107 protein-coding genes and 1 pseudogene (2 of these 108 running past the window's edge) are annotated in these 112,279 nt (G+C 71.7%); 40 read left to right on the forward strand and 68 right to left on the reverse strand.

Translation table 11 applies throughout. The annotated features are described in order from the left end of the window. On the reverse strand, positions 1–183 hold the beginning of the coding sequence (locus tag ACFOVU_RS09635; protein WP_378531990.1) for a TetR/AcrR family transcriptional regulator C-terminal domain-containing protein. It extends 831 nt beyond the left edge of the window; 183 of the gene's 1,014 nt are visible here — the first part of the coding sequence; its start codon is at positions 181–183; its stop codon lies beyond the left edge, outside the window. Positions 184–356: 173 nt separating this feature from the next. Between ACFOVU_RS09635 and ACFOVU_RS09640 the strand changes: the two genes are divergently transcribed. The 8 genes from ACFOVU_RS09640 (at position 357) to ACFOVU_RS09675 (ending at position 10,811) form a co-directional block, all read left to right on the forward strand. After that, on the forward strand, positions 357–1,583 hold the full coding sequence (locus ACFOVU_RS09640) for an FAD-dependent monooxygenase (protein ID WP_378531992.1): 1,227 nt from the start codon (positions 357–359) through the stop codon (positions 1,581–1,583). 24 nt (positions 1,584–1,607) lie between these two features. Continuing rightward, positions 1,608–2,057: a VOC family protein gene (locus ACFOVU_RS09645; protein WP_378531994.1), complete on the forward strand. Its 450-nt coding sequence runs from the start codon at positions 1,608–1,610 to the stop codon at positions 2,055–2,057. Positions 2,058–2,131: 74 nt separating this feature from the next. Further along, positions 2,132–3,172 (forward strand): hypothetical protein, encoded by a 1,041-nt coding sequence (locus ACFOVU_RS09650; RefSeq protein ID WP_378531995.1) that lies wholly within the window; start codon positions 2,132–2,134, stop codon positions 3,170–3,172. A 300-nt stretch (positions 3,173–3,472) separates the two neighbouring features. Further along, the gene (locus ACFOVU_RS09655) at positions 3,473–5,590 is read left to right on the forward strand and encodes a polymorphic toxin-type HINT domain-containing protein (protein ID WP_378531997.1); all 2,118 of its coding nucleotides are present in this window, start codon (positions 3,473–3,475) and stop codon (positions 5,588–5,590) included. Further along, the gene (locus ACFOVU_RS09660) at positions 5,587–6,261 is read left to right on the forward strand and encodes a hypothetical protein (protein WP_378531998.1); all 675 of its coding nucleotides are present in this window, start codon (positions 5,587–5,589) and stop codon (positions 6,259–6,261) included. Before ACFOVU_RS09655 ends, ACFOVU_RS09660 begins: the two co-directional genes overlap by 4 nt. A gap of 186 nt (positions 6,262–6,447) precedes the next feature. Further along, positions 6,448–6,951: a hypothetical protein gene (locus ACFOVU_RS09665; protein ID WP_378532000.1), complete on the forward strand. Its 504-nt coding sequence runs from the start codon at positions 6,448–6,450 to the stop codon at positions 6,949–6,951. A 162-nt stretch (positions 6,952–7,113) separates the two neighbouring features. Next, positions 7,114–9,681, forward strand: coding sequence for a hypothetical protein (locus ACFOVU_RS09670; protein ID WP_378532002.1), 2,568 nt, complete (start codon positions 7,114–7,116; stop codon positions 9,679–9,681). A gap of 116 nt (positions 9,682–9,797) precedes the next feature. Continuing rightward, entirely contained in the window at positions 9,798–10,811 is a 1,014-nt protein-coding gene (locus ACFOVU_RS09675) for an LLM class flavin-dependent oxidoreductase (RefSeq protein ID WP_378532004.1), read from the forward strand. On the opposite strand, the gene ACFOVU_RS09680 is transcribed toward ACFOVU_RS09675, so the two are convergent. The 10 genes from ACFOVU_RS09680 to ACFOVU_RS09725 all read right to left on the reverse strand — a co-directional run bounded on the left by ACFOVU_RS09680 (position 10,721) and on the right by ACFOVU_RS09725 (position 24,453). Beyond that, positions 10,721–12,694, reverse strand: coding sequence for an ABC transporter ATP-binding protein (locus ACFOVU_RS09680; RefSeq protein ID WP_378532006.1), 1,974 nt, complete (start codon positions 12,692–12,694; stop codon positions 10,721–10,723). The two genes, ACFOVU_RS09675 and ACFOVU_RS09680, sit on opposite strands and share 91 nt — an antisense overlap. A 334-nt stretch (positions 12,695–13,028) precedes the next feature. Next, positions 13,029–15,404, reverse strand: a complete 2,376-nt coding sequence (locus ACFOVU_RS09685) for a glycoside hydrolase family 3 C-terminal domain-containing protein (RefSeq protein WP_378532008.1) — start codon at positions 15,402–15,404, stop codon at positions 13,029–13,031. Positions 15,405–15,463: 59 nt separating this feature from the next. Next, positions 15,464–16,330 carry an ABC transporter ATP-binding protein gene (locus ACFOVU_RS09690; RefSeq protein WP_378532010.1) on the reverse strand — a complete coding sequence of 289 codons (867 nt, stop codon included), beginning with the start codon at positions 16,328–16,330 and terminating at the stop codon, positions 15,464–15,466. Beyond that, the gene (locus tag ACFOVU_RS09695) at positions 16,327–18,132 is read right to left on the reverse strand and encodes a dipeptide/oligopeptide/nickel ABC transporter permease/ATP-binding protein (protein WP_378532012.1); all 1,806 of its coding nucleotides are present in this window, start codon (positions 18,130–18,132) and stop codon (positions 16,327–16,329) included. Before ACFOVU_RS09695 ends, ACFOVU_RS09690 begins: the two co-directional genes overlap by 4 nt. Beyond that, positions 18,129–19,070 carry an ABC transporter permease gene (locus ACFOVU_RS09700; protein WP_378532014.1) on the reverse strand — a complete coding sequence of 314 codons (942 nt, stop codon included), beginning with the start codon at positions 19,068–19,070 and terminating at the stop codon, positions 18,129–18,131. The genes ACFOVU_RS09695 and ACFOVU_RS09700 overlap by 4 nt, the downstream gene beginning before the upstream one ends. Before the next feature lie 61 nt (positions 19,071–19,131). After that, positions 19,132–20,652 (reverse strand): ABC transporter substrate-binding protein, encoded by a 1,521-nt coding sequence (locus tag ACFOVU_RS09705; protein ID WP_378532016.1) that lies wholly within the window; start codon positions 20,650–20,652, stop codon positions 19,132–19,134. A gap of 187 nt (positions 20,653–20,839) precedes the next feature. Further along, positions 20,840–21,991, reverse strand: coding sequence for a M20 family metallopeptidase (locus ACFOVU_RS09710; RefSeq protein WP_378532018.1), 1,152 nt, complete (start codon positions 21,989–21,991; stop codon positions 20,840–20,842). A gap of 22 nt (positions 21,992–22,013) precedes the next feature. Next, positions 22,014–22,679 carry a DUF1028 domain-containing protein gene (locus tag ACFOVU_RS09715; RefSeq protein WP_378532020.1) on the reverse strand — a complete coding sequence of 222 codons (666 nt, stop codon included), beginning with the start codon at positions 22,677–22,679 and terminating at the stop codon, positions 22,014–22,016. Further along, a complete protein-coding gene (locus ACFOVU_RS09720) occupies positions 22,676–23,098 on the reverse strand; it encodes a RidA family protein (protein WP_378532022.1) in 423 nt (140 codons plus the stop codon). The genes ACFOVU_RS09715 and ACFOVU_RS09720 overlap by 4 nt, the downstream gene beginning before the upstream one ends. Then, positions 23,098–24,453, reverse strand: coding sequence for a flavin-containing monooxygenase (locus ACFOVU_RS09725; protein ID WP_378532024.1), 1,356 nt, complete (start codon positions 24,451–24,453; stop codon positions 23,098–23,100). The genes ACFOVU_RS09720 and ACFOVU_RS09725 overlap by 1 nt, the downstream gene beginning before the upstream one ends. A gap of 549 nt (positions 24,454–25,002) precedes the next feature. Between ACFOVU_RS09725 and ACFOVU_RS09730 the strand changes: the two genes are divergently transcribed. After that, positions 25,003–26,070, forward strand: coding sequence for a methyltransferase domain-containing protein (locus tag ACFOVU_RS09730; RefSeq protein WP_378532812.1), 1,068 nt, complete (start codon positions 25,003–25,005; stop codon positions 26,068–26,070). A 57-nt stretch (positions 26,071–26,127) separates the two neighbouring features. Here ACFOVU_RS09730 and ACFOVU_RS09735 read toward each other — a convergent pair whose 3' ends face one another. Together ACFOVU_RS09735 and ACFOVU_RS09740 are read right to left on the reverse strand one after the other, a co-directional pair. Beyond that, entirely contained in the window at positions 26,128–27,087 is a 960-nt protein-coding gene (locus ACFOVU_RS09735) for a LysR family transcriptional regulator (RefSeq protein WP_378532026.1), read from the reverse strand. A 147-nt stretch (positions 27,088–27,234) separates the two neighbouring features. After that, complete coding sequence (locus tag ACFOVU_RS09740) at positions 27,235–27,537, reverse strand: helix-turn-helix domain-containing protein (protein WP_378532028.1); 303 nt, start codon at positions 27,535–27,537, stop codon at positions 27,235–27,237. Between the two features lie 80 nt (positions 27,538–27,617). Here ACFOVU_RS09740 and map point away from each other — a divergent pair, with 80 nt between their 5' ends. After that, on the forward strand, positions 27,618–28,400 hold the full coding sequence (map, locus tag ACFOVU_RS09745; protein WP_378532030.1) for a type I methionyl aminopeptidase: 783 nt from the start codon (positions 27,618–27,620) through the stop codon (positions 28,398–28,400). A gap of 87 nt (positions 28,401–28,487) precedes the next feature. Here the strand turns inward: map and ACFOVU_RS09750 are convergent, their stop codons facing one another. Beyond that, entirely contained in the window at positions 28,488–29,321 is an 834-nt protein-coding gene (locus tag ACFOVU_RS09750; protein ID WP_378532032.1) for an SDR family NAD(P)-dependent oxidoreductase, read from the reverse strand. Positions 29,322–29,399: 78 nt separating this feature from the next. On the opposite strand from ACFOVU_RS09750, the gene ACFOVU_RS09755 reads away from it, so the two are divergent. Next, positions 29,400–30,023 (forward strand): acyl-CoA-like ligand-binding transcription factor, encoded by a 624-nt coding sequence (locus ACFOVU_RS09755; RefSeq protein ID WP_378532034.1) that lies wholly within the window; start codon positions 29,400–29,402, stop codon positions 30,021–30,023. Between the two features lie 125 nt (positions 30,024–30,148). Here the strand turns inward: ACFOVU_RS09755 and ACFOVU_RS09760 are convergent, their stop codons facing one another. Further along, entirely contained in the window at positions 30,149–30,748 is a 600-nt protein-coding gene (locus tag ACFOVU_RS09760; RefSeq protein WP_378532036.1) for a TetR/AcrR family transcriptional regulator, read from the reverse strand. 96 nt (positions 30,749–30,844) lie between these two features. Between ACFOVU_RS09760 and ACFOVU_RS09765 the strand changes: the two genes are divergently transcribed. From ACFOVU_RS09765 to ACFOVU_RS09775, 3 genes are all read left to right on the forward strand, one after another. Beyond that, on the forward strand, positions 30,845–31,876 hold the full coding sequence (locus tag ACFOVU_RS09765) for a zinc-binding dehydrogenase (protein ID WP_378532038.1): 1,032 nt from the start codon (positions 30,845–30,847) through the stop codon (positions 31,874–31,876). Then, the gene (locus ACFOVU_RS09770; RefSeq protein WP_378532040.1) at positions 31,876–32,478 is read left to right on the forward strand and encodes an NADPH-dependent F420 reductase; all 603 of its coding nucleotides are present in this window, start codon (positions 31,876–31,878) and stop codon (positions 32,476–32,478) included. The genes ACFOVU_RS09765 and ACFOVU_RS09770 overlap by 1 nt, the downstream gene beginning before the upstream one ends. A gap of 65 nt (positions 32,479–32,543) precedes the next feature. Further along, entirely contained in the window at positions 32,544–33,656 is a 1,113-nt protein-coding gene (locus ACFOVU_RS09775; RefSeq protein WP_378532042.1) for an alkene reductase, read from the forward strand. A gap of 148 nt (positions 33,657–33,804) precedes the next feature. On the opposite strand, the gene ACFOVU_RS09780 is transcribed toward ACFOVU_RS09775, so the two are convergent. Next, on the reverse strand, positions 33,805–34,143 hold the full coding sequence (locus ACFOVU_RS09780) for a winged helix-turn-helix transcriptional regulator (protein WP_378532043.1): 339 nt from the start codon (positions 34,141–34,143) through the stop codon (positions 33,805–33,807). 85 nt (positions 34,144–34,228) lie between these two features. On the opposite strand from ACFOVU_RS09780, the gene ACFOVU_RS09785 reads away from it, so the two are divergent. From ACFOVU_RS09785 to ACFOVU_RS09815, 7 genes are all read left to right on the forward strand, one after another. Then, positions 34,229–34,786, forward strand: a complete 558-nt coding sequence (locus ACFOVU_RS09785; protein WP_378532813.1) for an SDR family oxidoreductase — start codon at positions 34,229–34,231, stop codon at positions 34,784–34,786. A 141-nt stretch (positions 34,787–34,927) separates the two neighbouring features. Continuing rightward, the gene (locus tag ACFOVU_RS09790) at positions 34,928–35,443 is read left to right on the forward strand and encodes a Chromate resistance protein ChrB (RefSeq protein ID WP_378532045.1); all 516 of its coding nucleotides are present in this window, start codon (positions 34,928–34,930) and stop codon (positions 35,441–35,443) included. Then, positions 35,440–35,871 (forward strand): chromate resistance protein ChrB domain-containing protein, encoded by a 432-nt coding sequence (locus ACFOVU_RS09795; protein WP_378532047.1) that lies wholly within the window; start codon positions 35,440–35,442, stop codon positions 35,869–35,871. Before ACFOVU_RS09790 ends, ACFOVU_RS09795 begins: the two co-directional genes overlap by 4 nt. Continuing rightward, entirely contained in the window at positions 35,868–37,268 is a 1,401-nt protein-coding gene (gene chrA / locus ACFOVU_RS09800; protein ID WP_378532049.1) for a chromate efflux transporter, read from the forward strand. Before ACFOVU_RS09795 ends, chrA begins: the two co-directional genes overlap by 4 nt. 142 nt (positions 37,269–37,410) lie before the next feature. Continuing rightward, positions 37,411–37,788 carry a PPOX class F420-dependent oxidoreductase gene (locus ACFOVU_RS09805; protein ID WP_378532051.1) on the forward strand — a complete coding sequence of 126 codons (378 nt, stop codon included), beginning with the start codon at positions 37,411–37,413 and terminating at the stop codon, positions 37,786–37,788. A gap of 149 nt (positions 37,789–37,937) precedes the next feature. Next, positions 37,938–38,210 (forward strand): hypothetical protein, encoded by a 273-nt coding sequence (locus ACFOVU_RS09810; RefSeq protein ID WP_378532053.1) that lies wholly within the window; start codon positions 37,938–37,940, stop codon positions 38,208–38,210. After that, positions 38,165–38,314, forward strand: a complete 150-nt coding sequence (locus tag ACFOVU_RS09815; RefSeq protein ID WP_378532055.1) for a hypothetical protein — start codon at positions 38,165–38,167, stop codon at positions 38,312–38,314. The genes ACFOVU_RS09810 and ACFOVU_RS09815 overlap by 46 nt, the downstream gene beginning before the upstream one ends. Here the strand turns inward: ACFOVU_RS09815 and ACFOVU_RS09820 are convergent. From ACFOVU_RS09820 to ACFOVU_RS09835, 4 genes are read right to left on the reverse strand one after another with little or no spacing between them, the layout of a single operon-like run. Then, the gene (locus ACFOVU_RS09820) at positions 38,299–38,814 is read right to left on the reverse strand and encodes a flavin reductase family protein (protein ID WP_378532057.1); all 516 of its coding nucleotides are present in this window, start codon (positions 38,812–38,814) and stop codon (positions 38,299–38,301) included. The genes ACFOVU_RS09815 and ACFOVU_RS09820 overlap by 16 nt on opposite strands. A gap of 41 nt (positions 38,815–38,855) precedes the next feature. Beyond that, positions 38,856–40,166: a flavin monoamine oxidase family protein gene (locus tag ACFOVU_RS09825; RefSeq protein ID WP_378532059.1), complete on the reverse strand. Its 1,311-nt coding sequence runs from the start codon at positions 40,164–40,166 to the stop codon at positions 38,856–38,858. 40 nt (positions 40,167–40,206) lie between these two features. Continuing rightward, positions 40,207–41,331, reverse strand: coding sequence for an NtaA/DmoA family FMN-dependent monooxygenase (locus tag ACFOVU_RS09830; RefSeq protein ID WP_378532061.1), 1,125 nt, complete (start codon positions 41,329–41,331; stop codon positions 40,207–40,209). 8 nt (positions 41,332–41,339) lie between these two features. Further along, the gene (locus tag ACFOVU_RS09835; RefSeq protein ID WP_378532063.1) at positions 41,340–41,633 is read right to left on the reverse strand and encodes a hypothetical protein; all 294 of its coding nucleotides are present in this window, start codon (positions 41,631–41,633) and stop codon (positions 41,340–41,342) included. Between the two features lie 187 nt (positions 41,634–41,820). Here ACFOVU_RS09835 and ACFOVU_RS09840 point away from each other — a divergent pair, with 187 nt between their 5' ends. Further along, positions 41,821–42,627 (forward strand): IclR family transcriptional regulator, encoded by an 807-nt coding sequence (locus ACFOVU_RS09840; protein ID WP_378532065.1) that lies wholly within the window; start codon positions 41,821–41,823, stop codon positions 42,625–42,627. Between the two features lie 25 nt (positions 42,628–42,652). Here the strand turns inward: ACFOVU_RS09840 and murJ are convergent, their stop codons facing one another. The 5 genes from murJ to ACFOVU_RS09865 all read right to left on the reverse strand — a co-directional run bounded on the left by murJ (position 42,653) and on the right by ACFOVU_RS09865 (position 47,456). Continuing rightward, positions 42,653–44,449: a murein biosynthesis integral membrane protein MurJ gene (murJ, locus tag ACFOVU_RS09845; protein ID WP_378532067.1), complete on the reverse strand. Its 1,797-nt coding sequence runs from the start codon at positions 44,447–44,449 to the stop codon at positions 42,653–42,655. 46 nt (positions 44,450–44,495) lie between these two features. After that, positions 44,496–45,368: a M48 family metalloprotease gene (locus ACFOVU_RS09850; RefSeq protein ID WP_378532069.1), complete on the reverse strand. Its 873-nt coding sequence runs from the start codon at positions 45,366–45,368 to the stop codon at positions 44,496–44,498. After that, positions 45,365–45,727, reverse strand: a complete 363-nt coding sequence (locus ACFOVU_RS09855; protein ID WP_378532071.1) for a BlaI/MecI/CopY family transcriptional regulator — start codon at positions 45,725–45,727, stop codon at positions 45,365–45,367. Before ACFOVU_RS09855 ends, ACFOVU_RS09850 begins: the two co-directional genes overlap by 4 nt. Positions 45,728–45,810: 83 nt before the next feature. Next, on the reverse strand, positions 45,811–46,755 hold the full coding sequence (locus ACFOVU_RS09860) for a hypothetical protein (RefSeq protein WP_378532814.1): 945 nt from the start codon (positions 46,753–46,755) through the stop codon (positions 45,811–45,813). A 32-nt stretch (positions 46,756–46,787) separates the two neighbouring features. After that, on the reverse strand, positions 46,788–47,456 hold the full coding sequence (locus ACFOVU_RS09865) for a GNAT family N-acetyltransferase (RefSeq protein ID WP_378532073.1): 669 nt from the start codon (positions 47,454–47,456) through the stop codon (positions 46,788–46,790). Between the two features lie 429 nt (positions 47,457–47,885). On the opposite strand from ACFOVU_RS09865, the gene ACFOVU_RS09870 reads away from it, so the two are divergent. From ACFOVU_RS09870 to ACFOVU_RS09890, 5 genes and pseudogenes are all read left to right on the forward strand, one after another. After that, the gene (locus ACFOVU_RS09870) at positions 47,886–48,620 is read left to right on the forward strand and encodes a sulfite exporter TauE/SafE family protein (protein ID WP_378532075.1); all 735 of its coding nucleotides are present in this window, start codon (positions 47,886–47,888) and stop codon (positions 48,618–48,620) included. Positions 48,621–48,687: 67 nt separating this feature from the next. Next, entirely contained in the window at positions 48,688–49,047 is a 360-nt protein-coding gene (locus ACFOVU_RS09875) for an MmcQ/YjbR family DNA-binding protein (RefSeq protein ID WP_378532077.1), read from the forward strand. A gap of 5 nt (positions 49,048–49,052) precedes the next feature. Beyond that, positions 49,053–49,169: pseudogene (locus ACFOVU_RS09880) on the forward strand (mycothiol transferase); the annotation flags it as partial. A 93-nt stretch (positions 49,170–49,262) separates the two neighbouring features. Then, entirely contained in the window at positions 49,263–49,829 is a 567-nt protein-coding gene (locus ACFOVU_RS09885) for an RNA polymerase sigma factor (RefSeq protein WP_378532078.1), read from the forward strand. A gap of 17 nt (positions 49,830–49,846) precedes the next feature. Beyond that, positions 49,847–50,887 (forward strand): CU044_5270 family protein, encoded by a 1,041-nt coding sequence (locus ACFOVU_RS09890; protein ID WP_378532080.1) that lies wholly within the window; start codon positions 49,847–49,849, stop codon positions 50,885–50,887. Between the two features lie 92 nt (positions 50,888–50,979). Here ACFOVU_RS09890 and ACFOVU_RS09895 read toward each other — a convergent pair whose 3' ends face one another. After that, positions 50,980–51,624 (reverse strand): TetR/AcrR family transcriptional regulator, encoded by a 645-nt coding sequence (locus ACFOVU_RS09895; protein WP_378532082.1) that lies wholly within the window; start codon positions 51,622–51,624, stop codon positions 50,980–50,982. 99 nt (positions 51,625–51,723) lie between these two features. Here ACFOVU_RS09895 and ACFOVU_RS09900 point away from each other — a divergent pair, with 99 nt between their 5' ends. Beyond that, a complete protein-coding gene (locus tag ACFOVU_RS09900) occupies positions 51,724–52,479 on the forward strand; it encodes an alpha/beta fold hydrolase (protein WP_378532084.1) in 756 nt (251 codons plus the stop codon). A 44-nt stretch (positions 52,480–52,523) separates the two neighbouring features. Here ACFOVU_RS09900 and ACFOVU_RS09905 read toward each other — a convergent pair whose 3' ends face one another. The 28 genes from ACFOVU_RS09905 to eccCa form a co-directional block, all read right to left on the reverse strand. Continuing rightward, positions 52,524–53,258 carry an SDR family NAD(P)-dependent oxidoreductase gene (locus ACFOVU_RS09905; RefSeq protein ID WP_378532086.1) on the reverse strand — a complete coding sequence of 245 codons (735 nt, stop codon included), beginning with the start codon at positions 53,256–53,258 and terminating at the stop codon, positions 52,524–52,526. A gap of 173 nt (positions 53,259–53,431) precedes the next feature. After that, a complete protein-coding gene (locus tag ACFOVU_RS09910; RefSeq protein WP_378532088.1) occupies positions 53,432–53,995 on the reverse strand; it encodes a TetR/AcrR family transcriptional regulator in 564 nt (187 codons plus the stop codon). Positions 53,996–54,105: 110 nt separating this feature from the next. Next, on the reverse strand, positions 54,106–54,774 hold the full coding sequence (locus tag ACFOVU_RS09915) for an aldo/keto reductase (RefSeq protein WP_378532090.1): 669 nt from the start codon (positions 54,772–54,774) through the stop codon (positions 54,106–54,108). Positions 54,775–54,878: 104 nt separating this feature from the next. Then, on the reverse strand, positions 54,879–55,268 hold the full coding sequence (locus ACFOVU_RS09920) for a hypothetical protein (protein WP_378532092.1): 390 nt from the start codon (positions 55,266–55,268) through the stop codon (positions 54,879–54,881). Positions 55,269–55,370: 102 nt separating this feature from the next. Next, complete coding sequence (locus tag ACFOVU_RS09925; RefSeq protein WP_378532094.1) at positions 55,371–56,231, reverse strand: SMP-30/gluconolactonase/LRE family protein; 861 nt, start codon at positions 56,229–56,231, stop codon at positions 55,371–55,373. Positions 56,232–56,247: 16 nt separating this feature from the next. After that, positions 56,248–57,393 (reverse strand): galactonate dehydratase, encoded by a 1,146-nt coding sequence (gene dgoD, locus ACFOVU_RS09930; protein WP_378532096.1) that lies wholly within the window; start codon positions 57,391–57,393, stop codon positions 56,248–56,250. Further along, complete coding sequence (locus ACFOVU_RS09935; RefSeq protein ID WP_378532098.1) at positions 57,390–58,133, reverse strand: FadR/GntR family transcriptional regulator; 744 nt, start codon at positions 58,131–58,133, stop codon at positions 57,390–57,392. Before ACFOVU_RS09935 ends, dgoD begins: the two co-directional genes overlap by 4 nt. A 25-nt stretch (positions 58,134–58,158) precedes the next feature. Then, on the reverse strand, positions 58,159–58,914 hold the full coding sequence (locus tag ACFOVU_RS09940) for an SDR family NAD(P)-dependent oxidoreductase (RefSeq protein ID WP_378532100.1): 756 nt from the start codon (positions 58,912–58,914) through the stop codon (positions 58,159–58,161). Between the two features lie 44 nt (positions 58,915–58,958). Continuing rightward, positions 58,959–60,173: a DUF4380 domain-containing protein gene (locus ACFOVU_RS09945; protein WP_378532102.1), complete on the reverse strand. Its 1,215-nt coding sequence runs from the start codon at positions 60,171–60,173 to the stop codon at positions 58,959–58,961. Then, complete coding sequence (locus ACFOVU_RS09950; protein ID WP_378532104.1) at positions 60,170–61,261, reverse strand: zinc-dependent alcohol dehydrogenase family protein; 1,092 nt, start codon at positions 61,259–61,261, stop codon at positions 60,170–60,172. Before ACFOVU_RS09950 ends, ACFOVU_RS09945 begins: the two co-directional genes overlap by 4 nt. 30 nt (positions 61,262–61,291) lie before the next feature. After that, positions 61,292–62,305: an ABC transporter permease gene (locus tag ACFOVU_RS09955; protein ID WP_378532106.1), complete on the reverse strand. Its 1,014-nt coding sequence runs from the start codon at positions 62,303–62,305 to the stop codon at positions 61,292–61,294. A 14-nt stretch (positions 62,306–62,319) separates the two neighbouring features. Continuing rightward, a complete protein-coding gene (locus ACFOVU_RS09960) occupies positions 62,320–63,840 on the reverse strand; it encodes a sugar ABC transporter ATP-binding protein (RefSeq protein ID WP_378532108.1) in 1,521 nt (506 codons plus the stop codon). Positions 63,841–63,898: 58 nt separating this feature from the next. Beyond that, a complete protein-coding gene (locus tag ACFOVU_RS09965; RefSeq protein WP_378532110.1) occupies positions 63,899–64,897 on the reverse strand; it encodes a substrate-binding domain-containing protein in 999 nt (332 codons plus the stop codon). 221 nt (positions 64,898–65,118) lie between these two features. Beyond that, positions 65,119–66,309 carry a macrolide family glycosyltransferase gene (locus ACFOVU_RS09970; RefSeq protein WP_378532112.1) on the reverse strand — a complete coding sequence of 397 codons (1,191 nt, stop codon included), beginning with the start codon at positions 66,307–66,309 and terminating at the stop codon, positions 65,119–65,121. Positions 66,310–66,343: 34 nt separating this feature from the next. Beyond that, positions 66,344–67,192: an ABC transporter permease gene (locus ACFOVU_RS09975; RefSeq protein ID WP_378532114.1), complete on the reverse strand. Its 849-nt coding sequence runs from the start codon at positions 67,190–67,192 to the stop codon at positions 66,344–66,346. Between the two features lie 17 nt (positions 67,193–67,209). Beyond that, a complete protein-coding gene (locus ACFOVU_RS09980) occupies positions 67,210–68,157 on the reverse strand; it encodes an ATP-binding cassette domain-containing protein (protein ID WP_378532116.1) in 948 nt (315 codons plus the stop codon). Beyond that, positions 68,154–68,807 (reverse strand): TetR/AcrR family transcriptional regulator, encoded by a 654-nt coding sequence (locus ACFOVU_RS09985; RefSeq protein ID WP_378532117.1) that lies wholly within the window; start codon positions 68,805–68,807, stop codon positions 68,154–68,156. The genes ACFOVU_RS09980 and ACFOVU_RS09985 overlap by 4 nt, the downstream gene beginning before the upstream one ends. Before the next feature lie 131 nt (positions 68,808–68,938). Next, positions 68,939–71,188, reverse strand: coding sequence for a glycoside hydrolase family 3 N-terminal domain-containing protein (locus ACFOVU_RS09990; protein WP_378532119.1), 2,250 nt, complete (start codon positions 71,186–71,188; stop codon positions 68,939–68,941). A 56-nt stretch (positions 71,189–71,244) separates the two neighbouring features. After that, positions 71,245–73,038: a beta-glucuronidase gene (uidA, locus tag ACFOVU_RS09995; protein ID WP_378532121.1), complete on the reverse strand. Its 1,794-nt coding sequence runs from the start codon at positions 73,036–73,038 to the stop codon at positions 71,245–71,247. Positions 73,039–73,153: 115 nt separating this feature from the next. After that, positions 73,154–74,167 (reverse strand): LacI family DNA-binding transcriptional regulator, encoded by a 1,014-nt coding sequence (locus tag ACFOVU_RS10000; RefSeq protein WP_378532123.1) that lies wholly within the window; start codon positions 74,165–74,167, stop codon positions 73,154–73,156. Positions 74,168–74,219: 52 nt separating this feature from the next. After that, positions 74,220–75,071 carry an ATP-binding cassette domain-containing protein gene (locus tag ACFOVU_RS10005; RefSeq protein ID WP_378532125.1) on the reverse strand — a complete coding sequence of 284 codons (852 nt, stop codon included), beginning with the start codon at positions 75,069–75,071 and terminating at the stop codon, positions 74,220–74,222. Then, the gene (locus tag ACFOVU_RS10010; protein WP_378532127.1) at positions 75,068–76,903 is read right to left on the reverse strand and encodes a dipeptide/oligopeptide/nickel ABC transporter permease/ATP-binding protein; all 1,836 of its coding nucleotides are present in this window, start codon (positions 76,901–76,903) and stop codon (positions 75,068–75,070) included. Before ACFOVU_RS10010 ends, ACFOVU_RS10005 begins: the two co-directional genes overlap by 4 nt. Next, positions 76,900–77,841 carry an ABC transporter permease gene (locus ACFOVU_RS10015; protein WP_378532129.1) on the reverse strand — a complete coding sequence of 314 codons (942 nt, stop codon included), beginning with the start codon at positions 77,839–77,841 and terminating at the stop codon, positions 76,900–76,902. The genes ACFOVU_RS10010 and ACFOVU_RS10015 overlap by 4 nt, the downstream gene beginning before the upstream one ends. A 62-nt stretch (positions 77,842–77,903) precedes the next feature. Beyond that, on the reverse strand, positions 77,904–79,415 hold the full coding sequence (locus tag ACFOVU_RS10020) for an ABC transporter substrate-binding protein (protein ID WP_378532131.1): 1,512 nt from the start codon (positions 79,413–79,415) through the stop codon (positions 77,904–77,906). A gap of 264 nt (positions 79,416–79,679) precedes the next feature. Further along, positions 79,680–80,597 (reverse strand): hypothetical protein, encoded by a 918-nt coding sequence (locus ACFOVU_RS10025; RefSeq protein WP_378532133.1) that lies wholly within the window; start codon positions 80,595–80,597, stop codon positions 79,680–79,682. Positions 80,598–80,640: 43 nt separating this feature from the next. Beyond that, entirely contained in the window at positions 80,641–83,571 is a 2,931-nt protein-coding gene (locus ACFOVU_RS10030; RefSeq protein ID WP_378532135.1) for a hypothetical protein, read from the reverse strand. A gap of 447 nt (positions 83,572–84,018) precedes the next feature. Next, positions 84,019–85,458: a DUF6177 family protein gene (locus tag ACFOVU_RS10035; RefSeq protein ID WP_378532137.1), complete on the reverse strand. Its 1,440-nt coding sequence runs from the start codon at positions 85,456–85,458 to the stop codon at positions 84,019–84,021. After that, the gene (gene eccCa / locus ACFOVU_RS10040; protein ID WP_378532138.1) at positions 85,455–89,450 is read right to left on the reverse strand and encodes a type VII secretion protein EccCa; all 3,996 of its coding nucleotides are present in this window, start codon (positions 89,448–89,450) and stop codon (positions 85,455–85,457) included. Before eccCa ends, ACFOVU_RS10035 begins: the two co-directional genes overlap by 4 nt. A 179-nt stretch (positions 89,451–89,629) precedes the next feature. Between eccCa and ACFOVU_RS10045 the strand changes: the two genes are divergently transcribed. Continuing rightward, complete coding sequence (locus ACFOVU_RS10045; RefSeq protein WP_378532140.1) at positions 89,630–90,448, forward strand: hypothetical protein; 819 nt, start codon at positions 89,630–89,632, stop codon at positions 90,446–90,448. A gap of 54 nt (positions 90,449–90,502) precedes the next feature. Here ACFOVU_RS10045 and ACFOVU_RS10050 read toward each other — a convergent pair whose 3' ends face one another. The 4 genes from ACFOVU_RS10050 to ACFOVU_RS10065 form a co-directional block, all read right to left on the reverse strand. Further along, a complete protein-coding gene (locus tag ACFOVU_RS10050; RefSeq protein WP_378532142.1) occupies positions 90,503–91,015 on the reverse strand; it encodes a hypothetical protein in 513 nt (170 codons plus the stop codon). A gap of 2 nt (positions 91,016–91,017) precedes the next feature. Further along, the gene (locus ACFOVU_RS10055; protein WP_378532144.1) at positions 91,018–93,501 is read right to left on the reverse strand and encodes a hypothetical protein; all 2,484 of its coding nucleotides are present in this window, start codon (positions 93,499–93,501) and stop codon (positions 91,018–91,020) included. Between the two features lie 160 nt (positions 93,502–93,661). Next, positions 93,662–93,994, reverse strand: coding sequence for a DUF6507 family protein (locus ACFOVU_RS10060; protein ID WP_378532146.1), 333 nt, complete (start codon positions 93,992–93,994; stop codon positions 93,662–93,664). A gap of 53 nt (positions 93,995–94,047) precedes the next feature. After that, on the reverse strand, positions 94,048–94,383 hold the full coding sequence (locus ACFOVU_RS10065) for a hypothetical protein (protein ID WP_378532148.1): 336 nt from the start codon (positions 94,381–94,383) through the stop codon (positions 94,048–94,050). A gap of 210 nt (positions 94,384–94,593) precedes the next feature. On the opposite strand from ACFOVU_RS10065, the gene ACFOVU_RS10070 reads away from it, so the two are divergent. From ACFOVU_RS10070 to ACFOVU_RS10095, 6 genes are all read left to right on the forward strand, one after another. Next, positions 94,594–94,929, forward strand: a complete 336-nt coding sequence (locus ACFOVU_RS10070) for a hypothetical protein (RefSeq protein WP_378532150.1) — start codon at positions 94,594–94,596, stop codon at positions 94,927–94,929. Between the two features lie 34 nt (positions 94,930–94,963). Next, positions 94,964–95,266, forward strand: coding sequence for a pore-forming ESAT-6 family protein (locus ACFOVU_RS10075; protein ID WP_378532152.1), 303 nt, complete (start codon positions 94,964–94,966; stop codon positions 95,264–95,266). Between the two features lie 113 nt (positions 95,267–95,379). Further along, positions 95,380–96,369: a TNT domain-containing protein gene (locus ACFOVU_RS10080; protein WP_378532154.1), complete on the forward strand. Its 990-nt coding sequence runs from the start codon at positions 95,380–95,382 to the stop codon at positions 96,367–96,369. 60 nt (positions 96,370–96,429) lie between these two features. Further along, the gene (locus ACFOVU_RS10085) at positions 96,430–97,755 is read left to right on the forward strand and encodes an EsaB/YukD family protein (RefSeq protein WP_378532156.1); all 1,326 of its coding nucleotides are present in this window, start codon (positions 96,430–96,432) and stop codon (positions 97,753–97,755) included. A gap of 25 nt (positions 97,756–97,780) precedes the next feature. Beyond that, positions 97,781–98,692 (forward strand): MinD/ParA family ATP-binding protein, encoded by a 912-nt coding sequence (locus tag ACFOVU_RS10090; protein ID WP_378532158.1) that lies wholly within the window; start codon positions 97,781–97,783, stop codon positions 98,690–98,692. 38 nt (positions 98,693–98,730) lie between these two features. Further along, positions 98,731–99,084, forward strand: a complete 354-nt coding sequence (locus tag ACFOVU_RS10095) for a hypothetical protein (RefSeq protein ID WP_378532159.1) — start codon at positions 98,731–98,733, stop codon at positions 99,082–99,084. 27 nt (positions 99,085–99,111) lie between these two features. On the opposite strand, the gene ACFOVU_RS10100 is transcribed toward ACFOVU_RS10095, so the two are convergent. Further along, positions 99,112–99,663: a nuclear transport factor 2 family protein gene (locus tag ACFOVU_RS10100; protein WP_378532161.1), complete on the reverse strand. Its 552-nt coding sequence runs from the start codon at positions 99,661–99,663 to the stop codon at positions 99,112–99,114. Then, positions 99,660–100,031, reverse strand: coding sequence for a hypothetical protein (locus ACFOVU_RS10105; RefSeq protein WP_378532163.1), 372 nt, complete (start codon positions 100,029–100,031; stop codon positions 99,660–99,662). The genes ACFOVU_RS10100 and ACFOVU_RS10105 overlap by 4 nt, the downstream gene beginning before the upstream one ends. A 146-nt stretch (positions 100,032–100,177) precedes the next feature. On the opposite strand from ACFOVU_RS10105, the gene ACFOVU_RS10110 reads away from it, so the two are divergent. Continuing rightward, entirely contained in the window at positions 100,178–100,972 is a 795-nt protein-coding gene (locus ACFOVU_RS10110) for a helix-turn-helix transcriptional regulator (RefSeq protein WP_378532165.1), read from the forward strand. A gap of 48 nt (positions 100,973–101,020) precedes the next feature. Here the strand turns inward: ACFOVU_RS10110 and ACFOVU_RS10115 are convergent, their stop codons facing one another. After that, positions 101,021–102,070, reverse strand: coding sequence for a methyltransferase (locus ACFOVU_RS10115; RefSeq protein WP_378532167.1), 1,050 nt, complete (start codon positions 102,068–102,070; stop codon positions 101,021–101,023). Between the two features lie 147 nt (positions 102,071–102,217). On the opposite strand from ACFOVU_RS10115, the gene ACFOVU_RS10120 reads away from it, so the two are divergent. Together ACFOVU_RS10120 and ACFOVU_RS10125 are read left to right on the forward strand one after the other, a co-directional pair. Then, positions 102,218–103,252, forward strand: a complete 1,035-nt coding sequence (locus ACFOVU_RS10120) for a helix-turn-helix domain-containing protein (protein ID WP_378532169.1) — start codon at positions 102,218–102,220, stop codon at positions 103,250–103,252. Positions 103,253–103,318: 66 nt separating this feature from the next. After that, positions 103,319–104,113 carry a peptidoglycan recognition protein family protein gene (locus tag ACFOVU_RS10125; protein ID WP_378532170.1) on the forward strand — a complete coding sequence of 265 codons (795 nt, stop codon included), beginning with the start codon at positions 103,319–103,321 and terminating at the stop codon, positions 104,111–104,113. An 80-nt stretch (positions 104,114–104,193) separates the two neighbouring features. Here the strand turns inward: ACFOVU_RS10125 and ACFOVU_RS10130 are convergent, their stop codons facing one another. The 7 genes from ACFOVU_RS10130 to ACFOVU_RS10160 all read right to left on the reverse strand — a co-directional run bounded on the left by ACFOVU_RS10130 (position 104,194) and on the right by ACFOVU_RS10160 (position 110,607). After that, on the reverse strand, positions 104,194–105,576 hold the full coding sequence (locus ACFOVU_RS10130) for an aldehyde dehydrogenase family protein (protein ID WP_378532174.1): 1,383 nt from the start codon (positions 105,574–105,576) through the stop codon (positions 104,194–104,196). After that, the gene (locus ACFOVU_RS10135) at positions 105,573–106,007 is read right to left on the reverse strand and encodes a cupin domain-containing protein (RefSeq protein ID WP_378532176.1); all 435 of its coding nucleotides are present in this window, start codon (positions 106,005–106,007) and stop codon (positions 105,573–105,575) included. The genes ACFOVU_RS10130 and ACFOVU_RS10135 overlap by 4 nt, the downstream gene beginning before the upstream one ends. Positions 106,008–106,028: 21 nt before the next feature. Beyond that, complete coding sequence (locus tag ACFOVU_RS10140; RefSeq protein ID WP_378532178.1) at positions 106,029–106,331, reverse strand: putative quinol monooxygenase; 303 nt, start codon at positions 106,329–106,331, stop codon at positions 106,029–106,031. Positions 106,332–106,443: 112 nt separating this feature from the next. After that, on the reverse strand, positions 106,444–107,067 hold the full coding sequence (gene otnC / locus ACFOVU_RS10145; RefSeq protein ID WP_378532180.1) for a 3-oxo-tetronate 4-phosphate decarboxylase: 624 nt from the start codon (positions 107,065–107,067) through the stop codon (positions 106,444–106,446). Continuing rightward, complete coding sequence (otnK, locus tag ACFOVU_RS10150; RefSeq protein WP_378532182.1) at positions 107,064–108,401, reverse strand: 3-oxo-tetronate kinase; 1,338 nt, start codon at positions 108,399–108,401, stop codon at positions 107,064–107,066. Before otnK ends, otnC begins: the two co-directional genes overlap by 4 nt. A gap of 269 nt (positions 108,402–108,670) precedes the next feature. Continuing rightward, the gene (locus tag ACFOVU_RS10155) at positions 108,671–109,765 is read right to left on the reverse strand and encodes an isocitrate/isopropylmalate dehydrogenase family protein (RefSeq protein ID WP_378532184.1); all 1,095 of its coding nucleotides are present in this window, start codon (positions 109,763–109,765) and stop codon (positions 108,671–108,673) included. 176 nt (positions 109,766–109,941) lie between these two features. Further along, the gene (locus ACFOVU_RS10160) at positions 109,942–110,607 is read right to left on the reverse strand and encodes an aspartate/glutamate racemase family protein (protein ID WP_378532186.1); all 666 of its coding nucleotides are present in this window, start codon (positions 110,605–110,607) and stop codon (positions 109,942–109,944) included. Positions 110,608–110,789: 182 nt separating this feature from the next. Between ACFOVU_RS10160 and ACFOVU_RS10165 the strand changes: the two genes are divergently transcribed. Together ACFOVU_RS10165 and ACFOVU_RS10170 are read left to right on the forward strand one after the other, a co-directional pair. After that, positions 110,790–111,557 carry a FadR/GntR family transcriptional regulator gene (locus tag ACFOVU_RS10165; RefSeq protein ID WP_378532188.1) on the forward strand — a complete coding sequence of 256 codons (768 nt, stop codon included), beginning with the start codon at positions 110,790–110,792 and terminating at the stop codon, positions 111,555–111,557. Positions 111,558–112,118: 561 nt separating this feature from the next. Further along, a protein-coding gene (locus ACFOVU_RS10170) for a CitMHS family transporter (RefSeq protein ID WP_378532190.1) crosses the window boundary here: on the forward strand, positions 112,119–112,279 show its start. The gene runs 1,135 nt beyond the window's last position; the window shows 161 of its 1,296 coding nt (coding positions 1–161); the start codon lies at positions 112,119–112,121; its stop codon lies off the right edge, out of view.

Below are 112,279 nucleotides of genomic sequence, written 5' to 3' on the forward strand. Positions count from 1 at the left end.
CTCATCGCGCAGGGTCGCCGTGACCCGGGTCGCGGTCGCGATCGCCACCCCCCATCGCTGGGCGATCTGGCGGACGGACGGCACCCGGTCGCCGGGCCGCAGGTCTCCGCTCACGATCCGGGCGCGTATCTCCGCGACGATCCGCCGGTAGGGCGGAGCCGACGGCTGTTTCGACGATGACATGGGGTCCTCCCGTCGGTCGGCCAGGCCGCTACCTGCCTCAAGTGCACTAGTTCGATTCTACGGCACTAGTGCACTTTCTATCGCCGATTCCGGCCATATGGTCCGCATATACGGCTGAAATGACTAGCCTGTGACGCACGGAGAATACGACGTACGCATCCACGAGAGGCACCATGAAGAACCCGAGCATCCTCATCTCCGGCGCCGGGATCGCCGGGCCCGCCCTGGCGTACTGGCTGCACAGGTACGGCTTCCACCCGACCGTGGTGGAGCGCACGCCCACGCTCCGCAGCGGCGGCCACGTGGTCGACATCCGCGGGACCGCCCGGCGGGTGGCGGAGCTGACCGGGATCGTTCCCGAGGTCCGCAAGGCGCACACCGGGGCGCGCGGCATGGCGTTCGTCGACCGCACGGGCAAGCGGATCGCGAATCTGAGCACCGACGTGTTCGGCGACTCGGGCGGCCCCGTCGCCGAGATGGCGATTCCCCGCTCCGACCTGGCCCGGATTCTCTACGAGGCGACCCGCGACGACGTCGAGTACGTCTTCGGCGACTCGATCACCGCTGCCGAAGAGGACGGCGACGGCGTCCGGGTCGCGTTCGAGAACGGCGAGCCCCGGAACTTCGACCTCCTGGTCGGCGCGGACGGTGTGCACTCCAACGTCCGCCGGCTGGTGTTCGGCCCCGAGGAGCGCTACGTCCGCGACCTCGGCGGCTACGTGGCGCTGTTCACCACCACCACGGCGGTGGATCTCGCCGGCTCGCAGCTGATGTACACCATGCCCGGCGGCAACGGCCGGCCGGGCAAGACCGCCGGCCTGTACCCGCAGCACACGCCGGGCACGGCCCTCGCCGGGTTCATGTTCCGCTCGGACCTGCGGTACGACGAGCGCGATATCGACGAGCAGAAGCGGATCGTGCTCCGCACCTTCGAGGGCGAGGAATGGGAGATCCCCCGGATGCTGTCCCAGATCTGGGACGCACCCGACTTCTACTTCGACAGGGTCGTCCAAGTGCAGGCGGACACCTGGTCGCACCGCCGGACCGTGCTCCTGGGAGACGCGGGCTACTGCGCCTCGCCCATGTCCGGTATCGGCACCAGCCTGGCACTGGTCGGGGCCTACATCCTGGCCGGCGAACTCATGGAAGCCGATGGCGACCATCGCTGTGCCTATACCGCCTATGAACGCGAAATGCGCGAGTTCGTCGACCGCGCCCACGCGTTCGCCCGCAGACAGGGAAACGACGGCCTGGCGCCGGAATCACTTGCTCGGCTCTGGCTGCGCAACCAGTCGGTCCGCATGCTGCCGTACCTGCCGAAACGACTGGTCAGCCGAGGAATGGACACCTTGTCCAACACGGTGGAGCTCAAAGACTACGCAGCCTTGACGCACGGTTGAGACACGAATTCAAGGAGAAGACACATGCAGGTGAGCACGTTTCTGTGGTTCGACGGCCGGGCAGAGGAGGCCGCCGACCATTACACGGGGGTATTCGACGACTCCGCCGTTCTTGACGTTCAGCGCGCCCCTGACGGCCGAGTCATGACCGTCACCTTCGAACTCGCCGGACAGCGCTACGTCGCCTACAACGGAGGGCCGGAGTTCACGTTCACCGGAGCGATCTCGTTGTACGCCGAGTGCGACACCCAAGAGGAGGTGGACCGGGTATGGGCGAACCTCACCGATGGCGGAAAAGAGGGGCCGGGCGGTTCACTGACCGACCGTTTCGGGGTGACCTGGCAGGTCATGCCGAAAGCCCTGGGAGAACTGCTGAACGCCGCCGGACCGGACGAGGCCGAACGGATTCTGACCGCGCTGCACGCCATGACGAAGATCGACGTCCAGCGCCTGATCGACGCGCGCGACCAGTGAGGACTCAACGCGCAACGAGCACGCCGCAACGTGGAGGGACGGCCGCGTCGCACAACGGCCGCAAGGGGGCAGCGGTGGCACGGACCAGCGCTCCACCGGACCGGGGCCGGTTGCGTGCCGCGTGGACGCTGGTGGTGCTGACGACGCTGTGCGCGGAGCTGACGTTCACCGCGGTCGCGGTGCCGGTCACCTGGCTGCTCCTGCCGCTGCTGATGGTGATGTACGGGGCCGGGGTCCTCGTGGTCCGCGAGGCCGCCGCCCGCGCCGGGGCCGGGTGGCCGAGCCTGGTGCTGCTGGGGCTGGCCTACCAGCTGGCCGAGGACGGACTCGGGTTACAGGCCCTGACCAGCCCCCGCATGTACGGTGCGGCCGAATGGGGCTGGCGGGCACTCGGCGTGAACTGGACCTACTGGGAATCCCAGATCGGTGTGCATGTGGTGTTCAGCGTGCTGATCCCCGTCATGCTCACCGACCTGCTCTTCCCGGTCCACCGCGGCCGGCCGTATCTGCGTACCGGCGGCCTCATCGGGGCCGGCGCGCTGGCTGTCGTGGGGGTGCTCGGGCTGCGGGCCGTCATATCGGCGGCCGAAGACCCCGGATACCAGACCCCGTGGGCGTGGACCGCGGGATTCATCGCGGCGATCGCGCTGCTGGCGTGGCTGGCGCTGCGGGTGCTACCCCGCCATGGTGCGCCGGGACCGGCTCCGGCGGCATCCGTACCCGAACCGGCCGTCGTCGGCGGTGCGGCGGCACTGATGACCGTCGTGTTCCTGGGGCTACTGCTGCCGCCCGGGCTCGGAACCGATCCGCTGTTCGGCACCGGTGTGCCGCTGCCGATTCCGCTGGCGGTCGCGGCTGCGGCGGCCCTGGGGTCCGGATGGATGGTGCTGCGCTTGAACTCCGCCGCCGGCTGGAGCGACCGGCACCGGATCTGGCTGGCCGGCGGCATCCTGGTCGGCCATACGGCGTTCATGATGCCCGCCTCACCGGTCAGCGTCATCACCGGAGCGATCACCGTCGCGCTGGAGGCGGTCCTGCTCATGATGCTGGCCCGGCGCGTCGAGCGCCGGGAAAGAGCGGACGCCGGCGGCATCGGAGGACGCACACCTGCGTGAACCATGCTCACCGGGGCGGCGTCCCCTCACCGGGGAGTCGACGGAGGTGACAACGACCTTACCTTTCGGTCCAAACCGAAACACGGTGCGCGAGGGTTATCGCCGCTACGCGTCCCGAGTAGCTTTCCTCGGGGAAGGAATCCGTACATTCCTCTCCGGAAAGTATTAGCGGCGAATAGGAACGGCGAGTCACATGGGCCGCGAGTGAGACGGATTCCCCCGTCCAGCGCCGCAGGAGACCAGCACCAACTCGCTCCCCCCATTGGGGTTCCATCCATGAATGAGCAATTTCCCCCGTCGATGCGTAAAGCACGCGCGTGCCTGTTCACCGTCGCCGCGGTGGCCATGGCATTTCTCCTGGGAGGCGTGCTCGTGGGCCTCGACGCCAGGGACATGGGGGAACTCACCTTCGCCGTCCTGCCCGGACTCCTTGCCCTGCCGTGCGCGCTGCGCCTGGGCAAGGGTGGCCGACCGCTGTTCTGGAGCATCATCGGCCTCCAGATACTGGGGCTCCTCCAAGCGCTGACGACACTCACCAGCGGCGACCCGCGCGGCCTGCCCCAGATGCTCCTCCCGGTCCTCACCCTCGTCTTCGTCACCCGCCCCGCCTCCCGCGGACATCTGCTGCGCCGACACCCCACGCACGTTCCGGGTAGCGGCCTGCTGAGGCGCATCCACGACCCCGAGCGCGGGGCAGGCTTCACCGAGTACGGCGCCGTGATCCTGCTCGTGGCCGCCATCGCCGCCGGCGTCATCGGCGCGGGGATCCCCGGACGGATCTCCGACCTGATCAGCGGCGGTATCGGAGAAGTGGACGCCGCCGCTGAGGGATCCGACGGCAGCGACGGGAGCAACCGCTCGACACCGCCGTCAACCGGACTCCCGGCCCCAGGCGAGGACGGCCCGTCAGGCGGAGTCCCCGAGCCGGCTCCCCAGCCCGAGGACCCCTGGTGGTCCGGCTCGGAGGGCGACGAGGACTCCGACATCCGCACCGTCGGATTCCTCGACGACCCCCTCGGGTCCACCGGGGATTTCCTTTCCGACACCGGAGGCGCCATCGCCGATGCCGGCGGCGGGTTCATCGACGGCGGCCGGAACTTCGTCGGAGGGCTCATCGACAGCAGCTCTCCCATGATGGCCTGGGACACCATCACCGACCCCGGTGGTGCCGTGGAGGGCTGGTGGGACGGGGTCACGGGCACCTGGAACGACCCGCTCGGGCTGTTCGTCAGCCCGGAGACCCGCGAATCGATGGGCGACGGAGAGTACGCCGAAGCCTTCGGATACGGGATCTGGGACTTCGGTGGGCTCTTCCTCCGGAAGCCGAGACCTCCGGACGGCGGCTCGAATGGCGGCGGCAGCGGGAACCACGACCGCGACCGTGACAGGGAGGACGAGGAGCAGGACGGCGGCGACGGAAACCGGGAGGACGACCGCGAGGGGACCAGCTGCCTGGCCTCCAGCAGCTTCGTCCCCGGCACCCCGGTCGTGCTCGCCGACGGCTCCAGGTCCGCGATCGAGGACGTCGAAGTCGGCGACCAGGTCCTGGCCTTCGACCCCCTGACCGGTGAAGAGGGGCCGCGCGAGGTCACCGGCCTCATCTCCAGCACCGGCGCCAAGACCCTCGTCACCCTCACCATCGACGACGGCCAGGGCACCACCGGCACCCTCACCGCCACCGACGCCCACCCCTTCTGGGTCCCCGATACCGCCGAGTGGGTCGACGCCATCGACCTCCAACCCGGCACCTGGCTGCGCACCTCCGCCGGCACCTGGACCCAGGTCACCGCGGTCGACACCCACACCGCCGACGCCCAGCGGGTCCACAACCTCACCATCGCCGACCTGCACACCTACTACGTCGGTGCAGCCTCCGCGAACGCACTCGTCCACAACACCAACGGCGACTGCCACCCCGACCGCGAATACCAGCAGGACGGCGACGGTGTCGAGCGTCCCGTGGGTGACCGCGATTTCGCGGCCGTGGCCGCGCTGCGCGCTCACGAGATCATGCGGGGCACCGGCAGCCGCAACCTGACCGTGGCCGTCACCCGCGTGTACAACACGGAGACCGGGGAGTTCGAGAACTGGGTCACCAGCAGCAACCCCAAGGGCCAGAACAGCGACGACCCCGGCTCCTATGCGGACGACCCCCCGGCCGGATTCGAACTGCACGATGACGAGATCTATGTGCCCGGTTCCGGCCACGCCGAGAATGCACTCAGAGAGCACCTGAACCGCAATCCGCAGTACCGCGTGGTCGAGGGCGGCACGAGCTCCAACATCTGCCAGGGCGAGCGCCCGACCGGGAACTGCATGCCCATCATGACCGAGGACTTGGGCCTGGAAACCTCGGGTGACTACCCTGGCACCACCTATACCTCAGGGCAACGCGAATTCTGGTGGGGGGGCGGATGATCCCGCGCAAGTCACGCTACCGTGATGACCTGCGGCGGCTCGACGCGCAGCAGCGTGTAACGCTCGCCGCCGGCTCCGCGGCCCGCGCGGCCTCGGTCTACGAGCACTTCGCCGCCGATTCCGAACGCGCCGTGCTGGCGCCATTGGTGGAGGAGCTGTGGTCCTTGGACCCCGGCGACCCCCGGCAGGCACGACAGGCACTGGAGCGCCTGCGTGCGATCTGGCCCTATGCCGACGACCCGGATCCGGAGTTCGAGGCCGATGAGCCGGAGTCCGAGCCCGACGAGCCGCGCTACTGGAAGATCCGGGCGCTGGAGGTCCCCCGGTTCGCCTTCGTGGAACTCGCGGAAGGAGACACCCTGCGCGCCGCGGACCGCGCCATCCAGTTCGGGATCGGGCTGATCCAGGAGGTCGAGGGGGCCATCGGCGCGGCGCCACTGCAAGGGCTCGCCGACGAATACGCCGATTCGCGTGGACCGTTCGAGGAACTGGAGGGCGACCTTCTCGACGAGGGCCTGAGGCTCGTGCAAGAGGAGACGGGACCCCACGCCCGCAACCGCCTGCGCGACCTCTCATCGACCCATGGTCAGCGGGTACGTCAGATCCTGTTGCCCGTTCTGATCACTTCTCATGGCTGGTCGCCCGACGACATCGAAGCCGCCCGAGGCTAGACCGGCGAAAGAGACGGGCACACCACTGAGAGCGCAGGGCGCCTCCGTGGCGATCTGATCGCGATCAGGTCGTGAAGCCCACCGCGCGGATCATGGCCGGGTCCGGACCGGTTCTCGGAAATCCCGACGGAATCTGCGGCGAAATGCCTAGCATGGCTGTCCCGGCCCCTGGTACGGAGGTCATCCATGCACACCGTGGACTCCTTGGCCCGCCGTGTCGTCGACCGCTGTGCGCCGCAGGAGTCGCCCCACTACCCGGCGATCCGGGACGACTACTACGGCCGAGGAGGCAGACCTCCCGTCCCTCGCGACAACCCCCTGGGATTCGGGGCCGTCACCATCGGGTTCGTAACGGGTGTGGTGCTGAGTGTGGTCGGCGACCTGGTCTCAGGCGCGATCGCCGATGCAGTGCGGCCCTGGTGGCGGCGGGCGGGGCGGTGGCTGCTTGAACGCATCGGCCTTCGAGAACGATTGGCGCCTGCGGCGCTGGACGGGGTGGTTCCCATCGTCCGGCGCGCCCAGGCCGCTTCCGTCACGGCGGCGATCACCGAGCGCGCCGTGCGCCTGGGGATGTCGCCTGAGCAGGCCGCGGACCTCGCCGCCGCCATCATCGACGAACTTGCCGAGACACGTGGCAACGGGAGCCCCGAACCTTCGCCTGGGCCGCCTGACCCACAGGGCGGGGCATGACCGCGAACCATCGCATTCAAGACAGGGGAACGCTGATCCGACTCCGTGCATCCGTGATGTCGATGCGGTTCGCCTGTTCTCGTTGCATCCCCTTGGGAGATTGCGTACCGCCCTGACAGTGGCAGGCGACGAAAAGTACCGGTGAATTACGGAGATCGCGTCATGGCGACACCGACTGATACCCCGACTGAATCAGGCGTTTCGTATCCGGATCCGTTCCGGCTACCCTCGGCGACAGCGACCAGGTTTCTCCTGCTGATTGTGGCGACAGTCGGTGCGTCGCTGGCTGTGATGACGGTTGTCGTCGCCTTCTTTGGGAGCTGGGCGCTTCCCGGCATCCGGGCATGCACCGATATCGCGCGCGCCGAAGCGGGCGAGACCCTCGCACGCACACTGCTCTACGAATTCAGGTCATGCAGCGACCGGGCTCTCCGCATCACCAACCTGGTGACATTCCTGGCCTGCACGGCTCCTATTCTCATCGGCATCGCCATCTACGCCGCCTATCCGCGGCTGCTGTTGCGGCGCCTCACGCCTCTGCGGAGCCTCGACGGCGTCATTCAACACCGGGCCGTGGAGGAGCTTCAAGCCGCTTTGGGGGCCTCCCGGGCAAGGGTCAGGCTGCTGATCACCCCGGGGACCGCGGGAGGAGCCAGGGCGTTCGGCGCCTGGGGGCGCTACTGGATCGCCGTCGACCGCTCCCTCCTCGCGGTCGGCGCCCAGCCCGGTGGCGAGCTGTCCGGGCATACCGATGCGGTCATCCACCACGAGGCGGCCCACGTCCGCAACCGGGACATCGACATCACCTACCTGACCATCGGGATGTGGTGGGGGTTCGTGGCCGTCGCGGCGCTTCTCCTACCACTGCTGCTGCTCCGGCCGGCTGCTCTGGTCTTCGGTCTTCCGCTCGCCGCCGCCTTGGCCGTGCTCACCTATGCCCGCGCACGCGTGCTCCAGGTCCGTGAGTTCTACGCCGATGCGCGGGCGGCCAGGGATCCACGGATCCGCCGCTGCCTGCTGACGCTGTTCGACCGGCCGGTGCGCCGCACTCAGGCGCTGGAGCGCGCGTGGCGCTCCCTCACCAGTCCACACCCACGGCCCGCGACCCGCCGCGCAGTGGTCGAGGACCCCTCGCTGCTGCTGCGGGGCGACTACCTCGATGTGGCCTACGCCGGATGCGCGGTCGGACTGTCCTACAGTGCCTTCCTGCTGATGGCGCGCTCCTTGACCGGCATGCAGATACCCGGCCTGGTCTTCGGCGCGCTCCTGTCGGTCATCCTCACCACGGTCGTCTGGCGGTCGACCACACGGACGCGCGCCCTCGGCCTGCGCCCGCTCCCTGTGGGGCGGATGTCGCTCGCTCTGACCGGTGGGATCCTCCTCGGGCAGTTCATGATGCCCCAGCTACACGTGATCACGTGGGGCAGCATGCTGATCACCGCCCCGGGATCCGCCCTGCTCATGGCGGCGCTCCTCTGGGGAGCGTGCGCGATCGCCATGGGATCGATCTCGTTCGCCGCATCTTGCTGGATCGGCGGGTCCCGTCGTGTCTGGCCGCTGTGGGCGTGTGCCGCTGTGAATGCTCCGGTCATCGCGACCGTGCTGGTCGTATGGTTCTTCACGTTGGCCGCCCATGCGGTCTATCCCGGCTGGTGGTCGGTCATCTCCTCGACGTTCACCGCGCTGGGTATCAACTGGCATCTGCCGATGGCCGCTCTGGGCCTGGGGATCGCCTTCCCACTCACGTCCTGGCTCGCTTGGCGGCCGAAACGCCCTGTCGGCGGCGGCCTGGTCGCCGACCCCCCGAGCACGACGCTGTGCCCGCCGTGGGGTCCGGTCATCGCAGCACTGGTGACGGCGGCCTGCTTCATCGTCGCCGTGGACGTGGATTCGCGCGTGCGCAACGAGAGCGGGATGGAGGAACTCCTGCTCGGGATGTTCGCGGCGATCCTTACCACAGTGGCGCTGGCCTGGCTGTTGGGCGGCCGCGGGGCGAGCGGCCGGGTCGTGTGCGCGACCGCGGTCACCGTCTACCTCATCGCGCCGCTCGGAATTCCCGCTCTCTACATCGGGAACAGGATCGGTACCTGCTTCGACACCCCAGTGGGGCTGATGAGCTGCTGGACCGATGTGGTTCCTGAGGCGGAGCGGTGGGTGTCCGCTGTGGACACCAGCGTGTTCCACCTGGTTCCGCTTCTGCTGGTGTGCTGCCCGATAGCGGTCATGGTCTCCAAGGCGCGCGGTCTGCTCGGCCGCCCGCCGCGCCCGTTGGGCCCGGCCGTCCGGCGCTGGCCGGGTGTGTCGGCGTCCCTGGCGATCCTCCTTCTCGGGCTGGGAACACCGATCCTGGTCCTTTACTCGCGTTCGACGTTGGAGGCAGGTACCGAACCACGTCCCCTGGACGCTGCTGCCCGGGCAGAGCTACTCCGGCCGCTGGAAGAACAGCGGTCGGAGGGCCGTGCCACCTGCCAGGCGATCGACGAGGCCGGTCAGGACAGCCTTGAGGTGGGTCCCGTCCGACCGGGTGGCGGGTTGGATTTGTCCGATGCCAGGTCGGTACGTGCGATGGCGGCGTCCGCCGACCCCGTGCTGCGCGCCTTCGGCGAGGCGGCCATTGCAGAAGCGGCCGGGCCTCGCTCACGGGAGGTCACCAGTGACGCGGCCCAGGCAGGAGAGCATTACTGCGCAACCACCCATCCCGGTACGGGAATCCTGCTTCTTGCCTGGTAATCGACCCTCCCTATGCCGTGTGCCTCCGGCCCCGTGGCGGGTAGAACCTCGACGTCCACGGAACCTCCCGTGCAGCGACACCGCCCCTCGTGAAGCCGAAGTCGGAAGAGAGCTCAGTGACGAGACACAACGGCACCATCGGCGTCCTCCTGCCGCGCGATACCCCGGCGCGGGACATCATCACCTTCGCCCGGCGCGCCGAGGCGTACGGCTTCGATGAGCTGTGGGTCGTGGAGGACCTCGGCTACCGGGGAGGGCTGGCCCAGGCGGCCACGGTCCTCGCCGTCACGGACCGGATCCGGGTCGGCATCGGGCTGCTGCCGGCCGCCGCGCGCAACGTGGCGTTCACCGCGATGGAGGTCGCGACCCTCGCCCAGCTGCACCCGGGCCGCATCGACGTCGCCGTGGGTCACGGCATGCCGGCCTGGATGGACGGCATCGGCGCATGGCCCGCGAGCCCCCTCACCCTGCTGGCCGAGTACATCTCCGTCCTGAAGGAGCTGCTGAGCGGCCGCCTCGTGCACCACGACGGGCGGTACCTGCGCATCGACGGGCTCCGGCTGGACGCCGGCTCCCTTCCGGAGACGGCCCCCGCCGTCCTGGCCGGTGTACGGGGACCCAAGTCACTGGCGGTGTCCGGCGAGGTGGCCGACGGCACGGTGCTCGCGGAACCGGTCACCCCCGCCTACGTGCGAGACGCCCTCACCCACATCTCCCCCACACGTCCGCACCGACTGGTCGCCTACAACGTCGCGGCGGTCGACGACGACCCCGCCGTGGCGCTGGCGGCCGTGCGCCCCACCCTCGACGTGGTCGCCGAACCCGACTGGCGCCCCCACGTCGCCCCGCTGCCCTTCCACGACGACCTCCTCGCCCTGCGCTCCCGCTGCGACGGCCCGCAGGAGTTCGCCGCCGCGCTGCCCGACGACTGGGTGCGGCAGCTCGCCGTGGCGGGCACGCCCGATCAGGCGCGGTCCCGGCTGGAGGAGCTGTTCGCCGCGGGCGTCACCAGCGCCGTCCTCACACCGGTGGGCCCGGACTATCTGGCGTCGCTGGACGCGCTGGCGGCCGTGCCGGGTCGTGCGGCGCCGGGGGACGCCGTTTCGCCGGCCAGGCCCTGGCCCGTGTAGGCGTCGGCCTGGAGGGTGAACAGGTAGCGGTAGCGGCCGTCGGGCAGGGCCATCAGCTCTTCGTGGGTGCCCTGCTCGACCACGCGGCCGCGGTCGAGCACGTAGATCCGGTCGGCCATCCGCACCGAGGCCAGGCGGTGGGTGATGAGCAGCACCGTGGTGTCCTGCGCGGCGGCGTGCAGGGTGTCGAACAGCCGCTTCTCGGCCTTGGCGTCCAACGCCGCGGTCGGCTCGTCGGCGATCACCAGGTCGGCCCGCCGGTAGAGGCCACGGGCCGCGGCGATGCGCTGCTTCTGCCCCCCGGACAGATCGGCGCCGCCGACGAACCGCTTGTCCAGCAGGGTGTCCAGGCCCTTGTCGAGGTCGTCGACGACCTCGTCGGCACCGCTGAGGTCCATGGCGCGGCGGAGCCGCTGCTCGTCAGTCTCGTCGGACATCGTGATGTTGCGGCGGGCCGACAGCGGCCACTGGGTGTAGTCCTGGCTGATCAGCCCGATCCGGTCGCGCAGCTTCTCGGGGTCGAGGGTGGCGGTGTCCGCGCCGTTCCAGGAGATGGTGCCCTCGTGCGGCGTGTAGAGGCCGGCGAGCAGCCGGGCGAGGGTGCTCTTGCCGGAGCCGTTCTCCCCGACCAGGGCGACGATCTCGCCGTGGCGGATGTCGATGTCGACCCCGCGCAGCGCCGGTCGTTCCTGGTCGCCGGGGTAGGCGAAGACGACGCCGCGGGCGGTGAGCTCGCGCAGTTCCCCGGGGTCGACCCCGGTCGGCGGTGCGGGCAGCCGGGTGCGGGCCTGGTGGCAGAACTCCAGGAAGTCGTTGAAGAACAGCGCGGACTCGTAGCAGTAGTTGAGCGAGTACAGCAGCTGATTGAGTGAAGTCTGGCCCTGGCGGATCGCGAGCACGGCGGTGCCGGCCACGGCCAGCGGAACGCTGCCGACCTGCAACAGCACCCCGAGCACGATGTAGGTGAGCACGGTCGCCGCCCCGCCCACGGCGTCACCGGCCGCACGCACCTGCGTCTGGCGCCACGCCACCCCGAGCATGACCGCGCGCACGTGGTCGGCGATGACGGTGTACTCGGCCAGCAGGAAGGCCCTCATGTTGTAGGCGCGCAGCTCCGCGGCCGAGTCTCGTTCGGCCAGGAGGTCGCTGAGCATCCACTGGCGGCGCCGGGTCGTGGTGATCTCCCGTGTCCGCGAGTAACGCAGCCGGGCAGCGCGGGCCGCGGCCCAGCCGTCGGGCACGACCGTGAGCACGAGCAGCCCGAGCAGCAGCGGGTGCAGCACGGTCAGCACGCCGGCGACGGCCACCAAGCCGATCAGTCCGGTGAGGACGTCGATGCTGAAGGTCACGGTGCGCGCGACCTCGGCGACACCGCGGCCGCGGGCCCGGTACATCGCGTCGGCGAGATCGGAGTCGTCGAACGCCTCCAGGCGCATGTGCGACGTCAGCTCGAACAGCTCCAGTTCGGCCGCCCGTTCCACCTGGGGTTCCAGCCGGGCCTGGGCCCACCCGGCGCCGGCGGTGAGCGCGCCCCGGGCCAAGGCCGCGCCGCCGACCAGGATGAGGGCGGGCAATGCGGCACGAACGCGGTCGGGGGTGGGGCCCGCGGCGAACAGCTCCTCCAGGACACCGGAGACGGCCAGCAGCCCGGCGGCGCCGGCCACCCCGGCCCCCAGGTTCAGCCCGACGGTGGCGAAGGTGTCGATGCGGCTGGCCCGCCAGGCCCATCCGAGGGCAAGGGCGACCATGGCGGGCAGCCGGGTGGCCACCACCCACAGAGACGCGGCCTCCAGATCGCGGACCCAGGGGTTGTTGCGGCTGGCCTTGAGCTCCGGCAGCGTCGGAGCAGGGCGGGGGCGGGGTGTGCGGCGGCGCAGGCGCATACAGGCTCCAGTGAGCGACATCGACGGGGGAACACACGTTCGATGACGATCCTGGCGCGCGGAAGCGCAGAGCGGCAGGGGGCCTCCGGGCTCTCCAGGGTTGGGGTGGGACCGGATTCCCGCGCGTGTGCAGGTGGTGGCCTGGCCCGGCCGGGCGCGCGACCCTGCGTCCCAGGGGGCGAAGGTGCGGGGCGGCCGGATCCGCGGATGTTAGGGGCGGGCCGGATCGCGCGGAGGCCGCGCGGCCCCGGGGCCGGTGCTCACCTTCGGCGGTGACGGTGCGCCCAAACCCACCGGTTCCAGGTCTGCCGGTGCCCTCCCACGTGCCCCACTCTCACTCGGCGCCGGTCTCCGCCCGGTGGACCGCCGCCAGAACGGTGTCGATCTCGGACTCCTCGATCACGAACCGGAAGCGGTTGGCGAGGGTGTCGAAGACGTTGACGAACGAACGCCGGCACTCCTGGAGCAGCTCGTCGGCCTGGCCCGGGTCGGTTCCGAGGTGGCGGGCGAGCAGCGCCGTGACCTCGCGGCGGGCGTGCGGGTTGGCGAGCACCGCGGCAGGGGCGCTGTGGCGGCGCAGCGGGGCCCAGCGGGGCACGTCGGTCTGCGCCTGCACCGTCAGCCGGTGCGGCAGGTCGCGCGACGAGGTGCCGATGAGCAGGTGCACCGGGCCGTCGTCGAGGACCCGGTGGCCGCGGGTGACGTCCCAGTGGGCGAGGTCGTCGGCGTCGACGGGCACGGTGACGGTGCGTTCCTGCCCGGCGGCGAGTTCGACGCGGGCGAACCCGACGAGCTCGCGCGGGCCGGACCGGAAGCGGGGCCGCTCGGGGGCGGCGTAGACCTGCACGACCTCGGCGCCGTCGCGCGGGCCGGTGTTGCGGACCCGCACCGACACCGTCAGCCGCTCTCCGGCGGCGACGGTGCCGGAGTCGACGGTGGCGCCGGACAGCGCGAACGTCGTGTACGACAGGCCGAACCCGAACGGGAACAGCGGGTCCAGGTCGCGGGCGTCGTAGCCGCGGTAGCCCACCAGCGCGCCCTCGACGTAGACGTGCCGGCCGCCCTCGCCCGGGTAGCCGAGGAAGGAGGGGGTGTCGGCGAGGCGGTGCGGGAACGTCGTCGTGAGCTTGCCGGCGGGGCTGTGCTCGCCGAACAGCAGCGACGCGACGGCCGAGCCCATCCCCTGCCCTGCGTAGAACGGGGCGAGCACGGCGTCGACGCCGTCGAGCCAGGGCATGGTGACCGCGTCGGGGACGGTGAGCACGACGACGGTGCGCGGCGCGGCCGCGGCGACGGCGGCGATCAGCTCGTCGTAGCCGGGTTCGAGGCCGAGGTCGGCGCGGTCGGCGTTCTCGCCGTCGGCGTTCTGCGGGGTGTGGGCGAACACGATCGCGACGTCGCTGCCCGCCGCGGCGTCGACGGCGGCGGCGCGGGCGGCGCGGCGCTCGTCGTCGGTGTGCGGGCCCGACGGGACGCCGGGCAGGTGCGTCACGGTGCCCGGCGCGCAGCGGCGTTCGATCTCGGTCAGCGGGAGGTCGAGGCGGGTGGGGACCATCCGGGCGCTGCCGAAGCCCTGGACGACCGGTTCCGTGGCGCCGGTTCCCAGGACGAGCAGGTTCCCGGCGGCGGCCGGGTCCAGCGGGAGGACCCCGTTATTGGCGAGGAGCACGGTGCCGGCGCGGGCGATGCGCGCGGCGAGGTCGTGGTGGGCGTCGGCGTCGAACGGCGCGGGCGGCGACGCGTGGGCACCGGCCCGGTCGGCCAGCTGCACGACCCGGGCGGCGGCCCGGTCGAGCGCCTCGGGCGGCACCGCCCCGGAGGCGACGCCGTCCCGCAGGCGGGCGACGCGCTGCACGCTCTGGGGCATGTCGAGGTCGTTGCCCGCCGACACCGACGCGGGGCGGTCGGTGATGCCGTGCCAGTCGGAGACGACCAGCCCGTCGAAGCCCCACTCCTCGCGCAGCACCTCGGTGAGCAGCCACGGGTGCTGGGCTGCCTGCACGCCGTTGAGCCGGTTGTAGGAGCTCATCACCGCCCAGGGCGCGGCGTCGCGCACCACGCGCTCGAAGGCGCGCAGGTAGATGTCGCGCAGCGCGCGCTCCTCGACAACCGAGTCCATCGAGGTGCGCTCGATCTCGGAGTTGTTGGCGGCGAAGTGCTTGATGCAGGCGCCGACGCCGCGTTCCTGGAGCCCGTGCACGACGCCGGTGGCCATCGCCCCGGTGAGCAGGGGGTCCTCCGAGTAGTACTCGGAGGTGCGCCCGGCGAGCGGGGTGCGGCGGATGTTCATGCCGGGGCCCAGCAGGACGCCGACGCCGAACGAGCGGCACTCGGCGGCGAAGGCGCGGCCGAGCTCGCGGGCCAGCTCCGGGTCCCAGGTCGCCCCGACCGTGGAGGCGGTCGGGAAGCAGGTCGCCGGTTCGGGGCCGCGGGCCTTGGCTTCGGGGGCGCCGCGGCGGGTGACGAGGCTGATGAAGTCGGCGAAGTCGGCGGTGCCGCCCCCGTCGTCGGCGGCCTGCTCCGGCGAGAAGCGCAGCCCGTTGGGGCCGTCGGCCATCACGACCGAGCCGATCCCCAGCCGCGGCACCCCGCGGGTGCGCCACATCCCGTTGCCCGAGACGAGGGCGATCTTCTCGTCGGTGTCGAGCGCGGCGAGGCGCTCATCGTGCGGGGCCGCGGGTCGGCCGCCGGCGGGAAGGTCACTCTGCACTTCGGGGTCTCCAGCCACGGTAGGTGGGATCGGATCGGTGTCGGCGGGGCGAGGCGGCGCTACGTTGTCACCGGGCTCGCCGCCGGGTCGGTGAACGCGGCCCGGTAGGCCGCGCGGCGCTCGCGCTGCCGGGCCGGGTCGGCGACGGGCGCGGCCATGAGCAGCCGCCGGGTGTAGGGGTCGGCCGGGGAAGCGGTGACGTCGCGGACGTCGCCGAACTCCAGCAGCCGGCCGCGGTAGAGCACCGCCACCCGGTGGGAGATCGCGCGGATGACGGCGAGGTCGTGCGAGGTGAACAGCAGCGCCACCCCGGTGTCGTCCTGGATCTCGACCAGCAGGTCCAGGATGCGGGCCTGGGTGGACAGGTCCAGGGCGCTGACGATCTCGTCGCAGACGATCAGCCGCGGCCGGCGGACCAGGGCGCGGGCGATCGCGATCCGCTGGCGCTGCCCGCCGCTGAACTCGCCCGGGTAGCGGTCCGCGGTGTCGGCGGGCAGGTGCACCCGGTCCAGCAGCACGCGCAGCTCGCGCTCGGCCTCGGCGCGGGGGGTGCCCGCGGCGATGACCGGTTCCAGCACGATGTCGCGCACGCTCATCGCCGGGTTGAGCGAGCCCTGCGGGTCCTGGAACACCACCTGGAGCTCGCCGGCGAGCCGGCGCCGGGCGGCCCCGGTCAGCCCGCTGATCGCCCGGCCGCCGAGCCGGATCCCGCCCGCGGCGAGCGGGGCGAGGCCGAGCACGGCGCGCCCGAGGGTGGACTTGCCCGAGCCCGACTCGCCCACGAGGCCGACGGTCTCGCCGGGGCGGACGGTGAGCGAGACGTCGTCGAGGACCCGGGTCGTCGCGCGCCGCCCGCGGGAGCGGTCGGGGTAGTCGACGCAGACGCCGCGCACGTCAAGCAGGGGCAGGGTGTCGGCGTTGGTCATCGCGGGGCTCCTTCGGTGCGCAGCTCCGGCGCGGTCCAGGTGCGCGGTTCGGCGCCCTCCAGCGAGGCGTCGAGCAGGGTGCGGGTGTACTCGTGGCGCGGCGCGGCGAACAGCGCGGCGGTGTCGCCCCGCTCGACGACGACGCCGTCGCGCATGACCACGACCCGGTCGCAGAGGTCGGCGACCACCCCGAAGTCGTGGGTGACCAGCAGTACGGACATGCCGCGTTCGCGTTGCAGGTCGCGCAGCAGCTCCAGGATGTCGGCCTGCACGGTGACGTCGAGGGCGGTGGTCGGCTCGTCGGCGACGATCACGTCGGGGTCGGTGGAGATCGCGCCGGCGATCAGCACGCGCTGGGCCATGCCGCCGGAGATCTGGTGCGGGTACAGGTCGAGCACCCGTTCGGGGTCGCGGATGCCGACCCGGCCGAGCAGTTCCAGCGCACGGGCCCGGGCACGGGCGCGGTCCATGCCCAGCAGCCGCCGCAGCGGCAGGGCCAGCTGGTGGCCGACGGTGCAGGAGGGGTCGAGGTTGCTCATCGGCTCCTGCGGCACGTAGGCGATCCGCCGTCCGCGCAGCCCGGGGAGGGTGGCGGGGGTGACCTCTTCGCCGTCGAGCGTGATCCGCCCGGCGGTCACGGCGGCCTGCGCGGGCAGCAGCCCGAGCACCGCGTAGACGCACTGGCTCTTGCCGGACCCGGACTCGCCGACCAGGCCGAGGACCTCGCCGCGGCGCACCGTGAAGGACACGCCGTCGACGACGGTGCGCAGCCCGTCGCCGTGCGGGTAGGCGACGGTGAGACCGGAGACGCCGAGCATCGGGGCGGTGCCCGCCTCGTCGCCCTCCCCCGCGTCGTCGTCGGCGGTGCCGGCCGCGGAAGCGGCGGCGGCGGCCGTGGCGCCCGCTGCGGTCGCGGCGGTCGCGCCGCGGAGGCGGGACCGGGCCGGGGCGTCGGGGACGAGCGCGTCGCGCACCGCGTTGCCGAGCAGCGCGAACGCCCCGATGGTCACGGTCAGCAGCAGGCCCGGCCACACCACGCTCAGCGGCGTGCGGAAGATCGCGACGAACGCCTCCTGGACCATCGAGCCCCAGGTCACCGAGTCGGCGCTGCCGAGGCCGAGGAACTCCAGGCTGGCCTGGATGCCGATCGCGGTGGCGGTGATGTCGGCGAGCATGACGATGATCGACCCGCGGATCACCACCAGGATGTGGCGAAACACGATCCGCAGCGGCGACACCCCCGACACCTGTGCGGCCTCGACGTAGGCCTCGTTCTTCACCTCGATCGCCATCGCCCGGACCAGCCGGTAGAGGAACGGGGAGATCAGCACGCCGAACACGGTCATCGACAGCGTCACATCGGGGCCGATCGCCGCGTAGAGCGCGATGAGCACGATCAGGCTGGGGATCGCCAGCAGGGCCTCGGAGACCCAGGTGAGCAGGGCGTCGGTCCAGCGCCCGACGTAGGCGGCGAGCAGGCCGGTCCCGATGCCGACCACCGCGGCGACGGCGACGACCACGGCCGCCCCCGCCAGGGTGTCGCGCCCGCCCCAGATCAGCCGGCTGAGCACGTCGCGCCCGGCGCCGTCGCCGCCGAGCAGGTACTCGCCGTTGGGGGCGGCGTTGACCTGGTCGAGCGCCGGCATCAGGGGGTCGTGCGGGGCGATCCAGGGGGCCAGCACGCTCATGACGACGACACCGGCCAGCAGCAGCGCGCTGCCGACCCCCAGGGGGTTGCGCAGGAAGCGGCGCCATGCGCCGGGGCGCGGCACTGTGGCGGCCGCGCCGGTCTCGATGCTCATGACAGCCGCACCTTCGGGTTGAGCCAGGCCTGCACCAGGTCGAAGACCAGGTACACGCCGACGATGACGATGACGGTCACGACGACCACGCCCATCAGGACGGGCACGTCGCCGCCGATGGCGGCGGTGGTCGCCAGCGACCCGATGCCGGGCACGGCGAACACCTTCTCGATGACGACGGTGCCGCTGAACAGGGCCACCACCTTCATGGACATCAGCGACAGCCACGGCGAGGCGGCGTTGCGCAGGACGTGGCCGAACAGCACCTCGGCGCGGGAGAGGCCGCGGGCCCGCAGCGTGCGCACGTAGGGCTTGCCGAGCTCGTCGGCGACGGCGCCGCGCACCATCGAGGTGACGCGCAGCTCGCCGAGCACGATCGCCAGGGTCGGCAGGACCAGGCCGAGCGCCCAGGTCCCCGGGCCGTCGGCGATCGGCGCGTACCCGGTGGCGGGGAACAGCCGCAGGTTGATCGCCAGCCCGATCACCAGCATCAGCGCGAGCCAGAACTTCGGCACCGAGCTGAGGGTCTCGGTGACGACCTGGAGCGCGCGGTCGAGCGCGCCGCCCTCGCGGACCGCGGCCAGCGTGCCGAGGACGGCGCTGGCCGCGGCGAGCACCAGGATCGACAGGACCATCAGGGCCAGCGTCGCGGGCAGCCGGTTGGCGACGGCGGTCGCCACGGGTTCGGAGGTGAACCACGACTGGCCGAGGTCGCCGGTGACGGCGTGGGCGACCCAGTCGGCGAACTGGGTGAGCACCGGACGGTCCAGGCCGAGTTCGGCGGTGCGTGCGGCGATCTGCTCGTCGGTGGCCTGGTCGCCGACCAGGGAGCGGACGACGCTGTCGCTGCTGCCGAAGACGGTGAAGAAGGTCGCGCAGGTGACCAGCGCGAGCAGTGCGGCGCCGAAGGCGAGCCGCCGGCACAGGAAGCGGATCATGATCAGGGGTTCCCCTCGGTGCGGGGCCGGCATCGGGCGGGCGGGGCGGGCGGCCGGCGGGTCATGAGGCCGGGGAGTAGTAGCGCAGCGGCGGCCCGGCGCTGCCCGGCTCGACCTGGAGCGCCGTCGCCGGGTCGGTGGCGTAGACGAGGTCGACGTGGTACCAGGGGGCGAACCAGGCGTTCTCGACCAGCCAGGCGTTGGCCTCCCGGAACGCCTCCTCCTGGGTGGGACCGGTCGCGGTGCGGGCGGTGTGCATGAGCCGCTCGAACTCGGGATCGGTGCTGTCGAAGACGTTGAGCGCGTTGTCGTAGGCGACGTTGAGGCCGTCCCAGGCCGACATCGGGGCCTGCTGACCGAGGATCAGCAGCGGGAACTCGCCGCTGGACTGGGCGTCGACGGCCATCTGGTCGGGCACCGACCGCCAGTCGACGCCGATGCCGATCGAGGCCAGCGCCTGCTCGACGAACGGCTGGTAGATGCGGTAGCGCGAGTAGTCCATCATCGGCACGCGGAACCCCTCGGACCAGCCGGCGTCGGCCATCAGCTCGCGGGCCCGCTGCACGTCGAACCCGTAGGCGTCGTCGAGCCCGGGGTCGTAGGCGGGGCTCGTCGCCCCGACGATCTGGGTGCTGACCTCGCCTTGGCCGAGGTCGAGCGAGTCGAGCATGGCCTGGCGGTCGAAGACCAGGTTGATCGCCTGGCGGACGCGGACGTCGGCGAGCGCCGGGGCGACCTCGCCGTCGCGGTCGACGATGGCCAGCCCGACCCAGTCGACCCGGTTGGGGTGGATCTCCAGGCCACTGTCGGCGGCGTAGTCCATCACCTGGAGGTTGAGCCGGCCGCCGTCGATCTGTCCCGAGGTCAGCGCGTTGAGCCGGGCGTTGACGTCGGCCAGGACGCGCATCTCGATCTGCTCGTAGGGCCACGCCTCGGGGTTCCAGTAGTCGGGGTTGCGGGTGAAGATGTAGCGCTCCCCGCGCACCGTGCGGGCGGTGTCGAGGAGGTAGGGGCCGGATCCGACCGGGGAGAGCGCGGTGGCGGGGTCGCCGAGCGCGTCCGGGGAGGCCATCGCGCCCAGCGAGCCGCCCAGGCTGGCCAGCAGCGTGGGGTCGGGCTCGGCCAGCCGGATGACGGCCCGGTCCGGCTCCGGCGCAGCCACCTCGGTGACGGAGGCGGCCAGGTAGTTGTCGGCGCCCGTTCCGGCCTGGAAGTGCTCGATGTTGGCGGCCACCGCGGCCGAGTCGAAGGGGGTGCCGTCGGTGAAGTGCACGTCATCGCGCAGCGTGAGGGTCAGGGCGGTGCGGTCGGCGTCCCAGGCCCAGTCGGTGGCGAGGTTGGGGCCGACGGTGCCGTCCGGGCGGCGCTCCAGCAGGGTGTCGTAGACCGGGGCCCACAGCTGCGGGTATTCGCCGTTGGAGCGCAGCTCGGCCGGGTCGTATGAGGGGATGTCGACGACCGTGGCCAGTGTCAGCCGGGCCGGGTCGTGGGAACCGGCGTCGGCCTGGACGCCGCATCCGGCGAGCAGCAGGGTCGCGGCGAGCAGGACCGCCGCCCCCGTGCGTCGTGTCGATCGGATCACCGGACTCCTTCCCGGACGGCTCCTGGCCTGTTCAAACGCGCTTCAGGGGGCCGTCATGTTCAGATCATCTAAGGCTTTTTCCACGTATCTTTCAAACACGCTTTGATGATGTGTGGCATCACTTCATCCGATGCAAGCAGGTACGCGGCGCCGCCGGGCGGCCGGAACGGTCGCTCGGGCCCGGGGCTCAGGCCGGATCGCCGTCCCGGGCGCGGTCCACGGCCGTCCAGGCCAGCGCGACCGCCCCGTCGAGCAGGGCGCGTTCGGCCTGCGGGCCGATGCAGTGCGCGGCGAACTCCCGCTGGTGGTTGGTGGCCGGCAGCGACCCGATCCCGATGTAGGGGTGGATGGCCGGCACGACCTGCGACACGTTGCCCATGTCGGTCGACGCCCGGTTCATCCGGCCCGCCAGCCCGTCCGGGGCGAACTCGCGGCCCAGGCGCAGGGCGTTGGCACGGTAGGCGGCCAGCGCGCGCTCGTCGGCGCGGAACTCGGCGTAGGGCTTGCTCTCCGCCTCCACCTCCAGCGCGGCGCCGGTCGCCAGGGCGCCCGCCTCGAAGCAGCGCAGCACCTTCGGCTCGATCTCGGCCAGCTCGGCCAGGGTCTCGGCACGCACGTACCACCGCCCCGAGGAGGCCTCGGGGATCGCGTTGGGCGCCGAGCCGGCGGAGGTGACGATCCCGTGCACCCGCGAGCCGGGCGGGAGGTGCTGGCGCAGCAGGCCGATGGCGACCTGGGCGACGGTGAAGGCGTCGGCGGCGTTCACCCCGTCCTCGGGGTAGGCCGCCGCGTGCGCGGACCGGCCGCTGTAGGAGATCCGGGAGTGGCTGACCGCGAACGGCCGCGCCTCTGCGACGTCGACCGGTGCCGGGTGCACCATCATCGCCAGGTCGACGCCGCGGAACGCGCCGCGCTCCAGCAGCTCGATCTTGCCGCCGCCGCCCTCCTCGGCCGGGGTCCCGTACACCTCGACCGTCAGGCCGAGCTCGTCGGCCACCTCGGCCAGGCCGAGCGCGGCGCCCACTGAGGACGCGGCGATCAGGTTGTGCCCGCAGGCGTGCCCGAGCCCGGGCAGCGCGTCGTATTCGGCGCACAGCGCGATCCGCAGCGGCCCCGAGCCGTAGGTGGCCAGGAACGCCGTCTCCAGCCCCAGGTAGGCCGCTGTCACGGCGAACCCGCGGCGGTCGAGCAGGTGCGGGACCGCCGCGGCGGCGTGGTGCTCCTCCCAGGCGGTCTCGGGCCGGGCGTGCAGCTCCCCCGACAGCGCGACCAGGTCGCCGGCCGCCCGGTCCACGGCGGCGCGGACCGCGGCCTTCTCGCGGGTGACCGTGCTCGGCATGGGCTCTCCTCCTACCTATCGCCTATTGGTCGCCGGGGACGCCGTAGGACGGCGCGGCCGCGGGCCGGAGCGCGCGGCGGACGTAGTCGTCGCGCTGGGGCAGCCAGATCTCCAGTGCTTCGGTCAGGCGGTCGATCGGGTCCTCGGCCCAGTCGAACCTCAGGTCGGTCACCGGCCACTCCACGTCGGCGACGACGGCGAGCCCGGCCGAGTACACCGGCCCCTGCTCCCCGCCCGCGTCGAGCGCCGCCCGGAGCGCGGCGAGCAGCCGCTCTTCGAGCTCGCCCGCCGCGGACTCGAAGGCGTCGACCATGATCCCCGGGAGGTCGCCGCTGCTGAGCAGGTTGCCGGCGGCCACCGAGTGCGGGCCGACGGCGGCACCGTGGGTGCCGAGGGTGCGCGCACCGCTGAACCAGGCGGTGGGCCCGGCAGGCCCGACCGCGGTCAGCTGGCGGTAGTCCAGGTCGGCCGTGCCCTCGCCGGCCTCCTGCACGGCCAGGCGGGCATCGCCGTGGGCGGCCAGGCGGTCGAGGATGCGCCCGCCCAGGCGGGGGTCGGTCACGTTCTGCGAGGAGGCGGCGCCGACGCCCGGCCTCAGGTGAAGGCAGCGCGCGGCCACCGCGGGGCTGGAGGAGCTGACGGCGATCCCGAAGCGTCCGTCGTGGCGGGCTGCGATGGAGAAGGTCACTTGTCGTCCTCCGGGATCACGGCGATGGCGTCGATCTCGCACAGCCACTCCGGGCGTGCCAGCGCGGAGACGACGACTCCGGTGGAGATCGGGTGGACGCCCTTGGTCCAGCGGCCGATGGTCCGGTAGACGATCTCGCGGTAGCGCGGGTCGACCAGGTAGACGGTCAGTTTGACCAGGTGCTCCATCCGGCTGCCCGCCTCGCGCAGCAGCAGGTCGATGTTGGCCATCGCCTGCTCGGCCTGGGCCCCCACGTCGCCAATCCCGACGGACTCGCTGGTGTCGAGGTCCTGTCCGATCTGGCCGCGGACGTAGACGGTGTTGCCGGCGACGACGGCCTGGCACAGGTCGTTGTCGAGGTTCTGCTCGGGGTAGGTGTCGCGGGTGTTGAACGGGCGGATGCGTCTGTGGGTGGGCATCAGGCTGCTCCGGTGGTGGTGGCGGCGGTCGGGTCGGGATCCGGGGCGGGCCGGCCGGGCCGGCCGGGCGGGGAGGCGGCCGCGCCGGGGGCGGGCGCATCGGGCTCGCCGGCGGCGTAGGCCAGGTAGGTGCGCTGGATCGAGATGTGCTCGGCGACGTAGGCGGCGTCGTGCCAGACCCCCCAGATGAAGCTCGACCCGCGCCGCGACAGCCACGGCAGCCCGAGGAAGTAGACCCCCGGCTCGGCGGACACGCCGCGGGTGTGCTGCGGCCGGCCGTCGCCGTCGAAGGCGTCGACCTGCAACCAGCCGAAGTCGGACCGGAAGCCGGTCGCCCAGATGATCGAGGTGATCCCGGCTTCGGCGAGGTCGAGCTCCAGGATCGGGGCGGTCACGCAGCCGGGGTCGGGCCCGAACGTGCGGGCCTGCGGTTCCTCGGGCAGGTCGAGCCCGTTGCGCGCGATGTAGGCGTCGGCCTCGTCGAGCATGGCCATGTAGGTGGCGTCGCCGTCGGCGATGTTGCGGCGCAGGTCGTCGGCGAAGTGCAGCCGGCCGTCGGCGAAGGTGCGGGTCACGCCGTGGAGGGTGATGCCGTCGGCGGCCAGCGCCCGGAAGTCGACGGTCCGGCCGCCCCGGGCCCCGCTGACCGCGATCGTGACATGCTCGGCCCCGCGCGGCGGGGCGGCCGCGTCCCACTTGTTGAGCACGCCGAGCCACCAGCAGAAGTCGCGGCCCCGGTAGCGCCGCGGGGGCCGGTCGTGCGGGCCGACCGACAGGTGGACCTTGCGGCCCGAGCGCTGCAACTCGTCGGCGATCTGCACGCCCGACGACCCGGCCCCGACTACGAGGACGGCGCCTTCGGGCAGCTGCCGCGGGTTGCGGTAGGAGCTGGAGTGCAGCTGGGCGAGGCCGGCGGTCTCGGGGACGACGGGGGGAATGACCGGGGTCTGGAACGGGCCGGTCGCCGCGACGACGTAGCGGGCGTCCACCGTCCCCTCGGAGGTCTCCACGCGAAAACCGGGGCGTCCGATGTTCTTGCGCACGCTCCGGACGTCCACACCGCAGCGGACCGGCGCGTCGATCTTCGCCGCGTACGCGGCGAAGTAGTCCGCGACCTGCTCCTTCGAGGCGAAACCGTCGGGATCGACGTCGTCGAACCGCATCCCGGGGAAGCGGTCGTGCCAGGCAGGGCCGTTCGCGACGAGGGAGTCCCAGCGCCGGGTGCGCCAGCTCTGGGCGATGCGGTCGCGCTCCAGCACCAGGTGCGGGATCCCGCGTGCGCCCAGGTGCTCACTCATGGCCACCCCGGCCTGCCCCGCGCCGACGACGAGGACCTCGGTCTCGTCATGCGACATGTCATCCTCCGTTCCACTGGTCACGACGTTCCCGCCCCGGCGAAGCGCGCCGGCCGGCGCAACCGCTGCCCATCCGAGTCTGGGCGAAGCCGTTGCAACAGACCAGAGCATGTTTTCGAACCCTTGCATCGGATTCTTCGATGCACGACGCCGCCCGAGCGCGGGTCGCCGGCCCCAGGGGCGCGGGGCGCGGACCAGCGGCGCTGGATGGAGATCAGACGAGCAAGACGCTGACCTGTATATATATCGTTGTGTATCGATCTTGCCACTATCGGTCAAGACCGGATCGTTTCGCACGTCGACCTACTGGGGATCGTCCTAGCATCCGGGAATCTCTCCCGACATGGCCAGAGGTGAAGGCATGGGAAAGCACGACGATCCGTCCCGTTGGGACGGCCAAAAAGATAAGCCTCCGCCGCCCCCGACCCCAAATGACGGCGGAAGCGGCGGCGGGAAACACGAGAGGGACGAAGACGACAAGTGACCGACCCTCACGAGCTTCAGGCCCGCCTGGCCGGGGAAATGCCTCCGACTTGGCGGGCCGCTTTCATGGACGTCCCCCGGCACAAGTTCATTCCTGACACAGTGTGGGTTCGCGAGAACGGGAAACCCAAACCGTTGCGCCGGTCAGAGGACCCGGACGAATGGCTAAGGGTTTGCTATTCGGACGAACCAATTGCCGTTCAATTGGACGACGGCACCGGAAGTGGACGCGGATACGTCTCTTCATCCGCGTCGATGCCGACCACAGTTGCCCTCATGCTGGACGCCGCGGACATCGACGAAGGCAATCGAGTTCTCGAAATCGGTACCGGAACAGGGTTCAACGCGGCATTGATCGCAACGCGTGTTGGTACGGAGAACACGACCACAATCGAAATCGACCCTGAACTAGCGGAGAAGGCGCGTACCGCATTGGCGGATTCGGGATGGGCGCTTGATGTGATCACCGGAGACGGCACAAAGGGATACCCGCCCAATGGCCCCTATCACCGGATACTATCGACGGCATCCGTTCATGAAGTCCCATATCCTTGGGTTGAGCAGACGATGCCAGGCGGAAAGGTGACCACCCCATGGGGAACCGCGTTCCATAGCGGGGCCCTTCTCCGCCTCCGGGTTGCCGACGACGGGACCGCATCCGGACACTTCGACGGCGATACAGGGTTCATGTGGGTGCGCGGCCAGAGAACCGCTCACGGGGCCGTGGAAGACCGTGTGCTGCCCCAACACGACTATGCAGAAACGGTCACCGACCTTCATCCCTATGAGCCGCTGGGCGACTTCTCAGCGTCGTTCGCTATCGGCCTCCGCGTTCCGGGAATGATGTCGAACCTTATTTACGATGACGATGACCAGGCGTCTCAGAATTACACCGTCTATCTGATGGATCCAGAATCGAATTCGTGGGCATCATGGAGAATCCGCGCTGATTCACGCGAACACATCGTGAAGCAGCACGGACCCCGGGCTCTCTTTGATGAACTGGCGTCCGCCTATGACTGGTGGAAGTCATCTGGGAAGCCGGACCATACGCGATTCGGCCTCAAGGTGACCCCCGATGGGCAATCCCTTTGGCTGGACGATCCCGCTTGCACCGTGTTGCAGGCCGACTAGTGGTCGGCACTTCGTGCGCCACGTGGGCATCTACTCAGTCCGTCAAACGGCCGCGGATCAGGGATGCGGGACATGGGCGTTCTCTCCGGGCCGCACATTCACCGGCCCGAGCCGCTCCACGACCGCGCGGGCGGTGTCGGTGACCGCACGGGCCCGGGCCGTGCGGCGGACCGAGTCCATCCACGCCACCACCACCGACAGCGACGGCACGTCGTCGGCGATGGGGCGCGACTCCACGCGTCCACCGCCGTAGGTGCCGTCGACCATCGGCCGCTGGTTCAGCAGCGAGAAGCCCAGCCCCTGGGCGACCATCCCGCGCACGGCCTCGACGCTGTGCGACCGGTAGGCGATGCGGGGCTGCGCGCCGGCCGCGGCCAGCAGCGCGCGGAAGTACTCGCGGCTGTGCGGGAGGTCGAGGAGCACCATCGGCTCCTCGGCCAGGTCGCCCAGCCGGACCTGCGGCAACTCCGCGAGCCGGTGCCCGGGCGGCAGGACCACGTACGGCGGCGCCTCGGCGATGACCTCGCGCGCCACCCCCTGCCCGAGCCCCAGGTCGTAGGTCACGGCCACCTCGACGGTGCCGCTGCGCAGCGCCGCGCTCACCGCGGCCGCTTCGAGTTCGAGCACCTCGGCTTCGAGCCCGGGATGGTCCGCGCTCAGCTTCGCGAGCAGCTCGGGCATCACGAACGGGACGAGGGTGACCATGCACGCCAGCCGGATGTGCCCGCGCACGTCGTCGCCGCGGCCGCGCGCCGCGTCGAGGACCTCGCCGAGGTGGGCGAGCAGCCCGCGCACGTCGCGCAGGAACTCCTCCCCCGCCGCGGTCAGGACGAGGCCCCGCGCGTGCTGGCGGATGAACAGCGGGGTGCCCACCTGCCGTTCCAGCTGGGCGACCGCCGCCGAGACCGCCGACTGGGCGACCCGCAGCTCGTCGGCCGCCTTGGTCATGCTCAGCACGGACGCGGCCTCGACGAAGTAGCGCAGCTGCGTGAGCGTCACGTCCGGTTGCCGGGTCACGGCGGCACCACCGATCATCGTTGAAATCGCTGCCGAGTTCCGGCGGCAACGCTACATCAGATCCATCGTCGGGCCGCCGACGTTCGCCGAGGGCTGCGCCCGCGCGCTTCCCGGCCGGCGCCTCCGGCGCAGCCGCGGGGCCGGGATCTACGAGGTCAGCCGCTCCCGCGCGGCGGGACCGGAGGCGGCCGGTTCGACGCCGTGTTCGGGCTGGTTGATCTCGGCCCACACCGCATCGAGGGAGAGGCCGAGGACATCGGCGATCGCCGCGATGGTCGGAAAGGCGGGGGTGGCGACGCGGCCCGACTCGATCTTGCGGAGGGTCTCCGGCGAGACGCGGGCATCGAGCGCGGTGTCGAGCATCGAGCGTTCCCCCCTGGCCCGGCGGAGGAGGGCGCCGAGGCGCTGTCCGCGTTCGACCTCTGCGGGGGTGAGCGGCAACCTGACCATGACTCCGATTCTAGTACCGGGATAATATGGCCGGTATAGTTATCGGAAGAACCACTTGAGGAACCCGAGGAAGGCGCCGCGTGATCGAGATCCTTGACCCCACCAGACTGGCCCGAGCAAAGGAATCGGGCGCCCTGGTCGCCGACATCCTCGCGACCCTGAAGGGCCGGACCGAGGTCGGCACGAACCTCCTGGACATCGACCGGTGGGCCAAGGCCATGATCGTCGATGCGGGGGCGCAGTCCTGCTACGTCGACTACGAGCCCTCCTTCGGACGCGGCCCGTTCGGCCACTACATCTGCACGGCCGTCAACGACGCCGTCCTCCACGGACGGCCCTACGACTACGCGCTCGCAGACGGCGACCTGCTGACACTCGACCTCGCCGTCTCCACCGGCGGGGTCGCCGCCGACGCCGCCATCAGCTTCATCGTGGGCGACACGCAGCCCGAGGAGAGCGTCGCGATGATCGGCGCGACCGAGCGCGCGCTGGCCGCGGGGATCGCCGCCGCCGGGCCCGGGGCGCGCATCGGCGACATCTCCCACGCCATCGGCACGGTCCTCAGCCAGGCCGGCTACCCGATCAACACCGAGTTCGGCGGCCACGGCATCGGATCGACGATGCACCAGGACCCGCACGTTGCGAACACCGGACGCCCCGGCCGCGGATACAAACTGCGCCCCGGGCTGCTGCTGGCACTGGAGCCGTGGGTGATGGCGGACACCGCCCGGCTCGTCACCGACGCCGACGGCTGGACGCTCCGCAGCGCAACGGGCTGCCGGACGGCGCACAGCGAGCACACCATCGCCATCACCGACGACGGCGCCGACATCCTCACATTGCCGAGGCACGCACAGCCGTAGGCGTGCGGCCGCAACCCTCCCGCCGGATCTCCACGGTGCCGTGCACCGCCCTCTCAGGTCGGCCGGATGACGGCGCCTGCACCGGGTTCAGAGCGTTTCGCCGGCGTCGGCGAGCAGTGTGCTGCCGGTCATGATGAGCGCCAGGTCGCTGGCGGCGAAGAGCACGACCCTGGCGATGTCGTCGGGCGTGCCCAGCCGTCCGATCCGGCTGTGGCTCATCACGTCGACGGCCGGGACCTCCTCCCCGACGGCCTCGGCGGACGCGGCCGCCGCGCGCGCGGCGGCGATGTTGCCCTCGGTCGGCACATAGCTGGGCGCCACACCCAGCACCCGGATGCCCAGTGGTGCGAGGTCGACGGCGAGCGATTTCGTCAGCCCGCGCGCGGCGTGCTTGGAGGCGACGTAGGCGGCCATCCCCGCGAACGCGACCTTGAAGCCCGCGGTGGAGATCGTGTTCACGATGACGCCGCCCCTGCCGTCGGCGGCCATGCGCCGGGCGGCTGCACGGGAGCCGAGGAACACGCCGCGGGAGTTGACGGCGAACACCTGGTCCCACATCTCGTCCGGCATCTCCAGTGCGGGGGCGTTGGGGAACAGGCCGGCGTTGTTGACCCAGATGTCGATTCCGCCGAGCTCGGACACGGCCAGATCCGCGGCCGCCGACACCGCGGCCGTGTCGCTGACATCGGCGCGCGTTGCGACGCCCTTGACCCCGTAGCGGCCGGAGAGCTCATCGGCGGCGGCGCGGGCGTTGTCCTCGTCGATGTCGATGATGAGCAGGTCCGCACCGGCTTCGGCGAGGCGGGCGGCGATCGCCTTGCCGAGCCCCTGCCCGCCGCCGGTGACCACGGCGCGGCGGCCGCGGAGAGAGATCAGCTCCGAGATCGGGGCGGAGGAAACATCGGGGAAGGGTGCGGGCATGAGGACTCCGTGGCCTGGAGGAACGACTTATGGCATGCTATGTCATAAATCAGCGGGCGGCAACGGTACAGTTGCCGCATGGCAGGACCGACATCGCGCCGCGGGCGTCCACCACTGGCCGACCCCGGCCTCATGCGCGAACGCGCGATCGGGATCCTGCTCCGCGACGGCTACCCCAACGTCACGATGACGCGCCTGGCCACCGACCTCGGCGTGAGCCTGCGCACCCTGCACCGCTACTTCCCCACCAAGTCGGACATCGTGTGGGGCGGCACCGAAGGATCCCTGGACGCCCTGCGCCGCCACCTCGGCGCGGCCGACCCGCACGCGACAATCCTCGAAGCCATCACCGAGGCCGTGATCGGCGTGTTCTCCGAGGACTCCGACGAACCCTCGCTCAGCCAGGTACGGATCCGGGCGATCGCCACGACGGCCGAGGCCGGCTCCAGCCGCCCGGATACCTACGCCGGATGGCTCGACGAGACGGCGGCCTTCATCGCCCGGCGCACGGGGCGCTCGGCCCACGAGATCGGCGTGCGCAGTGCGGCCGCCGCCATCCAGGCCGCGATCTCCGAAGCGCTCGCCATCTGGGCCGAAGACGACGGCGGCGAGAGCCCCGCCGAAGCCGTCGCGAAGGCGCTTTCCGGCTTCGGCCTGCTCACGGCGCCGGCCGACACCGGCCCCATCCGAACGGGCGGCTAAGAGCGGGTAAGCACGAGGCTCACCGCGCCGAACGATCTCAAGGCGCTCGCACCTCGGCAGCTGTCCCCTGCACCAGTCGGCGCACGAGCGTGAGCACTCCCTCCAGCTGACAATCGGTCAATCGGTCAGTCGAGAGCGTGAGCGCGGCAGGTCCGCAGAATCTCGTCGGACAGTTCAGGCTGGACGTGGCTCACTGCGCGGGCGAGGGCCATTGCCCCTACGAGTCGGCTGAACAGCAGCACCGCACGGTCCCGCGCCTCCTGTGAGGTGATCTCCCCTTCGTGCTCGCGGGCGAACTCCTGGGCGAAGCCGGTGAGGTATCCCTCCACGCCGCTCGCGTAGGCGCGCTGGACCGTGTCGCTGTGCCGTACGGCGTCGGTGACCAGGGAGGCGGAGGGACAGCCGCCGTCGGGGGCGTCGCGGTGGGCGGCCGAAAGGTAGTCGTCCACCACTCGCTTCAGCGGTGGGCCGGTGAGATCGGCGCCCTCCTCAAGGGCCTGGTCCAAAGTGCCCAGAGAGGCTTCGAACGAGGCACCGCATGCCTCGGCGGCCAGATCGCCTTTGGATGCGAAGTGGTTGTAGAAGCCGCCGTGGGTCAGGCCTGCTTCCTGCATCAGTTCGGCGATCCCTACGGCATCGACGCCCTGCGAGCGGAACATGCGTCCGGCCGCCTCGACGATGTTCTGCCGGTTCCTGGCCTTGTCTTCCCTGGTGATCCGCGGCATGGCCGCCCTCCTGCGTCGGCAGTGTTTGACGTTTTCAATGTTACCCCTCATCATTCTTTTAATGATGAACATCATCAAAAACGACTGGAGGCGCCCGTGCGCACCGTGGAGTACACCCGCCAAGGGGCAGCCGCACAGGTACTGACGCTGAGGGAAGAGGCCCGCCGGCCGGCTCCCGGCAGCGGAGAGGTTCTGGTCCGCGTGCTGGTCCGGCCCATCCATCCGGGGGACCTGATCGGTGTGGAGGGTCTGCCGGGCCGGCCCGAACAGCAGTCGGGGGCCCGGACTCCCGGAGTGGAGGGGATGGGCGTCGTCGAGAGCGTCGGAGCGGACGTCCGCACACTGCGCCCAGGTCAACGGGTGGCGGTTTTCCCGGCGCCAGGAACATGGAGCGACTTCGTCGTGGTCCCCGCCGATCTGGCAGTGCCGGTGCCGGCCGGAGTCAGCGACGAGACCGCAGCCCTAATGCTGGTCAACCCGCTGACGCTGTGCATGCTGTACCGCGCAATAGAGAAGGCCCTGCGCGGGCAGACGGGTCCGGTTCTTCAGACCGCCGCCGGCTCGTCCATCGGCAGGTTGGTCAGCGCAGCCGCGGTCCGGCACGACCTGCAGTTGATCAACCTCGTGCGCAGCACCTCCGGTGCCGAGAAGGTGCGGACGTCGTACCCCTCCCAGCCCGTGATCGCGACATGCGACGACGACTGGCAGGGACAAGTCCGCCGCCATGCCGGCGAGCGGGGCGTCCAGGTGGTCCTCGACTGTGTCGGCGGTTCCATGACCCAGGACCTCGCCGGACTGCTCGCCGACGGCGGCACTCTGATCTCCTACGGACATCTGAGTTCCGGCACGACACCGCTTGAGGCGCTGCCTCTCATAGCGCGGGAGCTGACGGTGCGGGGAGTGTCGATACTGCACTGGATGAGCCGCACCCCCAGGGAGCGGGCTGAGGATGTCGCCTTCGCCCAGGACCTGGCGCAGAACGCGCCGGACCTGCTTGACGTCGCGGCCAGCTACGACCTCGCCGACTTCAAGACGGCCATCGAGCACGCCCGCCGCCCGGCCAAGAGCGGAACCGTCCTGCTCACCACACCGCAGACGACGGCCGACTCCGGAAACGAGGCCGCCTGATGAAGATCGGAATGCTCGGAGCCGGAGAAGTCGCCCAGGCCATCGCCCGGCATGCGATCCGTCACGACCACGAGGTCGTGCTCAGCAACAGCCGAGGACCCGCCTCCCTGGCCCCGCTGGTCAAGGACCTCGGCGCGCTCGCGACGGCCGCGCCCCCCGCCGAGGCTGCTGTCGCGGACCTCGTCGTGCTCGCGGTCGGCTGGCCGCAAGTCCCCGACGTCGCCGCCCAACTCCCTCCCCTGGACGGGACCGTCGTCATCGACGCCACCAACCAGTTCGCCTCCCCTCCCCCGAACGTGAAGATCGCCGACCTGGGCGATCTCACCGGGAGCGAATACGTGGCCTCCCTGCTTCCCGGCGCGCGCGTGGTGAAGGCCTTCAACGCCCTCTACGGGCAGTTCATCGCACCCGATCCCCGCCACGAGGCCGGGCGGCAGGTGCTGTTCCTCGCCGGCGACGACACGGACGCCAAGAGCACCGTAACGGGCCTGGCCTCCCAGTTCGGCTTCGCGCCCGTCGACCTCGGAACGCTGCGCGAGGGAGGACGCCTCATCCAGCTCGGCGGCCCTCTGTCCGCCCTCCACGCCCTCAAGCAGGACTGATCCCGCCCAGCCGCTCGTACTCCCCGCGTCCGCGAGAAGCGCCCTACTTCACGAAAGAGATCCTCATGTCCGACCCGACTTCGGCATCCGGCGCCCAGCCCCTCCTACAGCCCGTTCGACTGGGCGCGCTCGAACTGCCCAACCGCGTCGTCATGGCTCCCATGACGCGCTCCCGGGCCACCAACGCGGAACTGGCCCCCACCGACCTGCACGCCACTTATTACACGCAGCGCGCCGGCGCCGGCCTGATCATCAGCGAAGGAACCTGGGTCAGCACGGACGCGATCGGCTTCATCAACGTCCCCGGCATCTACACCGACACCCAGACCGCCGGCTGGGCCAAGGTCACCGGAGCCGTGCACTCCGCGGGAGGCAGGATCATCTCGCAGATCGGCCACGTCGGCGCCGTCTCCCATCCCGACCACCTCGGTGGCCGCCTCCCCGCCGGCCCCTCGGCGATCAACCCCCAGGAGATGTCCTTCACTCCCGACGGCCCGAAGGACACGGTCACGCCCCGCGCCTTGACCGCGGCGGATATCGCCACCACGATCGACACCTACCGGCAGGCCGCCGCCAACGCTCTGCGCGCCGGATTCGACGGCCTGGAGATCCACGCGCAGGCATCCCACCTCGTGGCCCAGTTCCTCAACCCCCGCCTGAACCAGCGCACCGACGCCTACGGCGGCAGCAGTGAGAAGCGGGCCCGGTTCCTGTTCGACGTCGTGGACGCCGTCAGCGGCGTGTGGGGCAGCGACCGCATCGGCGTCAAACTGTCCCCCTACTGGCGTCGCGAGCCGGCCTTCACCGCGGACGCCGACATGCTGACCGACTACGACCAGCTCCTCAAGCGCCTCAGCGACACCGACCTGGCCTATCTCCACCTCGTGGGACCGGAACCCGGCACGGGCACCGACGACACCTTCACCGCGTTCACCCGCTACCGCGCCCACTATCACGGCGCCATCATCGCCAATCTCGGCTTCACACAAGCGAGCGGCAACGAGATCCTCGAACGGCAACTGGCCGACGCGGTCTCCTTCGGCGCCCCCTTCATCGCCAATCCGGACCTCGTCGATCGATTCACCCACGGCCACCCTCTCACCGCCGACAACCGCGACACGTACTACGCCGGTGGCGCGGAGGGATACACGGACTACCCCACAGTGACCGGCTCCTGATACTCCGGTCTTGTGGCCGTTCCCGGCCGGGAACGGTGCTGATCGTGGGCGAGACCGGCTACGTGATGGCCGTCGCCTGCTCAACGCGGGTGCGGATCAACCACGGCCGCACCACCATCCGCGCGGACACCGTCGCCCGACGGCCCGGTCACCCCTCGCGGCGTTCCGTGATCTCCGCCGCGTTGGCGCGGATCCACAGCAGCAGCGGGTCCAGCGCCACCGCCGCGCCGCGGCCCAGCTCGGTGACCGAATACGTCACCGATGGCGGCTGCCCCGTGCCGACCCGGCGGTGCACCAGGCCGTCCTGCTGGAGCGACCGGAGCGTGGCCGCGAGGCTCTTGTCGCTGATCCCCGCGACCACCGAGCGCAGCTCGTGATAGCGGCGCGGTTGGGCCAGCAGTGCGGTGAGGACCAAAATCGTCCACCGGCCGGCGAGATGCCCCAGCACCTCGCGCGCCGGGCAGTCCTTGTGGAACACGTCACCCATCGCACCTCTCCCAGGCTCGTGGACTGCGCGCTCACCGGCGCGTGAGCAGCTCACCGCGTGGTGAGCGCCTTCCGCCGCCGCTGAGCTGGTGACCGGGGTCCTCGCCGCCCACGGGCGGATCGACACGGTCGTCGTCAATGCCAATACCGCTCCGCCGCCCTTCGCCGCGCTGGCCGACCTGGCGTGGGCGGCCTTCGCGGCCAAGGTCACCGGCGAGCTCGCCGGCGCCTTCCACATCACCAAGCGCGTCCTCGAACCGATGCGGGCGCAGGGTGCGGGGCGGATCATCTACATCGGCAGCACCGCCGCCGACTACGTCGGCGGAGGCCGGCTCGCGCACGGCACGGCGAAATCCGCGCTGGCCACCTTCGCCCGCCACGTCGCCGCGGAGAGCGCGCGCGACGGCGTCAGCGTGCTCGTCGTCGCCCCCGGGGCGGTCCGGACGCCGGCCACCGCCGAAGTCCTGGCAACCGAGCGCGGCGCCGTCCTCGCCCGGGAATCCGTGCTGGGCCGGGTACTCGAACCCGACGACGTCGCCGCCGCGGTGGCACTGGCCGCCGACCCCGCCCTCCACCCGGCCACCGGCACCACCCTGCGCGTCGACGGCGGCTGGTCGGTCCTCGTCGGCGGCCCGGCGAGCTGACCACCCACGCCGGGCCCGGACGGCCCGGATCCGTCGACGCGGCGTGGTCGCCGGCATTCCGCAGTCGTGCGATCTCCCCTGGATTTGCAACCATGGTTACGGTAATAATGGTTGCAAAGATGGATCGTGGGGAGGCAGGGCATGACCGATCACAGGGGCGAGTGGGTGCTGCTGGCCTACCGGATGCCGCGTGAGCCCTCCTCGCCCCGCATCGCGGTGTGGCGCAAGCTCAAGCGGCTGGGCATCGCCCAGATCGGCGACGGTCTGGCCGGGCTCCCGGCCGACGCCCGTACCCGCGAGCACTTCGACTGGATCGCCGAAGAGGTCGAGGAGCACGGCGGAACGGCCACCGTGTGGCTGGCGCGCCCCGCCTCGGCTGCCCAGGAACACCGCTTGGCCGCCGAGATGGCCGGCGCCCGCGCCGCCGAGTACCGGGCGGTGATCGCCCAGGCCGCCGAGGGGGCGCACCTGGCTCCCGGCGCCCGCTCCCGCCTGGTCCGCAGGCTGCGCGAGGAGCTGCGCCGGATCAACCGCCGTGACCACTTCCCCCCGCCCCAACGCGACCAGGCGCGCCGCGCCGTGCAGGATCTCGCCGGGGACGCCGCGCCGCAGGCCACCACCCCCGCCACCGCCCAGGCAGAGGAGACAACGCCGTGAAGTGGGCCACCCGCGCCGCGATCCACATCGACCGGGCGGCCTGCGCCTGGCTCATCACCCGCCACATCGACCCCGAGGCCGAGTTCGTGTTCGTCACCGACCCCGGCCAGGTGCCCGCCGAGGCCACCCCCTTCGACATGCGCGGCGCCGATCTCGGTCACCACGGCGGCGATTGCAGCTTCGAGACGATCCTGCGCCGCTACGACCTCACCGACCCGGTGCTGTGGCGGATCGCCGAGATCGTGCACGAGGGCGACCTGGACGACGAGCGCTACCACGCCCCCGAGGCCCCCGGCCTGGACGTGATCCTGCGCGGCCTGTCCATGACCGGCACCGACGAGGACACCCTGCGGATCAGCGCCCCGATCTTCGACGGCCTCTACGCCTACATCAAACGCGCCCTGCTGCTGGGAAGAGAGCCCGCGTGAGCACCGATGACCGGACCTCCTCCACCTCCTCCACCCCCGGCCCTCCGGCCGCCGCCACCGACCTGGTGCCCTTCGCCACGGCCCTGCGCGCCTGGTTCCTGATCTCGTTGCAGACCTTCGGCGGCCCGGCCGGGCAGATCGCCGTCATGCAGCGCACCCTGGTCGAGGAGAAGCGCTGGATCGGCCAGCAGCGCTTCAACCACGCCCTCAACTACTGCATGCTGCTGCCCGGCCCCGAGGCCCAGCAGCTCGCGATCTACGTCGGCTGGCTGCTCAACGGCGTGCGCGGCGCGATCGCGGCCGGGACCCTGTTCGTCCTGCCCGGCATGGCCGCCCTGCTCGGGCTGTCGGCGGTCTATGTCGCCTTCGGCGACACCACCGCCGTCGCCGCCCTCTTCGCAGGTCTGGCGCCGGCCGTGCTGGCGATCGTCGCCCAGGCGCTCATCCGCGTCGCCAAACGCTCGCTCACCCACCCCGCGCTCGTCGCGATCGCCGTGGCCGCCTTCGCCGCGCTCGCGCTGTTCGCCGTTCCCTTCCCCGTGGTCGTCGCGGCGGCGGCCTTGACGGGATGGGCCCTGGGCCGCTGGACCCCCTGGCTCACCGCCCCCGCCGGCACCCACGCCGACCAGAGCCGACCACCCCCGCTCATCGCCGACGACGCCCTGCACCACGCCCGCCCCGGCGGCCGGGCGGCCGGGCGGATCCTGGCCGTGGGCCTGGCCGCCTGGTGGCTCCCGGTCGCCGCCGTCGCCCTGCTCACCGGCCCCTCCAGTGTGTTCACCACGCAGGGCCTGTTCTTCTCCGGGACCGCCCTGGTCACCTTCGGAGGTGCCTACGCGGTGCTGGCCTTCGTCGCCCAGCGCGCGGTGGAGACCTACGCCTGGCTCACGCCCGGCGAGATGGTGCGCGGCCTGGCACTGGCCGAGTCCACCCCCGGCCCTCTCATCATGGTCGTGCAGTTCGTCGCGTTCCTGGCCGCCTACCGCGCCCCCGGCGCCCTTGACCCCTGGGCCGCCGCCCTGCTGGGCGCTGTGCTGACCACCTGGGTCACCTTCGTGCCCAGCTTCCTGTTCATCCTGCTGGGCGCCCCCTACGTCGAGCGCCTGCGCCACAACACCGCGATCTCGGCCGCGCTGACCGGCATCGCAGCCGCCGTCGTGGGGGTCATCGCCAACCTCGCCCTGTACTTCGCGCTGAACACCCTGTTCACCGCTACCGGCACCCACACCTGGGGCCCGCTGCACGTCGCCGTGCCCGACGTGAGCACCCTGTCGCCCGTGGCCGCCGCCCTCACCCTCATCGCCGCCGTACTCACCTTCGCGCTGAAATGGCCGATCCTGCGCGTGCTGGCCATATGCGCCGGCCTGGGCCTGGCAGGCGCCCTGCTCCCGCTCTAGCCGGACGCTCGCCCCGTTCACCGGCCGGGCATCGGGGTAGCGGGCCGGTTCACCCGGCTACGCCGGAGCCGGAGAACGCGAGATCATCGCTCGCCGGCGACCACCGCCACCCGGCCTGAACCCACGCGAGGAGACGACCACGATGCTCGACCCTGATGTGCGCCGCGTGCTCGACGGCACCCCCATCGCCCACCTCGCCAGCGTCCTGCCCGACGGCGGGCCCCACGCCACCCCCGTCTGGATCGGCACGCACGGCGACCGCGTCGCGATCCTCACCGGCCCGGGCACCCGCAAAGCCCGCAACCTGCGCCGCGACCCGCGCGTCGCGCTCTCCCTGACACCGCCCGACAACCCGTTCCAGCCGGTCATGATCCGCGGCAGGGTCGTCGAGTGGCTCGAGGGCGACGCCGCCTGGGAGATCATCGACCGGATCTCCACGAAGTACACCGGCGGCCCTTACCCACGCGACGAAAAGCGGATCGTCGCACTCATCGAGCCCGGCCGGCAGAGCGCGGGCTGAGGCGGTCGCCGACCGACGTGCGGGAGTTCCGCCGCTGCTGGCGCGCCGTCCCGGCCGTGACCCGACCCTTCACCGAGAATGGGACCACCCCCTTTCCGGATGGCGACCGTCTCCCGCGAGGCGATCGTGTAAGGATCGAGGACACGTCGATGACGACCATCAACGGACTGCCCGCACACGTCCTGCTGGTGCACGCCGTGGTCACCCTGCTTCCGTTGGCCGCGCTGCTGCTGGTCCTCACAGCGGTGTGGCCGATGGCCCGGCGCCTCCTGGCGGGGCCCAACGCGATCCTGGCGCTGGTGGTCGTCTTCCTGGTGCCCATCACCGTCGAGGCGGGTCAGTGGGGTCGACGGCGCTCACCGCGGTCATCGCGGTCGTGTCGGTCATCGCCGCCGCTGCCGCCGTCTTCGGCGTCTACCTGATCGGCGACTCGGGGTCCCGCGCGGTGTGGCAGGACCAGACCCAGGCCGCGGCCCTGCCCGGCAACGCGGACGACGAGACGGTGAGCGCCTACACCGCCGGCTGAGGGCCGCGCAGGCCTCCGAGCCGGCCGCCGTGGAAGACCAGCGGGTCACCGCGGTCGGCCGCCGTCATCTCCTGTGCCTCGGCGATGATCAGCAGGTGGTCGCCGCCGTCGAGTTCCCGGAGGAGCAGGCAGTCGATCCACCCGAGGGAGCCGCGGATGCGGGGCGTGCCGTACGCGGACATCTCCCAGTCGAGGGACCGGAATTTGTCGGCGCCCTTGCCCGAGAGCGCCGCGCAGACCGCCTGCTGCCCGTCGGCGAGGAGGCTGACGCTGAAGCGCCCGCTGCCGGCGATCCGGGGCCAGCTCGTCGAGGTGCGGGCGACGTTGAAGGTCACCCATGCGGGGTCCAGGGACAGGGAGGCGAAGGTGCCGACGATGAGGCCGCACGGCTCGGCCGTGCGCGGGTCCGCCGAGCAGATCGCGGCGACCCCCGTGGGCAGGTGGCGCATGACGGAGCGGAAGTGGGTCGGGGTGACGGTGGTTCCGGGGTGGGTGCTCATCGGCGTCTCCAGGGTGAGCGGGCGTGTCCGGAATGCGGTGGTCAGACGCGGCCGGGCTCCGGGTCCAGGCCGGCCCGGACCTGGCGGGCCACACGGGTACCGCTCTCGATGGCGCCGTCGATGAATCCGGGCCAGATGTCGGCGTAGTCGCTGCCGGCGAAGTGCAGGACCCCGGTGGCCGCCTGCTGGGCCCGGTGGTACCAGGTGAGCTGGCGCGGCTGCCGGATCAACCAGGTCTCCTGGGAGTAGGGGTCGGCCATCCAGTCGTGGCCGGTGGCCTCCAGAACTTCGAGGTCGCGCCGCCAGACGCGCAGCGCGGCATCGATCGCCGCGGGGTCGTCGGCGTCGATCCGGGTGGAGTCGGCACCGAAGGCCACGAGGACCGCGTCGTCGTCGCCGATGAACTCGGTGCGCACGACGGCGAGCGGATGGTGCTGGGAGGAGTAGGCGAAGAACGGCTTCACGGGACCGCGGACCCGGATCCACGCCTTGACCCCGCGCGAGGCTGTCTGCTCCACGCTGGGGCGGAGCTTGCCCTCGGGGAGTGCGGGGGTGATGTCGAGCCGGTGCAGGATGTTCTGCGGCACGGTGATGACCACCCGGCGGGCGCTGATGGTCTGCCCGTCGGCGTAGCTGATCTCGGCGCCGCGGTCGTCGTGGGCGATGGAGCGCACGGGTGCGGACAGGCGGATGTCGGCCTGGGTGTCGGCCGAAATCGCCCTCACCAGGCGCCGGGTGCCGTGGGCCAGCCGGAAGACCGCCGATGCCTCGTGCATCAGGCGCCAGGAACCGGCCGTTGCGGCGGTCCAGCGCAGGGCGTTGGTGTAGGCGCAGTCGATGAGCGGGCCGTTGAGGTGCCCGACCCAGGCGGCTTCGTTGGCGTTGCGCTCGTCGACGGACAGGTCGAGCTCGTCGAGCATCTCCTGGAGGTTGAACTGGTCGACCTCGCTCAGCCCTGCGACGGTCAGCGGGGCGTCGGGGCGCGGGATCCACCGCATGGTGTCCTCCAGCAGCCGGGTCATGCCCGGGTCGATCAGCGCCATGAAGTCCTCCAGCGTGCCGCGGCGCACTTCGTCGCCGGCGAGCCAGTAGGTCTCCTCCGAGCGGGGCCCGCGGGTGACGGCCAGCCCGTAGCGGGTGACCTCGGCCCAGATGTGCGGCTGGACCCAGTGCAGCCACGTGCCGCCGATCTCCAGGTCCCGGCCGAGGCGGTGATCGGTCCAGGTGCGGCCGCCGGGACGGTGCCGTGCTTCGAGGACGACGGTGCGCAGCCCCGCGCGGCTGAGGTCGCGGGCGGTGACCAGGCCGGCGACCCCGGCTCCGATGACGACGACGTCCGCCTGCTGGTGCATGTGTGGCCTTTCGTGGTGTCGGTGTCGGGGCGACGTCTGCTCAGTGGGCCGCCGGTTCCGCGACCGCGCCGCTGGTGCGGCGCGCGCGGTGGCCGGTGCGGTGGCCGGTGGCGGGGTGGCCCTCGGCGGTGTGCACGGCCCCGGGGCCGAAGAGCTTCTCGCGCAGGGTCACGGGCCCTCCCGTGCTGCGGGCGGGGGCGGGGGCGACGATGCCCTGCCGGCGCAGTTCGGGAAGGGCGAGATCGATGAACGCCCGCCAGCTTCCCGGCTTGGTGGCGTAGCTGAGGTTGACGCCGTCGACACCGGCCTCGTCGCGCCAGCGCGACAGCTCGGCGGCGACGGTCGCCGGGGACCCCACGATCGTGGAGCCGGTGCCGCCGATGCCCAGGAAACGGGCGATGTCGCGGGCGGTCCATACACGGTCGGGATCGGCCGTGGAGAACATGTCGATCAGGGACTGCACGCCCCGGGTCGGCACGCTCTTCAGCGGGAGGTCGAGGTCCCAGGTGGACATGTCCAGGCCGGTCCAGCCGCCGAACCGGGCCAGTGCGCCCTCGATGGTGGCGTTGCGCAGGTGGGCCGCGTGCGCGACCGCGGCGGCGTCGTCGGTGGGCGCCACGATCACGGTGAGCAGGACGATGACCTTGATGTCGCCGGGCCGCCGCCCGGCCGCCACGGCCGCCCGGCGAATCCGTTCGACGCCGCGCCGGGCCTGTTCCACCGACACGGCGTTGATGAAGACGGCTTCGGCGTGCCGGGCGGCGAAGGCCACCCCCCGCGCGGACGCGCCTGCCTGGAACAGGACGGGCGTGCGCTGGGGGGACGGCTCGCACAGCGAGAACCCCGGAACGCTGAAGTACCGGCCGGAGTGCGCGATCGGGTGGATGCGGGAGGGGTCGGCATAGGTGGCCGCGGCCGCGTCGCGGGTGACCGCGTCCGGTTCCCAGGACCGCTCCCACAGCTTGTAGACGACCTCCATGTACTCCTCGGCGAGCTCATAGCGCTCGTCGTGGCCGGGCTGGCGTCCCAGTCCCAGGTTGCGGGCCGCGGACTCGGAGTAGGAAGTGACGATGTTCCAGCCCACTCTGCCCCGGGTGAGGTGGTCGAGCGTGCTGAAGCGGCGCGCCAGCAGGTACGGCTGCTCATAGGTCAGTGAGCAGGTCACGCCGAAGGTCAGGTGCTCGGTGACCGCGCGCTGATCAGCAGGAGGGGGTCGTTGACGGGGAACTGGGCGGCGTCGCGGATGGCCTCGTCGGGCCGGCCCTCGTAGACGTCGTGGTAGCCGACGGTGTCGGCGAAGAAGATGCCGTCGAAGCCCGCGTCCTCGAGCATCCGGGCGGTGTCCTTCCAGTACTCCAGGTCGGTGTACCGGTGTCCTTGGTCCCCGTCGGTGCGCCAGGAGCCGGCCGTCAGGTGCGCGGGGGCTGCGATGTCGAAGGCGAACAGGTGCAGAGGGCGGTGCTTCATGGGGGGCTGCTCCCTCATACGTGAGCGCGTAACGTTCATATACTGAACGTTGCGTTCAAATTAAATCTCGCCCTGGGCAGCGGTCAAGAGCCGCCACCGCTCCCGGCGGGTTCCCCGAGGGTTACGGTTGTGTGGCCACCTCCCCAGTGAGCCGGGACCCGCAGAGAAGAAGGGGCCGTGACACACCGTGCCTGATGACAGCAGTGCCGACGAGGTCCTCGATCCGCCCGACCTCACCAACAAATCCGTCATCAAGGCAACGGTTCTCCTCAGCGAGCTCGGGCGGCACCGCGACGGGATCACCGTCACCGAACTCGCCCAGCGCGTCGGGATGACCCGCCCCACGGCCTTCCGCCTGCTGCTCAGCCTGGAACAGACCGGATTCGTCGCGCGCAACGACGGCAAGTACACGCTGGGCTGGGAGATCGCGCGCCTGGGCCGGCTGGCCGACCCGCACCGCAGCATCGTCATCCGCATCCAGGACACGCTGGACGCGCTGGCCGAACGGCTCAACGAGACCATCGGCTACGCAATGGTCAACGGCGAAACCGAATACGACCTCATCGCCGAAGCCTCCGGATCGCGCATGCTCACCGTGTCACACCGCTGGATCGGCGAGCAGCACCCCCTCCACACCAGCGCCACGGGCAAGCTGCTGCTCGCGGAACTGCCCGCCGGGCGCATCGAAGCACTGTTCCCGGAAGAGCTGCCGGCCCTGACCCCGTCGACCATCAGCGACCGCGCCGAGCTCCTCCGCGTCCTCCGCGACATCAGGCAACGGGGCTACGCCACCATGGACAACGAGGTCGAGGAAGGCCTCTTCGCCGTGGCCGTGGGCGTACGCGACGAGAAGGGCCACCTGATCGGCGTCCTCTCCGCCAACGGCCCCAACGAGCGCCTGAAGTCCGGCCCCCTCCCCCACATCGTCGAGCACCTGAGACAGACGGCCGACACCATCGCCCACCACCTGACCCCCGGCCCGAACCCGCCGTGAAACGCGGTTCCGGTCCAGCCCGCTCTCAACCACGGCGGCGCAGCGGCCGACGGAGGCGGGCTGCCGCGTCTCTGACCTCGGGGGCGCGCAGGAGGAGGCAGGCTAGTGCGTAGACCCCCGCGATCGCGGCCGCTCCGGTGAGGCAGGTGAGCGCCAGCCCGGCCGGGCCGGTGCCGAGGACTCCGCCGAGGGCGCGGCCGGTGATCCAGCCGGCGGCCGCCGCCGGGGCGGCGGCCAGGTGCAGGCGCAGCAGTGACACGGCCGTGCTGCGCAGGTGCAGGCCGCCGAGGCGGCGGCGCAGGACCTGGGCGCCGATGACCAGTCCCACCAGGTAGGAGAGCATGAAGCCGCCCGCGATCCCCGCCACCGCGCGGCCGGGCGGCAGCACCGCGTAGGCCAGCAGGGCCATGGCGGTGTGGGCGGCCATGTTGCCGATCGCCAGCAGGGCGGGTGTCCGGGTGTCGCCGCAGGCGTAGAACGCCCGCAGCAGCAGCTGGTAGCCGGTGAACGGGATCAGCCCGGCGGCGAAGACGGCGAGCACCTGGCCGATCGCCGCGGCGTCGGCGGTCGAGGTGGCGCCGCGGGCGAACAGGAGCACGCAGATCTGGGGGGCGAAGACCGCCATCGCCGCGCCCGCCGGGAGCAGGAGCGCGGTGGCCGTGCGCAGCCCCCGGGAGAAGGCGTCGCGCAGCCGCGGCCAGTCGCCGTCGGCCGCGTGCTCGCTCATCCGCGGCAGCAGCACGGTGATGATGGAGACCGCGATGATCGCGTAGGGCAGCTGGAAGAGCTGGTAGGCGTAGTTGTAGGCGGTCAGCCCCGCGCCGACGGGGACCTCCTCGGCCGCGGCCCGCACGCCGGCGCGGGTGGCGAGGTTGGCGGTGACGAGGAAGCCGGCCTGCATGGTGCACACCAGCACGAACGTCCATCCGGCGGCGCGCGCGGCCTCCCCGAGGCCGCTGCCGCGCAGGTCCAGGCGCGGGCGCCAGCGGAACCCGGTGGAGCGCAGCGACCACTGGAGCACCGCGGCCTGGAGGGCGACGCCGCACACGGTTCCGGCGCCGAGCAGGGCGACCTGCGCCGGCGATATGGTCTCAGGGGTGGCGCCGGGGCCGTCGGTCAGCAGGAACGCCGCACCCACGCCGATGATGGCGAGGTTGTTGAGGACCGGCGCCCATACGGGCGGGCCGAACCGGCCGCGGGTGTTGAGCATGGCGCTGGAGAGCCCGCTGATGCCGACGAAGAAGATCTGGACGAGCAGGTAGCGGGCGAGCAGGACCGCGACCTCGCGCTGGGCCCCGGTGAACGCGCCCGCGTACATCGAGATGAGCGCCTCGGCGGCGAGCACCCCGGCGACGGTCAGCGCCACCAGGAGTGCGCAGGCCAGGGTGAACAGCCGCTGCTCGGTGGCCGCGCCCCCGTCGGGGTCACTCCTGCGGCGGCGGACCAGGAACGGCACGATGACGCTCGCCATGAGCCCGCCGATCAGCAGGTCGTAGACGATGAAGGGGATGGTGTTGGCGGCGGTGTAGGCGTCGCCCAGCAGCTGGGTGCCGATCGCCGCGGCGAGCACGACCGTGCGCACGAAGCCGGTGACGCGCGACGCCATCGTGCCCACCGCCATGGTCAGGCTGGACCGCGCCGCGCTCGTCCGGCCCGTTCCCGGCCGGTCGGCCCCGCTGGGACCGTCCGCCGGTGGTGCATCGGGTTCGGGCGGGCCGTCGGTGGTGGGCCGGAGGTTCTGCGCGGTCACGGGGGGACTCCTTGGTCCGGGGTGCGGGCTTGTTCGGGCCGCCGCCGGATGCGGCGGCCGGTTTCGTGGCATGCCGGGGGCGCCGATGACGGACGCCGTCGGCGGAGGGTGGGGCGGATCAGAGCAGGAGCAGTGCCGCCGCGTGGTGGAGTTGCAGGGCCGAGGACGCCACCCCGCTGGTCGCCACCCCGGTGCCGCTGAGCAGGGCCGGCCCGGCGATGGGGTTGGTGGAGGGCGCGTCGCCGAGCAGGGCCCGCACGCGCTGGACGACGTGGAAGTGCGCCAGTGCGGGGTGCCAGGTCGGCCGCGGGACGGGGTTGGCGAGCGCGACGGCGGCGATGGTGTGCGCGACCAGCGCGCGGTCGCCGACGGCTTCGGCGGCGGCCTCGTCGGCCCAGCGCTCCACGGCCAGGCGCAGCTCCGCCTCCAACGGCGCGAGCGGCGGGAAGAGGCGGGCCGCGACCGCACCCGCGGCGGTGTAGAGGTGGTGGCGGTGCCGCAGGTGGGCGTGCTCGTGCCGGAAGACGACGCTCATCTGCTCGCGGGTGAGCAGCCGCAGGAGCCCGCGGGAGACCACGACGCCGCCACGGGCACCGGGAACCGCCACGGCGAAGGGGCGGTCGTCGGGCGCGACGCCGACGCCCTGGAGTTCGCGGCGCTCCCGCCGTCGCCGGGCCACCAGCAGGACGATGCCGACGGCGCCGCTGCCCAGCAGGAGCAGCGCCGGCACGCCCAGCAGCGGGCTGACGGGGCCGTGGCCGAGCAGCAGCCGGCCCTTCGCCGTGGCCGCGACCATATCGGCGGGCAGGAACCCGGCGACGAACACGGCGGCCACCATGGTCAGCGTGCTGAGCACCGTCAGTGCGGTGGTGGCCGTCAGGGTCAGCAGCAGGCGGGCCGACCACGCCGGGTGCAGGGGCAGGGGGCGGCGGGCCGCGATGACGCTGAGCAGGGTGAGCGTGAGCGCGGGGACGAACATGGGCCAGGTCATGGCGACTCCCGATGTCTGTCCAGGACGGCGCGCAGCGCGTCGGCCTCCTCGGGGTTGAGGCCGCTGACGAACTGGTTGAGGACGCTGGAAGGGTTGCTGGCGACCCGCAGGTGGCTGAACATGCGCTCGGCCGCGACCTCGGACTCGTCGACCACCAGCCGGTAGACGAACGCGCGGCCGCGCTGGACGCGCTCGACCATGTTCTTGTCGTGGAGCCGGAACAGGATGGTGTTGATGGTGGTGTAGGCGGGGTCGCCGGCGAGCCTGGTGCACAGTTCGGACGTGGAGACGTAGTCGTCGGCCTCCGCCAGCACCGCGAGGACCTCCGCCTCGAGCTGTCCGAGTCTTCTCCGTGACATCGATCGCGTCCTCGCGTTCTTCCTGCGTCGTGCGTCGTGGGGACGGTGCCGAGCCCGGCGGTGGCACTCCGACGCCCTCCCGGTCACCGCTTGAAGCCTACGTGCAGGTGGTCCTGGTGCACGGTGTTGGTGAAGGTGGCACCGTCGGGGGTGGAGAAGGACCACGGGCCGCCCACTTCGTCGCTGCCCAAGGCGAGGGCCTGCTCCATGAGGCGGCGCGCGGGGTTGTCGCCGCCGGAGCCGTCTCGGGCGTACTCGGCGACCGGTGTGCCGTCGATGGCCCAGATGTCCACGGCGCGGCCGTTGGTGTGGTTGCTGACCGAGGCGCTGTCGAAGACGTTGTGCGGGTGGCCGGTGGACAGGACCGCCACCGACAGTTCGTGGTCGGCCGACAGGTCGAGCAGGATTTGCAGCATGCGGTCGTCGAGCCCGCCGCCCTCGATGTCCCAGCGCGCGGTGTCGGGGAGGTGGATGGCGGGCGCGTCCACGACCTGGGCGCCCACGGTGGAGCCGGACGACGCCAGTGGCGAGGGCGAGGTCGAGGGTGACGGCGCGGTGCCGGGGGCACCGGTGGAGGCGATCTCGCTGACCGCCCACTCCTCCCCCGTCCTGGTCAGCCGGACGTCGATGGTGCGCGTGGTCGAGGTGAGCTCCCCGTCGCCGAGCCGGTGGAGGGTGGTGACGGCCATGATCGACGCCTGGGTGTCGGTGAGGCCTCCCAGCTGCGGGTAGACCACCTCGGCGGCGCCGGAGGCGGACTCCTCCAGCAGGTCGGCCGCCTGTTGCGCGGGTTCGGCCGGGAGCCCGGCGGCGGCGATCCGCTCGGCGGCGGCCTCCGCGGTCCCTTCGCCGTCCCCGTAGGTGAGCAGGGTCTCCAGGTAGGCGGTGGCGGCCTGTTTCACGTCGGGGGCGGGCTCGCCTTCGGCCACGCGGTAGGGGGCGACCTCGGGGAGCGCCGCCGGGGGTGACGCGCCCGGGTCGGACGGGGAGGGGTCGCGATCGGCTCCGCAGGCGCCGGCCAACATCATCACCACCAAGAGGGGAACGAGGCGTCGTGGACTCACTTCGTCAGCTCCAGGATGAACGGCGTCCACGCCTTGCCGTCCATGTCGGGCTGCTGCTCCTGTCGTTGCCAGCCCAGGCGCTCGTAGAAGCGCTGGGCCGGCTCGTTGTCGTGGGCGGTGTAGAGGCGCAGGAGGTCGACTCCGTGCACACGGGCGATCTCGGCGAAGCCGTTCACCAGGGCGACCCCCACCCCGGTCCGCCGGTGGGGTGCGTCGACGGCGATGTGGCTGAGCATGCCGGTCCGCCCCTGGGGCGTGTCGTGCGCCGCGGGCGGATCGCTCGCCCGGCGTATGCCCCGCAGGTAGCGCTGGGCGCGGGTGCGCATGAAGCGGGCGGTCAGTTCGGGCCGGACGATGAGTGCTCCGGCGCCGGCCCGCGCGAGCTGCCAGCGTTCGAGCTGGAGCACATGGCGGCGGTGGACGCGCTCGTCGGTACTGCCGACGAGGAAGCCCGCCGCGCGCCCCTCGACGACGGCGACCAGCGCGACCGCGGCGGGGCTGGTGAGGAAGGTCCGGTAGTAGCGGCTGAGGAACCGCTCGCCGAGCTCCACGAAGAACCCTGACGGCAGGTTGGCGCGGTGGAGGTGGACGGCGGTGGGGACGTCGGAGAGTTCCATGACGCGCAGAGACACCCGGGGCGTCTCCATTGCGGAGGCGGAAGTCATGGCGACAAACTACTACATGTGTAATAGTAGCTCTGACCTTGTTCCTTCACCCCTCCATCGAACGGCGGCATTCGGCCACGCCAGGCGCCCGCACACCTTCAGGCTACCTACTAATTCTGTAGTAGGCAGTGGCCGGCCACGCGGCGTTCGGCCCGCGCACGGCCGGTTCCCATCCTCCTCACCCTCCCCTCGCTCCTCACGAGAAACGGGCAACGCACCCCTCCCCGCCTCCCCACGCGTGAGGGCGGCGGCGGTGTCCTGGGGCAGGGTCGCGACGCCGAGACGCCCTCAGCCGCAGGGGATCCGGGCGGTCGCGTCGCGCGTCGGCCCTCTCCTGAGCCGCACTCCGCGAATGAGGCGGCACCGCGTCCCGGAGCCCACCGACATCGACCCGACCTCTGCGACCTGCGATAACGCCAGACTGGTGAGATGCTGATCTCCGATCCGCTGCTCACCATCCTGTGCGCCTCGACGGCTGCTGTGGCTCTGGCCCCGCTCTCGGCGGTGGCGGGGTTCGGGGGCGGGATCCTGCTGTTACCGGTCTTCGCCGCGCTGTTCGGGGTACGCACCGCCATCCCCGTTCTGACGCTCACGCAGCTCGGCACCGGCGCGGGACGCATCTGGCTCAACCGCTCCCGCCTGGAGTGGCCGCTGATCGCATGGTTCGCACTCGGGGGAATCCCCGGCGCGGCCCTCGGCGGCGTGCTGTTCGCCCACGCACCTCTGGCCACGCTCCAGCGCCTCCTCGGCGCATTCCTGATCTGCGTGGTCGTCCGGCGCCACATCCGCCCCCACCCCCGGGCGCCCCGCCTCCCGGTCTTCGCCGGGGTCGGCGCCGTCGCGGGCCTGGGCTCGACGCTGCTGGAGTCCATCGGCCCGCTGACCGCCCCGTTCCTCCTCGCCTACGGGCTGACCCGGGGCGCCTACATCGGCACCGAGGCGGCGGCGGGCCTCACCCTGAACCTGACCAAGATCGCCGTCTACGACGCCGGCGACATCCTCACCCCCCGCGTGCTGCTGTTCGGGGCGGCCCTGACCCCGGCCATCCTGACGGGAGTCTGGGCGGGCAAGAAGATCGTCGGCTGCATCGGCGACCGGACCTTCGTGGCCATCGTCGAAGCCGGCCTGGTCGTGGCCGGGATCGTCTTCATCTGGAACGCGTGACCCGCCGCGGCATCCGCGCAACGGCCCCCCGCCCCACCGGTAGGCCGATATGTGGTTATCTCACTGCATGGCTGTTGAGATCACGCGATTCCTGCGACTGGTGGACGCGCTGCCGGATGCCGGGCACGAGGAGTCGGACCGGTACACGGCGTTCAGCGTGCACGGCAAGAAGTTCGGCTACCTGTGGCCGCGCACCGCGACCGTGGGCCTGAAGCAGACCCTGTCCGAGCAGCTCGCCCTCGTGGCCGAGCGGCCGGAGGTGTTCGAGGTCCAGTTCACCGCGGGCGGCTTCGGCTGGGTCGTGGTGCACCTGGACGGAATCGACCTCGACGAACTCAGCGAACTCGTCCTGGAGGCCTGGCGCCTGTCGGCCGCCGAACACCTCCTCGCCGACCTCCCCACCCCGGCGTCCCTCATGGAGGCGTGACCATGACCGGCGAGCCGATCTCGCTGCGGCGGATCCTGGTGGACATGATCGCCGAGTACGCCCGGCACAACGGCCACGCCGACCTGCTGCGTGAGCGCATCGACGGCTCCATCGGGATGTGACCCGGTCCGCCCCCTTCCGGAATCAGTCCCATTCCGCCCGTAACAATCGCGGTCCCCGCGACATAAGGAGGTAAGTCGAACGGAAGGGACCCGATGACAAGGGATGAGGACTCCGATGCGGATGCCCGAGGAGAGTTCACTCGGTTCTTCGAACGCCACTACAACGACGTCCGCCGCTACGCATGGCGGCGGGTCGGACCGGACCGGGCCGATGACGTCGCCGCGGACACCTTCGCCGTCGCGTGGAGACGCCGCGCGAAGGTTCCCGCGGACAATCCGCTGCCCTGGCTGTACGCCGTCGCGCGCAACATCATCCTGGCGCGCGGACGCGAGGAGCGGCGGCGCGGCGAAGTACTGAGCCCGTTCGGCGGCGAATGGGAGAGCGCGTTGCCCGCGGACGACGCGTACTGGCGGGTCGCCGAACGTGAGAACGCGCTGGCGGCGCTGGGCCGGCTCAAACCCGACGAACGCGAGCTCGTGATGCTCGTGGCGTGGGAGGGGCTGGACGTCCGCGCGGCGGCGCGGGTGCTCGGCTGCACCGCGACCACGGCCCGGGTGCGGCTGCACCGGGTGCGCAGGCGCATCACCCGGCTGATGGACCAGGCCTCGGCGGCGGCCGGGCCGGACAGGGGCGAGATCATTCCGGTTGGGGGACTGTGATGAACACCGATGAGCGTATGGTGCGTGACCTGATGGCCGCCCACGACCCCGCGAGCGGGGTGCGGACGGGCACCGAAGCGCTGAACCAGGCGAGGATCGACGCGCTCTCCCGGGCGGAGACCGTACGCGTGCCGCGGCCGGCCCCCCGCCGGAGGGCGTGGCGGGCGCTGGCGCTGAGCGGGGCCGCCGGTGTGATCGCCGTGGCGGTCGTCGGCGGGCTGGTCGGCGGCCGCGAGGAGACGGCCTACGCCGGCCCGCCCCCGGCGCCGCTGGCCGTGGAGGTGGGGGAAGTGAGCGAGGCAGGACCGGAGCTGCTCGAACTCGCAGAGCGTGCCGAGGAACAGCCCGTCGAGGAACCCGCGGGCGACGTCGCCTACCAGCACAAGTCGACCTGGCATCTGACGCTGTCGCAGGACCTGGACACCGGTAAGCAGGGATGGGGCATCGTCCCCGAGGATGTCCAGACGTGGAGCGTCCCGTCCGGCAACGGCGGCCTGGAGATCAGCCGGCCCGACGTCCCCGACCACCTCGAAGGCGACGAGCAACCGTTGCTCAGCTTGTTCGAGGACGGCGTGTCCGAGATTGAGGGGGGTGACGTCCTCAACTTCTCTTGGGAGCCCGGGACCCTGTCCACCGATCCCGACACCCTGGCCCACCAGCTGATCGAGGAAGCGGACGCGAACTGGTCGGACGAGGTGACCACCGCTGCCCTGTGGTTCGCGATCACCCAGCTCTACGAGGACCAGCCGGTCGAACCGGCCGTCCAGGGTGCGGTGCTGCGCATGCTGGCCGAGCGAGACGACGTCGGGTTCGCCGGCGAGGCGGAGGACCGCTCCGGCCGACCGGGACTGCTCTTCGTCGTGCGTACCGACGAACCGAGTGGCGCCGGGACCGAAGACGAGCTCCGCATGATGTTCGATGCCGAGACGGGGATGCCCCTCTACCACGAGACCGTGCTGCTGGAGGACCCCGAAGCCGAGTACGACCTCCCTGCCGTGGGTCAGTACACGATGTTCCACACGTCGACGTGGGTCTCGGAGGTCCGCGAGACGCCGTGAGCCGATCGGTGTCCGCCCGCCGGCAGGGAGCCGGCGGGCGGGCGCCGTCGTGTGCCACCCCACGGGCGGCGCAGGCAGGCCGGGCGGGGTCCCTACCCGGTTCTGCTGGTCCCTGCCGACAGTGCCCGGCGCCATTGCCCGGCAACAGCGCTGCTGAGATGCTGGGTGTCGACGGCGTCCGGGTCGAGCAGGCGCTGCATGCCGATGCCCCGCAACTGTCCCAGAACCGCGACCGCCACGCTCTGCGGGTCGGTGTCGCCGGGTATCTCGCCGTTGGCGATACCTGCGGCGACGTCCTCGCGCAGATCCGCCCGGAATGCCGCATCGCGTTCCCGGAAACCCGCCGAGAGCTCGGTGGCGGTGGCCGCCTCGGCCCAGAGCAGCAGGAAGGCGCGGCCGGCGACTCCGTCGCGGCCGAGTTCTCTGATGTAGCCCTCGATCAGGAACACCAGGCGGTCGAGCCCGGGCGGCAGGTCGCCGACGCCGGCGACGAACCCGCTCTGGCTCGACTTCGCCAGCGCGTCGAGCAGGGCCTGTTTCGATCCGAAGTGGTGGGTGGCGATCCCCCGGCTGTATCCGGCCCGCTCCCCGACCCGGGCCAGGGTCACGGCGCGCACGCCGGCCTCCACCACCAGCTCCGCGGCCGCCGCCAGCAGCGCGGCCCTGGTCGCGGTGCGCCGCTGCTCCTGCGTGCGGCGCTCGCTGCGGACCGGGGTGCGGTGCTGTTCGGGGGGCATGATCGCGAGCGTATCGCATGCGCCAAACTAATTTGCTTGTCGACCAACAAATATGTGATGGTTGGGCGGCCCCCAGTTCCCGAGCTTCAGGAGCCCCCGATGACCACCGTCTTCGTCAACGGCAACCCCGAGACCGCCGCCGTATGGGACCCGCTGTGCGCCGAACTGGACAGGGCCGACGTCCTGCGCCTGTCCCCGCCCGGCTTCGGCGCGCCGATCCCGGACGGCTTCGACTGCACCGTCCCCGCCTACCGGGACTGGCTGATCGGCGCACTGGAGGCGCTGGGCCAGCCGGTCGACCTCGTCGGCCACGACCTGGGCGGCATCTTCGCCGTCTCCGTGGCCATGGCCCGGCCCGACCTGCTGCGGACGTGGGTCAGCGACGCCGTGAGCGCCTACGACCCGGACTATGTCTGGCACGACCTCGCCCAGGGATGGCAGACACCGGAGATCGGGGAGAAATCGGTCGCGGAACGACTGGGCGGCACACTCGCCGAACGGACCGAGCGCATGGTCGCCAGAGGCATCACCCGCCCCGTCGCCGCGCAGCTGGCCGCCGCCCAGGGACCGCAGATGGGCCGGGCGATCCTGGCCTACTACCGCTCCGCCGTCCAGCCGGTCATGGCCGACTTGGGCCGCAACCTCCCCGCCGCCGCGGCACGCCCCGGCCTCGCCGTCATCGCCACCGACGACCACGTGGCCGGTTCCCGGGAGATGCGCCGCCGGTCGGCGACCCGGGCGGGAGCCCAGGTCGCCGAGCTCGACGGGCTGGGGCATTGGTGGATGGTCCAGGACCCGGTCCGCAGCGCCCGGGCGCTCACCTCGTTCTGGGCCGCGCACGACACGGCGGCCTAGGATGCGCGTATGCGGTTGCGCTGAACCGGCGCTTACGAAAGCGCTCAAGCCTGCGCGTATCCGCCGTCGGCGAAGAACTCGGCGCCGTTGACGTAGCTCGACGCGTCCGAGGCGAGGAACGTCGTCACGGCGGCGATCTCCTCGGGCTCGGCGAGCCGGCCGAGGGGGACAGCGCCTGCGGCCTGCTCGAGCATCTCGGGTGGGACCAGCTCGAGCAGGCCAGGGGTGCGTGTACCGCCCGGGGATACGACGTTGACCCGGAAGCCGTGGGTGCGCGCGCTGAGGGCCCAGCCACGGGCGAGCGAGCGGACCGCGGCCTTCGACGCCGCGTAGACCTCGAGTCCCAGGTTGGGCCGTGTCGCAGCGGTCGAACCCGTCAGGATCACCGACGCGTTCCTGCTGAGCAGCGGCAGCGCCTGCTGGAGCGTGAAGATCGCTCCCTTGACGTTGGTGGCGAACACCGAGTCGATCAGGTCTTCGGTCACCTCGCCGAACGGCGCCGCGGTGCCGACGCCGGCGTTGGCGACCAGCACGTCGATGCGTCCGGCCCGGTCGCGCACGGTGCTGTAGAACGCATCGAGCTCTGCGGGCACCGAGGCATCGCAGACCACGCCGGTCACGCCGGGTCCGAGCTCGGCGACCGCGGCGTCGAGCGTGTCTTTGCGGCGACCGGTGATGAACACCGTGGCGCCCTCGTCGCGGAATGCGCGCGCGGTCGCGAACCCGATGCCGGTTCCGGCCCCGGTGACCACGGCGACCTTGTCTGCCAAGACGGCCATGCCGCCCCCTTCAAATTATGGACTGTGGCGTCCATAATCTTGGCGGTTATGGACCAAGTAGTCAATATTGCGCCATCGGGGCTTCCCGGCGCGGCCCCGTGGACGGGCTGCGCGGGCACGGGTGGGAACCGGTTGCAGACGGGTGGCGGTGCAGGCCGGCCGGTGCGTTGCCGCTACTGCGCCGGAGTGGGCAGCAACCGCGCCAGGGCGGACCGGGCCGCCACGGTGAGCGCTTCGATGTCCATGCCGGTACGCCCGAGAGCGATGAGCCCGAGCTGCGCGATGAGGGCCGCGCGGGCGGTCTCAGCAGGGTCGATGTCGGGATCGAGGTCGCCTTCACTCTGGGCGCGCTCCAGCGCCGAGGTGAGGACGGTGGCGATCGCGTCGTAGCTGCGGCGGGCCTCGGCCGCGACGTCGGGAGTGCTGGCGGCGAGCTCGGCGTTGCTGTTGGCCAGCAGGCAGCCCCGACGCGCGACCGCCCCGGTCGGATCGCCGGTCAGGCCGACCACGAACTCGCGCACCACGTCGATCCCCCGCGCCGCGGAATCCAGGCGCTCGCGCAGCATCAGCAGGTTCGCGTCGTCGTAGTCGCGCAGCACCCGCAGGAACAGGCTGCGCTTATCCCCGAACGCCCCATAGAGGCTGCCTTTGCCCAGCCCGCTCACGCGCAGCAGGTCGTCCATCGATGTCGCCGCGTAGCCCTTGTCCCAGAACTCGTCGCGGATGGCGAGAAGCACACGCTTTTCATCGAACTCACGAGGCCGAGGCATACCCGCACACTACAAGTTCTGGACCGAATGGGCCACAATGGGCTCCGGGCCGGCCGCCCTCGGCACTCGATCCGGCATCAGCGGCGGGACTCGACCTTCAGCTCGCCCTGGGTGAACGCGCGGCCCAGGTCACCGGCGAGCATGTCGTGGGGGTACCCCCCTCCGACCGCACTGGCCTCGTCGAGGCGGGCCAGCTGGGCGGCGGTGAAGTCGACCTCCAGCGCGCCCAGGTTGTCCGCCAGCTGCGCGGGGGTGCGGGCGCCGATGATCGGTGCCGTCACGCCCGGGTTGCGCAGCGTCCAGGCCAGCCCGACCTGGGCGGGTGTGCGGCCCAGCTCCGTGGCGAGCTCCTGCACAACGCCGGCGACGGCGAGGTTGCGTTCGGTGATCCCGCCCCTGGCGAAGTTGAAGCTCTTGCGGGTGCCGTCGCCGGACGCGGCATCGGCCGGGGCCAGGTCGTCGCGGCTGTACTTGCCGGTGAGCACCCCGCCCGCCAGCGGGGAGTACGGGACCACCCCCAACCCCATCTCGCGTGCCATGGGGATCAGGTCGCGTTCCCCGGTGCGCTCGATCAGGTTGTACTCGATCTGGAGCCCGACCAGCGGCGACCAGCCGCGCAGGCCGGCGATCGCCTGCATGCGCGACACCTGCCAGGCCGGGGTGTTGGAGATCCCCACGTACAGGACCTTGCCCTGCCGGACCAGGTCGTCCATCCCGCGCAGGATCTCCTCGACCGGCGTCGTCAACTTCTCGGCCCTGAAGGACCGAGCTTGTTCACTCGATCCACGAAAGGTCGTGATTGCAAGTGGAGCGCGACTGGCTGCCGCGTGGTCCCCTGCGTCCGGTACGGCTACGCCGTACTGGGGCGGTTGACCGCGCCCCGCTGCCACACAGCACCGCCCCGGTGGGCGATTAACACGACCGGTGTGGCTTGCGCCTTCGTGCGGCGCTTCGAGCCCTCGGGGCCGAGGTTGCCCGCCTTGATGTTCGCTTTCAGCGTCGTGTAGGCGTCGACCACTTTCTTGATGGTGCGCACCGCCGGTTGCGCGGCGAGAGCGAAGGTGGCCTTGGTGTCGTGGTACACGGCCTGCTGCAACTCGTTGCGCCGGAACAGGCCCCGGGCGTGCGCGGTCGCAGATACCCACGTCGCGGCCCGGTTGCAGGCACGCAGGGTTGCCGCCAGCGCGTCCGCGTCATGGCCGGACGCAGGCATCAGCTTCACCTGCGCAACAAGCTTCACGCAGAGCACCCTAGTACGACCGGTCACCGGAGGTGACGTGTCTTCACGGAACGACGGTAGGAACTCCGCTGCTGCGCGGCCCGGCGCCGGTGACCGTTCGCGTTACAGGTGGCCGCCGAAGGGGTAGGCCGCGGGGGCCGGGACGTCCACGGGGATGGAGAAGACGGCGCCGTCGCCGGGCCCGGCAGGATCGAGGCCGATCGTGGCGGAAGTGACGAACAGCCGGGGCTCCGGGGCGTCGACGATGCACACGCTCGTCGGCTGGGCGGCGGGCACGGGCACCACGCGCTCCAGGGTCCCGTCGGGGTCGTAGCGGTGCACCCTCCCGGCTCCCCAGACGGCGACCCACAGGTGGCCCTCCGCGTCGACCTGCATCCCGTCGGGGCTGCCCTCCCCGACCCGGGCGAAGGTGGTCCGCGCCCCGGGCGCGCCGCCGGGCGACACCTCGTAGGCGTCGATCCTGCCCTCAGCGCTGTCGGCGAGGTACATGCGGGCACCGTCCGCGGTGAACGCGGGACCGTTGGGCACGGTGTAGCCCTCCAGGACTCGGGTGACCGTACCGCCGGGGTCGGTGCGGTAGAGCGAGCCGGCCCCCGAGGTGCCGTCGTAGGCCATGGACCCCGCCCAGAACCGCCCCCGCGGATCGCAGCAGCCGTCGTTCATCCGCATCGGGGTGGCCGCACCGTCCTCGGGCCGGCCCAGCCACCGCGGCCCGCCGTCCCCGGCGAGCAGCGCCACCCCCGTGCCCGCGGCCGCGATGCGCTCGCCCGGCCGGTCCAGGACGGGGGCGACCGCGCCCAGGGGGACGTCGAGGGCGGCGAGCACCTGCGCCGGCCCCGGGGCGCGGGGGTCGAGCCTGAGGAGCCTGCCGGTGAGGATGTCCACCATGAGCAGGTCCCGGCCGTGCCGGCGCAGCCCCTCCCCCAGTTCGAAGCGGTCCGTGCTCCACGGTTCGCACTGCATGCGCGTCACTCCCGTCTCACCACTCAGCGAAGGATCCGTCCGGGTGGCTCCACACCGGTGCCCTCCAGCGGTGGCCCGTCCGGTCCGCCCGGCGCACGGCGTCCTCGTCCACGCTCACGCCCAGCCCCGGGGCCTCGGGGCGGCGGATGTGCCCGTCCGGGAACGCGAAGACGTCCGTGTCGAGGACGTAGTCGAGCACTTCGGCGTCCCGGTTGTAATGCATACCGATGCTCTGTTCCTGGATGAGGAAGTTGGGCGTGGCGAAGGCGATCTGGAGGCTCGCGGCCAGGGCCAGGGGGCCCAGCGGGCAGTGCGGGGCCAGGAGGGCGTCGTAGGTCTCGGCGAGGGAGGCGATCCTGCGCACCTCGGAGATCCCGCCCGCGTGGGAGAGGTCGGGCTGGGCGACCGCGATGCCCGCCTGGAGCGCGGGCAGGAAGTCACTCCGGCTGAACAGGCGCTCCCCAGTGGCGATGGGCACCGGGCTGGAGCGGACGACCTCGTCGAGCAGGTGCCCGTACTCGGGCAGGACGGGCTCCTCCACGAACATGGGGCGCAGTGGCTCCAGCAGGGGCAGGACCCGGCGGGCGGTGGCCGCGTTGAAGCGGCCGTGGAAGTCCACCGCCACGTCCCGATCCGGCCCAAGCACCTCGCGCACCCTGGCCAGCCGCTCCACGACGCCGTCGATCTCGCGGACGGTGGCCGAGCGCCCCATCGCCCCCGACGCGTTCATCTTCACGGCGGTCAGCCCGGACTCCACGCGGGCGGCGACCCCCTCCGCCAGCTCGGCGTGGTCGTCGCCGCCGACCCAGCCGTACACGCGCACCCGGTCGCGGACGGGGCCGCCGAGGAGCTGGTGCACGGGGACGCCCAGGCGCTTGCCCGCGATGTCCCACAGCGCCTGGTCGAGCCCGGCGACCGCGCTGGAGAGCACCGGCCCGCCCCGGTAGAACGAGGCCTTGGTGAGGCGCTGCCAGTGGTGCTCGATCGGCGTGGGGTCCTGGCCCAGGAGGAGTTCGGACAGTTCGCCGACCGCGGCCCGCACGGTCTCCGCCCGCCCCTCCACCACGGGCTCGCCCCAGCCGACGACGCCGTCGTCGGTCTCCACCCGGACCATCAGCCACCGGGGCGGGACGAGGAACGTCTCGATGCGGGTGATCTTCACTGCGGTCTCTCCGGATCGTCGTCGGGTACGGGGTTCTCGGTGATGCGGCTCAGGTCCTCCCTGGCCTGGGCCAGCAGGGCGTGCATGGCGGCCTCGGCGGCGAGGGGGTCGCCCGCGGCCACGGCCTCGGTGACGCGGGCATGGCTGGGCACCGGGTCGCGGTGGACGCCCCCGTGGACCAGGCGGTCGCGTTCGGAGAGCCCCGCGGCGAAGAAGACATCGGTGCGGGCGTACAGCTCGTTGTGCGTGGCCGCCAGCAGTGCGCGGTGCCAGCGCAGGTCGGCCTGCGCGGCCGCCTCGGCCTCCTCGGCCGTCTGGCCGCCTGCGGTGTCGTCGATGTCCACGAGCGCCGCCCGCAGCTCGGCGACGTCGGCGTCGGTGCGGCGCCGGGCCGCGAGGAGGGCCGCGGAGGGCTCCAGGGCGTCGCGGAGCTCGGCCAGGTCCCGGAAGAAGACGTCGCCCGCCCCGGCGGCGATCTGCCAGCGGACCACGTCGGGGTCGAGCAGGTTCCAGTCGCGGCGCGGACGCACGAACGTCCCCTTCTTCTGGCGTGAGCCCACCAGCCCCTTGGCCGCCAGGACCTTGATCGCCTCGCGGATCGCGGTGAGGCTCAGCCCGAGCTCCTCGCTGAGCTCGGCCAGGTCGATCGTCGCCCCCTCGCCGATCCGGCCAGAGAGCACGCGCTCCCCCAGCAGCCGCACCGTCTGGCCGTGCACGCCGCGCACCGAGTAGGCCGCCATCAGTTCCTCCGTTCCAGGCGCCCCGTCACGATGACGCCTTGTAGATACTCCACCCTCCGTCCACCGGCAGGCTCACCCCGGTGACGTAGGAGGCGTCCGCGGAGGCGAGGAAGGAGATGACGGAGGCGACCTCGCCGGGGTCGCCGAAGCGGCCGGCTGCGGTCTGGGCGACGCTGGCGCGGCGGTCCTCCTCGTCCACGTCTTCCCAGGCGGCGGTGAGGATGGGGCCGGGCAGGACGCAGTTGACGCGCACGCGCGGCCCGTACTCGACGGCGAGCTGGCGGGTGAGGGCGGTGAGGCCGCCCTTGGTGGTGGCGTAGGCCGGGCGGCCGGGGAGCCCGAACCAGGCGTGGACCGATGAGGTGATGACGACGCTGCCGCCGTTGGCCGAGAGGTCGCCCAGGCAGGCGCGCACGCCCAGGAAGGCCCCCGTGAGGTTGACGGCGAGCTGGCGCTCCCAGGAGCCGAGCGAGGTCGCGTGGGCGGGCGCCTGTTCGACGGTGTAGGCGTTGGAGACCAGGACGCCGACCGGCCCGAAGGCGCTGCGGGCCGACTCCACAACGCCGCCCCAGGCGTCCTCGTCGCTCACGTCGGCGCGCACCGCCAGGGCGCGCCCGCCCTGCGCACGGATGCGTTCGGCCGCATCGTCCAGGCGCGGGGACAAGTCGGTCAGCACCACCGAGGCGCCCTCGGCCGCCAGCCGGCGGGCGGTGGCCTCCCCGATGCCCTGCGCCGCGCCGGTGACCACGGCCGTCACTCCGTCGTGCTTGGAATCCGTCATGTCTCTCCGTTGGCTGGTGTGTGTGCCCGTTCCGGGCCGTTCGGTCACGGGACCGCCGGTGCGAAGACGACGGCGGGTGCGGTGCCGGTGCCAGGGTCGGGGACCAGGGCATCGAAGGGTGCCGGTTCGCCGGGGCGGGTCCGCGCGAGCGTGCGGCCGGAGGCGCCGTGGACCAGGGTGCCGGCGCGCCAGGCGGTGAAGGCCCCGGTCAGGCGCCGTCCCCCGGGCTCCTGCGCGCCCCAGCGGGGCGGTCGGCTCCAGAACCCGTCGGGGGTCACCTCGGCCACCGGCTGCGTGCCCGTGCCGAAGCCGAACCCGATGCGCAGGGCGGTGCCTGCTCCCGGTGGGAGCTCGGTGAGCGGGCCCAGAGCTTCGACCTCGGTCACGCGGTCGACCGGGCGCAACCCGCCCAGATGCTCCAATGGCCGCTCCACCGGCGCCTCCAGCCACACCTCGGCCCGCGATCCCTCGTCGGGGTACTCGGCCCCCTCACTGACGTCGAAGCGCAGGGTCAGGGTGCCCGCTGCGCCGACGTTGGCCAGCCACCCCGAGGCCGTGGGGAAGCCTGCCTTGCCGACGACGTCCTGCGGGGGCACCCGCACCGCCGAGGGCGTGTGCTCCAGAACCCGCGGGTGGCCGTTGCCCGCGATGAGCGGCACGGTGTGGGGGCCCGGCCCCCGGACTCCGATGTAGACGCCGCCGGCGCCGTCGCCCGCGGCGGGGGCTCCGTCGATCTGGGTGACGTTCCACAGCGCCCACCGGCGGTGGGTATCGGAGACGTTGAGCGCTTCCAGGTCCAGCCGGTAGCCGGCGGTGCCGGGCTCCAGTGTGAGGCGCCGGCGCAGGCGCAGGCCCGATCGCGGGTCGTCGCCGCTGGTGAGGGTGAGCACGGCGGAGCCGTCGGGGGCACAGGCGGCCTCGGCGGTGTAGGCGCCGGAGTCCAGGACCGGGTCGGGTGGACCGGCCCACTGGCCGGGGCCGTCCCACCCCTGGGGCGCGGGCCAGGTCTTGTCGCCGCCGACGTTGTTCCACGCGCTCATCGGCCCCTCCACCGGGCCCAGCGCCACACCCGCCATGGGCCGGAGGTCCTCGCCCAGCAGGCGGGGGTTGCGGTAGAGGTGCTCGCGGCCGCGGTGGCGCACGGACAGGACCCGGCCGCCCAGCCCGGGGGCCGCCACAAGCCGGATGACCCCGTTGTCGAGCACCACCAGTTCCTGCGCGCCGGAGCCATCGCGCCGGATCTCGACGGGGGCGCTCACCGCCCCTCCCCGTTGACCAGGCACACCTTGCCCCTGCTCTCGCCCGCGGCGAGCCGGTAGGCGGCGTCGGCCTCGGCGAGGCCGAAGCGGTCGGAGACCACCCGCTCCGGGGACAGGCCCCACCTGACCAGGTTCACCGACAGCTCGGCCATGGCGGGCAGCGAGGTCACCCAGGAGGCGTAGAGGGTGAGCTGCTTGTGCAGGAGGGTGTCCGACACCTCGGTCTCCAGGGTGCCGCCCTCGCCGACCAGGGAGACCCGGCCCCATTCGGCCGCGCCCTCCAGGGCCAGGGAGCGGCCCGCGCGCGACCCGGAGCAGTCGATGGCCGTGGCCGCGCCCCGTCCGGCGGTGGCCCGGCCGATCTCCTCGGCCGCCTCCTCAGGGGAGGCGAGGGCGTCGAAGACGTCCAGGGCGGCGGCCCACTCCCGGCGCCGCCGGTTGGGCTCGACCCCGATGACACGGGCCGCCCCCATGCCCCGGCCGATCATGCCCGCCGCCAGGCCGACCGGTCCCAGGCCCACGACGAGCAGGTCGCCGTCGCCGTTGACCGCGATGCGCCGCAGGCCCTCGTAGGCGGTGCCGAACCCGCAGGCGATGAGCGCGCCGTCCACGAAGGAGAGCTCGTCGGGCAGGGGGACGCAGGTGGACTCCTCCGCCAGCAGGTATTCGGCGTGGCCCCCGTCGCGCTGCCAGCCGTAGGCGGCCCGGCCCGGATCCGTGCAGCTGATCATGTAGCCGCGGCGGCAGTTGTCGCACCGGCCGCAGCCGGCGATGTGGTAGACGATGACCCGGTCGCCCGGGCCGAACCTGCGGCACCCCGGGCCGGCCTGCACGATGGTCCCCGAGGGCTCGTGGCCGGCGACGACGCCCCGGTAGGCGGGGCCGTCGATGCCCCGGTGCGTCTTGTGCTCGCGGTAGATGTAGCCGATGTCGCTGCCGCAGATGCCCGAGGCGCCGATCCTCAGCAGTACCTGGCCCGGCCCCGGCTCGGGCACGGGCAGGGTGTCCACGGCCGCGGTGGAGTCGCCGGGCAGGCGCACACCGCGCATGGTCGCGGGCGGCGAGGTGCCGAAGGCCGTTGCGTTCATGAGTGGAGATTCCCCCGTTTCGGGCCGGGACTAGGCGAGCCGGGTGGCGGCGCTGCGCCGGCTGATGACGACGTTGATCAGGACGGCCCCGACGATGATGAGGCCGCGCACCACGTCCTGGAAGAAGGAGTTGACGCCGAGCAGCACCAGGCCGTTGGCGATGACGGTGATGAAGACGACGCCCAGGAACGTGCCGCCGAGCGAGCCGCGCCCGCCCGCGAGCGCGGTGCCGCCGATGACGACGGCGGCGATCACGTCGAACTCCAGCCCCGCCGCTGCGCCGCCGTTGCCCGAGCCCAGGCGGGCCGCGAGCAGCACGCCGGTGATGGCGGAGAGCAGGCCGGTGGTGGCGAACAGCAGGACGCGCACCCGGGCGACGTTGAGCCCGGCGAGCTGCGCGGCCGCGGCGTTGCCCCCGGTGGCGTAGACGGACCGCCCGTAGGCGGTGTAGTTGGCGATGTAGGCGAAGACCGCGAAGAGCACGAGCATGACCACCGCGGCGGTGGGCACGCCCAGAACGGATCCGCCGAGCACGTCGAGCAGGCCGCTCTGGGGCAGCGGCACGGGCAGCGCGTCGGTCATGTACAGGGCCAGGCCGCCCAGCACGCTCCACAGCCCCAGCGTGGTGATGAAGGACGGCACGTTGAACCGGGCCCTGAGCCATCCGGCGAGGGCGCCCCACAGCACCCCCATGGCCAGGGTGACCACGATGGCGCCGATCACGCCCAGGTTCCATTCGGTGGCGCCCTTGGCGGCGATGACCGAGGCGAAGGCGACGGCCGGGCCGATGCTGATGTCGATCTCCCCGGCGATGATCACCAGGGTGACGCCCCAGGCGGCGATGCCGATCGTCGCGGCGTTGCGCAGGAGGCCGAGCTGGTTGTCCAGGCTCAGGAACCCCGAGGCGGTGGCGCCGAGGACGATGTAGAGGATCAGGATGGCGGCCAGGAGGCCGATCTCGTTGAGCCGGCTGCCGTAGCGCCCGATGAAGCCGCCGCGGGCGGGGACCGCCTCGCCGGCGGCCGTGGTGGTGGTCGTGGTCATTGCTACCTCGCCGTTCACGCCGCCATCGCGGCGGCCATGATGTTGTCCAGGGTGATGTCGTCGCCGGTGAACTCGCCGTGCAGGCGTCCGGCGCGCAGGGCCAGCACGCGGTCGCACACCAGCGGCAGCTCCTCCAGCTCGCTGGAGACGAAGAGCACCGCGGCGCCCTGCTCGGCGAGCTCGCGGACGATGCCGTAGATCTGGGCCTTGGCCTCCACGTCCACGCCGCGGGTGGGTTCGTCCAGGAGCAGGATGCGGCTTCCGGCGTGCAGCCAGCGGCCGATGACGGCCTTCTGCTGGTTGCCGCCGCTGAGGTTGACGATCGGGGTGTCGGGCCGGGCCGCCTTGATCGACAGCCGGCCGATGAGGTCGCCGCCGATGGACGACACGCGCGAGGGGAGCACGGTTCCGGCCTGCGAGGCCCCGCCGAACCAGCTCATGACCATGTTCTCGGAGACGCCGAGGAGGGGGACCACGCCCTCTCCCTTGCGGTCCTCGGGGGTGATGCCCACGCCCAGGCGCCGCATGGTGCGCGGGGTGGGGCGGGCCACCGGGGACCCGTCCACCTCCACGGTGCCCCGCGACGGGGTGAAACCGGCCAGCGCGCGCAGCAGCTCGGTGCGCCCGGATCCCATGAGCCCGCCCAGGCCCAGGACCTCGCCGGGGTGCAGATCGAAGGAGACGCTCTCGACCTTGGGCGGGACCGCCAGATCGCGGACCGACAGCAGCGGAGCCACGGAGGCGGGGGCGCGGCGCCGCGGCGCGGCCTGCGCCTCTTCGCCCTCGTGGCCGAGCATGAGGGAGACGATGCGGGCGGTGGTGGCGCCGCGGACGGGCACGGTCTCCACGACCGCGCCGTCGCGCATGACGGTGACGGTGTCGGCGACCCGGCGGATCTCGTCGAGGCGGTGGCTGACGTAGATGACGCCCACGCCGCGGGCGGCGACGCGCGTGACGGCCTCCAGGACGGCCTCGGCCTCGGCTGCGGCGAGGGCGCTGGTGGGCTCGTCCAGGATCAGCAGCCGGGGCCGCGCCCGGAAGGCGCGCGCGATCTCCACGAGCTGCTGCTGGGCCAGGGGGAGCTCGCCGACCCGGGTCGCGGCGGAGATGGCGACGCCGAGTTCGGCGAAGACCTCCTCGGCGCCGGCCCGCATGGCGCCGTAGTCGATGCGCCCGCCCGCCTTGGGCCAGGAGCCGAGGTAGAGGTTCTCCGCGGCCGACAGCTCCGGGACGAGGCTGAGCTCCTGGTAGACGGTGCCCACGCCGAGCTTGGCGGCCCCGCGGATCCCGCCCTGGCCGAGCGGGTGGCCGCCGATCTCGATCTCGCCCTCGTCGGGCGCCTCCACGCCCGACAGCAGGCGGATCAGGGTGGATTTGCCGGCCCCGTTGCGCCCGAGGAGGGCGCGGACCTCGCCGGCGCGGATCTCGAAGTCGGCGCGGTCCAGTGCCGTGACTCCGGGGTAGCTCTTGGTCGCGCCGCGGACGCGGGCCACGACCTGGGGGCCGGGCGCCGTCGCGGCGGGGGTGTCGCTCATGGGGTGCTCCGAAGGTGGGACGAAGAGTGGGCGGGGTGGGGCGTCGGAGGCCGGGGCATCAGGGGATGCCGTCCGGGTGCGCCTCCAGCCACTCCTCGCCGTCCTCGGGCGTGGTGTAGAGGTCGATGGGCGCCGGGGTGATGAACTCCTCGGAGGTGTCGCCCGCGATGATGCGCGCGACGGTCTCCCCCGCCAGGAGCCCCACCGCCGTGCCGGAGATGTCGACGTTGGCCTTGAGGATCCGGTGGTCGGACAGCGCGCGGGCCGCGTCGGTGGACATGTCGCTGCCGAAGACCACGACCTCCCCCTCCTTGCCCCGGTTGCCCACGGCGCGGACCGCGCCCATGGTGGCGCCGCCCGCCTCGCCGTAGAAGGCGTCGAGGTCGGGGTGGGCGGTGAGGAGCCGTTCGCCCACGTCGACGGCCTCGTCGATGGTGGCGCCCTCCTGGTTGGCGACGATCTGCGCGCCGGGCAGGCGGCCGGTGAGCGCCTCCTCGAAGCCTTCGCGGCGCTGCACGCAGACCTCGACGAACTCGCAGTTGAGGACGGCGATCCGGGGATCCGCCACGCCCTCGCCCTCGAAGTGGTCGGCGGCGGCCTCGCCGAGCAGGCGCCCGAACTCGTGGGGGTCGCCCAGGACGTAGGAGGTCACGTACTGCCGGGCGGCCTCGTCCTCGATGCAGGTGTTGTAGCAGACCACCGGCACGCCGCTGTCATGCGCCAGGCGCACGGCCGGGATCGAGGCGGTGGCCGAGACCGGCGACAGGACCAGGGCGTCGACGCCGGCCGACGAGGCGACGTCGACGAAGGTGCTCTCCTCGGAGGCGTCCCCGCGGGCGTTGAGCTCCAGGAGCTGGAGCTCGCGCCCGGACTCCCCGGCGTAGTCCTGCATGCCCTGGCGGACGCCGGCGTAGAAGCCCTGTGCGTCCATGTAGACGACGCCGATCCGGCCGTCCTCGCCGAGCCGCGCGCCGCACCCGGCGAGCAGCAGCACGCACAGGGCGGCGCTGAAGGCGGCGAGCGCGCGTCCCGGCGGGCGCGGGGGTCGTCTGCCCATGGGGGTCCTCCTCGACATAGGGCGCACGCGCTCACCTGCGCGGACGTCGTCCTCGAACTGTCGGAGAGCATGACAGAGTGACCTAGGTAACGTCAATAATAAATAGTAATTAATTATTTTTCGAGTGCCGTGGGGCACACGGCGGCCCGGACGCCCACGGTGCACGGAGGCACGCGCAGCGTCCGGGCGGCGTCGTGGCCCGGCCGGGTATCCGCGGCGGGTCAGTCCGCCAGGTGGGCTTCGAGTGCGTCGGCCGCCGCGGCGGCCCCGTCCGTGGCGCGCAGCTTCTTGCCCATCTCCGTGACGTTGCCGCGGATCCATTGGTCGGCGTGGACACCGTCGACGCTGCGGCGCAGCAGGTCCGCCGAGATGTCGGCCATCCGGAGCCGGAGCCCGAACCCCAGCTCCTCGGACCGGCGGGCGTTGGCCTCCTGCTCGGCCATCTGCGGCACCGCGACCATCGGAACGCCGAAGTACAGGGACTCCATCGTGGAGTTCATCCCGGCGTGCGTGAGGAACACGTCGGCGCGGCGCAGCACCGCGGGCTGCGGGAAGTAGGGGCGGATGTCGAAGTTATCCGGCGCACGGCCCAGTTCGGCGGCGTCGACCCGGTCGCCGATCGCCATCGCCACCCGCCACGCGCCGTCGCCGAAGGCCTCCAGGCAGGCCCCGAAGAAGCCCGGCTGGTTGTTGAAACCGGTGCCCAGCGAGATGAACAGCAGCCGCTCGCCCGGTTCGGGCGCCTGCCAGCCGTCGTCGCCGGCGCGGGCGCCGATGGAGGGGCCGACGAAGTGGAAGCGCTCGTCGAAGGTGTCCCCGGCGACCTGGAAATCGCGGGGGATGAACACGATGTTGAGCGGCGCCGGCGCGCCCTCCATCGGGCTGACCGGCGTGACGCCCAGCTCGGCGGCGAGGCGCTCGCTCGACTGTTGCAGCAGCGGAAGGACCATCGTCACAGGGTTGCCGGCCGAATCGCCGGGCAGGAGGTCGCGCAGCGACAGGTTCTCGTGGGAGGCGTGGCTGGCGTACAGCGCGACGCCGGGCAGGCCGAGCCGCTCGGCGGTGAAGCGGCCGACCATGTCCATCGAGTCGTAGCACACCGCGTCCGGCCGGTCCGCCGCGAGATGTTCCTCCAGGGCCGCCACGCCATCGCGGGTCATGCCGACGAAGAAGTCCAGCATGCGGCCCATGAAAGCGGGGTCGAACCCCGAAGACGGATCGGGCATAGCGCCGGGCCCGGGCATCTCGCCGGGCAGGGACAGCGGGGTCGCTCCGGCAGATGCGACGGCGGGGTGGAACCCCTCGTTCACGGCGTAACTGACGCGGTGGCCGCGGCGCACGAGCTCCCGAACCAGCGGCAGCGTCGGGTTGATGTGCCCGTGGGCGGGCATGCTGGAGAAGGCGAAGTGCATGGGTCTCTCTCTTTCGGGCTCGTAAGGGGCCGGGTTACAGCGGCCGGCGGAAACCCTTGACGGCGAAGGCGATCCCGGCCAGGCACAGCACGGCGCTGGTGGCCACGGCCATGACCACGCCGCTGCCGACGGGCAGGCTGAGCGCGAGGTTGCGGGATGCGTCCACGGCGTAGGTGAGCGGGTTGACCTGCGCGATAACCCGCAGCCAGGCCGGGAGCGTGTCCAGTGGGACGAAGGCGCTGGAGGCGAACATCAGCGGGAACATCGCCAGGAAGCCGATACTCTGCATGACCTCCTCCTTGCGCACCCAGGTGGCGATGGCCAGGAAGACCCAGGTCAGCGCCCAGGCCACGAGCAGCGCCAGCAGTGTGGCCGCGAGCACGCCGCCCAGGCCGCCCGCGGGGGTGAACCCGAACAGCACGGTCGCCACGAGCAGCAGGACGACCAGCTGTGCCGCGGTCCGGGCCAGATCGGACAGGCTGCGGGCGATCAGCACCGAACTCAGCCCGATGGGCAGCGACCGGAACCGGGCGATCACCCCGTTCTTCATGTCGGTGATCAGCCCGACACCGGACTGCATCGAAGCACCGATGCCGGTGGTGACGAGGATGGCGGGCATCAGGTAGTTGATGTAGCTGTCGCCCTGCTCGGCGACGCTGCCCAGCATCGCCTGGCCGAAGACCTGGCTGAACAGCACCAGCATGATCAGCGGCTGCAACAGGCTGAAGATGACGACCTGCGGGTCCTTGACCATGGCGCGCAGCGACCGGCCGGTGAGCACGCGGACCTGGGTGGCGAAGCCGGCGCCGTGCCAGTCGCGGCGCGCCGCCGCCGGCCGCTCGCCCGCTGCGGGGGCGCTTGTTCTCGTGGTGGTGGTGGTCATCGGGTTTCCCATCGGGTTCAGGCCGCGGCCGGGTCGGGCTGGTGGGCGAGGGTGAGGTAGACGTCGTCCAGGGTCGGCTCGCCCAGGCCGAGGTCGCCGACCTCGATGCCGGACTCGTCCAGGGCACGGACGACGCCGGCCAGCTCCCGGGACGCCGTTACCGGCACGGTGAGCGCGTTGCGCTGCTCGTCGTGGGTGGGCGTGAAACCGGCGGCGGCGAGGGCGCGCAGCGCCTCGGCGAGGTCGCCGGGATCGGCGAGGGTCGCGGTCACCGTGCGCTGGCCGACCTGTGCCTTCAGCTCCGCGGCGGTGCCCGCTGCGACGACCTTGCCCGCGGAGAGCACGGTGATGGTGTCGGCCAGGCGGTCGGCCTCGTCGAGGTACTGGGTGGTCAGCAGCACGGTGGTGCCGTCGGCGACCAGGGTCTCCACGATCTGCCACAGGTTCAGCCGGCTCACCGGGTCCAGGCCGGTGGTCGGCTCGTCCAGGAAGACCACGTCCGGACGCCCCACCAGGCTCGCGGACAGGTCGAGCCGCCGCCGCATGCCGCCGGAGTAGCCGCTCACGGGCCGCTTGGCCGCCTCGGTGAGGTCGAAGGTCGCCAGCAGTTCGTCGGCGCGCTGCCGAGCCTCCCGCCGGCTCGCGCCGAGCAGCCGCGCGATCAGCACCAGGTTCTCGTGTGCGGAGAGCTGTTCGTCCACCGAGGCGAACTGGCCGGTCAGGCCGACGCGGGCGCAGACCTCGCGGCGCTGGGCGACCACGTCGAACCCGGCGACGCGCGCGGTGCCGCTGCTGGGCGGCAGGAGCGTGCTGAGGATGTTGATCAGCGTGGTCTTGCCCGCGCCGTTGTGGCCGAGGAGGCCGAGGACGCTGCCCTGCGGGGCCTGGAGGCTGACGTCGTCGAGGGCGGTGACGGTGCCGAACCGCTTGCTGACGTTGCGGACGTCGATGATGGACTCGCTCAACGGGATCCTCCCGGGGTGTCGTGGTCGTCGGTGTCCGTCAGGGCCCCGTGCAGCAGCACGTCGATGCGGGTGCGCACGGCGGCCCGGCGGTCCTGGTGCCCGGTGGTGAAGCCGGGCCCCGCCACGAGGGGGATCGTCATCCGGGCGAGCTCGTCGGCCGGGACCCGGAAGTGTTCGCCGTGCTGGGCCAGCACGGAGGCGATCGCGGTGGAGACGTCGTCGACGTAGTCCATCGGGGGCCGGGGACCGCGGCCGCCGGGGCGCATGGGCGGCTTGTGCTTGCGGATGTCGTGGCCGCTGGTGACCAGGACCTGGATCAGGTCGCCGAGGCGCGCGAAGTCGTCGTGGACGAGCAGCGCGGCCTCGGTGAGCCGGGTGGCGACGTCCCCTTCGGTGGGAAGCCGCCGGATCGCGGCGCACACCTCGTCGCTGCGGAAGGCCGCCGTCACGCAGGCGTCCAGGAGTTCGTCCTTGTCCTGGAAGGCGCGGAAGACGGTGCCCTCCGCGATCCCGGCGGCCTGGGCGATCTGGCGGGTGGTGATGTTGGCGCCGTGCTGGGCCAGCAGCGGGAGGGTCGCCTGCACGATCGCCTCGCGCCGCTCGTCGGGCGCCATCGCGGAGGCCCGGCGCCGGGGTTGTTGCTCACTCATGCCATGGAGCTTATGAGTGAGTACTCACTCAGTCAAATGCCATGCGGGTGCGCCGGCAGGGCCTCCCGGCGCTCGTGCGGTCGCGCGACCTTCGAACCGCCAAGAGGCCCTGCGGGTACGACGTCCTCGGATCAGCGGGACACGCTGAACTCCGCCCCCGGCCCGGTGGCCGCGTCGGCACCGACCCACACGTCGAACGCGCCCGGTTCGAGGACCCACTCGCGTGCCGCGGTGCTCCAGTAGCGGCGCTCGTCCGGGCCTACGGGGAAGGTGACGGTGGCGCTCTGCCCGGCGTCGAGCCTCACCCGGCGAAAGCCCTTGAGCAGCCGCAGCGGCCGCGCCGAGGACCCGGACCGCTGGTGGAGGTAGAGCTGCGCGGTCTCGGTCCCGGCGCGATCGGACACGTTCGCGATGTCGACGGAGACGTGCACGGTGCCGTCGAGCGCGATCGTGTCGCGGTCGACGGTGAGCGGGCCGTACTCGAAGGACGCGTAGCTCAGCCCGAACCCGAAAGGGAACAACGGGCTGCTGGGGTCGTCCCAGTAGCGGCGGTGCCGGTTCTTCGGGTCGTGGGACCGGGTGGCCGCGTAGTGGATGGGCACCTGCCCCACCGACCGCGGCCAGGTGAACGGCAGCCTGCCGCCGGGGTCCGCGTCGCCGAAGAGCAGGTCGGCCACTGCGGCGCCGCCCTGCGTGCCCGGGTACCAGACCTGGAAGATCGCGGGGACGCTGCCCGCCGCCCAGACCAGATCGAGCGGGCGCCCGCTCATGACGAGGAGGACGACCGGGGTACCGGTGGCGACGACGGCCTCCAGCAGCTCCTGCTGGCGCCCGGGAAACGCGAGCGACGACCGCGACGCGCCTTCACCGATCTTGTCCTGCTGCTCGCCGAGCACGACGATCGCGACGTCGGCCGCAGCGGCGGCCGCGACGGCGCGGGCGAACTCCGCATCCTCGTCGAAGTCCTCCTCCGCGGCCGGGCCGCCGCCCGCGAACATCTCGAACATCGAGGGGAACAGCCGGCCCGGCTCGGCGATCCCCCGCGCGTAGGAGACCTCGGCCCCGTCGCCGGCGCGGTCGCGGATCCCCTCAAGGATCGTGACGGTCTCGTCCAGGTCGAAGTCGAACACCCACGGCCCGAGGGTGTCGCGGCGCGAGTCGGCGAGGGGGCCGATCACCGCGATCGAACCGCCGTCCTGCGCGGCGAGGGGGAGCAGCGCCCCCTCGTTGCGCAGCAGGACCGCAGAGCGTGCCGCCGCCTCCCGCGCGACGGCCCGATGGGACGGATCGGCCAGCACCGTGCGCGCCCGGTCCTCGTCCACGTAGGGCCGGTCGAACAGGCCCAGCCGCTCCTTGGCGCCCAGGATGCGCCGCACACTCGCGTCGACCCGTTCGATCGGGACCTCACCGCTCTCGACCGCGGCGACGAGGCGGTCGAACGCCGGATCGGCGATCGCCATCTCCAGGTCGACGCCCGCGCCCAGGGCGCGCACGCCGGCGTCGTCGAGCCCGTCGGCGAAGTGGTGGGTCGCCAGGTCACGGACGGCGTTGGCGTCGCTCACCACGAACCCGTCGAAGCCCAGTGCCTCGCGCAGCACATCGGTCAGCAGCCACCGGTTCCCGGTGGCAGGGACCCCGTTGAGCGGCATGTACGCCGACATGATGTTGGCCGCCCCCGCGTCGATGGCCGCCTTGAACGGAGGCAGGTAGACGTTCCACAGCTCCTGCTCGGACACGTCGGCCTCGTCGTAGTCGCGTCCCCCCAGGGCGGCCCCGTAGGCGGCGAAGTGCTTGGGCCCGGCGAGGATGCGGCCGGACCCGGCGCCCACCCCCGCCCCTTGCAGGCCCCGCACCTGCGCGGCCGCGACGACACCGCCCAGGTAGGGGTCCTCCCCCGCGCCCTCGACCATCCGCCCCCACCGCGGGTCCCTCGCTATGTCGACCATCGGGGCGAACGCCCAGTGGATGCCGACGGCGCGGGCCTCGGCGGCCGCGACCGACTGGGCGCGCTCGATGAGCCCGGCGTCCCACGACGCCGCCAGGGCGAGCGGGACGGGCATGATCGTGCGCAGCCCATGGATCACATCGAACCCGAACAGCACGGGGATCCCGAGCCGGTTCCCCTCGATCGCACGCGCCTGGAGCCGGTTCACGGCAGCGGGATCGGAGACGAACAGCAGCGCACCCGCTCCCCCGCGGTCCAGGGCCGCCTCGGCACCGCGCGGCTGCGCCGCGGCGTCGAACTCGGGGCCGCCGTCCGTGCTCGCGCCGGCGGGCAGGTCGAAGTGGAAGTACTGGATGAGCTGCCCCACCTTCTCGGGGACGGTCATCTCAGCGAGGAGGCCGTCCACTCTCGACGGCTCGGGGTCGGCTGCGTTCATGCTTCCTCCGTTGCGTGGTGTCGTCGCGCGGACGATGGCCCGGGCATCGCCGGCGGTCACGAATGGCCGCTCTGCGCCCGCGCCGCCCGCATCGCGGTCCAGCGCTCTTTCAGTACCCGGGCAACGGACTTCGGGCGGCGGTCGCGGGTGAACACGCCCTTCTTGTTGCCGTCGACGCGGTGCACGCCGCTGGTGGTCTGGAAGTCGGCGAAGTTCCAGATCTGCTCACCGGTCACGGCCGGGATCCGGTCGAACACCCGGTGGTACATCTCGAGGAAGTCGATCTGGTACTCCTCGCTCCACGGCCCGGGAAGCACGCTGTGCAGCCCCGAGAGGGTGTCGACGCCGTACTCGGTGAAGACGATCGGCTTGTCGTAGGCGGCCGCCCACCCGCGCAGCTCCTCCTCCAGGTGGGCCTCCGCCGCGCCCAGGTCGCCGGTGTCCGCATACCAGCCGAAGTACCGGTTGAGGCAGACCACGTCGAACAGGTCGGCGATCCGGTCCGTGTCGTAGCGGGCATCGCCCTGGTTGGCGAAGGTGACCGGCCGGGTGTCGTCCAGCCCCCGCGTGAGGGCCACCAGCGGCTCGAAGTACTCGCGTGCACCCTGCTCGGCCGACGCCGGCTCGTTGGCGATGCACCACATCACCACGCTCGGGTGGTTCTTGTCGCGGGCGATCAGCTCGCGGATCGCCTGCGCGTGCGCGTCGCGGGTGGCGTCGTTCATCGCGTCGGGCGAGAACGTGGGCCGGGTCGCGTAGCCCAGCCGGCCCGCGGCCATGTTGAGGTGCAGGCCGACGGCGGCGGTCTCATCGATGACGACGATGCCGTGCCGGTCGGCGTAGTCGAGCCACTCCTCCGCATAGGGGTAGTGCGAGGTGCGGAAGGAGTTCGCGCCGATCCACCGCATGAGCTCGAAATCGTGCACCATCAGCGCGTCGTCGTGCCCCTTGCCGCGGATGGCGGAGTCCTCGTGCTTGCCGAACCCGGTGAAGTAGAAGGGCTCGCCGTTGATGAGGAACTCCTGCCCGCGGACCTCCACCGTGCGGATGCCGACCGGCAGCTCATAGGTATCCCCGTCATCGCCGTATCGAGCCTCCAGCACGTAGAGGTAGGGCGCGCCGGGCCGCCACAGGCGCGGCCGCGCGACGTGCAGTTCGCCCGTCGCGCCCTGCGCAGTCGCCACCACGGCGCCGGCCTCGTCGCGCAGGCGCACCGCCACGCCGTCCGGTTCACCGCTGGTGCCGACCGTGTAGGCGACGGTGGCGGTGCGCTCGTCGGCGGCGGCGGTGTGCACGGTGATGTCGGTGAGGTGCCGGATGGGCGTCGTGTAGAGGCGGACGCTGCGCGGCAGACCCGCGTAGTTGAAGAAGTCGTGCCGGTAGACCTGCCGGGACCGCCCGTTGTCATCGACCGTCACCGTGCCGGGCGGGATGGTCGCCGAGGTCAGGCGGTTGTCGACGGCGATCGTCACCCGGGCCCGTCCGCCGGGGGTGACCAGGGAGGTGACGTCGGCTTCGAACGGGGTGTATCCGCCCTGGTGCCCGGCGACCCGGTGGTCGTCCACGTAGACGGTGCCGGCGTGGGTGGCGGCGTCCACGCGCAGGACGATCCGCTGACCCGCCCACGTGGCGGGGACGTCGATGACGCGCTGGTACCAGGCCACGCCGACGTGGTCACGGACCCCGGGGTCGGTGAAGACGTCGTTGTAGCTGGCCGGCACCGGCGCCTGCCGGGTCACCGCCAGCGGGGCCTCCCATGGCCGGCTCCCGGCCTCGTGGTCGAGGGCGAAGGTCCACAGGCCGTCGAGGGGCCGGATGTCGCGGGAGCGCGACGTTCGGGGCGTGAGCATGCTGGTCTCCTGTCCGCGGGTCGGTCGGTGGTGGTGTCGATGGTGGCCTCGATACGCTGGCAACCGGTTGCATCCGTGCGGTGCGCCGGCGCGTCGCGTGTCGCTGCGGGGCGGTCTAGGTGCGCGGTCCGGTGGAGGCGCGCAGGACGAGCTCGGTGGGCAGGAGTTCACCCGTGTTCTCGGAGGTCAGCAGGGTGCGGACGGCCCGCCGGCCCGCTTCGAGCAGCGGCATGCGCACCGTTGTCAGCGGCGGCGTCGTGAAGTCGCTGCCGAAGATGTCGTCGAAGCCGATGAGGCTGAGATCGCCGGGCACGTCGAGGCCGCGCTCCGCCCCGGCCGCGAGCACGCCGAGCATCATCAGGTCGTTGTAGCCGATCACCGCCGTTGCCGGGGACCGCACCAGCGCATCCACAGCGGCGGCGCCGCCCTCCCGGGTCGGCGCGGTGTGGCCGAACACGACGACCTCCGCATCGCGGGCGCGGACGGCCTCTTCGATCGCTTCGCGGCGCCGTTCGCTGATCCAGGAGGTCGCCGGCCCGGGGAGGTAGCCGATCACGCGGTGCCCGAGCGCCACGAGGTGCTCGACGGCGGCGCCGACCCCGGCGGCCAGGTCGGGCAGCACGCCGACGACGGCCCCGCCGACGTCACGGTTGATGGTGACCAGGGGCTTCTCCCGCGCAAGGGCGCGGATGGCGGCGTCGTCGAGGCGGGTGGTGGCCAGGATCAGGCCGTCCGCGGAGTGCAGGAGCCGCCGTGCGGCGGTCGCCTCGCGTTCGCCGGATTCCTCGGACTCGGCGATGAGCAGCGTGTAGTCGTGGGCGGCGGCCTCCTGGGCGGCCCCGCGGATGATGCCGAACACCACGGGGTTGGTGATGTCGGCGACCAGGACGGCCAGCGTGCGGGTGCGCCCGGTGGGCAGCGCGCGGGCGATCGGGTTCACCCGGAACCTCAGCTGCTCGGCGGCGGCCATGATCCGCTCCACTGTCTTGGCGTTCACCCGCCCGGGCCGGTTGAGCGCCCGCGACACCGTCGACGGGTCCACGTCCGCCAGGCGTGCGATGTCATAGATCGTCGGGGCACCGCTGGGCCGGCCGCCCGGGCGCGGGCCTTCGTCGACCGCGGAACTCACCTGGCCACTCCCCCTGCCATCGGCCCGCCACCGTCCTGCGTACCGCCGGCGATCACGGGGCATCCGCCGTCATCGGCCGGGCGTCGCGCAGGCGGATGCGCTGCGCGCGGCGTTCGGCCTGCCGGTCGGGGTCCGACAGCGGAGAGGCCAGCAGCAGCCGTTGCGTGTAGGGGTGCCGCGGGGCCGTGGTGACCTCTCCGGCGGGTCCCCGCTCGACGATGTCACCGCGGTAGAGGACGGCGACCTCGTGGCTGATGTGGCGGACCACGTCGAGGTCGTGGGAGACGAACAGGTAGGAGACCCCGGTGTCCTGCTGGATCTGGAGGAACAGGTCGAGCACGTGCGCCTGGGTGGTCAGGTCCAGCGCGCTGACCGGCTCGTCGCACACGATCAGCCGCGGGCGCAGCGCGAGCGCGCGGGCGATGGCGATGCGCTGGCGCTGGCCGCCGGAGAACTCGCGCGGCAGCCGGTCCGCGGCGTCGGCGGGCAGGCCGACCCGGTCGAGCAGTTCGCGCACGCGCGTGGCGGCGTCGCGGCGGCTCACGCCCTGGATCGTCAAGGGCTCGGCCAGGATGTCGCCCACCCGCATCGCGGGGTTGAGGGAGGAGTAGGGGTCCTGGAACACGACCTGGAGGTCGCGGGCCATGCGCGCCCGGTCACGGCGGCCGATCCGGGAGATGTCCCGGCCGTCGAAGCGGATCGTGCCGCCGGTCACCGGGGCCAGGCCGAGGACGGCCCGCCCGATCGTCGTCTTCCCCGAGCCGGACTCGCCGACGAGCCCGAGCGTCCGGCCCGCGGGGATCGCCAGGGACACGCCGTGAAGGATCTCCACGGGCCGGCGGCGCAGCCCTTTACCCGGGTAGGAGACGACCAGTCCGTCGATGTCGAGCACGTTGTCCGTCACGCGGTCGCTCCTGTCGTTGCGGTCAGCATCGTGAGGGGCTCCTTGCCCGCGAGCATGGAGTCCAGCAGGGTGCGGGTGTACGCGTGCCGGGGCGAGCCGAGGACGTCGCGCACGGCGCCGGTCTCGACGATGTGCCCGTGCTGCATGACCGCGACGCGGTCGGCGAGGTCGGCGACGACGCCGAAGTTGTGGGTGACCAGCACGATGGCCACGCCGAGCTCGTCGCGCATGCCGCGCAGCAGCTCCAGGACCTCGGCCTGCACGGTCACGTCGAGCGCGGTCGTGGGCTCGTCGGCGATCACGAGATCGGGGTCGCAGCCGACCGCCCCGGCGATCAGCACCCGCTGCGCCATGCCGCCGCTGATCTCGTGCGGGTAGAGGTCGTAGGTGCGCCGGGGATCCACGATGCCGACCCGGTCGAGCAGGTCCAGGACACGCGTCTTCGCGTCGGCCCGGCTGAGGCCGAGCAGTTTCACCATCGGGCGATTGAGCTGATGGCCGACGCTGTAGTTGGGGTCCAGGTTCGACATCGGCTCCTGCGGGACGTAGGCGATCCGGGTGCCGCGCAGCGCCCGCAGCCGCGCGTGGGACACGACGCCCTCCGCGGGCCGGACCGTGTCGACGCCGTCGACGGTGATACCGCCGGCGACGATCCGCGCCGAGTCGGGCAGCAGCCCCAGCACCGCGAACGCGGTCTGGGTCTTCCCGGACCCCGACTCCCCGACGATGCTGAGCACCTCGCCCTTGTCGACGTGGAAGCTCACTCCGTCGACGACGCGCTTGACGGCGCCGTCGGACGTCGGGTACCCGATCGCCAGGCCCCGCACGTCGAGGAGGTGGCCGTCCGTGCCGGGCACGGCTGCGGCGGGGGCGCCGGCGGGGACGGACGCGTGGAGGGTTCCCGGCGGCGCGGCCTCCGCCCCGGCGTGCGCGGCGGCGCCCTTGGCCGAGCGGGCGGCCTTCACCTTGGGGAGGTCCTCCAGGGCGTCGCGCAGTGCGTTGCCGAGCAGCACGAACGCGGCGACGGTGAGGCCGATCGCCAGCGCGGGCCACAGCATGACCGTCGGTGCGACGTAGATGTTGCGGAACCCCTCGCTCAGCATCGCGCCCCACGTGGGCTCCTGCGGGCTGCCGAGGCCCAGGAACTCGATACCGGACTGGATGCCGATGGCCACCCCGGCGATGAGCGCGGTCTGGATGATGATCGGGGCGCGGACCACGGACATGACATGACGGGTGATGATGCGCGCGTCGCCGAGCCCGGACGCCCGGGCGGCATCGACGTAGAGCTCATTGCGGACCGACTGCACCGCGGTGCGGGTCAGCCGGAAGTAGGAGGGGCTGATGAGGACGCCGAACACCACCATGGAGATCCACACCGACGGGCCGAACGCGGTGCGGACGGTCAGCAGCACGATGATGGCGGGCAGGCTCATCAGCAGATTGGCGGCCCAGCTCGACGCGGAGTCGAACCCGCGGCCGTAGTAGCCGGCGATCAGGCCGGCTGGCAGCCCGATCGCGATCGCGACGACGGCGCACAGCAGCGCCGACAGCAGCGTGAGCCGCCCGCCCCAGAGCAGCCGGCTCCACACGTCGCGCCCCGCGCTGTCCGTGCCCAGGAGGTGCCCGGCGCTCGACGGCGCGAGCGTGTCGCCGATCTCGGCGTGGTTGGGGCCGTAGGGGGCGAGCAGCGGTGCCAGCACCGCGGCGAGCACGATCAGCACCAGCACGGCCGTCGAGACGATGCCCAGCGGGTTGCGCAGGACGCGGACGATGACGGGCCGGTGCCGGGTCGCCGGCTCGGCGGGGGCGATCGCGTCGGTGGAGGTCATGAGGTGCGCACCTTCGGGTTGAGCCAGCCGTTGGCCAGGTCGACGGCCAGGTTGACGAGGATGACGATGCCGACCGTGTACAGGACGACGCCCATCACGATGGGGATGTCGCCGTTGACGGTGGCGTCGACGGCGAGCTGGCCGATCCCGGGGATCGCGAAGATCCGCTCGATGATCACGGCGCCGCCGAGCAGGCCCACGAATTGCAGGCTCAGCACGGTCAGGCCCGCCGGTGCCGCGCCGCGCAGGACGTGCTTGAAGAGGATCTCCCCCTCCCCCAGGCCGCGGCTGCGCAGGGTGCGGACGAAGTCGCGGTCCCGTTGGGCGATCACGGCCGAGCGGATCTGCTGGGCGCTGGCGGTGACGTAGTTGAGCACGATCGCGATCACCGGCAGCGTGAGCGAGGCGACCCACGCGTCGGCACCGGCCCCCGGTGTGATGCTGCTGACCGCGGGGAAGACCGGGAGCCGGACGGCGAAGAGCGTGGCCAGCACGATCGCCAGGACGAAGCCGGGGACGGCGTCGCCGACGACGGCACCGATCTGCACGGCGCGGTCGACCCATCCGCGCTTGACCGCCGCTGCCGTTCCGAGGACGGTCGCGAGCACGGTGACGAGGACCATCGACACCGTGACCAGCGCCAGCGTCACCGGCAACCTGGTGGTGAGCGCGTCGGCGACGGTGAGCGTGCCGAACCAGCTGCGCCCGAGATCGCCGGCGAGCGCGTCGCCGGCCCAGGTGAGGAAGCGCACGGCGAGCGGCTGGTCGAGGCCCAGTTCCTGCTCCTTGAGCGCGACCTGCTCGGGGGTGGCCTGATCGCCGACGATGTTGCGGGCGATGCTGCTCCCGTTGAAGAAGAGCAGGGTGTAGGCGATCGCGCAGATCACGACCAGCAGGACGAGCCCGGAGCCGAGCCGTCGGAGGGCGAAGAGGATCACAGGTGCTCCATTGCCAGGGGTGGCCCTCGCGCGGGGCCGCGCCGGGCCCCGCGCGAGGCGGGTCAGCCGGCGGGCGCGTAGTTGTAGATGGACGGCACGGCGGACTGGATCTGCTTCTCCACGCTGATCTTGTCGCCCTTGTACGCATAGACCTGGTCGATGCGGTAGACGGGCGCGAACCAGGCGTTCTCCGTCACGTACTCGTTGACCTGCTGAGCCCGTTCGGCGGATTGATCACCACCGGCCTGCACCGCGTCGATCAGTTCCTCGAGTTCGGGGGTGGTGGTCTCGAACGGGTTGTACAGGGCGTTCGTGGAGACGAGCTGGTTGATCGCCACCGAGGGCTCGCCCTGGAAGAGGTTGAAGTAGATGGCGGCGAACTTGCCGGCATCGACGTCGGCGACGAAGTTCGGGGCCGCCACGGACTCCGTCTCCACCCGGATGCCCACGTCCGCGAGCTGCTGTGTCAGCGCCGCCAGCGGGGTGTCGAACCCGCCGCCGGTCGCCAGGGGGAGGTCGAACCCGTCGGGGTAGCCGGCCTCGGCAAGGAGCTCGCGGGCGCGGTCGGGGTCGTAGGGGTAGGTGTCGTCGAGCTCTTCCAGGTAGGAGCCGCTGTCGGGGCCGAAGACCTGCTCGGTCGTCGTCCCGTGGCCCAGCAGGATCGACTCCAGCATGGTCTCGCGGTCGATGGCGAGGTTGATCGCCTGCCGCACCTTCACCTCCCCCAGGGCGGGCACCATCGCGCCCTCGCGGTCCATCAGGATCAGCCCCTGCCAGTCGACCTGGTAGTCCTCGAGGCGGGCGAGCCCGGCGTCCTCGGCCTGCGAAGCGGTCGACGCGTCGAGGGTGGTGGCGTCGACCTGGCCGGACAGGACCGCGTTCAGCCGCGCCGTGAGCTCCGCGTAGGTCTTCAGCACGATCGTGTCGAACTTTTGCAGGTCCGGGTTCCAGTAGTCCTCGCGTGCGGTGAAAACCAGCTGCGATCCCGAGACCGACGCGGCGGCGTCCAGGACGTAGGGCCCCGAGCCCACCGGCGTGGCGGTCATCTCCTCCGTGCCGAGCTCCTCAGGGCTGCCCATCAGCCCCGCCGCCTGCGACAGGGAGAATTCCAGGGCGGGGTCGGGTTCGCTCAGCACGATCGTCACCGTGCCGGCGTCGACGACCTCGACGGACTCCACCGCCGCCAACTGCGCGGCCTGGCGGCCATTGCCGTCCTGGAAGTTCTCCAGGTTCGCCTTGACGGCCTCGGCGTCGAACACCGCGCCGTCGCTGAAGGTGACGTCGTCGCGCAGCTCCAGCGTGAGCTCGGTGCGGTCGTCGTTGTAGCTCCACTCGGTCGCGAGCATGGGGGACAGCTCCCCGTCGGGCTCACGCAGCAGCAGCGAATCGTAGGTCACCTGGTAGGGCTGGAGACCGTGACCGACGTGCGCCTGCGACGGGTCCCAGGACGTCGGCTCCTGGATGATCCCCAGGCTCAGCGTCCCACCCCGCCCGTCGCCACCGGCCGCGTCCGAGCCACCCGCCCCGGAACACCCGGCGAGCACAACCGCGAGCACCACGGCCGCGGCGGGCATTCCTCTCCTCGCCAGCCTCATGGTCAGCCTCCTCAGGGCATCGGTGATCCGAGATCACCTGGGCGAAACAGGCAGGTCACCGCGTATGACGTAGGCCACATTAGGAACGCCGCGAGCTTTTGGCAACCGGTTGACGCGATCGACTTCCCTTTGGAGGGAGACGATTACCCTCGGCAATCGACGTGTGCGAGAGGGAACACAAAAGGCCCGAGCGGTGCAGTCGCACACCTGCTCGGGCCGGTTATCCGCCGCTAGTCTCCGCCTCTAGGCGCTGGTCTGTTCCGGCGGCTGGTCGGTGTCGAGACGGGTCTCGAAGCCGTCGATGATGGTCCAGCACTCCAGCTCGTAGGGCCAGAGCCTCGGCAGGTGGGCGCGGGCTTCCTCGGGGTCGGGGAAGATGAAGGCGACGTTGTCGATGGGGCGGTCGGGGCCGAGGGCGTTGTCCCGGCGGGCGGCGCAGGCGTCGCGCATCTCGACGGCCGACACGGTCCGGCCGAGAACGACGATCTTCAGGACGTGGCGGTTCTCGTCGTAGAGGCCCTTGAGTTCATGACGGTAGACGTAGGGAGTTTGGAGGTAGCCCCCCTGCGGCGAGATCCCCATGTGTTCGTGCGCGGGGAGCGCCTGTTCGAGCGCCGCTTCCGCGTCGAGGCCTAGGTCATGGAACTGCACGAGCGTGGTGTCGTCTGGTCCCTGGAGGACGCGCCACGGCCCGGTCACCAGCCAACGGCGGGACACCAGATTGCGGTGACCGTCTCCTTTGAAGGCACACGCCCAGCCGTGCGGCAGGTGGTGGTTGCCGAACCCGGCTGCATAGTAAGGGTCCGGATCGTCGAGCCATTCGCTGTGGCGGGTGCCGAAGGAGGCAACTTCGAAGGGAACCGAGTTGAGGAACCCGGGGAGGTCGGACGGCCCGCCGGTGAAGTCGAAGGTGGCGTGGACGACGCCGTCCTTGTGGATGATCAGGTCGTAGGTACGCCGATTATCGAGGAACGCGGCGATCGTCTGCCCGGCACCCGAGTATCGCTCAATCCAGTCCGCCGTGACGGGAACATCTTCCTGGTTGACCCGAACCTCCCGTGGAGCGGCCACGTCACCCCACAGCCCCAGCCTCCACAGGTGCTGGGCGATGGTGATGAGATCAGGGCCACTGAACGCCAGGGAGAGCTGTTCCAGTCGCATTGCTCGCCTTCCGATGGCATGACGGTGCGTATCCGCCTCCACACTACTGCCCAGCACTGTCGTTGTTATTGGGCGATGCCTGGTCCCGGCCGAGCCACTCCTTCAAAGCAGATCTGTCTCGAAGGAAATCGATGGACGCCTGGTTCGCTCTCAGCGTCCGCCTTTGGCCTTCGCTGTCGTATATTTCGATCTCAATGGGAGAGCCTCTGTTCTCTTCCAGAAAATCCGCCAGGAATGTCGCATTTCTTAGAGTTCCTCTTGGATCCGGGAACACGACCCTGGCATTCCTGATGGGGAGTGGCTCCGCTCTTTCTGGGACATTGATTTCATTCCCAGGAATCTTGAGGAGATCTCTGATCTGGCTCTCTTCTCGATCACCTAGTCTTGTTGTGACGTTCTTTATCTCGATGACTCTGCCGGCCGCTACCCCCCTGGTGTTCGTGACCTCAACGATATCGATGTGACGTTCCCCTGTGAGCCCGAGGCTGCGGTGCTGGAGATCGCTCGGGTCGATAGTGACCTGAGTGTGTCCGCCCGGGACGTACATTCTCTCGTACCAGACCTCGCCGAGCCTGCCTCGGTCGGAACTGTCGAGGAGATTGCTGATCTCAAGCATCTCTCGCTGGCTCACGGCGCGTATGGTATTCCGTACGTCCTCGGGTGTGGGGTTGTCAGGGATGCGATCCGCGAAATCCTGGGTCGACTGAATTCGGTTCTCGTCGGTGAGATGGTCAAACAGCTGCTGTCGGAACGCGTCCTTGATTCTATGGCGAACGTTATTGTGCGTTTGACCATCCGGGTTCGGCATCGTATCGATAATTTCGCGTGGGTAACGGCTGTCCTCAATGAGCCCCAGCTTCTGCAACGCCTTGACGAAGCCGCCGAGTGAACTGTTCGGATTGCTTCCGTCAAGTTGGTCGAAAGCGGTCTCTCGATTGGTGGTGTTGAATCGCGCCGGTGGGGGCCTCTCCTCTCCGGGCATGAGCCTGTTGGTTTCCTCGTCGTACCAGCGTGGCGGCAGGCCGTCTTCAATGTTCTCGCGTCTGATGTACCAGCGACCATCTCGCAAGTACCATTCGTATCCGTCGGGCGCCGGAAAGGGCTCAGTCGGACGGTCACCACCGCGGTCCGACGGTCCTCCGTCATCCTCGGGGAGGCCACTCGGTCCGTCCCCTCGGCCGCCCGGTGGCAGGTCCGGCCCGCCGCCACTGCTGGGCGCGTCGATGGTCCCTGTGCCGCCCCGGTCCGTCGACGGCAAATCTGGGCCGCCACCGGACGGGGTGTCCAGTCGTGCCGACGGCGACAGGTCGGGCGACGATCCACCGCCGGGCCGGTCCCCGATCGGCATCTCCGCGCGCCCTTCCGGCACGCCCGCGTTGACCAGTTCCCGCTGGCGGTCGTTGAGCTCGCCGATGATGCCCTCGGGGTGGGCCTCTGCGAGGTCCAGGTCCTCGCGGAAGCGCTGGATGTACTCCTGGATCTCCCGTGTGGTCGGCAGGTTCTCCGGGTTGTCGATGGGGTCGGACGCCTCGGCGTCGGGGTCGGCGTCGCGGGTGGTCTGGTCCGGTTCCGCGCCGTCGCGGTCGGCCGGGCGGTCCGGGGTCGTGGTTTCGTTGTCGGGTCCGGCGTCGGCGTCGGTATCGGTGTCGACAGGGTCGCGGGGCGCCTCCGCGTCGGGCGGGCCGGGCTCGGACGGGGTGGTGTCCGGTGCGTCCGGCTGGGCGGGGGTGTCGGGGAGTTCGCTCAGGCGGGCGGCGTCGTCCATGGCGTCGTCCAGGCCGTCGAGCTGGTTCTGCGGAACGTCCAGGCCGTCGAGCGCGGTGTCGAGTTCCGCATCCGGAGACGCGCCGTCGGGACCGGGTCGGGTGGGGCCCTGGTCGATGTCGAGATCGCCTCTGCGGGTCGGCAGGTCCGGAGCGTCGGGTGCGTTCGGTGCGTCGGGCAGGTCGACGTTGTTGACCGCTCGCAGCCCTCGCATCCCGGCGGAGATCCGGGTGGCCAGGATCGGGACGCCGGCCACGGCGCCGACACCGGTCGCGGTCAGGACGACGCCTGCGATGGTGGTGCCGATGTTGAGGACGCCCTGGGTGATCACGTAGCCCGGCCGATCGTCCCACTCGCGCCACGGAACGATCGAGTGCGCGACCTCCGTCCACGCGGCCAAGGCGTTGCTTCCCCCGTGGACGCCGACGAGTGCCTTCACGCCTTCCCAGGTGTCGCCCCAGTACTGCGCGGCGTTGTCGATGGGGTTGCCGTTGAACCAGCCGCCTTCTTCGGTGTACAGCCCGACCATGGAGGCCGCGTCGAGGAAAGGCGCGGAGACGAAGTCCCAGGCGCCCATGCCGACGTCCTCCCACCACGGGGCGTTGTGCTCTTGGGGTGTGGCCCACGGCGTCTGCACGCCCTCCGGCACGGAGGTGTAGCCGTAGACTTCCTGGCCCTCGCGCGGGTTCGGTTCCTGGCCGTACTCGCCGGCGACGAATGTTGTCCCGCCGAAGATCGCGGTGATCTTGTTGGCACAGGTGCGCTCGGCCGCCATGTAGGCGTTGAGTTTGGCGAAGATCTCGTCGTTGAGGTCGTTGAACTCGTTGACCTTGTCCTCGTCCTCACGCCAGTCGTCGTTGGCGTCGATGTGCGCTTTGAACGCGACCGCCTCGGACTTGAGCTCGCGCAGCCGGGTCTGGATCGGGCCGGCCTCCTCGGCGAATTCGTCCAGCGCGTCGGCGACGGTGGATACGCCGTTCTTGAAGTCGTCGCCGGCCGTGGCCACCGGGTTGACCGCCGCGAGCAGGATGTCGGCCTCAGGCGCGACATAAATGCCGTACAGGCCCTCCCACGCGCTCTTGATGTCGTTTCCGGTCTGGGCGATCCCGGTGCCGTCGTTCCGCAGGGCGCTCGCGGCCGTTTGCAGCTCGCAGGCGTTCAGTTCGGGAATGATGATCTCGTCGGGCTTGATCACGTATTCGTCGCTCAACGCCGCCCCTAAGCGCTCCGGCATTCACTTGTCACTGCCGCCGCGCCATGCGCGGTCGTTGCGTTCGGCGGTCCGGTGCCACGCAGGGTTTCCCGGACCGGCGAAGGGTTCCAGACGTCATTATGGCGGACGGGTCCGGGCAATCCGTGATCGGCATTTCGACCGAAAGAGAGATCTTCTCACTGCCGGAATGCTGTAAATCGTCCCCGTCATGCCAGTGCCATAGGCCGGCCATGGCGGCCGGTCTCCGGTATTCCGCAGATAACCACTGGTCAGCGCGTATGTGTGCGACCGGCGGGGTGCTCAGGTGTCGTTCTCGCCCTGCTACCCGGCGGGTGTCGTCGCACATTCTCGGCACGGTTCCGGGCACCTATGAGGGGGAGTCTGCTGGCCGAATCCGGACAGCCGTGCTGTGAAGACGGTGGCACGATCGCCCTCACATCGCCATCACCCCGCCCGCGGCGAGCCCTCCGGGCTCAAGTGGGCCATGAGCGCTGCGAACCGCGCCGAAGCGTCCGGCTCGGTGCCGTCGCCCAGCGGGTACCAGACCGACGGCGCGTTCTCGCGCCCCAGGGTGTGCCCCTCGACCGGTGCGGCGAGCGCCGCCGAGAGCCCGATTTCGGCCACGCCACGGCCACCGACCGCGATGCCCACCGGGGTGGGGATGCCGTACCAGTGCGGCGTGTAGGTGAGGTCGGGCCGGCCGGCGACGCGCTGGACGGTCATGGTCAGGAGGCTGCCGCGATCGGCGAACCCCCGTGCGAGGTCCTGGAGCGCCCCGATCGGCGGCTCCTCTCCGTCGCGGTAGCCGATCGCCGCCGTGATCGTCTCCTTGACCCCGGAGGTCACGCGAGACACGCGATGGGTGCCGACGAAACCCCGGGTCGAGCCGCCGGGTCCGGCGAACACCGACAGCGTCGCCTGCGGCGCGCGGCGGCGGCACAGCTCGGTCACCGTGACCGGGTTCCACGCCGACAGGGCCGGCTCGCTCACGCCCCACCCGGCGGGGCCGGTCCCGGTGAGTGCCGTGCCGATCGTCTCGACCGCTCCGCCGATGACGAGGTCGGCGGCCGCCGGGTGCAGGAGCCGCAGATCGACCAGGAGCTGGCTGCCCGGGTCCGGCGGCGCGTCCAGGAAGGTGCGCGAGGGCCCGGCGGTGGCGGCGTCGGCGGCGATGACATACCCCGCGGTGTCGTCCCACACCAGCGGCACACCGGAGAAGCCGTCGTAGTGTCCGCCGCCGTCGGGCTCCTCGACCACCCAGCGCGCCTCAGACCTGTTCAGCAGGGCCCGCAGCGGCAGGGTGACGCGCGATTCCGCCGCGGTGCGCACTTGGAGGCCCCGCCCGCTCCGCTCGCAGGCCACGACCGCGTCCGCCAGCCACGTCGTGAGGGGGACCACCGGCCGGTCCTGGACGGCGACCGCCGCCTTGACGGTCATGGCGTCGATCGCCGGGTGGCCGTTCACCGGCTTGGCCGGCGGCGCCGGTGTCACGGTGCCGTGTCCCTCGACCGGGCGCCCGTGCAGCCCGGCACCGCCCGACCAGACCGTTCCGCCGAGCCGGTCGACCAGGCCGTCGGCGAAGCGGTGCGCGAGCGCCACCGTATCGGCATCGGTGTCCGCCGCCCGGGCCTCCACCCACCAGCACGGGTCGGGCATACGCGCCGCGGTCTCGGCCCCGAGCAGCCGTTCCACCTCGCCGGCGGCCTCGACGCGCTGCGCCGCCTCGATGCCGAGCAGCGGCCGGCCGCGAGCATCGCAGAGCTGGATCACCGCGCCGTCGCCGCCGCCGCGGACCTTCAGGTCGGCTCCGGCGCGCACCATCGCGTCGACCAGCCCGCGCACGTCCGGGGGCTGTCGGACCAGCGCGACCACGTCGTAGGTCACTCGTTCTCCTCCGTGTCGTCCACCAGGCCGGTCTGCATGAGTCGCGGGGACTCGCCCCGCCGGATCCACCGGCCCCGGCCGGCCGGCTGGGCGTTGGCGTACACCCGCGGGAACAGCTGGCCCTCGCTCCGGTCGCCGGACATGAGCACCGCACTGGTGCCGATCTCACGCATGGCCTGAACGAGCGGGTCGTACACCCCGCGGGCGGCTCCGGCGACCCGGCGGGTCACGACGAAGTGCAGCCCGATGTCGCGGCCGTTGGGCACGAAGGGGACGAACGGCGTCAGCGGCTTCTGCCCGGCGGAGGTGAGGACGTCGTAGTCGTCGACGAGCACGACGATGCGCGGCCCGTTCAACGCTCCGGCCTCGGCCTTCTCAGGGTCGGCCTCGTCGGGCATACGGTCGGCCAGCTCCTTGGCCACGCCATTCGCCAGTCCCGCGCAGACCCGCGAGTTGCTGGCGTACCCGCCGAGATAGGGCTCCGGGATCAACCCGTGCAGGGTCCGGCGCGGATCCATCACGGCGAACACGACCTCCTGCGGCGAATACCGGCTGATCAGCCCCTTGGCGACCAGCCGCAGCAGATTCGTCTTGCCGCACTCGCCGTCGCCCAGCACGAGCAGGTTCTGGTCGCGGTCGAACAGGTCGAGCAGCACCGGGTCGAGTGCGCGTTCGTCCACGCCGAGCGGCACCAGCCGGGCCTCGCGGTCCGGGCCCGGGAGGGTGCGGGCGGGCAGCCGGTAGGGCAGTACCCGCACCGGCGGCGCCACCGGGCCGCGCCAGACGCTGCTCACCGCGCGGGCGGTCTTCTCGACGACCTCGGCGAGGTTCTCGACCTCGGCAAGCGAGTCGACCCGGGGCAGCGCCACCTGGCCGAACAGCTTGCGGTCGGTGAGCGCCCGGCCGGGAACGTCGGCGCTGATGGTCTCGGCGAGCTTGCGGTCGACCGAGGAGTCCGACGGGTCGTTGAGCCGCAGCTCGACCCTCTGCCCGAAGTTGGACTGCATGGCCATGCGGACGTCGTTCCAGCGCAGCATGGCGGCCACGACGTGGACGCCGTACCCGCCGCCGCGCTGGAGGAGGTCGGAGACCATGTCGTCGACCTGCTCGAAGTCCTTGCGGATGGCGCCGAATCCGTCGACGCACAGCACGACGTCGGCGCAGGGCAGCTCGGGGATCTCTCCGCGGGCGTGCATCCGCCGCAGCTGCTGGACGGAGTCGATGCCGCGGTCGCGGAACACCTGCTGGCGGTGGTCGAGCATGTCCCGCACCTCCTCGACCGTGCGCCGGACCCGCTCGGCGTCGGTCCGGCCCGCGACCCCGCCGACGTGCGGGAGGTCGGACAGCGCCTGGAGGCCGCCGCCGACCAGGTCGAGCGCGTAGACCGCCACCTGGCTCGGGGTGTGGGTGAGGGCGAGGGACAGCACCAGGGTGCGCAGCAGGGTGGTCTTGCCGGTCTGGGGGCCGCCGATGATCGCGAAGTGGCCGCCCGAGGCCGTGAGGTCGAGGTTCCACAGGCCCTGCCACTGCTTCGCGGCGTCGTCGAGCAGGCCGACCGGCACCTGGAGCGGGCTCGGGCCGGCGGGCAGCCGCATCGCCTCGCCGGTGACCTGGAGGGGTCCGGCGACCAGGTCCAGCGTGGTGGCCGACGGCAGCGGCGGCAGCCAGATGTTGCGGGTGCGCTCGCCGTGCTGGGCCAGCTGCCCGACCATCACGTCCAGCAGGGTCGGCCCCATCGTGCGCTCGGGCAGCGCGGGGTCGTCCTCGGGTGCGGCGGCCGCGGTGTCGGCCGAGCCGGCGGTGTTGTACGCGGGGTAGCCGCGGACCGGCAGGCGCTCCGGCGGCTCCTCTTCGTCGGCCGAGACGGGCCCCCGGTAGGCGCCGGAGACGTAGCCGGCCTTGAACCGCTGGTAGACGGTGGTATCGACCTTGAGGTAGCCGAATCCGGGCAGCGCCGGCAGGTGGAAGGCGTCCGGGCTGTCCAGCACCGTGCGGCTCTCCTCCTCTGAGAAGGTGCGCAGCCCCAGCCGGTAGGAGAGGTAGGTGTCGAGCCCGCGCAGCTTGCCGCCCTCGATCCGCTGGCTGGACAGCAGGAGGTGCACGCCGATGCTGCGGCCGATCCGGCCGATGGACAGGAAGAGCTCGATGAAGTCCGGGCGCGCGGTGAGCAGTTCACCGAACTCGTCGATGATCACCAGCAGGTGCGGCAGCGGCGGCAGGTCCGGGTTCTGGGTCCGCCGGAAGGTGTAGTCACCGATGTTGGCGATGTTGCCCGCGTCGCGCAGCACCTGCTGGCGGCGCTGCACCTCGCCGGAGAGGCTGGCGTAGACCCGCTCGATCAGCGCGGCGTCGTCCTCCAGGTTGGTGATGACCCCGGCGACGTGCGGCAGCTCCTCGAAGGGCGCGAACGTCGCGCCCCCCTTGTAGTCGACCAGCACCATGCTGACGCGATCGGGTGAGTGACCGGCGGCGAGCGCGATCACGAGGGTCCGCAGCATCTCGCTCTTGCCGGAGCCGGTGGCCCCCACGCACAACCCGTGGGGTCCCATGCCGAGCTGGGCGGCCTCCTTGAGGTCGAGGATGACCGGACGGCCCATGTCGTCGGCGCCGATGGGCACCCGCAGGAAGGCGCGCTCGCTCCGGGGCGCCCACTGTCGCTCGACGTCGATCTCGCCGGGGTCGGCCACGCCCATCATGGTCGGGAAGTCGACGCTGCCGCCCTCGGCGGCGGTCTCCTCGACGGACTCCCGTGACAGCCGCAACGGGGTCACCATCGCGGCCAGGCCCGTGACCGTCGCCGCGGGGACGTCGTCGACCGTGCCGGTCAGTGTGGGCGCGGCGCCCGGCCGCAGGTCCTGCACCTCGACCTGGTCCCCCGAGACCGTCAGCCGGAGGCTGACCTCGCCGGGCTCCTGGACCTGGTCGGCCACCAGGTGGATCACCGTGGCACCGAGGTCGGCCGGTGCGACCGCGTCGTCCGGGCGGACGAGTTCACCTGCGACATCGCCGTGCGTGTCGTGGATGACGACCAGGCGGCGCATCATCCGGTAGGCCTCGCGCTTGCCCATGCCGCGCCGGACCTCGGCGGCGAAATCGGTACGGGAGCGCAGTTCGTCGGCGAGCAGTGCGCCCAGCTTCGCCGGGGTCGGGGCGATGAGCCGGGCGTTCACCCCGCCGTCGCGCCGCTGCGGGTCGAGCACCTGGGGCAGCCACTTCACCCACTCCCAGTCGGCGGACCGGCGGCCCGGGTGCATCACGGCGAGCGCGACGTCCTCAGGAGCGTGGAATGCGCTGAGCTGGGTGACCAGCGCCCGAACCACGCGCAGCACGTCGGCGCGGTCGCCGACCACGCTGACATTGCCGGCCATGTCCAGGGGCACGGTGAGCGGCATCTCCGGCACCGTCTCGAAGCGCCGGATCACGGAGTGCGCCTCGGAGAGCATGAAAGGGTCGGTCGGGGTGAGCGCGGTGCCCTTCTCGGCCAGCTGGAGCGGCCGCCCGGGCATGACCCCGGTGCCGATGCGCACCCGCAGGAAGTCGGGGTCGCGGCGGCGGCGCTCCCACAGGCGCGTGGGGTCGCGCAGGATGTCGTACAGCGCCTCGGGCGGCGGATCCAGCAGGCGGGCCGCCGAACGCGCATCGCGCTCCCAGCCGCTGAGCTCCTCCCGGAGTTCCTCCAGGTATTCCAGGTACAGCTCCCGCTGGTTGCGGCGCTGCCGGGCGGCCTGGCCGCGGCGGGAGAACAGCATCGCGGCTCCGCCGAGCAGCGCCACGACGAGGACGACCGCGCCCAGCACCATGAACGCCGGGTTGCGCATGACCATCATGATGGTCAGCGACGCCGCCATGCCGACCATGGGCAGCAGGGACAGCAGCTGGTTCCCCTGGGGGTTGCCGTCCGGCAGCGTGGGGGGCGCCTCGACCTGGTGGGGATCGTGTTGCTCGGGCGGATACATCGTCCTGGCCGGCCGATGCACTATCCGGGTCGTCACCAGCCTGCTCCTCAAATGGGATGGCGCAGATAATGGGGGGATTGGAACCGTTCGAAGCGGATCGCCCTATTCTATAAGGGATCTCCCCGGCGGCGGCTTCCCAATTCACAGGCAGCGGAGCGAATACGACCGATCGGAGCGGGCCCCTGACTTCCGACGCACTCGCCATCGCGGGGGACGTGCACGCCCTCATCGAGGACCTGATACCGGTGACCGTGCCGGACGCCGGGTTCGACCGCCCTCTCGCGCGGGTGGTGGTGCCCTTCGGGTGGACGGAGCTGTCCGCCTCGACATGGGAGGTCCTGGAGCGCTGCGCGGCCGCGCCGCGCCACCGATGGCCGATTCTGGTCGACGAATGGCTACGGGAGACCGCCGACCGCGCCGCGCTCGCGGTCGCCGAGATCGAACTCCTCGGCGACGTTCGCGAACTGCTGCGCGTGAAACTCGTCCCGACGATGCCGCCCGACCGGCGAAACGGCCTGGTGTGCGTTCCGGCCGGCCGGTATTTCGACGCATTGATCGTCATCGACCATCCGAAATACGGGGCACCGCTGACAAAAACCCGCGCCGACCTGCTGCAACTCCGGGACCTCGGCTCCGCCCTGGCCCACACCCACGAGCGCGAACTCGCCGGCATCACCCCGGAGATCCGGCCGCTGTCCCCGAACGACTCTGCGCTGGTCTTCCGCAAGCCCGGCAGCCCGTACGTGTCCGCACTCCTCACCGAACTGGACCGCCTGCTCCCCGAACCGCCGCCTTCGGGCGCACTGGTGGGCGTGCCGAGCTACGACACCCTCCTGCTGTACCCGATCCGATCGCGGCCGGCACCCGACGTGATCCCGGCGTTCACCAGGACCGTCGCCACCCTGCACGCCGATGCCGACGCACCGTGCAGCACGGAGGCCTTCTGGTGGCACACCGGAGACCTGTCGCCCCTCTCCGAACCCCGAACCCGCAAAAGACTCCGCCGCCACCTCCGCGGCCGCCGCCGAAGGTGATCTCCCCATCGTCCTCCTCTGGAGTGTCGGGGTAGAGCTGAGTCCGGGACGCGGTCACTCCTTGGGGGCGTCCAGAGCGTCGAGTTCGGCGGGGTCCATGGGGGCGCGGGGTTCTGGATCGAGGTGGTCGGCAAGCTTTCCCCTGCGGACCCCGGTTCCCGCCACTTCGATGAGGGACGGCTGGGACATCCCGAACCCGTCGCCGCGCTCGTACATGAGCAGCAGCGGTTCGAACGGATCGGGTAGCTCGGGGAGTTCGGCGCCGGACTCCTGGAGAGCACGGAAGTGCAGCGCCCACTCACAGGTGTCCAGCACCATCGGAAAGACCGAGTAGGGGAAACTCTCCCGGACCCGGTGGACCAGATCGGCGTCCGCCCGCACGGCGGGATCGATCGCCGCGGCGAGATCACCGAACGGCCATCCCGCCCCGTCCACCTCGCGCGCCCACCATGCCCTCCGCCGCAGATACTCGCGCATCAACACCACCGGGGACTTCCGCCTCCGCCCGCCCGTGGACAGGTCGAAGGCCAGAATCCGGTCGGCGAGCTCCTTGGTCGTACCGGTCATTTCTACATTTCCCCAATAATATATTCGACGAGATCGTCGAGGTTGGACAGGTCAGGATCGAATTCGAAATCCGGCCTCTCGATCCCCATTTTTTCGTAGATCGCGAACGGGTCCCCGTTCTCTCCCGGAGCCAGATCATGCGCCCCTCGAAACTCCGGACTGACCGCCGGGTAATCATACTCGTCATAGTATCCGGGATCCGTCAGCCGGAACGGCACCCCCTCGTCCATCAGCGCACTCTCCACCCCTTCGTGCATGATGAGGCGGCGGAACTGCTCGGCTTCCCTGGGGGACAGCTCTCCGCGTTCCGCCTTGAGCCAAAGGTCGCCGATGTGGGTCATCGGCGAGAACCGCCCTGTGACCGAATCATTCGGACCGCGAGCGACATCGTGCTCTTCATAGAAGAGATGGTCCTTTATTCGATCGAGCAGGCGCCTGTCGATCCCCGTGTTGTCGGAGATGCGCTGAGTGTCACCATCCATTTCCCGGATTGTCGCATAGTCATTGGCGGCCTGACGCGACTGCGGCTCCTCGGCGAAGACATTTCCGTCGCTGTCGAAGTAGCGTCCGGTGGCATCCCGGAAGCCGTCACGGACGAAACGCCCCTGATCGTCGTAGTAGCCACGCTCGATCTCGCCCACCGGGCCGTCAGGGCGGCCCGAGTCGGAACCGCCGTCGGGACTGTCGGCGGGGTCATTGTCCGGAGCGTCGCCGTCCGGGGCGTCGCTGTCCATGTCGGCGTACTCCGGCCGCTCATAATCGCGGGGGTCGACATCGAGCCCATCACTGCCGCCCGGGCGAGGCCGCGGGGGCCGATCGTCCTGACTGCTGTTGTTGGTGTCGGAGCCATCACCCGAATCCGAGTCGGACGGTCGGTCCCCCGTTTCGTCGGTATCGGTATCGGTGTCCTGGCGGTCCTGCGGCCGGTCCGGCGTCTCGTCGGCGTCGGGGGGACGGTTGTCGTCGTCCTGCTGGTCGGTGTCGTCGCGGGGGTCCGGTCCGTCGTCGGCGGGATTTCCGTCGCCATTGTCGCCGGGCGACTCCGGGTCCGGGGAGCTGTCGGGGGACCTGTCGCCGGTTCCCTCTCCCCCAGGATCTCCGTCTGTGCCGTCCGGAGTCGTGGTGTCCGCTGGATCGTTGTCCGGCGAGTCGGGGCCCCCGCCGTCGTCCGAGGGGCCCGGGTCCGCCGGGCTGTCGTCCCTCCCTGAGGGTGCCGGGCTCTCCGGCCCATCGCCGTCAGGGGTCTCCCCGCCGCCGATCGGGGCCGGCTCGCGTTCCGCCAGGCGGTCGGCGTCGTCCAGCGCACCGTCCAGGCCGTCGAGGCGGTTCTGTTCGATGTCCAGGCCATCCAGCGCATCGTTGAGATCCTGGGTGGACGGCAGCTCGTCGGCGCTGCGCCCGATCGACACGTCGCTCGCGTCCACCCGTGTCGGCGCGTCGGGGGCGTCCACGTCCACGTCCGCGTCGGCACCATCGGCGGCGCGTCGGCCGCCGCGGATGACGCCCCGCACGAGTCCCGCGCCGCCAATGAAGATGCTGCCGATGTTGAGGACGCTCTGGGTGATGACGTAGCCGGGCCGGTCTCCCCACTCACGCCAGGGGACGAAGGCGTGCGCGAACTCGGTCCAGCCGGTGGAGAAATTGCCCCACCACTCACCGAAGGAGCTGACGCCCCAGCCGTTCTCACCGTAGAGCCCGGTGAGCGTTCCGAGGCCCTCCAGGATGCCGGTGTAGTTGGCGGCGAGGTTGTCGCCCCACTCGCTCCAGGAGCTGACCCCCCAGCCGTTCTCACCGTAGAGCCCGACCAGGCCACCGAGGTCCTCGGCGATCCCGATCCCGAAGTCGGCGACCCCGTTCCAGACGTCCTCGTACCACGGGGCGTCGTACTCCTGCGGCGTGGCCCACGGCGTCTCGACGTCCTGCGGCGCCTCGGTGAAGCCGTAGGCCTCCTGCCCCTCCCGTACCAGGGTCTCCCCGTTGGGGTCCAGCGCGACGAACGTGGTCCCGCCGAAGATCGCGGTGATCGCGTTGGCGCAGGTGCGCTCCGCCGCCTGATAGTCGTTCACCGCTGCGAGCACGTCATTGTTCAACCCGTTGTGCTCGTTGACCTTGTCCTCGTCCTCCCGCCAGTCGTCGTCGCCGTCGATGCCCTCGACGAAGGACTGCGCGTCCGACTTCAGCGTCCGCAGCCGGGCCAGGATCGGCCGGATCTCCTCGGCGAAGTCGATCAGCGCCTCCCCCACCGTCTCGGTCGCCGCCCCGACCTCGTCGCCGGCGGTCGCCACGGGGTCGACCGCAGCCAGCAGGATGTCGTCCTCAGGAGCGATGTAGATGCCCTCGAGACCGCTCCACGCGGACTTGATGTCCTGACCGGCCTGGGCGATGCCCTCGCCGTCGCCCTTCAGATCCCGTCCCGCGGCCTCCACCTCGTCCGGGTCCACGGGCGGGATGGGGATCGCCCCCGGATCGATCACGCCGTCACTCAACGCCGCCACCCCTCGTATTCAGCTGTCGAGCAGCGAGACCTTCCCCCGCCCCCGCTCGTCGGTGTCATGAAGATGGATCGCGAGAACAGCGTTCTCGCAGCGATGCCGCATGCGGAAATGGCGATGAGGTGCCCGGAAGATCAGGCGCCCTCGCGGCCGGCTACTCCGGGACCCGCCCCGCGCCCTCCTGGGCGGTCGCGGCCATTTCCAGGTCTCCGTCCAGGTAGGCCGTTGTGGCCTCGGTGCAACCCGTGACTGCGCTGGCGCTCTTGAGCACCATGTTCGTCAACTTGTCGGCGTACTCCCCGACGAACTCGCCCAGCGCCGTGGAGATGGGACCGCTGGCCGCCTGCGTCGCCGCGTTGTCGACGTTGCCGGAGAACGTCTGGATCTTGCCGACCAGGCCACCCGTGCCGTCGTCGCCCTGGACGTAGCCACCGACGGTCGTCATCACGGTGCCCACCGCCGGTGCGTCGATGTCCCATCCGGACATGTGAAGCCGTCCCTTCCACTCAGCGCGGCAGACCGATGTGGAACTCCCGCCTGTCAATTGGAGTCGCGTCGCCACCCGTTGGTTCCGAACCGTTCGGCGCGGAAATTCGTGGGCGGGCTGGTGGCCGGCGCATGGCCGGAATCGGCCAATTCCGGATCCAGCTGGGAAACGCGGGCCATCAACCGGCCGATGCCGACGCTCAGATCGGCGACGTCGTCTCGCACCCGGGTGCGCAAGCGCGCCGTGGACGCCCGCAGCCGGGCGTGCGGATCCTGCGGTTCCGACTCGTCCGCGCCCACCGGATCAGCGTTTCCGTTGGCCTCGGCAGCGTCTTCGGCGTTTTCGGTGGTGTCGTCCCAGTCCTCGGGTTCGACCAGTTCGAACTTCACGTCCAACCCCCGTCCCCCACATCGCGCCCGGAAAGCACGCGATCAACCCTCCCATTCCCTGTATTATAAATTGTCCTTTACCTGACTGAACATGAACGGTCGCATTGGCGCGGTCGTGATCGAATTTCGGGGGAACCGGCGGCATGCGTCGTCCGTCCGTTCTAGCGAGGGAGCGGACGACCGCACCGCGACCGAGGAACAGGTGAACACATGTCTCGATGGGACTACGGCGATCAGACCCTGACCACCCTGGCCGGCAACACCTCGGACTCCACTCAGGACCTGGGCACGCTCATCCAGCAGCTGATCGCGGCCGCAGAGCCGCTGGCGGGCAAGTTCAACGGTGCCGGCAAGGCGGCCTTCGACTCGTTCAAGGCCAGCTCCGAGCAGATCACCGCCGACCTGAACGCGGGGCTCGGATCGATCAACGAGGGGCAGCGCGGTATGCAGACCGCCTTCTCCTCCGGCAACCAGACCATGGCGGAGGACGCCCGGCAGAACATGGGCGCGGCCAACTTCGACGCCGCCAAGTTCCGCACGGCCTGACGGCCCGACCACTCGACCGGCAGGAGGGAGCCCGATGAGCGAGGGACGCAACAGCTACGACATCGGTGCCTCGGAAGAGGCACAGGCCAACATCCACGCCATCATCGGCCAGCTTGAGGCCATCATCGGCAGCCGCGACGTGGACGTCAGCAACGCCATGGCCGACTTCGAGGCCACCGGCGTGTCCGACGAGTACAGCGCCAAGGAACTCAAGTGGCACAACGCCGCGAACGAAGTGCGTGAGATCATCCGGTTGGTGCGGCAGACGCTGGAGAGCAACGACGGCACCGCACAGCAGTCGCTGAGCCGGGCGGCCTCGGCGGTGCAGGCCATCTAGGCCGGCCCCGCCACACCCCCGGACCTCGGGAAGGGCACGCCGGCCCACCGGCGTCCTTCCCGTGGCGCGCTCTGCGCATCCCCCCGCACCACCCACAACACGAAGGGCCCTCGATGGCGCGCGACTACGACAGCCAGCTGCTGGAGTCGGTCGCCGTCCGCCGTCAGCGGCTCCGCGAGGCGACGCTCTTCGGCGCGCAGCGCACCCGCAGGCGGCTGGACGAGAACATCACGCGGGTCGTCGTCGGCCTGTGCGTCTCGGCGGTGCTGTGCGCCGGAACCGTCGGCTGGTCCTTCCTCCAGACCCAGCTGCGCGACCAGGAGACCGAGCAGGGTCAGGCGTCGGCCCCGCCGAACGTCACCGCCCCGCCGCTGCCGGCCGACTGGGTGGGTGCCGACGTCACCCTGCCCATGCTCCGCGACGAACTCGACGACGCGGGCGTCCCCCAGGACCTCTACGTCCTTCCCGACGACACCCGCCCCGAGCCCGGCAGTGTCGCCAGCTACTACCTGCTCACCGACGACGGCGACCGGATCGCCATCGGCATCATCGAGTTCGACCAGGGCCGGACCGGAGCCGAGTTCGCCAGCGTGGACGAGGCGGCCCGCTGGATGTACCAGCAACTGGTGCCCACGGAGTCCGCCCCTGAGACGCTGACGGCCGAGGAGGAGGGTACCGCCGGTGAGCAGACCGCCGAACTCGTGGCCGCCGCCGAGGAGCGCCTCGCCGAGAGCACGGGCGGCGGGTCCTACCAGCAGGCGTTCGAGCCGGGGCACATCGTGGACGCGTTCGGCCCCGAGAGCGGATCGCTGCTCTTCCCCGACGGGACACCGTTCGCGCAGCGCGGGCTCCCCGAGTACGTGAGGGACGCCCCCGAGGCGGACGGCGCGGGTGGGTCCGAGGCCTACCACCGCTACCGCGTCATCCACCCGTTCCAGGCGTCGGCGTCGGTGTCCCCGGCCACCGCGGACAGCGAGGGCGGCGGGGTCCGGTTCCGCGTCACCGCCAACGGTTTCAGCCAGCCGCCCCAGCTGCCGAGCATCCGCTGGCTGCTGAGCAACGGCTACCTCGAACGGGTCGAGGTGGCGGATGTCCCCCAATAGCCGCGCTATCGGCAGCCTCCCCGCCGGGGATCGGGGCCGAGATTCGATAGGAAGGTCTCGATGACCGCTTGGAGCCGGGTGACGCTCGTCGGCGAACGCCGCAGGGTCGACGCCGTCCTGCCCGCCCAGGAGCCGGTCGGCGCACTGCTGCCCGAGGTTCTCCAGCTGCTCGGCGATCCGGTGTCCGACCCGGCACAGCCGCTGCACCTGGCCACCGCGGCCGGGGTCGTCCTGGAGGGCGACGCCACCCTCGCCGGCCGCAGTGTCGCGGACGGGTCGGTGCTCCGGCTCATCCGCGCCGACGACCCACTGCCCGCGCCCATCGTGCACGAGGTCCCCGAGGCGGTGGGCGACGCGCTCGACGGCCATCGCGGGCGGTGGACACCGGTGGCGGCCCGCTGGACGGCCACCTGCGCCGCCACCGCACTCTGGTCGGCGCTGGGCGTGATGGTGTGGGCCGGCCTGGGAGGTGGCACCGCCGTCGCGGTGAACGCGACCGTCGCCGTGCTGCTCGTCATCGCCGGCTCGGCCATCGGCCCGACCCGGCGGGAATCCCTGGGCACAGCGCTGTCCATCGGCGGCGCCGCGCTCGGCTGCGTTGCGCTGTGGCTGGCGGCCGGCCTTTACGACTGGCCCGAATGGGTGCGCTGGAACGGGCTGGCGGTCATCGCCGCGCTCCTCGTGGCCGGTCTGGGCCTCACGTCCGGCCTCGGCCGCGGTGGGGTGGTGGGCGGCGGCATCGCGCTGCTGCTGGCCCTGCTGTGGCCGGTGGGCGCGGTGCTCGGCCTGGCGGCGGTCCACATCGCGGCGGCAACGGTCATCGCGTGCGTGGTCCTGCTCAGCGTGCTCCTGCGGGTCGCGCTCACATTGTCGGGCCTCACCGCGCTGGACGACCAGCGCAGCGCGGGCGCGACCGTTACCCGGACCGACGTGCTGACCTCCCTGTTCAGCGCGCACCGCAGCATGACCGTTGGCACCGCCGCGGTCGCGCTCGCCGCGGCGGTCGCCGGGCTGGTGCTGGCGGCGGGGTTCAACGGCTGGACGGCCGGGCTCGCCCTGCTGTTCGCGGTCGTGCTGGCCAGCCGGTCGCGCTTCTACCCGCTGATCGCCGAGAAGGCCACACTGCTCGCGGCGGCGCTGGTGGTCCTGGTCAGCGCCGCGCTGGCCGGTGCCGGCCACGCGCCCTGGGCGTTCTGGACGGCGCTCGGCCTGCTCGTCGCCGGCCTGGCGATCCCGATCGTCGCGCTCGCGGCCGAGCCGCCGGAGTTCGTGCGTGCCCGGCTGCGGCGGATCACCAGCCGGGTCGAGGCCGTGGCGGTCGTCGCCCTGATCCCCGTCGCGCTCGGGGTGTTCGGCACCTACGAACGCCTCCTCACCACCTTCTGACCCACGACCCCCGGGAGGAACGGCAATGGATGACCGTCCGGAGCCACCCGCCGCCGGCGGCGTGGCCACGGCGAGCGAGCGCGGCGACTCGCTGACGCGCCAGGTCGGCCGCGCGGTCATCCGCACCCTCCGGCCCCCCGACGACGTCCTGACCACGATCGAGTCGGGGCAGGCGCTACAGCGGCCGATCACGACCGGGCGCCGGATCGTCCTGGGCAGCCCGCGAGGTGAGGCCGACGGCAGCGTGCTCACCACGCTGCTCGCCCTGGTGTTCGCGCACTACCGGCACGATCGGGTACTCGCCGTCGACCTCGTCCCGGACCGGCGCACGCTCGCTCTGCGGTTCGGCGTGCGGCCGCAGCTGTCCCTGGCCGACCTCGCTGCGGGCCGGGTCGACGCCGACTCCTTCGAGCAGGTGGAGTCCCACCTGACCCACGCCCGCGATCGCGTCTGGCTGCTACCGGGGGCGGGAAGCGGCTCCGAGGGCGCCACGCTGCCCCCCGAAACGCTGCCGAACACGGTCCTGCCGCTCACCCGCTTCTTCGGCGTGACGCTGATCGACCGCGGGCCACAGTCCCCGGCCGAGCTCGACGCGGCGACGCTGGCGGCCGCGCACGCGCACGTCTTGGTGGACACGGCCACCCGAGAAGGCGCGGCCGGCATCGGCAGGGCGATCGACCGGATGATCGCCGCCGGCGACGACTCGGTCCTGGCGCGCACCGTCGTCGTGTTCGTCGACCGGCCCTCGAACGAGGACCGGGCCTTCAACTTCCCGGGAACCGCCGACGTCCTGCGCGACGGCGGAGCGGCGGTGTTCCGGCTGGGCCACGACCGGCACCTGGCCCGCACCACCACCGTCGATCCGCGCAGGCTCGCCGAGGCGTCCCGCGCCACCGCGATCCGGGTTGCGGCCGAGGCGCTGCGCCGCTCCGGTTGACCCAGCCGCTCCGCCGCCGCGCGTCCCGAAGGAGCATCATGTCCACACCATCGTCCGAAAACGGCCAAGGACTCCCCGGCCCGACGACCGGCGCCGGCCCGTCCGCCCCCTCCGACGCCCCCACCGGGGCCCAGGCCATCCCGCCGACCGCCGACGCCATCGCCGTGATCCCCGGCTGCCCGGTGGCCCAAGCCTTCATGGACGGCAGCCCCCACCCCGGCACGCCCGACCGGCCGGACCCGTATCCGGCCCCGGCCCCGGAGCACGGCCCCGAGCACGGCTCCTACGAGCACCGGCTCCGGTCCGTGGCCGACCTCCCGACGTCGCCGGTGCGGCGCACCATCCACCGCGCGACCGGCGGCCGGGGGAACGTACGTGTGAGAGCGGATTGAGACCGCCGGTGGAACGAACCGACGCCGTCACCGACCGGATCGAGAGGACCGCGTCGGCGAGAGCATGCGTCCGACGGCCCGGAGAAGTGACCGGAACTCGGCGCGGTTGGGGCGGACGCCCAGCCGGGCGTACAGCATCACGTTGCCGTACTCGGCCATGCGCACGATCTTGCCGTCGATGACGTCGAACCGAGTGAGGTAGGTGTTCCGGTAGGGCGCGCCGGTCCGGGCGACGACCATCTCACCGGTGCCGAGGAAGAAGACCTCGCGGCCGTCGGGGCTGACGGTCCACCGGTGGTTGCGCCAGAACAGCGGGTCGAACTTGTCGAAGATGCCCCGCGTGTACCCGAGCACCTCCTCCCGGCCGCTCACGTCCGCGACGCAGAAACCCCTGCGACGACCGGCGATGATGTCCGCGACACCCTGGTCAGTGGTCACCGCGTTCGAGTGCATGAAGAGCTGCTCGGCGTCGTCCCTCAGGGTGTCCTCGACGGCGCCGATGTCCTTCGCCTCGACGGCCCGGATGAACTCCTTCGCAGTCTCCAGCGCCGAGCGGGTGGCGGGTCGGGGGCCGGTCATGACAGCTCCTCCTTCGCGTCCAGGGCGGCGGTCGTGGCGTCCCAGGACAAGAGCGGTTCACCGAATGCCGGTGGCATGCCGAAGGACGCGAAGCGCGGCGTCCACCACCGGGTGAAGTCCGACTCGTACGCAAGGAGCCGTTCGGTGAACGTGGCCAGGTCGATGCCCTCGTCGAACTCCAGAGACACGATGAGCTCCGCGCTGCCGTCCTGGCTGGGCTGTAGCCACATGCGTTCCTGGTGGTAGCCCACGACCCGGGCCCGGGTGCCCAGGCCGTCCAGGTGCTTCTCGTTCAGCTCGGCCAGCAGGTTTCTGAACTCCCCCACTCGATCGGCCGGGATCGGGAACGTCCACGCTGTACTGGTCATACTTCCTCCGATGGCTCTGGTACCGCGGAAAGCGGCACACCATCGAGGATGCAAGGCCCCGCGACAGGCAGGAATGCCGCGCTGAAACCAGTACTGCCAGTGCCACCACGGGGAAAGGAGTTTCCGACGTGGGGAAGGATGGGCCCATGGCGAGCAATGATCGGAGCGACCTTGCGCACTTCCTGCGGCAGCGCAGGGCAGCGATGACCCCGCCAGGCTCGCACGGGCAGCCGAGAAGTTCCCGGCGGCGCGTGGCGGGGCTTCGGCGGCAAGAGATAGCCGATCTCACCGGGATCTCCGTGGAGTACTACACGCGTCTGGAACAGGGCAAGGCTCCTCGACCGTCACGTGAGATCCTCACAGCCCTGGCGCAAGGCTTCGCTCTGACAGGGCCGGAGCGCGCCCACCTGTTCCGGCTGGGAGGCGAGTCCCCGCCCGAGCTACCCGCCCCCGAGTCGGTCGTCCGCCCGGGGCTGATGCGCATGCTCCGGGGTCTGGACGAGACGATGCCGGTCACCGTGCACGACGGCCGGCTCGATCTCCTGGCCCGGAACAAGCGCGCGGCCGAGCTGCTGCCACCCTTCGACGTGACCGGCCGCTTCGGTCGCAACCTCGCCTATCAGGCTTTCACGACCACCGCCCTCACCGGCTTGCTCGGCGACGGCGCCGACCGGTTCCTGCGCGTCGCAGCCGCCGAGTTGCGCACCGCGCTGAGCCGATATCCCAACGACGACTACCTCCGCGGCATGCTCGCGGAACTCACCGCGACCAGCCCGACCTTCCGCGACTACTGGGAACGCGGCGAGGTCATCGCGTGGCGATCGGCGACCAAACAGCTGCACCACTCCACCTACGGCCCGGTCAGCTTCGACATCGAGCTCCTGCACGACCCGGAACGAGATCACTGGGTCATGCTCTACACGCCCCGCGGCGACGCCTGATCTCTGCCACATCTACCGACCCGCGCGTACCGGTTCGCCGCGGGGTCGTCAGACGGCGACGAGTTCCATGCCGTGGTAGCCGCCTCCCACGGGGTAGGTCTTGTCGCGGCGCCATCCCGAGGCCGCGAAGAGCGCGTCGAATTCGTCCAGGTCGCGTTCCATGCCGTTCGTCATCGCCAGCATGCCCATGTCCGACAGGGTGGCGAAGTCGGGCTTGCCGATGTCACCGATGATCATCTCCACCACCAGCGCGCGCCCGCCGTCGTGCGCGGCCGATCGGCAGTTGCGCAGGATGGCCGTGCACTGCTCGTCGTCCCAGTCGTGCAGGACCGTCTTCAACAGGTAGAGGTCCGCAGCGGGGACCTCGGTGAAGAAGTCGCCGGCGACAGCGGAGAAGCGGTCGGACAGGCCGCGGTTCCCGGCCTCCCGGCGCGCTCCCTCCACGACGTGCGGGAGATCCAGGACCTGCCCATGAAGCCGGGGTTCGGCGGCCATGAGTGCCAGGACGAACTGCCCTTCGGCGCCGCCGACGTCCACCACGGTGGCGACATCGGTGGTATCGACCGCGGCCACCGCGCCCTGCGTGACCAGGCCCGACATGTCGGCCATCGCGCTGGAGAACAGCGCCGCCTCTTCGGCGTTCTCCGGCCGCGCGAAATACTCGAAGACGTCCGCGCCCAGCGCTTCCCTGGCCTGGCTGGCCCCGTGGCGCACCGCTTCGGGGAAATGCCCCCACAGCCGCCAGTGCGCGTGGCCCGTCTGGACCAGGACCAGAGAACGCAGGGAGCCCGGAACGCCGTCACGCAGCAGCCGGCCGCGTCCGGTGAGGCCGAAGCGGCGATCGCCCTCGTAGCTCAGCAGTCCGAGCGAGGAGGCCGCGCGCAGCAGGCGATAGGTGGCCTGTGCGTGGCTGCCCGCGCGCTCGGCCACCTCGTCCGCCGTCAGGGCACCGTCGGCGAGGTGGTCGGCGATGTGCAACGCGGCCACCGCGTGCAGGATCTGGGCAATGCCGCCGCCGACGAGCAGGTCCATGACGGCGGTGGCGTCCGCCGCTGGATCGCTCCGAGTGCTATCGGCGCCGGGCATCTCATCGGTCATTGTGGTCGTGTTCCTTCCGTTCCGCTTGGCGGGGATCTCACCCTAGGAAGATCCGTGCGGCGTACGCTTGTCCCGCAGTGCCGTCCTGATGGAACATCAGTGCCGGACCAGGGCCGGCCGACAGATGACAAGTGGGATCGACGAGCGGTGGGCAGCACAACGAACACCGGACCGGCGGCCGGCGGTCCGCGCAGGACCTTCGCCGTGGACGTCACGGATCCGGGCATGGGGCGGGACGGCTTCGGCGCCTTCCGGCGCGGGTGGGACGCACAGGTCGGCGAGGCGTTCCCGCTGCCGACCTTCGACACGGGCGCCACCGGTGAATTCCGGGTCGGCGTGCACGCCGCCAAGGTGCGTGACACGGTGATCGCGGACCTCCACAGCGCGTCGATCGCCGGCCGCACCCAGGGGGTCCGTGACCGCGGCGACGACCGGGTGCTGATCCACGTACTGCGGCGCGGAGCCTGGCGCTTCTCGGGACCGCGCGACGACGGCGAGATCACCGTGCCGGCCGGGCGATTCATCGCCCGGCACAACGGACCACCGGCGCAATTCGAGGTGGAGCCGCACACGAAGGCGACGGTGCTCATCCTGCCCGCCTCGGTCCTCAGACCGATGGCCGGCGACCGGCCGACCGTCGGGGCCGCCGTCTCGACCGAGATGCGGGTGCTCATGGCGCACGCCGGAATGGTCGCCGAGTCCGTGAACGACTTCACCCCCGCCGGGGCGCAGGCCGCACGCGACGCCCTGATCGAGCTGGTCAAGGGGGTGCTGAGACAGGAAGTGGACGACAAGGAGCCGCGGCTGGCCACGGCACTGGCCCAGGCGGCGAAGGACGTCGTCGACGGCCGCTTGGACGACCCTGATCTTTCTCCGTCGTCGCTGGCCCGCGAACTCAATATCTCGATACGGACGCTGCACCGGGCGTTCTCGGCGGCCGAGGAATCAGTGGGGGCCTACATCCGCCGCCGCCGACTCGAACAGGCCCGCCTCCAGCTGGCCGCACCGTTCGACCGGCCGAGCGTCTCCGAACTCGCGGCCCGCTGGCACTTCGCGGACAGCAGCCATTTCATCCGCGCCTTCAAACGGCAATACGGCCAGACCCCCGCCCGCTTCGCCCGGTCGAGCACCCGCGCACAAGAGCCGTCGCCGACACGTCGGAATCCGACCCGCGGTCCTTAACGCCTCTTTCTCTTCCTGCACACTGTGTCCCGTCCCGTCCATCCTTGGAGGCCGCCCATGGCACGTATGCCCGGCGCCATCTGGCGCCCGATCCCGGTGAACTACAACTCGGGCGGGATCTCGCCCCGGATCGTCGTCGTGCACCTCATGGCCGGCACCCTCACCGGCACCGATTCGTGGTTCCGGCAGTCACGCGCCCGGGCGTCGTCCCATTTCGGTACCGGCAAGGGCGGCACCTTGTACCAGTGGGTCGACACCCGCGACCGCGCGTGGGCACAGGCCGGCGGCAACCCCTATTGCATCTCGATCGAGAACGAGGGCACGACGAACGACCGCCTCTCCGACAACCAGCTCGACCGGTGCGCCGAGATCCTCGCGTGGGCCCACCGGGTTCACGGAATCGCGTTGCAGCGCGCGGACTCCGCCACCGGACACGGACTCGGCCATCACGGTATGGGCGGCTCGGCATGGGGCGGGCACACTTCGTGCCCCGGACCGCGGATCGTCGCTCAGCTCGACGAGATCGTCGCCCGTGCCCGCTCGATCGCCAACGAATCGGCACCGTCTTTCTCCGGCGGTGGTGACACCGGCGCGCCCGCGTTCCCGCTGCCCACCGGTTGGTACTTCGGCCCGCGCTCCGGCCCCACGGCGAGCGTTTCGGGCTACCACGGTCACCGCGATGACCTCCGGCACTGGCAGTCGCGCATGCGCGAACGCGGATGGCCGCTCGCCGCGGACGGCCGCTACGGTCCCCGGACGCGCGGCGTCGCGCGCGCGTTTCAGGCGGAGAAGCGGCTCGGCGTCGATGGTCTGATCGGCTCGGCGACGTGGCGCGCCGCATGGGAGTCGCCCATCACCTGAGCTCCGCGCGTGGTCGCGACCGAGCCGGACGGGCTCATCGGCCGTCCGGCGGCACGCCCTCGACGCACCACCCGGCCGGGTCAGGCGATCCAGTAGGTGCGGGTGTTGGTGAACTCGCGGATGCCCGCTGCGGCGAGTTCGCGGCCGTGGCCGCTGTGTTTGGTGCCGCCGAAGGGCAGGCGGGGGTCGGAGGCGACGATGGCGTTGATGAAGGCGGCCCCGCTGGTGATACGGCGGGCCAGGGCGAGGCCGCGTGCGCGGTCGCCGGTCCAGACGCTCAGGCCGAGGCCGTAGGGGGTAGCGTTGGCGAGACGGACGGCGTCGTCATCGTCGCGGGCGACGGTGAGGGCGGCGAGGGGGCCGAAGGTCTCCTCGTCGAACGCGGGCATGCCCGGTGCGGTGTGGGCCAGGACGGTGGGGCGGTAGAAGTAGCCGTCGCCGGGCAGAGGTTCGCCTCCGGTCAGGAGCTTCGCACCCGCGACGACCGACTCGGTGACCTGGCGGTGGATCGCGGTGCGCAGGTCCTCGCGGGCCAGCGGACCGACCTGGGTGTCCTCCTGGCGGGGGTCACCCATGCGGAGTGCTTCGACGCCGGCCGTGAACGCCGAGGTGAAGGCCTCGGCGATCGGTGCGCTGAGGATGAACCGCTTCGCGCACACGCAGCTCTGCCCGGTGTTGGCGAACCGGGCGGTGACCGCGGCCGCCGCGGCCGCCTCGATGTCGGCGTCGTCGAGGACCACGAAGGCATCCGAGCCGCCCAGTTCCAGGACGGACTTCTTCGCTGCGCGCCCGGCCGCCGCGCCCACGGCGGCGCCGGCGCGGTTGCTGCCGGTCAGGGTGACGGCGGCGATGCGGTCGTCGCCGATGAGCCGCGCCGTCGCATCGGGCACGTCGGGCTCGGCGACGACCAGGGCGGTGACCAGGTGTTCGGGGAACCCGGCGGCGGTGAAGATGTCCTGGAGGGCCAGGGCGCTGCCGGTGACGTTGGCGGCGTGCTTGAGCAGGACGCCGTTGCCGGCCACCAGGGAGGGTATGGCGAAGCGCATGACCTGCCAGACGGGGAAGTTCCACGGCATGACCGCGAGCACCAGCCCGGCGGGTTCGTAGGCGACCCAGGCGTCGGCTCCGCCGACCTCCACCTGCTCGTCGGCGAGGATGCCCGGCCCCTGCCGTGCGTAGTACTCGGCGGTCAGCGCCGACTTCTCGACTTCGCCTTCGGCTTGGCGGCGGGGCTTGCCCATCTCCTCCACCGCGAGGGAGGCCAGGCGGCCGCTGTGCTCGCGCAGGGTGACCGCGAGCCGGGCCGCCAGCCGCGCCCGCTCGGCGACGGGTACACGGGCCCAGGCGGTGGCGGCGGTGTGGGCGCGGTCGACGGCGGCGTCGATGCGGCCGGCGTCCCAGCCCGCGTAGGTGGCGATGGGGCGGCCGGTGGCGGGGTTGACGGTCGTGATGGCGGTGGTCATGGGGTGGGTGCCCCTCCCTTGTCGTGCTCGGACAGGTGGCCGAAGGTCTCGCCCGTCGCGGTGATGGTGCGGGTCACGTCGCGGCCGCCGTAGACCCAGTAGATCCGCATGACGCCCTCGCCCCGGTTGGCGAAGCGGTGCGGAACCCCGGCCGGGACCCACGTGGCCTGGCCGGCCTCCAGGTCGAAGAGCGCGCCGTCGATCTCCGCGGTCGCCTCGCCCTCGAGGATCAGGACCGATTCCTCGACGTTGTGGCTGTGCAGCGGCAGCCCGGTGCCGGGCTGGAAGACGGTCTGACCGGTCGTGATGGTGGCCGCCTCGGAGTTCCACTTTCCGACATAGGGCACGGTGGCGACGCCCCCGCCCCGGTCGAAGCGCTCGACCTCATCAGGGCGGATGAGCAGGTTGGGCGGTGTGGGATGCGTGCACATCGCGGTGGGCGCTCCTTCGCGTCAGGAGTGGTGGAAGAGGCGGCGGGAGAGTGTGTTGACCTGGCTGCCCGGCACGACGTGCTCGGCGGCGGCCGCGCGCCAGACCTTGAAATGGGCCGCGGAGCGGTGGGCCTCCACAGCCGCCTCGTCGTCGTAGGCCTCGTGGAAGACGAAGTGGTGGTCGTCGTCCAGGTCGCAGACGACGTCGAAGTAGCGGCAGCCGGGCTCGTCGGTGAAGGAGCGTTCGGCGTTCTCCTCGATGGCGGCGAGGAACGCGTCGCGGTGGCCGGGGACGACCTGGAGGGACACGGTGAGCGTGATCACGCGGGCAGGCTCCTTGGGAGTGGGAGTGGGAGTGGGGCGGGGCTGCGGGGCCGGAAGGCCCCGGAGCCGTGGACGGATGGGCTGCCGTTGCCCGGCGGCCGGGCCCGCCGGCTCACCGCCTGCGGAGGGCGTGCGCCTGCTCGGGGCTGAGCGGCCGGGTGGCCTGGCCGCGCAGGAGCAGGAAGAGCCGCGCGGTCGCCTCCAGCTCCTCCATGGCATCGGCGGCCGCCGCCAGACCGGGGCCGGCGACGACGGGGCCGTGGTTGGCGAGGAGCAGCGCATGGTGGCCGCGTGCCGCCTGCTCGGCCAGCGGTTCCAGGGCGGCGTCGCCCGGTGCGTGGTAGGGCAGCAGCGGCAGGGTGCCGACCCGCATGGCGTAGTAGGCGGTCAGCGGCGGCAGGACGTCCCGGGGGTCGACGTCGGCCAGGCAGGAGACGGCCACCGCGTGGGTGGAGTGCAGGTGGACCACCGCCTCGGCATCGGGCCGAGCGCGGTACATCGCCGCGTGCAGGAACGCCTCCTTGGTGGGTGGCGCGCCGCCCGCGTGCTCGCCGTCCAGGGTGATCTCGGACAGGCCGCCGGGGTCCAGCGCCCCGAGGTTGGAGCCGGTCGGCGTGGTCAGGATCGTCGCGCCCAGGCGGATGCTCAGGTTGCCGGTGCTGCCGTGCGTGTAGCCCCGGGAGAACAGGGAGGCGCCGAGGGCGGTGAGGGCGCGGGCCGCCGCCTGCCGCGTCATGGCCGCCCCGAAAGCGCGCGGGTGAACAGGTCGGGGGCGCCGAAGTTGCCGGACTTGAGCAGCAGGGCGAGCCCACCGGCCGCGGTCGTCCACGGCACGCCGGCGTCGACCTCGCGCCCGACCCGGACCGCGTCGATGCCCAGGGCGCCGACGATGGCCCCGGACGTCTCCCCTCCCGCGACGACCAGGCGCCGCACTCCGTTGTCCACGAGGTGGCGGGCGGTTTCGGCGAGCGCGTGCTCCACCAGGCGGGCCGTCTCGGCGGTGCCGAGGCGTCCCTGGGCGGCGCGGCGCTCCTCGGGGCTTTGGGAGGCGTAGACGAGCACCGGCCCCGCCCCGGCGTGGGCGTCCACCCAGGCGCGCACGCGGTCGAGCTCGCCCGGGTCGGTCAGCTCCAGCGGGTCCAGCCGGCGCGACGGCATGACCGCGCGTGCGTGCTCGATCTGCCGCAGTGTCATGGTCGAGCAGCTCCCGGCGAGGACGGCGGCGGGGCCGTCCGGATCCGGCTCCGGCTCCGGGTCGGCGGTGGAATACGCACCCGGCGGGCGGCCGGTGCGCAGCGCCGCGGCCAGGCCCGCCGCCAGCCCGGCCGCTCCGGTGACGAGCCGGTGGTCGCGGGCGACCTCGCCGAGCACGTCCAGGTCGCCCTCGTCCACGGCGTCGGCGACCACGTGCCGGGCCCCCTCCGCGCGCAGCTCGGCCAGGCGCGCGCGGGCGGCGTCGGCGCCCGTTGCGACGTGGGGCCGGCTCAGCAGGGCCACCGGCTCGGCGGTCTGGCGGGCGAGCAGCCGCGTGACGTCGGAGTCGGTCATCGGGGTCAGTGGGTGGTGCCGCATCGGCGATTCCGCGAGCGGGACGTCGCCCACGAAGAGGTGGCCACGGTAGACGGTGCGGCCGTTGGCGGGGGCGGCCGGGCAGGCCAGCGCGGCGCCGGCGCCGGTTGCGGCGAGCAGGGCCTCGGTGACGGGGCCGATGTTGCCCTCGGCGGTGGAGTCGAAGGTGGAGCAGTACTTGACGTAGGTGCGGGGGACGCCGGCCGCGGTGAGGGCGCGCTGCGCCGCGAGGCTCAGCGCGACGGCCTCCTGGGTGGGGAGGGTGCGCGACTTCAGGGCGATGACGACGGCCTCGGCCTCGGGCAGCGGGCGGTCGCCGGAGGGCGGGCCGAACACCAGAGCGGTGCTCAGCCCCCGTCCCCGGATGGCGCTGGCGACATCGGTCGCCCCGGTGTGGTCATCGGCGATGCAGCCGATCAGCGGTCTGACATCCTCCCGGCCCTGAAGGGCCGGGATTCCATCCGCCCGCGTGATGCGGGCCCTGGCGGGTTCCTGTTTCATCGCGCACCGCCCTGGCTTGGCAGGGTCTTACACACGCTCCGCAGGCGTTTCACTACTCGGCGTGCCCCGCCGCGTAGAAGTGGACCATACCCGTGGTGGGCGACTAATTGCAACTTTGGGTTCCTGCTTCGCCTTCGGACCGTAGCGGCTATCCCCGCCCTGAAGCACGGGGCTTGCGCCGGGGGCAATTGGGTCATGACCGTCCTCGTCGGCGGCGGGCGGGCCGGGGCGCGCCGCTGCGCGCTCCGGCCCGCCCGGGGCGGCGGTGTTCAGCGTCCGTCCTGGATCGCGGCGACGACGGCCTTGGCGAACTCGGCGGTGCTCGCCGTGCCGCCGAGGTCGGGGGTGCTCACCCCGGCGGCGACGGCGGCGGAGACTCCGCTGTCGATGAGGCGGGCGGCCTCGCGGGCGACGGGGTCGTCGTGGCGGCCGGCCAGCCACTCCAGCAGCATGGCGGCGGAGAGGATGATGGCGGTCGGGTTGGCGATCCCGCGGCCGGCGATGTCGGGGGCGGCGCCGTGGGAGGCCTGGGCCATGGCCACGTTCTCGGCGGCGTTGATGGAGGGGGCGATGCCCAGGGAGCCTGCGAGCTCTCCGGTGAGGTCGGAGAGGATGTCGCCGAACATGTTCTCGGTGACGATGACGTCGAAGTCGCCGGGGCGCCGCAGCAGGTGCACGGTCATGGCGTCGATGTGGAAGTCGTCGACGGTGACGTCGGGGAACTCGGCGGCGACCTCGAGCGTGACCGCCTTGAACATGCCGGTGGTCAGTTGCAGGACGTTGGCCTTGTGCACGATGGTCACGTGCCGGCGCCGCTGCCGGGCCAGCTGGAACGCGGTGCGCGCGATGCGCTCGATCGCGGGCCGGGTGAACACGCCCATCGCGATCGCCACATCGGGCGTGGGCATGTACTCGCCCGTGCCGCGGTAGGTGCTGCGGTCGGCGTAGAAGCCCTGGGTGTTCTCCCGCACGATGACCAGGTCGGTCTGCGGCGCGATCGCGGTCGCCCCCGGCAGCCCCTTGGCGGGGCGGATGTTGGCGTAGAGGTCGAAGTGCTTGCGGATGGTGCCGCTGGGGTTGAGCCGGGAGCGGTGGGGCTCGGGGTAGGCGGCGCTGTCGTGCGGGCCCAGGAGCCAGCCGTCGGTGCCGGCCAGTCCGTCCAGCGTGGAGTCGGGGATCGGCGACCCCAGCTCGCGGATGGCCTCGTGGCCGATGGGGAACTCGGTCCACTCCACGGCTCCGGGGCGTCCCGCGGCGGCGAAGGCCGCGTCGGCCACCGTGACCGCGGCGGGCACGATCTCGGGCCCGATCCCGTCCCCGGTCAACAGCCCCAGGCGGTACTGCCGCCCTTCGTTCGAAGCCAAAGCAACTCCTTCGTCCCTGACGTGGGCACCGCGCCCGAGGGTGCGGACCTGCCGGTCCGCACCCATGCCGTCATGTGGTTTACCGGTTGACCAATAATGCGCACGGACTGCGGCCCTCGTCAACCGCCCCGGGGTCCCCCAGCGCCCGCGGATCTTGGCCCCGGCCTACCGCGCGCTCACCGGTCGACCTCCTCCTCGATCCCCAGCAGGCGCGCCCGCAGCCGGCCGGCCGCCGCTTCGGGACCGGCGTGAACGGACAGCCCGGTCGCCGCCGCCACGGCCCCGGCGAGGGGGGCGAGGGAGTACTGCGCGAGGGCCACGGCGTCGACGCCGGCCTCGGCGAGCCGGGCGGCGAGCGCGCCAGCGTCCGCTGCACCGGAAGTCGTGGGGCAGAGGAGCGGAACCGCCTCGGGCGGGCGGTCCCGGGAGCGCGCCGCCATGGCGAGGCCGTCGACGGCCGGCGCGACGGCGGCGGCGCTCGTGCAGATCAGGGCGACCCGCCGCGCGCCGGAGCGCAGCACCCGGTCGAACAGCGCGTCGTCGGGCCGGTCGATCGGGCGGTCCCACATCCGGCGGGCCTCTTCGACGACCGGCCCGTAGGACGAGCAGGTCAGCAGCACCGCGTCGGCTCCCTCGGTGAAGGCGTGCCCGATCAGGCGGAGCATCCGCGACCGCAGCCCCGGCGTGAGCCCGCCCGCGTGCTCGACCTCCTCCAGGAGGCGGCCGTCGAACAGATGCCAGGGCACGGCCTCGGGAAAGCGCTCGCGGACGGCGGCGTCGGCGAGCTCGGCCGAGCGGGCGACGGCATGGATCATGGCCAGCAGGGGCCGTGATGGGGGCAAGGGTTTCTCCGTGAAGCTCCTGTGCGTCCGGCCCGGAGGACCGGCCGAGCGGGGCCGGCACTGGGCCGGCAATGAGCAGAATGGTAAACCGGTTGACCGATCGATCAACGGGCAGGGCTCTCGGTAGGCTGTCCCCCGGGGATCGCCCGTTGCACGGACGGCGCGCGACCGAAAGGACCCATGTGAGCACAGGGCTGTCCAAGATCGACCTCACCCCCCGGGAGCCGATCGCCAAGGAGATCGCACGGCGACTCATCGACCACCTGTTCTCCGGTGACCTCGAACCGGGCCACCGCCTCCCTTCGGAGCGCCAACTCGCCGAGACGCTGGGGGTGAACCGGCCGGCCGTCCGCGAGGCGATCCGCTCCCTCAACATGCTCGGCATCCTGGACATCCGCCCCGGATCGGGCACCTACTTCCGCGGCAGCGACGTCGAGGTCCTCTACCGGGTCTTCGAGTGGAACCTGATGCTGGGCGAGCGCCGCGTCATGGAACTCATGGAGGCGCGGGCGCACCTGGAGGAGGTGGTGGCCGGCCTGGCGGCGCAGAACCGCGACGACGCCGCCGCCGCGACCATCCGGGCCCGCCTGGAGGACATGCGGACCAGCCACGCGGACGACTTCCCCGCCGCCGACGTCGCCTTCCACCTGGCCATCGCCGACGCCTCGGGCAACACGGTCCTGCGGGACATGCTGCGCGGGCTGCGCACGGTCATGCACAGCTGGATCGGCCGCAACGTCGCCCGGCACTCCCACGTGACCACCGCCTACCGCGACCACGTGCCGATCTGCGAGGCGATCGAGGCCCGCGACGCCGACGCGGCACGGGCGGCGATGGCGACCCACATGCGCAACGCCGCCGGCCGGCTGCTCGCCACCCTGGAGCCCGAGGTCGCCGAACGGCTGCGCACCGAGGCCCGGTCAGGGCTGGTCGGCGACACCGCCGACTGACCTCCCGCCCCCTCCGCCGCCGGGGCGCCCTCCCCCCGCATCACCTCACCGGACCACCGCGGCCGCCGCCGGGTAGGCCCGGCTCGATCCCGCCACCGGTCGGCGCCGCGATCGCTTCCGGTGAACCCGAAAGGTTGACGCCGGGGTGGATCATGCTCATGATTGGTCTACCGGTTTACCGGATGGAAACGCGGTCGTCGCCCCGGACGGCCTTAGCCCTCTGACGCCCCGCCCGTTCCGATCCGCACCGCGGCCACCCGCCCCCGCGATCCCCGAACCGCCGGCACACCAGGAACACCAGGCACACCGGCGGAGACCACCGCCATCGAACGAAGGCGCCGAACCGACCCGGCTCGGCGGCCTGATTCGGCGTACCCGAAAAGCGTCGGCCCCTGCACGGCGAGACCCCCGTGCCCGGCCGCACTCAACGCATGCCGGAAGGCCCGGCCCCACCGGCCGAACACCCCGTCACCACCGCCCCCCGCACACCTGCGGCCCAGGACCGGTGGCGCGCCTCGTGCCCTCCCACGCCGAGCAGCGCGCACACCATCAGGAGAACTCATGCTCGCCGTACTCGGGTTCGCCACGCTGGCGACCTTCATGCTCCTCGTCATGCGGAAATACGCGACCGCGTTCGTGGCGATCATGGTCACGCCGATCGCGTTCGCCACCGCCGCCGGTTTCGGCCCCGACCTCGGCGAGATGATGCTCGGCGGCTTGGA

Origin of the sequence: Nocardiopsis sediminis (assembly GCF_042650565.1) — a bacterium.
Classification (GTDB): domain Bacteria; phylum Actinomycetota; class Actinomycetes; order Streptosporangiales; family Streptosporangiaceae; genus Nocardiopsis_B; species Nocardiopsis_B sediminis.

What these genes read in the sequence shown, in the direction of transcription:
- ACFOVU_RS09875 (WP_378532077.1), top strand. Translation starts at nt 48,688, where the DNA reads ATGGCTGTTGAGATCACGCGATTCCTGCGACTGGTGGACGCGCTGCCG.
- ACFOVU_RS10085 (WP_378532156.1), top strand. Translation starts at nt 96,430, where the DNA reads ATGACCGCTTGGAGCCGGGTGACGCTCGTCGGCGAACGCCGCAGGGTC.
- ACFOVU_RS09695 (WP_378532012.1), bottom strand. Translation starts at nt 18,132, where the DNA reads ATGAGCATCGAGACCGGCGCGGCCGCCACAGTGCCGCGCCCCGGCGCA.
- ACFOVU_RS09690 (WP_378532010.1), bottom strand. Translation starts at nt 16,330, where the DNA reads ATGACCAACGCCGACACCCTGCCCCTGCTTGACGTGCGCGGCGTCTGC.
- ACFOVU_RS09905 (WP_378532086.1), bottom strand. Translation starts at nt 53,258, where the DNA reads ATGGCCGTCTTGGCAGACAAGGTCGCCGTGGTCACCGGGGCCGGAACC.
- ACFOVU_RS09725 (WP_378532024.1), bottom strand. Translation starts at nt 24,453, where the DNA reads ATGTCGCATGACGAGACCGAGGTCCTCGTCGTCGGCGCGGGGCAGGCC.
- ACFOVU_RS10115 (WP_378532167.1), bottom strand. Translation starts at nt 102,070, where the DNA reads ATGACCGATGAGATGCCCGGCGCCGATAGCACTCGGAGCGATCCAGCG.
- ACFOVU_RS09755 (WP_378532034.1), top strand. Translation starts at nt 29,400, where the DNA reads ATGGCAGGACCGACATCGCGCCGCGGGCGTCCACCACTGGCCGACCCC.
- ACFOVU_RS10100 (WP_378532161.1), bottom strand. Translation starts at nt 99,663, where the DNA reads ATGACCGGCCCCCGACCCGCCACCCGCTCGGCGCTGGAGACTGCGAAG.
- ACFOVU_RS09720 (WP_378532022.1), bottom strand. Translation starts at nt 23,098, where the DNA reads ATGCCCACCCACAGACGCATCCGCCCGTTCAACACCCGCGACACCTAC.
- ACFOVU_RS10020 (WP_378532131.1), bottom strand. Translation starts at nt 79,415, where the DNA reads ATGCCCGCCGCGGCCGTGGTGCTCGCGGTTGTGCTCGCCGGGTGTTCC.
- ACFOVU_RS10105 (WP_378532163.1), bottom strand. Translation starts at nt 100,031, where the DNA reads ATGACCAGTACAGCGTGGACGTTCCCGATCCCGGCCGATCGAGTGGGG.
- ACFOVU_RS09730 (WP_378532812.1), top strand. Translation starts at nt 25,003, where the DNA reads ATGGACGTCCCCCGGCACAAGTTCATTCCTGACACAGTGTGGGTTCGC.
- ACFOVU_RS09775 (WP_378532042.1), top strand. Translation starts at nt 32,544, where the DNA reads ATGTCCGACCCGACTTCGGCATCCGGCGCCCAGCCCCTCCTACAGCCC.
- ACFOVU_RS09870 (WP_378532075.1), top strand. Translation starts at nt 47,886, where the DNA reads ATGCTGATCTCCGATCCGCTGCTCACCATCCTGTGCGCCTCGACGGCT.
- ACFOVU_RS09860 (WP_378532814.1), bottom strand. Translation starts at nt 46,755, where the DNA reads ATGATGTTGGCCGGCGCCTGCGGAGCCGATCGCGACCCCTCCCCGTCC.
- murJ (WP_378532067.1), bottom strand. Translation starts at nt 44,449, where the DNA reads ATGCCACGAAACCGGCCGCCGCATCCGGCGGCGGCCCGAACAAGCCCG.
- ACFOVU_RS09760 (WP_378532036.1), bottom strand. Translation starts at nt 30,748, where the DNA reads ATGCCGCGGATCACCAGGGAAGACAAGGCCAGGAACCGGCAGAACATC.
- ACFOVU_RS10050 (WP_378532142.1), bottom strand. Translation starts at nt 91,015, where the DNA reads ATGACCGGTACGACCAAGGAGCTCGCCGACCGGATTCTGGCCTTCGAC.
- ACFOVU_RS09805 (WP_378532051.1), top strand. Translation starts at nt 37,411, where the DNA reads ATGCTCGACCCTGATGTGCGCCGCGTGCTCGACGGCACCCCCATCGCC.
- ACFOVU_RS10070 (WP_378532150.1), top strand. Translation starts at nt 94,594, where the DNA reads ATGTCTCGATGGGACTACGGCGATCAGACCCTGACCACCCTGGCCGGC.
- ACFOVU_RS09960 (WP_378532108.1), bottom strand. Translation starts at nt 63,840, where the DNA reads ATGAGCGACACCCCCGCCGCGACGGCGCCCGGCCCCCAGGTCGTGGCC.
- ACFOVU_RS09885 (WP_378532078.1), top strand. Translation starts at nt 49,263, where the DNA reads ATGACAAGGGATGAGGACTCCGATGCGGATGCCCGAGGAGAGTTCACT.
- ACFOVU_RS09645 (WP_378531994.1), top strand. Translation starts at nt 1,608, where the DNA reads ATGCAGGTGAGCACGTTTCTGTGGTTCGACGGCCGGGCAGAGGAGGCC.
- ACFOVU_RS10025 (WP_378532133.1), bottom strand. Translation starts at nt 80,597, where the DNA reads ATGCGACTGGAACAGCTCTCCCTGGCGTTCAGTGGCCCTGATCTCATC.
- ACFOVU_RS09820 (WP_378532057.1), bottom strand. Translation starts at nt 38,814, where the DNA reads ATGAGCACCCACCCCGGAACCACCGTCACCCCGACCCACTTCCGCTCC.
- ACFOVU_RS09825 (WP_378532059.1), bottom strand. Translation starts at nt 40,166, where the DNA reads ATGCACCAGCAGGCGGACGTCGTCGTCATCGGAGCCGGGGTCGCCGGC.
- ACFOVU_RS10090 (WP_378532158.1), top strand. Translation starts at nt 97,781, where the DNA reads ATGGATGACCGTCCGGAGCCACCCGCCGCCGGCGGCGTGGCCACGGCG.
- ACFOVU_RS10075 (WP_378532152.1), top strand. Translation starts at nt 94,964, where the DNA reads ATGAGCGAGGGACGCAACAGCTACGACATCGGTGCCTCGGAAGAGGCA.
- ACFOVU_RS09965 (WP_378532110.1), bottom strand. Translation starts at nt 64,897, where the DNA reads ATGGGCAGACGACCCCCGCGCCCGCCGGGACGCGCGCTCGCCGCCTTC.
- ACFOVU_RS09935 (WP_378532098.1), bottom strand. Translation starts at nt 58,133, where the DNA reads ATGGCGGCCTACTCGGTGCGCGGCGTGCACGGCCAGACGGTGCGGCTG.
- ACFOVU_RS10135 (WP_378532176.1), bottom strand. Translation starts at nt 106,007, where the DNA reads ATGTGCACGCATCCCACACCGCCCAACCTGCTCATCCGCCCTGATGAG.
- otnK (WP_378532182.1), bottom strand. Translation starts at nt 108,401, where the DNA reads ATGAAACAGGAACCCGCCAGGGCCCGCATCACGCGGGCGGATGGAATC.
- ACFOVU_RS09850 (WP_378532069.1), bottom strand. Translation starts at nt 45,368, where the DNA reads ATGACCTGGCCCATGTTCGTCCCCGCGCTCACGCTCACCCTGCTCAGC.
- ACFOVU_RS10110 (WP_378532165.1), top strand. Translation starts at nt 100,178, where the DNA reads ATGGCGAGCAATGATCGGAGCGACCTTGCGCACTTCCTGCGGCAGCGC.
- ACFOVU_RS10010 (WP_378532127.1), bottom strand. Translation starts at nt 76,903, where the DNA reads ATGACCTCCACCGACGCGATCGCCCCCGCCGAGCCGGCGACCCGGCAC.
- ACFOVU_RS09895 (WP_378532082.1), bottom strand. Translation starts at nt 51,624, where the DNA reads ATGCCCCCCGAACAGCACCGCACCCCGGTCCGCAGCGAGCGCCGCACG.
- uidA (WP_378532121.1), bottom strand. Translation starts at nt 73,038, where the DNA reads ATGCTCACGCCCCGAACGTCGCGCTCCCGCGACATCCGGCCCCTCGAC.
- ACFOVU_RS09940 (WP_378532100.1), bottom strand. Translation starts at nt 58,914, where the DNA reads ATGACGGATTCCAAGCACGACGGAGTGACGGCCGTGGTCACCGGCGCG.
- ACFOVU_RS10080 (WP_378532154.1), top strand. Translation starts at nt 95,380, where the DNA reads ATGGCGCGCGACTACGACAGCCAGCTGCTGGAGTCGGTCGCCGTCCGC.
- ACFOVU_RS09700 (WP_378532014.1), bottom strand. Translation starts at nt 19,070, where the DNA reads ATGATCCGCTTCCTGTGCCGGCGGCTCGCCTTCGGCGCCGCACTGCTC.
- ACFOVU_RS09855 (WP_378532071.1), bottom strand. Translation starts at nt 45,727, where the DNA reads ATGTCACGGAGAAGACTCGGACAGCTCGAGGCGGAGGTCCTCGCGGTG.
- ACFOVU_RS09780 (WP_378532043.1), bottom strand. Translation starts at nt 34,143, where the DNA reads ATGGGTGACGTGTTCCACAAGGACTGCCCGGCGCGCGAGGTGCTGGGG.
- ACFOVU_RS10095 (WP_378532159.1), top strand. Translation starts at nt 98,731, where the DNA reads ATGTCCACACCATCGTCCGAAAACGGCCAAGGACTCCCCGGCCCGACG.
- ACFOVU_RS09770 (WP_378532040.1), top strand. Translation starts at nt 31,876, where the DNA reads ATGAAGATCGGAATGCTCGGAGCCGGAGAAGTCGCCCAGGCCATCGCC.
- ACFOVU_RS09670 (WP_378532002.1), top strand. Translation starts at nt 7,114, where the DNA reads ATGGCGACACCGACTGATACCCCGACTGAATCAGGCGTTTCGTATCCG.
- ACFOVU_RS10125 (WP_378532170.1), top strand. Translation starts at nt 103,319, where the DNA reads ATGCCCGGCGCCATCTGGCGCCCGATCCCGGTGAACTACAACTCGGGC.
- ACFOVU_RS09890 (WP_378532080.1), top strand. Translation starts at nt 49,847, where the DNA reads ATGGTGCGTGACCTGATGGCCGCCCACGACCCCGCGAGCGGGGTGCGG.
- ACFOVU_RS09740 (WP_378532028.1), bottom strand. Translation starts at nt 27,537, where the DNA reads ATGGTCAGGTTGCCGCTCACCCCCGCAGAGGTCGAACGCGGACAGCGC.
- ACFOVU_RS09925 (WP_378532094.1), bottom strand. Translation starts at nt 56,231, where the DNA reads ATGCAGTGCGAACCGTGGAGCACGGACCGCTTCGAACTGGGGGAGGGG.
- ACFOVU_RS09955 (WP_378532106.1), bottom strand. Translation starts at nt 62,305, where the DNA reads ATGACCACGACCACCACCACGGCCGCCGGCGAGGCGGTCCCCGCCCGC.
- ACFOVU_RS09655 (WP_378531997.1), top strand. Translation starts at nt 3,473, where the DNA reads ATGCGTAAAGCACGCGCGTGCCTGTTCACCGTCGCCGCGGTGGCCATG.
- ACFOVU_RS09810 (WP_378532053.1), top strand. Translation starts at nt 37,938, where the DNA reads ATGACGACCATCAACGGACTGCCCGCACACGTCCTGCTGGTGCACGCC.
- ACFOVU_RS09835 (WP_378532063.1), bottom strand. Translation starts at nt 41,633, where the DNA reads ATGAAGCACCGCCCTCTGCACCTGTTCGCCTTCGACATCGCAGCCCCC.
- ACFOVU_RS09665 (WP_378532000.1), top strand. Translation starts at nt 6,448, where the DNA reads ATGCACACCGTGGACTCCTTGGCCCGCCGTGTCGTCGACCGCTGTGCG.
- ACFOVU_RS09710 (WP_378532018.1), bottom strand. Translation starts at nt 21,991, where the DNA reads ATGCCGAGCACGGTCACCCGCGAGAAGGCCGCGGTCCGCGCCGCCGTG.
- ACFOVU_RS10060 (WP_378532146.1), bottom strand. Translation starts at nt 93,994, where the DNA reads ATGTCCGGATGGGACATCGACGCACCGGCGGTGGGCACCGTGATGACG.
- ACFOVU_RS09985 (WP_378532117.1), bottom strand. Translation starts at nt 68,807, where the DNA reads ATGAGTGAGCAACAACCCCGGCGCCGGGCCTCCGCGATGGCGCCCGAC.
- ACFOVU_RS09660 (WP_378531998.1), top strand. Translation starts at nt 5,587, where the DNA reads ATGATCCCGCGCAAGTCACGCTACCGTGATGACCTGCGGCGGCTCGAC.
- ACFOVU_RS09750 (WP_378532032.1), bottom strand. Translation starts at nt 29,321, where the DNA reads ATGCCCGCACCCTTCCCCGATGTTTCCTCCGCCCCGATCTCGGAGCTG.
- ACFOVU_RS09865 (WP_378532073.1), bottom strand. Translation starts at nt 47,456, where the DNA reads ATGACTTCCGCCTCCGCAATGGAGACGCCCCGGGTGTCTCTGCGCGTC.
- ACFOVU_RS09950 (WP_378532104.1), bottom strand. Translation starts at nt 61,261, where the DNA reads ATGAACGCAACGGCCTTCGGCACCTCGCCGCCCGCGACCATGCGCGGT.
- otnC (WP_378532180.1), bottom strand. Translation starts at nt 107,067, where the DNA reads ATGACGCGGCAGGCGGCGGCCCGCGCCCTCACCGCCCTCGGCGCCTCC.
- ACFOVU_RS09970 (WP_378532112.1), bottom strand. Translation starts at nt 66,309, where the DNA reads ATGCACTTCGCCTTCTCCAGCATGCCCGCCCACGGGCACATCAACCCG.
- ACFOVU_RS09680 (WP_378532006.1), bottom strand. Translation starts at nt 12,694, where the DNA reads ATGCGCCTGCGCCGCCGCACACCCCGCCCCCGCCCTGCTCCGACGCTG.
- ACFOVU_RS09975 (WP_378532114.1), bottom strand. Translation starts at nt 67,192, where the DNA reads ATGACCACCACCACCACGAGAACAAGCGCCCCCGCAGCGGGCGAGCGG.
- ACFOVU_RS09790 (WP_378532045.1), top strand. Translation starts at nt 34,928, where the DNA reads ATGACCGATCACAGGGGCGAGTGGGTGCTGCTGGCCTACCGGATGCCG.
- ACFOVU_RS09990 (WP_378532119.1), bottom strand. Translation starts at nt 71,188, where the DNA reads ATGAACGCAGCCGACCCCGAGCCGTCGAGAGTGGACGGCCTCCTCGCT.
- ACFOVU_RS10130 (WP_378532174.1), bottom strand. Translation starts at nt 105,576, where the DNA reads ATGACCACCGCCATCACGACCGTCAACCCCGCCACCGGCCGCCCCATC.
- ACFOVU_RS09640 (WP_378531992.1), top strand. Translation starts at nt 357, where the DNA reads ATGAAGAACCCGAGCATCCTCATCTCCGGCGCCGGGATCGCCGGGCCC.
- ACFOVU_RS09900 (WP_378532084.1), top strand. Translation starts at nt 51,724, where the DNA reads ATGACCACCGTCTTCGTCAACGGCAACCCCGAGACCGCCGCCGTATGG.